This is a genomic window from Variovorax sp. 10N412 (genome assembly GCF_056394985.1).
Map to the genome: position 1 here is coordinate 1 of NZ_JBFTIO010000009.1, position 112,953 is coordinate 112,953.

General features: G+C 66.7%; 103 protein-coding genes (1 of these 103 only partly in view). 84 read left to right on the forward strand and 19 right to left on the reverse strand.

Features of this window, described 5'->3' with window-relative positions:
* From AC1DJH_RS20760 to ygiD, 8 genes are all read left to right on the forward strand, one after another.
* On the forward strand, nt 1-871 hold an 871-nt coding region (locus AC1DJH_RS20760; protein ID WP_478186998.1), incomplete at its 5' end, for a porin.
* Between the two features lie 195 nt (nt 872-1,066).
* Nucleotides 1,067-2,047 (forward strand): ABC transporter permease, encoded by a 981-nt coding sequence (locus tag AC1DJH_RS20765; protein WP_435441666.1) that lies wholly within the window; start codon nt 1,067-1,069, stop codon nt 2,045-2,047.
* Nucleotide 2,048: 1 nt separating this feature from the next.
* The gene (locus AC1DJH_RS20770) at nt 2,049-3,320 is read left to right on the forward strand and encodes a M20 aminoacylase family protein (protein ID WP_478186999.1); all 1,272 of its coding nucleotides are present in this window, start codon (nt 2,049-2,051) and stop codon (nt 3,318-3,320) included.
* 31 nt (nt 3,321-3,351) lie between these two features.
* Nucleotides 3,352-4,938 carry an ABC transporter substrate-binding protein gene (locus AC1DJH_RS20775; protein ID WP_435441668.1) on the forward strand — a complete coding sequence of 529 codons (1,587 nt, stop codon included), beginning with the start codon at nt 3,352-3,354 and terminating at the stop codon, nt 4,936-4,938.
* Between the two features lie 72 nt (nt 4,939-5,010).
* Nucleotides 5,011-5,922 (forward strand): ABC transporter permease, encoded by a 912-nt coding sequence (locus tag AC1DJH_RS20780; RefSeq protein ID WP_435441669.1) that lies wholly within the window; start codon nt 5,011-5,013, stop codon nt 5,920-5,922.
* A 19-nt stretch (nt 5,923-5,941) separates the two neighbouring features.
* A complete protein-coding gene (locus tag AC1DJH_RS20785; protein ID WP_478187000.1) occupies nt 5,942-7,012 on the forward strand; it encodes an ABC transporter ATP-binding protein in 1,071 nt (356 codons plus the stop codon).
* Nucleotides 7,009-8,049 carry an ABC transporter ATP-binding protein gene (locus AC1DJH_RS20790; RefSeq protein ID WP_478187001.1) on the forward strand — a complete coding sequence of 347 codons (1,041 nt, stop codon included), beginning with the start codon at nt 7,009-7,011 and terminating at the stop codon, nt 8,047-8,049. The genes AC1DJH_RS20785 and AC1DJH_RS20790 overlap by 4 nt, the downstream gene beginning before the upstream one ends.
* 108 nt (nt 8,050-8,157) lie before the next feature.
* Nucleotides 8,158-9,066, forward strand: a complete 909-nt coding sequence (gene ygiD / locus AC1DJH_RS20795; protein WP_478187002.1) for a 4,5-DOPA-extradiol-dioxygenase — start codon at nt 8,158-8,160, stop codon at nt 9,064-9,066.
* A 21-nt stretch (nt 9,067-9,087) separates the two neighbouring features.
* On the opposite strand, the gene zwf is transcribed toward ygiD, so the two are convergent.
* Nucleotides 9,088-10,560 (reverse strand): glucose-6-phosphate dehydrogenase, encoded by a 1,473-nt coding sequence (gene zwf, locus AC1DJH_RS20800; protein WP_435494129.1) that lies wholly within the window; start codon nt 10,558-10,560, stop codon nt 9,088-9,090.
* A 151-nt stretch (nt 10,561-10,711) separates the two neighbouring features.
* Between zwf and AC1DJH_RS20805 the strand changes: the two genes are divergently transcribed.
* Genes AC1DJH_RS20805 through AC1DJH_RS20820 form a run of 4 tightly spaced genes read left to right on the forward strand, consistent with a single transcriptional unit; the run spans nt 10,712 to nt 15,719 of the window.
* A complete protein-coding gene (locus AC1DJH_RS20805) occupies nt 10,712-11,725 on the forward strand; it encodes an ABC transporter substrate-binding protein (RefSeq protein ID WP_478187003.1) in 1,014 nt (337 codons plus the stop codon).
* On the forward strand, nt 11,726-13,984 hold the full coding sequence (locus tag AC1DJH_RS20810; RefSeq protein ID WP_478187004.1) for an ABC transporter permease: 2,259 nt from the start codon (nt 11,726-11,728) through the stop codon (nt 13,982-13,984).
* A 16-nt stretch (nt 13,985-14,000) separates the two neighbouring features.
* Nucleotides 14,001-15,044 carry an ABC transporter ATP-binding protein gene (locus AC1DJH_RS20815; RefSeq protein WP_478187005.1) on the forward strand — a complete coding sequence of 348 codons (1,044 nt, stop codon included), beginning with the start codon at nt 14,001-14,003 and terminating at the stop codon, nt 15,042-15,044.
* Between the two features lie 12 nt (nt 15,045-15,056).
* A complete protein-coding gene (locus AC1DJH_RS20820) occupies nt 15,057-15,719 on the forward strand; it encodes an HAD family hydrolase (protein ID WP_478187006.1) in 663 nt (220 codons plus the stop codon).
* Here AC1DJH_RS20820 and AC1DJH_RS20825 read toward each other — a convergent pair.
* On the reverse strand, nt 15,665-16,333 hold the full coding sequence (locus AC1DJH_RS20825) for a lipocalin family protein (RefSeq protein WP_478187007.1): 669 nt from the start codon (nt 16,331-16,333) through the stop codon (nt 15,665-15,667). The genes AC1DJH_RS20820 and AC1DJH_RS20825 overlap by 55 nt on opposite strands.
* A gap of 270 nt (nt 16,334-16,603) precedes the next feature.
* On the opposite strand from AC1DJH_RS20825, the gene tal reads away from it, so the two are divergent.
* From tal to xylB, 15 genes are all read left to right on the forward strand, one after another.
* On the forward strand, nt 16,604-17,563 hold the full coding sequence (gene tal / locus AC1DJH_RS20830; RefSeq protein ID WP_478187008.1) for a transaldolase: 960 nt from the start codon (nt 16,604-16,606) through the stop codon (nt 17,561-17,563).
* Between the two features lie 2 nt (nt 17,564-17,565).
* Nucleotides 17,566-19,122 (forward strand): glucose-6-phosphate isomerase, encoded by a 1,557-nt coding sequence (gene pgi / locus AC1DJH_RS20835; RefSeq protein ID WP_478187009.1) that lies wholly within the window; start codon nt 17,566-17,568, stop codon nt 19,120-19,122.
* 208 nt (nt 19,123-19,330) lie between these two features.
* On the forward strand, nt 19,331-21,787 hold the full coding sequence (locus AC1DJH_RS20840) for a type VI secretion system Vgr family protein (protein WP_478187010.1): 2,457 nt from the start codon (nt 19,331-19,333) through the stop codon (nt 21,785-21,787).
* A 12-nt stretch (nt 21,788-21,799) separates the two neighbouring features.
* Nucleotides 21,800-23,962 (forward strand): hypothetical protein, encoded by a 2,163-nt coding sequence (locus AC1DJH_RS20845; protein WP_478187011.1) that lies wholly within the window; start codon nt 21,800-21,802, stop codon nt 23,960-23,962.
* Nucleotides 23,949-24,503, forward strand: coding sequence for a hypothetical protein (locus AC1DJH_RS20850; protein ID WP_478187012.1), 555 nt, complete (start codon nt 23,949-23,951; stop codon nt 24,501-24,503). The genes AC1DJH_RS20845 and AC1DJH_RS20850 overlap by 14 nt, the downstream gene beginning before the upstream one ends.
* Nucleotides 24,504-24,948: 445 nt before the next feature.
* Entirely contained in the window at nt 24,949-26,259 is a 1,311-nt protein-coding gene (locus AC1DJH_RS20855) for an ABC transporter substrate-binding protein (RefSeq protein WP_478187013.1), read from the forward strand.
* Between the two features lie 141 nt (nt 26,260-26,400).
* Entirely contained in the window at nt 26,401-27,258 is an 858-nt protein-coding gene (locus tag AC1DJH_RS20860; RefSeq protein ID WP_472117263.1) for a carbohydrate ABC transporter permease, read from the forward strand.
* Nucleotides 27,259-27,268: 10 nt separating this feature from the next.
* On the forward strand, nt 27,269-28,093 hold the full coding sequence (locus AC1DJH_RS20865; RefSeq protein ID WP_435441686.1) for a carbohydrate ABC transporter permease: 825 nt from the start codon (nt 27,269-27,271) through the stop codon (nt 28,091-28,093).
* Between the two features lie 167 nt (nt 28,094-28,260).
* Nucleotides 28,261-29,301 (forward strand): ABC transporter ATP-binding protein, encoded by a 1,041-nt coding sequence (locus AC1DJH_RS20870; protein WP_478187014.1) that lies wholly within the window; start codon nt 28,261-28,263, stop codon nt 29,299-29,301.
* A 79-nt stretch (nt 29,302-29,380) separates the two neighbouring features.
* On the forward strand, nt 29,381-30,769 hold the full coding sequence (dalD, locus tag AC1DJH_RS20875; RefSeq protein ID WP_478187121.1) for a D-arabinitol 4-dehydrogenase: 1,389 nt from the start codon (nt 29,381-29,383) through the stop codon (nt 30,767-30,769).
* Nucleotides 30,766-31,554: an L-iditol 2-dehydrogenase gene (locus AC1DJH_RS20880; RefSeq protein WP_478187015.1), complete on the forward strand. Its 789-nt coding sequence runs from the start codon at nt 30,766-30,768 to the stop codon at nt 31,552-31,554. The genes dalD and AC1DJH_RS20880 overlap by 4 nt, the downstream gene beginning before the upstream one ends.
* Before the next feature lie 23 nt (nt 31,555-31,577).
* Complete coding sequence (locus AC1DJH_RS20885; RefSeq protein ID WP_478187016.1) at nt 31,578-32,249, forward strand: transaldolase family protein; 672 nt, start codon at nt 31,578-31,580, stop codon at nt 32,247-32,249.
* A gap of 17 nt (nt 32,250-32,266) precedes the next feature.
* On the forward strand, nt 32,267-33,235 hold the full coding sequence (locus AC1DJH_RS20890; protein WP_478187017.1) for a carbohydrate kinase family protein: 969 nt from the start codon (nt 32,267-32,269) through the stop codon (nt 33,233-33,235).
* An 11-nt stretch (nt 33,236-33,246) separates the two neighbouring features.
* Nucleotides 33,247-34,203 (forward strand): AraC family transcriptional regulator, encoded by a 957-nt coding sequence (locus AC1DJH_RS20895; protein WP_435494138.1) that lies wholly within the window; start codon nt 33,247-33,249, stop codon nt 34,201-34,203.
* An 18-nt stretch (nt 34,204-34,221) separates the two neighbouring features.
* Nucleotides 34,222-35,691: a xylulokinase gene (gene xylB / locus AC1DJH_RS20900; RefSeq protein ID WP_478187018.1), complete on the forward strand. Its 1,470-nt coding sequence runs from the start codon at nt 34,222-34,224 to the stop codon at nt 35,689-35,691.
* Nucleotides 35,692-35,853: 162 nt separating this feature from the next.
* Here xylB and groL read toward each other — a convergent pair whose 3' ends face one another.
* Both groL and groES read right to left on the reverse strand, forming a co-directional pair.
* Nucleotides 35,854-37,506, reverse strand: a complete 1,653-nt coding sequence (groL, locus tag AC1DJH_RS20905; protein WP_435441693.1) for a chaperonin GroEL — start codon at nt 37,504-37,506, stop codon at nt 35,854-35,856.
* Nucleotides 37,507-37,559: 53 nt separating this feature from the next.
* Entirely contained in the window at nt 37,560-37,850 is a 291-nt protein-coding gene (gene groES, locus AC1DJH_RS20910) for a co-chaperone GroES (protein ID WP_093125512.1), read from the reverse strand.
* Between the two features lie 290 nt (nt 37,851-38,140).
* Here groES and AC1DJH_RS20915 point away from each other — a divergent pair, with 290 nt between their 5' ends.
* Nucleotides 38,141-38,950, forward strand: a complete 810-nt coding sequence (locus tag AC1DJH_RS20915; protein ID WP_478187019.1) for a GntR family transcriptional regulator — start codon at nt 38,141-38,143, stop codon at nt 38,948-38,950.
* A gap of 36 nt (nt 38,951-38,986) precedes the next feature.
* Here AC1DJH_RS20915 and AC1DJH_RS20920 read toward each other — a convergent pair whose 3' ends face one another.
* From AC1DJH_RS20920 to AC1DJH_RS20935, 4 genes are read right to left on the reverse strand one after another with little or no spacing between them, the layout of a single operon-like run.
* The gene (locus AC1DJH_RS20920; protein WP_435444926.1) at nt 38,987-39,724 is read right to left on the reverse strand and encodes an amino acid ABC transporter ATP-binding protein; all 738 of its coding nucleotides are present in this window, start codon (nt 39,722-39,724) and stop codon (nt 38,987-38,989) included.
* Nucleotides 39,702-40,391, reverse strand: coding sequence for an amino acid ABC transporter permease (locus tag AC1DJH_RS20925; protein WP_435482750.1), 690 nt, complete (start codon nt 40,389-40,391; stop codon nt 39,702-39,704). Before AC1DJH_RS20925 ends, AC1DJH_RS20920 begins: the two co-directional genes overlap by 23 nt.
* Entirely contained in the window at nt 40,391-41,059 is a 669-nt protein-coding gene (locus AC1DJH_RS20930; RefSeq protein ID WP_478187020.1) for an amino acid ABC transporter permease, read from the reverse strand. Before AC1DJH_RS20930 ends, AC1DJH_RS20925 begins: the two co-directional genes overlap by 1 nt.
* 15 nt (nt 41,060-41,074) lie before the next feature.
* Nucleotides 41,075-41,908, reverse strand: a complete 834-nt coding sequence (locus tag AC1DJH_RS20935; protein ID WP_478187021.1) for a transporter substrate-binding domain-containing protein — start codon at nt 41,906-41,908, stop codon at nt 41,075-41,077.
* Nucleotides 41,909-42,114: 206 nt separating this feature from the next.
* Here AC1DJH_RS20935 and AC1DJH_RS20940 point away from each other — a divergent pair, with 206 nt between their 5' ends.
* The 7 genes from AC1DJH_RS20940 (at nt 42,115) to AC1DJH_RS20970 (ending at nt 49,071) form a co-directional block, all read left to right on the forward strand.
* Complete coding sequence (locus AC1DJH_RS20940; protein WP_472117243.1) at nt 42,115-42,441, forward strand: (2Fe-2S)-binding protein; 327 nt, start codon at nt 42,115-42,117, stop codon at nt 42,439-42,441.
* Nucleotides 42,434-43,882 carry an FAD-dependent oxidoreductase gene (locus AC1DJH_RS20945; protein WP_478187022.1) on the forward strand — a complete coding sequence of 483 codons (1,449 nt, stop codon included), beginning with the start codon at nt 42,434-42,436 and terminating at the stop codon, nt 43,880-43,882. The genes AC1DJH_RS20940 and AC1DJH_RS20945 overlap by 8 nt, the downstream gene beginning before the upstream one ends.
* Nucleotides 43,879-45,027: an NAD(P)/FAD-dependent oxidoreductase gene (locus AC1DJH_RS20950; protein ID WP_478187023.1), complete on the forward strand. Its 1,149-nt coding sequence runs from the start codon at nt 43,879-43,881 to the stop codon at nt 45,025-45,027. The genes AC1DJH_RS20945 and AC1DJH_RS20950 overlap by 4 nt, the downstream gene beginning before the upstream one ends.
* 12 nt (nt 45,028-45,039) lie before the next feature.
* A complete protein-coding gene (locus AC1DJH_RS20955; protein ID WP_478187024.1) occupies nt 45,040-45,975 on the forward strand; it encodes a dihydrodipicolinate synthase family protein in 936 nt (311 codons plus the stop codon).
* Between the two features lie 32 nt (nt 45,976-46,007).
* The gene (gene hydA / locus AC1DJH_RS20960) at nt 46,008-47,420 is read left to right on the forward strand and encodes a dihydropyrimidinase (RefSeq protein ID WP_478187025.1); all 1,413 of its coding nucleotides are present in this window, start codon (nt 46,008-46,010) and stop codon (nt 47,418-47,420) included.
* A gap of 13 nt (nt 47,421-47,433) precedes the next feature.
* A complete protein-coding gene (locus AC1DJH_RS20965; RefSeq protein ID WP_435482758.1) occupies nt 47,434-47,688 on the forward strand; it encodes a zinc ribbon domain-containing protein in 255 nt (84 codons plus the stop codon).
* Between the two features lie 132 nt (nt 47,689-47,820).
* The gene (locus AC1DJH_RS20970; RefSeq protein ID WP_478187026.1) at nt 47,821-49,071 is read left to right on the forward strand and encodes an allantoate amidohydrolase; all 1,251 of its coding nucleotides are present in this window, start codon (nt 47,821-47,823) and stop codon (nt 49,069-49,071) included.
* Here AC1DJH_RS20970 and AC1DJH_RS20975 read toward each other — a convergent pair.
* Nucleotides 49,049-49,999, reverse strand: coding sequence for a LysR family transcriptional regulator (locus AC1DJH_RS20975; protein ID WP_478187027.1), 951 nt, complete (start codon nt 49,997-49,999; stop codon nt 49,049-49,051). The genes AC1DJH_RS20970 and AC1DJH_RS20975 overlap by 23 nt on opposite strands.
* An 82-nt stretch (nt 50,000-50,081) precedes the next feature.
* Here AC1DJH_RS20975 and pyrB point away from each other — a divergent pair, with 82 nt between their 5' ends.
* Together pyrB and AC1DJH_RS20985 are read left to right on the forward strand one after the other, a co-directional pair.
* Complete coding sequence (pyrB, locus tag AC1DJH_RS20980; RefSeq protein ID WP_478187028.1) at nt 50,082-51,122, forward strand: aspartate carbamoyltransferase; 1,041 nt, start codon at nt 50,082-50,084, stop codon at nt 51,120-51,122.
* Nucleotides 51,122-51,874 carry a sulfite exporter TauE/SafE family protein gene (locus tag AC1DJH_RS20985; RefSeq protein WP_478187029.1) on the forward strand — a complete coding sequence of 251 codons (753 nt, stop codon included), beginning with the start codon at nt 51,122-51,124 and terminating at the stop codon, nt 51,872-51,874. Before pyrB ends, AC1DJH_RS20985 begins: the two co-directional genes overlap by 1 nt.
* A 43-nt stretch (nt 51,875-51,917) precedes the next feature.
* On the opposite strand, the gene AC1DJH_RS20990 is transcribed toward AC1DJH_RS20985, so the two are convergent.
* Nucleotides 51,918-53,555: a phospholipase D family protein gene (locus tag AC1DJH_RS20990; protein ID WP_478187030.1), complete on the reverse strand. Its 1,638-nt coding sequence runs from the start codon at nt 53,553-53,555 to the stop codon at nt 51,918-51,920.
* 136 nt (nt 53,556-53,691) lie between these two features.
* On the opposite strand from AC1DJH_RS20990, the gene AC1DJH_RS20995 reads away from it, so the two are divergent.
* The 5 genes from AC1DJH_RS20995 (at nt 53,692) to AC1DJH_RS21015 (ending at nt 59,696) form a co-directional block, all read left to right on the forward strand.
* Nucleotides 53,692-55,812, forward strand: a complete 2,121-nt coding sequence (locus AC1DJH_RS20995; RefSeq protein WP_478187031.1) for a TonB-dependent siderophore receptor — start codon at nt 53,692-53,694, stop codon at nt 55,810-55,812.
* Nucleotides 55,813-55,839: 27 nt separating this feature from the next.
* Complete coding sequence (locus AC1DJH_RS21000) at nt 55,840-57,030, forward strand: PepSY-associated TM helix domain-containing protein (protein ID WP_478187032.1); 1,191 nt, start codon at nt 55,840-55,842, stop codon at nt 57,028-57,030.
* Nucleotides 57,027-57,215, forward strand: a complete 189-nt coding sequence (locus tag AC1DJH_RS21005) for a hypothetical protein (protein WP_472117205.1) — start codon at nt 57,027-57,029, stop codon at nt 57,213-57,215. The genes AC1DJH_RS21000 and AC1DJH_RS21005 overlap by 4 nt, the downstream gene beginning before the upstream one ends.
* Nucleotides 57,216-57,278: 63 nt before the next feature.
* Nucleotides 57,279-59,429: a TonB-dependent receptor domain-containing protein gene (locus AC1DJH_RS21010; RefSeq protein ID WP_478187033.1), complete on the forward strand. Its 2,151-nt coding sequence runs from the start codon at nt 57,279-57,281 to the stop codon at nt 59,427-59,429.
* Between the two features lie 111 nt (nt 59,430-59,540).
* Complete coding sequence (locus tag AC1DJH_RS21015; protein ID WP_478187034.1) at nt 59,541-59,696, forward strand: hypothetical protein; 156 nt, start codon at nt 59,541-59,543, stop codon at nt 59,694-59,696.
* 3 nt (nt 59,697-59,699) lie between these two features.
* Here AC1DJH_RS21015 and metK read toward each other — a convergent pair whose 3' ends face one another.
* Nucleotides 59,700-60,884: a methionine adenosyltransferase gene (metK, locus tag AC1DJH_RS21020; RefSeq protein WP_472117199.1), complete on the reverse strand. Its 1,185-nt coding sequence runs from the start codon at nt 60,882-60,884 to the stop codon at nt 59,700-59,702.
* A 217-nt stretch (nt 60,885-61,101) separates the two neighbouring features.
* Here metK and AC1DJH_RS21025 point away from each other — a divergent pair, with 217 nt between their 5' ends.
* Both AC1DJH_RS21025 and AC1DJH_RS21030 read left to right on the forward strand, forming a co-directional pair.
* A complete protein-coding gene (locus AC1DJH_RS21025; RefSeq protein WP_472117196.1) occupies nt 61,102-61,992 on the forward strand; it encodes a lysophospholipid acyltransferase family protein in 891 nt (296 codons plus the stop codon).
* The gene (locus tag AC1DJH_RS21030) at nt 61,989-62,873 is read left to right on the forward strand and encodes an LpxL/LpxP family acyltransferase (protein ID WP_435441414.1); all 885 of its coding nucleotides are present in this window, start codon (nt 61,989-61,991) and stop codon (nt 62,871-62,873) included. Before AC1DJH_RS21025 ends, AC1DJH_RS21030 begins: the two co-directional genes overlap by 4 nt.
* Before the next feature lie 21 nt (nt 62,874-62,894).
* On the opposite strand, the gene AC1DJH_RS21035 is transcribed toward AC1DJH_RS21030, so the two are convergent.
* Nucleotides 62,895-63,806, reverse strand: coding sequence for an alpha/beta fold hydrolase (locus AC1DJH_RS21035; RefSeq protein WP_478187035.1), 912 nt, complete (start codon nt 63,804-63,806; stop codon nt 62,895-62,897).
* Between the two features lie 85 nt (nt 63,807-63,891).
* Nucleotides 63,892-64,665 (reverse strand): ribosome biogenesis GTP-binding protein YihA/YsxC, encoded by a 774-nt coding sequence (gene yihA, locus AC1DJH_RS21040; RefSeq protein ID WP_472117191.1) that lies wholly within the window; start codon nt 64,663-64,665, stop codon nt 63,892-63,894.
* A 78-nt stretch (nt 64,666-64,743) separates the two neighbouring features.
* On the opposite strand from yihA, the gene AC1DJH_RS21045 reads away from it, so the two are divergent.
* The 5 genes from AC1DJH_RS21045 to AC1DJH_RS21065 all read left to right on the forward strand — a co-directional run bounded on the left by AC1DJH_RS21045 (nt 64,744) and on the right by AC1DJH_RS21065 (nt 70,871).
* Entirely contained in the window at nt 64,744-65,433 is a 690-nt protein-coding gene (locus tag AC1DJH_RS21045) for a c-type cytochrome (RefSeq protein ID WP_472117188.1), read from the forward strand.
* A 123-nt stretch (nt 65,434-65,556) separates the two neighbouring features.
* Nucleotides 65,557-67,731 (forward strand): cytochrome c biogenesis protein ResB, encoded by a 2,175-nt coding sequence (locus AC1DJH_RS21050; RefSeq protein ID WP_478187036.1) that lies wholly within the window; start codon nt 65,557-65,559, stop codon nt 67,729-67,731.
* Entirely contained in the window at nt 67,728-69,044 is a 1,317-nt protein-coding gene (gene ccsB, locus AC1DJH_RS21055; RefSeq protein ID WP_478187037.1) for a c-type cytochrome biogenesis protein CcsB, read from the forward strand. Before AC1DJH_RS21050 ends, ccsB begins: the two co-directional genes overlap by 4 nt.
* A 116-nt stretch (nt 69,045-69,160) precedes the next feature.
* A complete protein-coding gene (msrP, locus tag AC1DJH_RS21060; protein ID WP_478187038.1) occupies nt 69,161-70,180 on the forward strand; it encodes a protein-methionine-sulfoxide reductase catalytic subunit MsrP in 1,020 nt (339 codons plus the stop codon).
* A gap of 28 nt (nt 70,181-70,208) precedes the next feature.
* Nucleotides 70,209-70,871 carry a protein-methionine-sulfoxide reductase heme-binding subunit MsrQ gene (locus AC1DJH_RS21065; protein ID WP_478187039.1) on the forward strand — a complete coding sequence of 221 codons (663 nt, stop codon included), beginning with the start codon at nt 70,209-70,211 and terminating at the stop codon, nt 70,869-70,871.
* Between the two features lie 9 nt (nt 70,872-70,880).
* On the opposite strand, the gene lysA is transcribed toward AC1DJH_RS21065, so the two are convergent.
* Together lysA and lptM are read right to left on the reverse strand one after the other, a co-directional pair.
* A complete protein-coding gene (lysA, locus tag AC1DJH_RS21070; RefSeq protein ID WP_478187040.1) occupies nt 70,881-72,167 on the reverse strand; it encodes a diaminopimelate decarboxylase in 1,287 nt (428 codons plus the stop codon).
* Complete coding sequence (lptM, locus tag AC1DJH_RS21075) at nt 72,164-72,433, reverse strand: LPS translocon maturation chaperone LptM (RefSeq protein WP_472117176.1); 270 nt, start codon at nt 72,431-72,433, stop codon at nt 72,164-72,166. The genes lysA and lptM overlap by 4 nt, the downstream gene beginning before the upstream one ends.
* A gap of 36 nt (nt 72,434-72,469) precedes the next feature.
* Here lptM and cyaY point away from each other — a divergent pair, with 36 nt between their 5' ends.
* A complete protein-coding gene (cyaY, locus tag AC1DJH_RS21080) occupies nt 72,470-72,802 on the forward strand; it encodes an iron donor protein CyaY (RefSeq protein WP_478187041.1) in 333 nt (110 codons plus the stop codon).
* A gap of 10 nt (nt 72,803-72,812) precedes the next feature.
* Here cyaY and AC1DJH_RS21085 read toward each other — a convergent pair whose 3' ends face one another.
* Complete coding sequence (locus tag AC1DJH_RS21085) at nt 72,813-75,224, reverse strand: penicillin-binding protein 1A (protein WP_478187042.1); 2,412 nt, start codon at nt 75,222-75,224, stop codon at nt 72,813-72,815.
* Nucleotides 75,225-75,464: 240 nt separating this feature from the next.
* Between AC1DJH_RS21085 and AC1DJH_RS21090 the strand changes: the two genes are divergently transcribed.
* The 33 genes from AC1DJH_RS21090 (at nt 75,465) to AC1DJH_RS21250 (ending at nt 108,568) form a co-directional block, all read left to right on the forward strand.
* Complete coding sequence (locus AC1DJH_RS21090) at nt 75,465-76,544, forward strand: pilus assembly protein PilM (RefSeq protein WP_435441402.1); 1,080 nt, start codon at nt 75,465-75,467, stop codon at nt 76,542-76,544.
* Nucleotides 76,541-77,161 (forward strand): PilN domain-containing protein, encoded by a 621-nt coding sequence (locus AC1DJH_RS21095; RefSeq protein ID WP_478187043.1) that lies wholly within the window; start codon nt 76,541-76,543, stop codon nt 77,159-77,161. The genes AC1DJH_RS21090 and AC1DJH_RS21095 overlap by 4 nt, the downstream gene beginning before the upstream one ends.
* Before the next feature lie 6 nt (nt 77,162-77,167).
* Entirely contained in the window at nt 77,168-77,848 is a 681-nt protein-coding gene (locus AC1DJH_RS21100; RefSeq protein WP_478187044.1) for a type IV pilus inner membrane component PilO, read from the forward strand.
* A complete protein-coding gene (locus tag AC1DJH_RS21105; protein ID WP_472117165.1) occupies nt 77,845-78,384 on the forward strand; it encodes a pilus assembly protein PilP in 540 nt (179 codons plus the stop codon). The genes AC1DJH_RS21100 and AC1DJH_RS21105 overlap by 4 nt, the downstream gene beginning before the upstream one ends.
* A complete protein-coding gene (locus tag AC1DJH_RS21110) occupies nt 78,381-80,513 on the forward strand; it encodes a type IV pilus secretin PilQ (protein ID WP_472117162.1) in 2,133 nt (710 codons plus the stop codon). Before AC1DJH_RS21105 ends, AC1DJH_RS21110 begins: the two co-directional genes overlap by 4 nt.
* Nucleotides 80,514-80,536: 23 nt before the next feature.
* On the forward strand, nt 80,537-81,085 hold the full coding sequence (locus tag AC1DJH_RS21115) for a shikimate kinase (RefSeq protein ID WP_478187045.1): 549 nt from the start codon (nt 80,537-80,539) through the stop codon (nt 81,083-81,085).
* A gap of 34 nt (nt 81,086-81,119) precedes the next feature.
* On the forward strand, nt 81,120-82,229 hold the full coding sequence (gene aroB, locus AC1DJH_RS21120; RefSeq protein ID WP_478187046.1) for a 3-dehydroquinate synthase: 1,110 nt from the start codon (nt 81,120-81,122) through the stop codon (nt 82,227-82,229).
* Nucleotides 82,226-83,356: a deoxyguanosinetriphosphate triphosphohydrolase gene (locus AC1DJH_RS21125; protein WP_478187047.1), complete on the forward strand. Its 1,131-nt coding sequence runs from the start codon at nt 82,226-82,228 to the stop codon at nt 83,354-83,356. The genes aroB and AC1DJH_RS21125 overlap by 4 nt, the downstream gene beginning before the upstream one ends.
* Nucleotides 83,357-83,376: 20 nt before the next feature.
* A complete protein-coding gene (locus AC1DJH_RS21130) occupies nt 83,377-84,621 on the forward strand; it encodes an MFS transporter (RefSeq protein WP_478187122.1) in 1,245 nt (414 codons plus the stop codon).
* Complete coding sequence (locus AC1DJH_RS21135) at nt 84,618-85,193, forward strand: DUF1415 domain-containing protein (RefSeq protein ID WP_478187048.1); 576 nt, start codon at nt 84,618-84,620, stop codon at nt 85,191-85,193. The genes AC1DJH_RS21130 and AC1DJH_RS21135 overlap by 4 nt, the downstream gene beginning before the upstream one ends.
* Nucleotides 85,190-86,077 carry a class I SAM-dependent methyltransferase gene (locus AC1DJH_RS21140; RefSeq protein ID WP_478187049.1) on the forward strand — a complete coding sequence of 296 codons (888 nt, stop codon included), beginning with the start codon at nt 85,190-85,192 and terminating at the stop codon, nt 86,075-86,077. The genes AC1DJH_RS21135 and AC1DJH_RS21140 overlap by 4 nt, the downstream gene beginning before the upstream one ends.
* A gap of 37 nt (nt 86,078-86,114) precedes the next feature.
* Nucleotides 86,115-86,810 carry a transposase gene (locus tag AC1DJH_RS21145; RefSeq protein WP_478187050.1) on the forward strand — a complete coding sequence of 232 codons (696 nt, stop codon included), beginning with the start codon at nt 86,115-86,117 and terminating at the stop codon, nt 86,808-86,810.
* A gap of 185 nt (nt 86,811-86,995) precedes the next feature.
* A complete protein-coding gene (locus AC1DJH_RS21150) occupies nt 86,996-91,744 on the forward strand; it encodes a glutamate synthase-related protein (RefSeq protein ID WP_478187051.1) in 4,749 nt (1,582 codons plus the stop codon).
* Between the two features lie 34 nt (nt 91,745-91,778).
* The gene (locus tag AC1DJH_RS21155) at nt 91,779-93,257 is read left to right on the forward strand and encodes a glutamate synthase subunit beta (RefSeq protein WP_472117138.1); all 1,479 of its coding nucleotides are present in this window, start codon (nt 91,779-91,781) and stop codon (nt 93,255-93,257) included.
* A gap of 66 nt (nt 93,258-93,323) precedes the next feature.
* Entirely contained in the window at nt 93,324-94,184 is an 861-nt protein-coding gene (locus tag AC1DJH_RS21160; RefSeq protein ID WP_472117135.1) for an ABC transporter ATP-binding protein, read from the forward strand.
* Between the two features lie 82 nt (nt 94,185-94,266).
* A complete protein-coding gene (mlaE, locus tag AC1DJH_RS21165; RefSeq protein WP_472117132.1) occupies nt 94,267-95,049 on the forward strand; it encodes a lipid asymmetry maintenance ABC transporter permease subunit MlaE in 783 nt (260 codons plus the stop codon).
* Between the two features lie 136 nt (nt 95,050-95,185).
* Entirely contained in the window at nt 95,186-95,686 is a 501-nt protein-coding gene (mlaD, locus tag AC1DJH_RS21170) for an outer membrane lipid asymmetry maintenance protein MlaD (protein ID WP_435441384.1), read from the forward strand.
* A 35-nt stretch (nt 95,687-95,721) separates the two neighbouring features.
* Nucleotides 95,722-96,438, forward strand: coding sequence for an MlaA family lipoprotein (locus AC1DJH_RS21175; RefSeq protein ID WP_472117129.1), 717 nt, complete (start codon nt 95,722-95,724; stop codon nt 96,436-96,438).
* 161 nt (nt 96,439-96,599) lie between these two features.
* Nucleotides 96,600-97,259 carry an MlaC/ttg2D family ABC transporter substrate-binding protein gene (locus tag AC1DJH_RS21180; protein ID WP_472117126.1) on the forward strand — a complete coding sequence of 220 codons (660 nt, stop codon included), beginning with the start codon at nt 96,600-96,602 and terminating at the stop codon, nt 97,257-97,259.
* 4 nt (nt 97,260-97,263) lie between these two features.
* On the forward strand, nt 97,264-97,539 hold the full coding sequence (locus AC1DJH_RS21185; protein WP_435441381.1) for an STAS domain-containing protein: 276 nt from the start codon (nt 97,264-97,266) through the stop codon (nt 97,537-97,539).
* 33 nt (nt 97,540-97,572) lie between these two features.
* Complete coding sequence (locus tag AC1DJH_RS21190) at nt 97,573-98,520, forward strand: ABC transporter ATP-binding protein (RefSeq protein ID WP_435482798.1); 948 nt, start codon at nt 97,573-97,575, stop codon at nt 98,518-98,520.
* An 82-nt stretch (nt 98,521-98,602) separates the two neighbouring features.
* Nucleotides 98,603-99,367: an ABC transporter permease gene (locus tag AC1DJH_RS21195; protein WP_435494162.1), complete on the forward strand. Its 765-nt coding sequence runs from the start codon at nt 98,603-98,605 to the stop codon at nt 99,365-99,367.
* 17 nt (nt 99,368-99,384) lie between these two features.
* The gene (locus AC1DJH_RS21200; protein ID WP_007835251.1) at nt 99,385-99,627 is read left to right on the forward strand and encodes a BolA family protein; all 243 of its coding nucleotides are present in this window, start codon (nt 99,385-99,387) and stop codon (nt 99,625-99,627) included.
* Nucleotides 99,628-99,667: 40 nt separating this feature from the next.
* Nucleotides 99,668-100,957 (forward strand): UDP-N-acetylglucosamine 1-carboxyvinyltransferase, encoded by a 1,290-nt coding sequence (murA, locus tag AC1DJH_RS21205; RefSeq protein WP_435482800.1) that lies wholly within the window; start codon nt 99,668-99,670, stop codon nt 100,955-100,957.
* Nucleotides 100,954-101,595 carry an ATP phosphoribosyltransferase gene (hisG, locus tag AC1DJH_RS21210; protein WP_435441378.1) on the forward strand — a complete coding sequence of 214 codons (642 nt, stop codon included), beginning with the start codon at nt 100,954-100,956 and terminating at the stop codon, nt 101,593-101,595. Before murA ends, hisG begins: the two co-directional genes overlap by 4 nt.
* Nucleotides 101,596-101,611: 16 nt before the next feature.
* Nucleotides 101,612-102,982 carry a histidinol dehydrogenase gene (gene hisD, locus AC1DJH_RS21215; RefSeq protein WP_472117114.1) on the forward strand — a complete coding sequence of 457 codons (1,371 nt, stop codon included), beginning with the start codon at nt 101,612-101,614 and terminating at the stop codon, nt 102,980-102,982.
* A gap of 35 nt (nt 102,983-103,017) precedes the next feature.
* Nucleotides 103,018-103,842 carry a hypothetical protein gene (locus AC1DJH_RS21220; protein ID WP_478187052.1) on the forward strand — a complete coding sequence of 275 codons (825 nt, stop codon included), beginning with the start codon at nt 103,018-103,020 and terminating at the stop codon, nt 103,840-103,842.
* Nucleotides 103,843-103,847: 5 nt separating this feature from the next.
* Nucleotides 103,848-104,195 carry a hypothetical protein gene (locus AC1DJH_RS21225; protein ID WP_472117109.1) on the forward strand — a complete coding sequence of 116 codons (348 nt, stop codon included), beginning with the start codon at nt 103,848-103,850 and terminating at the stop codon, nt 104,193-104,195.
* On the forward strand, nt 104,192-105,283 hold the full coding sequence (gene hisC, locus AC1DJH_RS21230) for a histidinol-phosphate transaminase (RefSeq protein ID WP_478187053.1): 1,092 nt from the start codon (nt 104,192-104,194) through the stop codon (nt 105,281-105,283). The genes AC1DJH_RS21225 and hisC overlap by 4 nt, the downstream gene beginning before the upstream one ends.
* Nucleotides 105,280-105,897 (forward strand): imidazoleglycerol-phosphate dehydratase HisB, encoded by a 618-nt coding sequence (hisB, locus tag AC1DJH_RS21235; RefSeq protein WP_472117104.1) that lies wholly within the window; start codon nt 105,280-105,282, stop codon nt 105,895-105,897. The genes hisC and hisB overlap by 4 nt, the downstream gene beginning before the upstream one ends.
* A gap of 19 nt (nt 105,898-105,916) precedes the next feature.
* Nucleotides 105,917-106,573, forward strand: a complete 657-nt coding sequence (gene hisH / locus AC1DJH_RS21240; RefSeq protein WP_435441372.1) for an imidazole glycerol phosphate synthase subunit HisH — start codon at nt 105,917-105,919, stop codon at nt 106,571-106,573.
* Between the two features lie 62 nt (nt 106,574-106,635).
* Nucleotides 106,636-107,376 (forward strand): 1-(5-phosphoribosyl)-5-[(5-phosphoribosylamino)methylideneamino]imidazole-4-carboxamide isomerase, encoded by a 741-nt coding sequence (gene hisA, locus AC1DJH_RS21245; protein WP_435482806.1) that lies wholly within the window; start codon nt 106,636-106,638, stop codon nt 107,374-107,376.
* A gap of 19 nt (nt 107,377-107,395) precedes the next feature.
* On the forward strand, nt 107,396-108,568 hold the full coding sequence (locus AC1DJH_RS21250) for an AAA family ATPase (RefSeq protein ID WP_478187054.1): 1,173 nt from the start codon (nt 107,396-107,398) through the stop codon (nt 108,566-108,568).
* A gap of 12 nt (nt 108,569-108,580) precedes the next feature.
* On the opposite strand, the gene AC1DJH_RS21255 is transcribed toward AC1DJH_RS21250, so the two are convergent.
* Genes AC1DJH_RS21255 through AC1DJH_RS21265 form a run of 3 tightly spaced genes read right to left on the reverse strand, consistent with a single transcriptional unit; the run spans nt 108,581 to nt 112,292 of the window.
* Nucleotides 108,581-110,020 carry a hypothetical protein gene (locus AC1DJH_RS21255; RefSeq protein ID WP_478187055.1) on the reverse strand — a complete coding sequence of 480 codons (1,440 nt, stop codon included), beginning with the start codon at nt 110,018-110,020 and terminating at the stop codon, nt 108,581-108,583.
* Nucleotides 110,021-110,073: 53 nt separating this feature from the next.
* A complete protein-coding gene (locus AC1DJH_RS21260) occupies nt 110,074-110,973 on the reverse strand; it encodes an amino acid ABC transporter substrate-binding protein (RefSeq protein WP_478187056.1) in 900 nt (299 codons plus the stop codon).
* An 11-nt stretch (nt 110,974-110,984) separates the two neighbouring features.
* Nucleotides 110,985-112,292 carry a dicarboxylate/amino acid:cation symporter gene (locus AC1DJH_RS21265; RefSeq protein ID WP_435441367.1) on the reverse strand — a complete coding sequence of 436 codons (1,308 nt, stop codon included), beginning with the start codon at nt 112,290-112,292 and terminating at the stop codon, nt 110,985-110,987.
* A 144-nt stretch (nt 112,293-112,436) separates the two neighbouring features.
* Between AC1DJH_RS21265 and AC1DJH_RS21270 the strand changes: the two genes are divergently transcribed.
* Nucleotides 112,437-112,953: the 5' portion of a D-hexose-6-phosphate mutarotase gene (locus AC1DJH_RS21270; RefSeq protein ID WP_478187057.1), read on the forward strand. Its footprint extends 317 nt past the window's final position; only the first 517 of its 834 coding nucleotides appear in the window; it begins with the start codon at nt 112,437-112,439; its stop codon lies off the right edge, out of view.

Below are 112,953 nucleotides of genomic sequence, written 5' to 3' on the forward strand. Positions count from 1 at the left end.
GGCGGGCGAAATCCGCCTCGGCCGTGACTACACCCCGACCTTCTGGAACGACACCGTGTTCGATCCGTTCGGCACCAACGGCGTGGGCACCAACCTGATCTCGACGGCCAACGGTTTCAACACCGCCGGCGGCACGGGCGGCTTCGGCGGCAATGCCAACTACGTTCGCGCCAGCAACTCGATCGGCTACTTCCTGCCGCCGAACCTGGGTGGCTTCTACGGTCAACTGATGTACGCGTTCCACGAACGTGACAAGTTCGACGGTATCGGCGCTCAAGCTGCTCGCGGTACGGCTCTGAGCCGCACCGGCCGTTACGTCGGTGGTCGCTTCGGCTACGCCAACGGTCCTCTGGACGTCGCAGTTGCCTACGGCAACAGCACGACCGGTGACGCTTTCAACGCCGGTTCGACCGACGCTGTGAAGACCCTGAACCTCGGCGCTTCGTACGACTTCGGTCCCGTGAAGCTCTTCGGTGAAGTTTCGCGCGCCAAGAACACCCGCGACTTCGACGGCAACTTCGTGTTCCAGCCGATCAACCCGCCTGACGTCGATCTGACCGGTTACCTGCTCGGCGTGACCGTGCCGGTCGGTGCTGGCCTGATCCGCGCTTCGTACTCGGCTGTGAAGTACGACCTGAACGCAGTTCAGAACCCGTTCGCCCTGCCGATCCGCGACCCGAAGGCCAACAAGCTGGCAATCGGCTACGTGCACAACCTGTCGAAGCGCACGGCTCTGTACGCCACGGTGGCTCGCGTGAGCAACAAGAACGGTGCAGCTCTGACGACCGGCGGCCCGGCGTTCATCAGCAACGCAACGTTCACCCCGAAGAACTCGACCGGCTACGACTTCGGTATCCGTCACGCTTTCTAATTTGACGCTGGCGTAAGCCAGCTTCGAATCAAAAGCTCAAGAAGCCACTCGACGAAAGTCGAGTGGCTTTTTTCGTTTTGGCGCACCCGCCGTGACGAGTGTTGGCAAAGAGCACCAAGTGCGTGCACCCCCGGGGAACCCCCGTGCGGGCACGCACCTTGCACTGCTAGCATGCCCGTTAACTTTAGTAGCTGAATGATCGCCTTTGTACTGCGCCGCCTGATCCAGGCCGTGATCGTGATGATCGCGGTCGCGTTCATCGCCTTCCTTTTGTTCCAGTATGTCGGCGACCCCGTCGTGTTCCTGCTGGGACAAGACGCCAAGCCCGACCAGATCCGCGAACTGCGCGCTTCATTGGGGCTCGACCAACCCTTCTTCGTGCAGTTCTGGCACTTCCTGGTGAATGCCGCGCAGGGCGAGTTCGGATTGAGCCTGCGCCAGGGCGCCAAGGTGTCGCGCCTCATCGGCGAACGCTTTCCCGCCACGCTTGAACTCGCGCTCGTGGCTGCGGTGCTCGCGTTGTTCATCGGCATCCCGATGGGCGTGTACACCGCGCTGCGCCGCGGTACCTTCATGAGCCAGGTGTTCATGACCGTGTCGCTGCTGGGCGTGTCGCTGCCCACGTTCCTGATCGGCATCCTGCTGATCCTCGTGTTCGCGGTCACGCTCGGCTGGTTTCCCAGCTTCGGGCGCGGCGAGACGGTGAGCTTCGGCTGGTGGACCAGCGGCCTGTTCCGCGCCGACGGCTGGCACCACATCGTGCTGCCGGCCGTGACGCTGGCGATCTTCCAGCTCACGCTCATCATGCGGCTGGTGCGCGCCGAGATGCTCGAGGTGCTGCGCACCGACTACATCAAGTTCGCGCGCGCGCGCGGCCTGTCGAACCGCGCCATCCATTTCGGCCACGCGCTCAAGAACACGCTGGTGCCGGTGATGACCATCACCGGCCTGCAGCTCGGCGGCCTGATCGCCTTTGCCATCATCACCGAGTCGGTGTTCCAGTGGCCGGGCATGGGCCTGCTGTTCATCCAGGCCGTCACCTTCGCCGACATCCCGGTGATGGCGGCCTACCTCTGCCTCATTGCCTTGATCTTCGTGGTGATCAATCTGGTGGTCGACCTGCTGTATTTCGTGGTCGATCCGCGTCTGCGCGTCGGCAAGGCGGGAGGGCACTGACATGACGGCAACGACATCCGAGGCGCCACGCCTCCAGGCGTCCGGGCGCGCGTTCGCGCACATCGCCAGCTTCTATCCGGAGATCACGGCCTTTCGCCGCGACCTGCATGCACACCCTGAGCTCGGCTTCGAAGAGGTCTACACCTCGGGCCGCGTGCGCGAGGCCCTGCGGGCCTGCGGTGTGGATGAGATCCACGAGGGCATCGGCAAGACCGGTGTGGTCGGCGTGATCCGTGGCAAGTCGACCGCCAGCGGCCGCATGATCGGCCTGCGCGCCGACATGGACGCGCTGCCCATGCGCGAGGACAACGACTTCGGCTGGCGCTCCGCCAAGGACGGCCTCATGCACGGCTGCGGCCACGACGGCCACACCGCCATGCTGGTCGGCGCGGCGCGCTACCTGGCCGAAACACGCGACTTCGACGGCACGGCCGTGCTGATCTTCCAGCCCGGCGAAGAAGGCTTCGCCGGCGCGCGCGTGATGATCGAGGACGGCCTGTTCGACCGCTTCCCGGTGAACGCGGTCTACGCCATGCACAACTGGCCCGCCATGCCGGCCGGCACCGTGGGCATCAACCGCGGCGCGATGATGGCCGCGGCCGACCGCGTCACCATCCACATCAAGGGCAAGGGCGGCCATGGCGCGCACGCTTACCAGACCGTCGACCCGGTGATCGTCGCGGCGCACATCATCACCGCGGCCCAGAGCATCGTCTCGCGCAACGTGCGCCCCATCGACGCCGCGGTCCTCAGCATCTGCGCCATGCAGGCCGGCGACCTCGGCGCCATGAGCGTGATACCGGGCGAGGCCACGCTGGTCGGCACGGTACGCACCTTCAGCGCCCGCGTGCAGGCGCAGGTGGAGCAGCGGCTGAGCGAGCTGTGCACGGCCATTGCTTCCGGCTTCGGCGCGAGCGCCAGCATTCAGTACGAGCGCATCTATCCCGCCACCATCAACACCGCGCCCGAGGCGATGTTCGCGGCCGACGTGGCCGAATCGCTGGTGGGCGCGAAGAACGTCGACCGCAACATGGAGCCCAGCATGGGTGCGGAAGACTTCTCCTTCATGTTGCAGAAGAAGGCCGGCGCCTACCTGCGCATCGGCCAGAACGTGCGCGAAGGCGCCTACCTGCACAACAGCCGCTACGACTTCAATGACGAGATCCTGCCGCTCGGCGCCGCGCTGCACGCCGGCCTGATCGAGCAGGGCATGCCGCTTGCCGCTACCCGCGGCACGCAGCCAGTGAAAGCAGCCGCCACCGCGGCGACGTGATGTGTTCGATTTCAACCCGAGGAGTGATTCCATGAGTTTCAAGAAGAATGTGGCTGCGGCCGCCGTCATGTGCGCCCTGGGCGCACTCAGCATGGCTGCCGGCGCGCAGACCATCCGCGTTGCGAACCAGGGGGATGCCCTGTCGCTCGACCCGCACTCGCTCAACGAGTCGCTGCAACTGAGCACCACCGCCAACGTGTATGAAACCCTGGTCGGGCGCAACAAGGACCTGAGCGTCGCGCCGTTGCTGGCCACCAGCTGGAAGCAGACCTCGCCCACCGTGTGGCGCTTCGAACTGCGCAAGAACGTGCAGTTTCATGACGGCACGCCGTTCAACGCCGACGACGTGATCTTCAGCTTCGCGCGCGCCTCGGGCGACGGCTCGGACATGAAGTCGAACACCACCGACATCAAGGAAGTCCGCAAGGTCGACCCGTACACCATCGAGATCGAGACCAAGGGCCCGTTCCCGATCCTGCCCGACGTCATCACGCAGCTCATGATCATGAGCAAGAAGTGGTGCGAGGAGAACAAGGCCGTCACGCCCGTGGACCGCCGCAAGGGCATCGAGAACACCGCCTCGTTCAAGGCCAACGGCACCGGCCCGTACCGCGTGCGCGAACGCCAGCCGAACGTGCGCACGGTGTTCACGCGCAACCCGACCTACTGGGGCAAGATCGAAGGCAACGCGCAGGAAGTCATCTTCACCCCGATCGCCAACCCGGCCACCCGCGTGGCCGCGCTCATCTCCGGCGAAGTCGACGTGATGGAGCCGGTGCCGGTTCAGGACATCGCGCGCGTCAATGCCAGCCCGACGGCCCGCGTCATCTCCGGCCCCGAACTGCGCACCATCTTCCTGGGCATGGACCAGAAGCGCGACGAGCTGCTCTACTCGAGCGTGAAGGGCAAGAACCCGTTCAAGGACAAGCGCGTGCGCCAGGCCTTCTACCAGGCCATCGACATCGTCGGCATCCAGCGCACCGTGATGCGCGGCGCCTCGCGCCCGACCGGCCTGATGGTCGGCCCCGGCATCAACGGCTGGACCGAAGCGCAGGACAAGCGCCTTCCGCTGGATGTTGAAGGCGCCAAGAAGCTGCTGGCAGACGCCGGCTACCCCAACGGCTTCGAGGTGTCGCTGAACTGCCCGAACGACCGCTACGTGAACGACGGCCAGATCTGCCAGAGCGTGGCCTCCAACCTCGCGAAGATCGGCGTGAAGATCAACCTCGTGGCCGAGACCAAGGGCACGTACTTCCCCAAGGTGCTGCGCCGCGACACCAGCTTCTACATGCTGGGCTGGACCCCGACCACCTACGACTCGCACAACGCGCTGACCGCGCTGATGGCCTGCCCCGACGACAAGACCGGCGCCGGCCAGTTCAACCTGGGCGCGTACTGCAACCCGAAGGTCGACGAGCTGACCAAGAAGATCCAGTCCGAAACCGACAAGCCCAAGCGCGACGCGATGATCAAGGAAGCCTTCGACCTGCACACCGCCGACATCGGCCACCTGCCGCTGCACCAGCAGACGCTGGCCTGGGGTGTCAGCAAGAAGGTGTCGCTCACGCAGATGGCCGACAACTACATGCCGTTCAAGTGGATGAGCATCAAGCCGTGATCCCCAGGGCCGCTCTCTGAGCGGCCCGACCATGGGCCCGCTTCTTGCGGGCCCATTCCTTTTTGCCCCACGATGAAAAAAACACTAGCCCGTTGGCTCGACAGCGATGTCGGCTACAGCTTCCGCACTTCCCCGGTGGCGATTGCAGCGGCGCTCATTGCGCTGGTCTGCGTCATCTGTGCGTTGTTCGCCGGATGGGTTTCCCCGCACAACCCCTTCGACCTTGCCGTGCTCGAACTCGGCGACGCGCGGCTGCCGCCGGCGTGGACCGCCGAAGGCTCCTCCAAGTACCTGCTCGGCACCGACGACCAGGGCCGCGACATTCTCTCGGCCGTCATCTACGGCGCACGCATCTCGCTGATCGTCGGCCTGGTGTCGGTGGCGCTGTCGCTCGTGGTGGGCGTGGTGCTCGGCCTGCTGGCCGGCTTCTTCGGCGGATGGCTCGACTCTTTCCTCATGCGCGTGTGCGACGTGATGCTGTCGTTCCCGCCCATCCTGGTGGCGCTGCTCATCTCGGGCGTCGGCCGCGCGCTCTTTCCCGGCGCGCACGAGTCGCTGGCTTTCGGCGTGCTGATCATCTCCATATCGCTGACCGGCTGGGTCCAGTACGCGCGCACGGTGCGCGGCTCCACGCTGGTGGAGCGCAACAAGGAATACGTGCAGGCCGCGCGCGTCACCGGCGTGGCGCCCGTGCGCATCATGCTGCGCCACGTGCTGCCCAACGTGATGGGGCCGGTGATGGTGCTGGCCACGATCCAGGTGGCCACGGCCATCATCACCGAGGCCACGCTGTCGTTCCTGGGTGTGGGCGTGCCGCCGACCTCGCCTTCGCTGGGCACGCTCATCAGCATCGGCAACCAGTACCTGTTCTCGGGTGAATGGTGGATCACGGTGTTCCCGGGCCTGATGCTGGTGCTGATCGCACTCAGCGTGAACCTGCTGGGCGACTGGCTGCGCGACGCGCTCAACCCGCGCTTGCGCTGAACACAAGGACAACGCCACCATGACGCTGCTCCAGGTCAAAGACCTCGTCGTCGAATTTCCGCACCGCCGCGGCACGCTGCGTGCCATCGACCGCATTTCCTTCGACATCGCACCCGGGGAAATCCTGGGGGTGGTGGGTGAGTCGGGCGCGGGCAAGTCGCTCACGGGCGCGGCCATCATCGGCCTGCTCGAGCCGCCCGGGCGCGTGGCCGGCGGGGAGATCCTGCTCGAAGGCCAGCGCATCGACAACCTCGGTTTCGATGCCATGCGGCCCATTCGCGGACGCAAGATCGGCGCGATTTTCCAGGACCCGCTCACTTCGCTGAACCCGCTCTACAGCGTGGGCCGGCAACTGGTCGAGACCATCCGCGCCCACTTGCCCGTGACCGAGTCCGAAGCGCGCAAGCGCGCCATCGGCCTGCTGCAGGACACCGGCATTCCCGCCGCCGAACAGCGCATCGACCACTTTCCTCACCAGTTCTCCGGCGGCATGCGCCAGCGCGTGGTGATTGCGCTGGCACTCGCCGCGGAGCCCAAGCTCATCGTGGCCGACGAGCCGACCACCGCGCTCGACGTGTCGATCCAGGCGCAGATCATTCAGCTGCTCAAGCGCATCTGCAAGGAGCGCGGCGCGGCGGTGATGCTCATTACGCACGACATGGGCGTGATCGCCGAGACCTGCGACCGCGTGGCCGTGATGTATGCGGGCCGCATCGCCGAGATCGGCCCGGTGCACGAGGTGATCCACCAGCCCTCGCACCCCTACACCTCGGGCCTGATGGCCTCGATTCCGGACATGACGAGCGACCGCGAACGGCTCAACCAGATCGACGGCGCCATGCCGCGGCTCAACGCCATTCCCACCGGCTGTGCCTACAACCCGCGCTGCCCGCGCACCTTTGCACGCTGCCTGACCGAGCGGCCCGAGCTCATGCATGCCGGCGCCACGCGCGCGGCCTGCTGGCTGCACGACGCGGCCGACCCGCATGCGGGGCAGGCCGAGATCGCCGCGAAGCACCATGACGCGCTCGCGGGCGGCGAACGCGCCGCGCCCGAGGCGTCCGAACCCCTCGTGGAGGTGACGCGATGAGCGCCGTGACCGAACCCGTCATCGCCACGACCGCGGCCGCTACCGGCGAACCGCTCGTGGTCGCGCACGATCTCGCGCGCACCTTCGACGTGTCCCCACCCTGGCTCAACCGCGTGCTCGAGCGCAAGCCGCGCGTGCTGCTGCACGCGGTGGACGGCGTGAGCTTTTCCATCGAGCGCGGCAAGACGCTGGCGCTGGTGGGCGAATCGGGCTGCGGCAAGAGCACCGTGGCGCGCCTGCTGGTGGGCCTGTACGCGCCCACGCGCGGCGGCCTGCAGTTCGACGGGCAGGACGCGCATGCCGCGTTCAAGACGCCCGAGGGCCGCAAGCTGCGCCGCCGCATCCAGATGATCTTCCAGGACCCGTACGCGAGCCTGAACCCGCGCTGGATCGTGGAAGACATCATCGGCGAGCCGCTGCGCGAGCACGACATCCTGAGCGACAAGGCTGCGCTGCGCGAGCGCGTGGGCGAGCTGCTGAAGTCGGTCGGCCTCTCGCCGCTGGACATGAGCAAGTACCCGCACCAGTTCTCCGGCGGCCAGCGCCAGCGCATTTCCATTGCGCGCGCGCTCGCCACGCAGCCCGAGTTCCTGGTGTGCGACGAGCCCACCTCGGCGCTCGACGTGAGCGTGCAGGCGCAGGTGCTCAATATCATGAAGGACCTGCAGCGCGAGCAGGGCCTGACGTATCTTTTCATCTCGCACAACCTCGCGGTGGTGCGGCACGTGGCCGACCAGGTCGGCGTGATGTACCTCGGCCGGCTGGTCGAAGTGGCTGACAAGCAGGCGCTGTTTGCGGCGCCCCAGCATCCGTACACGCGCATGCTGCTCGACGCCATTCCTCAGATGAAGCACACCGGCCGCCAGCGCACGCCGGTGCAGGGCGAGGTGCCCAACCCGCTGAACCCGCCCACGGGCTGCGCTTTTCATCCGCGCTGCCCGCACGCCAATGCGCGCTGCTCGGCCGAGCGGCCGAAGTTGCTGAGCATCAAGGGCGTGCAGGTGGCCTGCCATGCGGCCGAGGAAGGGCGCATCTAGGTGTGACGCTTCCATAGGTTGTTGCGTGCGCTGGCCGGACGCTGGTCTCTTTCGAAAAGTGTGCGCAAAGGCACCGCCTTGCGCACAGAACTGCTGCAGAGTGCCGCCATGCCAATGACGACGACGCTTGCACACTCCGAACTGGGCCGCCGCGGCTTCCTGATGGGCTCCGCCCTGGGCGCGACCGCGGTGCTCGCTTCCCTGGCCTGCAGCGTGCACGCCGCTGGCGCGCCTTCGCGGCGCATGCCGGTCGTGTTCATCGGCCACGGCACGCCCATGAACGCCATCGCCGACAACGCCTTCACGCGCCGGCTGTCGGCATGGGGCAGGGAGCTGCCGCGGCCCTCGGCCATCCTCAGCGTGTCGGCGCACTGGCTCAGCCGCGGCGCCACCGGGGTCGGCGTGCAGGCGAACCCGAAGACGATCCACGATTTCGGCGGCTTCCCGCAGGCGCTGTTCGATGTTCAGTACCCCGCGCCGGGCCATCCGGCGCTGGCCCGTGAAACCGTCGGCGTGGTGAAGCAGTCGGCCGTGATCGCCACCGACCAATGGGGCCTCGACCATGGCACGTGGTCGGTGCTGAAGCACCTGTATCCCAAGGCCGACGTGCCCGTGTTCCAGCTCAGCATCGACTACGACAAGCCGGCCGCTTTCCACTACGCCGTGGGGCGCGACCTGGCGGCATTGCGCGACAGGGGTGTGCTCGTGATGGGCAGCGGCAACGTGGTGCACAACCTGCGCGCCACGGACCGCGGCACGCCCGACGGGCCGAGCGCGAGCCGGCCGTGGGCGCAGGCTTTCGACGATGCGGTGAAATCCGCGCTGGCGGGGCGCGACGACCGTGCGCTGGTCGACTACGAGAAGCTGGCGGGGGCGTCCACCGCGGTGGCAATGCCCGACCACTACTACCCCTTTCTCTACGCCCTCGGCGCCGCCGGCATCGGCGAGCGTGCGAAGACGGTCTACGAGGGATTCCAGTCGGGCACGCTCAGCATGCGGTGCCTGCAGTTCGGCTGAGCGCGCGGCCGCAACGGCGGGTTACTGCTCCTCGCCCCACGCGAACCCGTCGCGCGCAATCATCGCGCTCGACGCGCTCGGGCCCCAGGTGCCGGCCGCATAGGGGCGCGGACCGCCGTCCGATGCCCAGCTGTCGATCAGAGGCTCGACCCAGCGCCACGCTTCTTCCTGCTCGTCGCTGCGCACGAACAGGTTGAGGCGCCCGTCGATCACGTCGAGCAGCAGGCGCTCGTAGGCGCCCACGCGTTCGGAGCCGAAGCGCTTGTCGAAGTCCAGGTCGAGCTGCACCGGCGCCAGTTGCGTGGCGGCGCTGTTCGCTCCGCTGCTGCGCTGGCGGTTGTCCTGCGCCTGCGCGAGCATGTGCAGTTCCAGCCCGTCCTTGGGCTGCAGGTTGATCACCAGCTTGTTGACGTTGCCGGCCGGCGCGCGGTAGATGGCGTGCGGCGTGGGCCTGAAGTTGACCTCGATGCGTGCGTCGCGCGAGCCCAGGCGCTTGCCGGTGCGGATGTAGAAGGGCACGCCGGCCCAGCGCCAGTTGGCGATTTCGGTGCGCAGCGCCACGAAGGTCTCGGTGCGGCTGTCGGGCGGCACGCCGGGTTCGTCGCGGTAGCCCTGCACCCGCTCGCCGTAGGCCGTGCCGGCGGTGTACTGGCCGCGCACCGCATGCAGGTTCAGGCTTTCGGCGGTCCAGGGCTTCAGCGCGCGCAGCACCTTGAGCTTCTCGTCGCGGATGGCGTCTGCATGTGCGTTGATCGGCGGCTCCATGGCCACGGCGCACAGCAGTTGCAGCGCGTGGTTCTGCACCATGTCGCGCAGCGCGCCGGTCTGGTCGTAGAAGGCGCCGCGCTTTTCCACGCCCAGGTCTTCCGCGATGGTGATCTGGATGTTGGCGATGTGTTCGCGCCGCCAGATGGGCTCGAACAGCGCATTGCCGAAGCGCATGGCGAACAGGTTCTGTACAGAGGGCTTGCCGAGGTAGTGGTCGATGCGAAAGACCTGCTTTTCCTCGAGCACCTTGCTCACCGCCGCATTGATGGCACGGTTCGATGCAAGGTCGTGGCCCAGCGGCTTTTCGAGCACGATGCGCGTGCTCGGCCCGTTCAGGCCCGCCGCGGCAATCTGCTCGACCACCTGCGTGAAGAGCGCGGGCGCGGTGGCCACGTACATCACCACCGTGTCGGCATTGCGCTGCTTGAGCAGCTCGGCCAGCCGCGCATAGTCGTCGGGCTTGGACAGGTCCATGCGCAGGTAGTGCAGCATCGACGCGAACTTCTTGAACTCTTCGGGTGACGGGCGCTTGGAACCCTCGACCGCGCTGAAGCGCGACTGGATGAGTTCGCGGTACTGGTCGTCGGAATGATCGTCCCGCGCCACGCCGATGATGCGGCCGTCCTGCGGAAGGCTGCCGTGCCGGAATGCCTGGAACAGCGCGGGCATCAGCTTGCGCCATGCGAGGTCACCGGTACCGCCGAACAGAACGAGATCGAAGCTCATGAAAAAACTTTCCTTTGTCTGGATGCCGAGCAGGCCGCAGGCCTGGGGGTGCAGTCGCGATGGTACTTGTACCGATTTTCGAAACCTGTACTAAAGCTATGCTGCCACGTGGCCGCAAGGCCTTTTTTTGTTGAAGAGGCGGAGATTCCCAATGAAGAGCAAGATTTTTACCGCAGCCGCGCTGCTCGGCCTGTCGGCCGCGGCCTCGGCCCAGACCGTGAACGTGATCTGTTCGGTGCAGGCCGAATGGTGCAACGTGATCTCCACCGTCTACGCGCGCACCACGGGCGTCCGCATCAACATGGCGCTCAAGGGCTCCGGCGAGGCGCTGGCCCAGTTGATCGCCGAGAAGGACAACCCCAAGACCGACGTCTGGTTCGGCGGCACCGGCGACCCGCACCTGCAGGCGGCCGAGCAGGGCCTCACGCTCGAGTACAAGTCGCCCACGCTGTCGCAACTGCACCCCTGGGCGCAGCAGCAGGCCAAGCAGTCGGGCTACAAGACGGTCGGCATCTACTCGGGCCCGCTGGGCTTCGGCTACAACCCCGAGCTGCTCGCCAAGAAGAAGCTGCCCGTGCCCAAGACCTGGGCCGACCTGCTCAAGCCCGAATACAAGGGCGACGTCCAGGTGGCGAACCCCGCGTCCAGCGGCACGGCCTACACCATGATCGCCACGCTCGTGCAGATGATGGGCGAGGACAAGGCCTTCGAATACCTCAAGGCGCTGCACAAGAACGTGGGCCAGTACACCCGCTCCGGCACCGGCCCCATCAAGGCGGTGGCGCGCGGCGAAACCGCGATCTCCATCAGCTTCGTGCACGACGGCCCGGGCGAGAAGATGCAGGGCTTCCCGGTGGAGACCATCACGCCGAGCGACGGCACCGGTGCCGAGATCGGCTCCATGAGCATCATCAAGGGCGCGCGCAACCTCGACGCCGCCAAGAAGTTCTACGAATGGGCGCTCACGCCCGGCGCGCAGGAACTGGGCGCCGCGAACAAGCAGTTCCAGCTGCCGAGCAACGTGAACGCCAAGCTCGATCCGCGCATTCCGGACTTCAAGACGATCAAGTTCATCAACTACGACTACGCCAAGTACGGCGCCAGCGCCGAGCGCCGCCGCCTGATCGCGCGCTGGGAAAAAGACGTCAACTCGCTGCCGCGCTAAGTGGACGCGCGTTCCATCGACGGTGCGCCGGCCAACCCGGCGTCCGGGGCGGCGGCCCGGCGCTCGCAGCGCTGGATCCGGGCATGGGTGGCGCTGGGTTTCGCGGCCTACCTGCTGCTGCCCTGGTACGCGATCCAGGACGCCACCTGGTACGAGGCCGTTCCGCAGGTCTTCGGCCGGGCCGAGGGCGCCAACGGCCTGATGCAAGCGGCCACGCAGGGGCGCGGCTGGCTGTTCATCGGGCTGGTGGGGCTGGCGTTGTGCGCCGTGGGTGCATGGCGGCCGGCCGGCAAGGCGCAAGGGCGCTGGCTGCTGGCCGGTGGCGCGATCGGCTTCGTCGGGCTGGCCGTTGCGGGCTTCACCATCGGCGCCAAGGGCTGGAGCTTCGCGGCACTCAATACGCAGTTCGGCGAGCTGGCCATCAACCAGTTCGGCATTGGCGCGGGCGGCTTCGTGGCGCTCACCGCCCTGGTGCTGCTGGCGGCCTTCGGCATGGCGCGGCTGGGCCTGTTCAAGGGCGACCTGTTCGTGTCTGCCGCCGTCATCGGCTGCGGCGTGCTGATGGCGCTGTTCATCGCCTACCCGGTGAGCAAGGCACTGGCCGGCGCGTTCTTCAATGAAGACGGGCAATGGTCGATCACCGCCTTCATCGCGCGTGTGTTCACCGAGCGCATCTGGGGCGTGGGTTGTCTTGCCGGCGGCGTGCGCTGCGGCGTGGCATGGAACACACTGGTGCTGGCGCTGCTCACGGCCGCCGGCACCACCTTCCTCGGCACCCTGATGGCGTTGATGGCCGAGCGCGGCAGCAAGCGCGGGCAGGGTGCGTTGCGGGTGCTGGCGCTGCTGCCGATCATCACGCCACCCTTCGTGGTGGGCCTGGGGCTGATCCTGCTGTTCGGCCGTGCCGGCATCGTCAACCAGGTGCTGGAGAACGTGTTCGGCATCGAGCCCACGCGGTGGTTCTACGGCATGCCGGGCGTGCTGGTGGCGCAGCTGTTCGCCTTCACGCCCATCGCGTTCATGATCATGCGCGGCGTGGTGCAGGGCATTGCGCCCAGCCTGGAAGAAGCCGCGCAGATGCTGCGCGCCGACCGGCGGCGCACCTTCTTCACCATCACGCTGCCGCTGCTCAAGCCCGGGCTGGCCAACGCCTTCCTGGTCGGCTTCATCGAGAGCATTGCCGACTTCGGCAACCCGGTGGTGGTGGGCGGGCAGTTCTCGGTGCTGTCGACCGACATCTTCTTCGCCATCGTCGGCGCGCAGTACGACCAGGGCCGCGCGGCCTCGCTGGCCTGGGTGCTCACGCTGTTCGCGCTCGGCGTATTCGCGCTGCAGCGCGGCCTGCTGGGCAAGCAGAACTACACCACCGTGAGCGGCAAGGGCGACGCCGGCATCGCGATGGCGCTGCCCGACGGCGTGCGCCGCACCATCTACTGCGTGGCGCTGCCGTGGATCGCCTTCACCGCCGTGGTCTACCTGTTCGCCTTCGCGGGCGGCTTCGTGCAGACCTGGGGGCGCGACTACACCTTCACGCTGAACCACTTCAAGAGCGCCTTCGCGCTCGAGTGGGGCCAGTTCGGGCTGGTGTGGGCCGGCACCGCATGGAACTCGCTGATCACCACGCTCAAGCTGGCGGGCATCTCGGCGCCCATTACGGCGGCGTTGGGCCTGCTGATTGCGTGGCTGCTGGCGCGCAACGAGTTCAAGGGCCAAGGCTTCTTCGAGTTCGGCGCGCTGCTGGCGTTTGCGATTCCGGGCACGGTGCTGGGTGTGAGCTATATCCTGGCCTTCAACGTGCCGCCCTTCGAGCTCACGGGCACCGGGCTGATCATCGTGCTGTGCTTCATGTTCCGCAACCTGCCGGTGGGCGTGCGGGCCGGCACGGCGGCCTTCAAGCAGCTGGACCGCTCGCTCGACGAGGCCTCGCTGATGCTGCGCGCATCGACCTCGCAGACGCTCTTCAAGGTGGTGCTGCCGCTGTTGAAGCCCGCGCTGGTGGCTGCGCTGGTCTACAGCTTCGTGCGCGCGATGACGACGGTGAGCGCGGTGATCTTCCTGGTCACGGCCGAGAACGAGCTCGCCACCACGTACATCATTGGCCGTGTGGGCAACGGCGACTACGGCATTGCGCTGGCGTACTGCACGGTGCTCATGATCCTGATGTCGCTGGCGATTGCGCTGGTGCAGTTCGTGGTGGGGGAGCGCAAGCTGGGGCGGCGCAAGACCGGGGCTCCCGTGGTGGCCGCGCCGGTGCAGTGAAACGAGAGAACAACACATGAGCAACGGCATCGAATTCCGCAACGTCACCAAGCGCTACGGCACCGACAGGAACGCGCCGCTGGCCGTCAAGGGCATCAGCTTCGAGGTGCCCGTGGGCACGCTCACCACCATCCTCGGGCCTTCGGGCTGCGGCAAGACGACCACGCTGCGCATGATCGCGGGGCTCGAATCCCCCACCTCGGGCTCGATCTTCATGGGCGGGCGCGACGTCACCACGCTCGGCCCCGCCGAGCGCAATGTCAGCATGATGTTCCAGAGCTACGCGCTGTTCCCGCACATGAACGTGATCGAGAACGTGAGCTACGGCCTGCGCATGAGCAGCGTGAAGAAGGACGAGGCCACCGCGCGCGCCCGCGAGGCGTTGCGCGGCGTGGGCTTGGTCGGCTTCGACGAGCGGCTGCCCAGCGAGCTGTCGGGCGGGCAGCAGCAGCGCGTGGCCCTGGCGCGCGCGCTGGTGCTGGAGCCGGCGGTGCTGCTGTTCGACGAGCCGCTGTCCAACCTTGACGCGCGGCTGCGGCGCGAAATGCGGGAAGAAATCCGCATGCTGCAGCAGCGGCTGAAGCTCACGGTGGCCTACGTCACGCACGACCAGAGCGAGGCGCTGGCCGTGAGCGACCAGATCATCGTGATGGACCACGGCGTGATCGCCCAGCGCGGCACGCCGGAGCAGCTCTACGGGCGTCCCGAGAGCGAGTTCGTCGCCGGCTTCATGGGCGAGGCGATGGTGTTTCCCGCCACGGCCCAGGCCGACGGCAGCGTGGTGCTGGGTCCGTTGCGGCTGCAGCCGCGCTATGCGGTGTCCCCTGGCACGGTGAAGGTCGCGGTGCGTCCGGAGGCCTGGCAGATCGGCGCGATCGACGGCTTGCCGGCGACCTTGCGCAAGGCGGCGTACCTCGGCAGCTTCTACGAATACGGCTTCGACACCACCCTGGGGCCGGTCTTCGTGGTGTCGAGCGACCTGGCCCGCCCGCTGGCGGCTGGCGCGCAGACGACGCTGTCCCTCGGAGCCCATGGCGTGAGCGTGGTGCCGGGCGCATGAAACAATGGCGCCATGAACGTGGTTTTCGATCTGGGTGCCGTGCTGTTCGCATGGGAGCCCACCCGCCTGGTACAGACCCATCTCCCGCAACACGCGCCGACTGAGGCCGCCGCGGCCGCGTTGGGGCGTGCGCTGTTCCATCACGACGACTGGACCAGCTTCGACTGCGGCACCCGCACGCTGGACGACGCCATCGCCCGCATGGCTGCCCGCCTGTCGTTGCCGACCGCACCGCTGCACGCGATGCTGGAAGGGCTGGGCGAGCGGCTGGAGCCCATCGGCGTCACGGTCGAGATGCTCGAGCAGCTGATCGCCCACAGGGAGGCGGGCCAGTCGCTGCGGCTGTACTACCTGTCGAACATGCCCGCGCCGTATGCCCGAGCCATCGAGCGCCGGCACGCTTTCATGCGCCGGTTCGACGGCGGGGTGTTCTCGGGAGATGTCAAATTTCTCAAGCCCGAGCGCGAGATCTACGAGGTGCTGGCCATGCGCCATGGCCTCGACCCTGAAGAAACGGTGTTCATCGACGATTCGGCCGCCAACGTCGAGATGGCGCGTGCCTTCGGCTGGCACGCCATCCATTGCACCGCGCCGGCCATGCTGCCGTCGCAGCTGCAGCGTTACCTGCCGGTCAACACCACCTTGTCGGTGTCGAACCCCAGGCTGCGGGCGTAGTCCAGCTCGGCTTCGAGCACGGCGGCGTCCAGGCGCGGCGCACGCGACAGCACCCACAGGTACTCGCGGTTGGGCGTGCCGACCAGCGAGACCTGGTAGTCGCGGTCCAGCTTCAGGATCCAGTAGTCGCCCCACACCAGCGGCAGCCAGCTGAGCCACGAAGGGGCGAAGCGCACCTCCAGACGGCCCGCCCCGGGCTGGCCCGCCACCGGCACCACGCGGGCGGAGCCGATGGTTTCGTCGAAATTGCCGTCCTGCCGCACGCAGCGGTTGCGCACCTGCACAGTGCCATCGGGTTGCGGCGTGTACTCGGCCGTGACCGGGCCGGCACATTGCTTCTGGAACCGGTTGGGCAGGCGGGCCTGCTCGTGCCAGATACCGGCATAGCGCTGCAGGTCGACCGGTGCAACCACCTGCAGCGGCGCCCTCATGAGCGGCGCACCGTCGGCCGGGCCTGCGGGCTGGGCGCGTGCGGTGCGAGCCGCGCCCAGAGCCAGCCAGGTGGCCACGCCGCCCACGACGAAGGCCGTGGCCATGACGCCGATCGCGTGGCTGGTGCGGCGGTCGTCGAAAGGCCGGGCGACGGGCGTGGCGGGGCGAGGGCGTTGGGTCATTGGGGGCACTCCTGAAGGGGATGAAAACGTTCGGCTTGTTCCGAAGGGTAGCCCCAGGGTGGGCGCCTGGCCGTCAGTCACGGACCACAGCCGATGTAGGGCCGGGAGGCTGGAAACGACGCACTGTGCAAGCCGCAGGCGGACGTACAACCCCACAGGCATCAGGTTGATGGAACCGCGCGAAAACCCGTGCTACGGTGCGCATGAAAACATAGGCCGACGCGCAACTGCGTGCAGGACTTGTCACCACCCGCACAGGATAATGATTTCATGAACCAACTCGATGCCCTCCGCCAGTGGACCACCGTCGTCGCAGACACCGGTGACTTCAAGCAGCTCAGCGTTTCCAAGCCGCAGGATGCGACCACCAACCCGTCGCTCATCCTGAAGGCCGTGCAGAAGCCCGAATACCGGCCCCTGCTGGACGAAACCGTGAAGAAGCACGCCGACAAGCCGCTGGACGAGGTCATCGACCGCCTGCTGGTCAACTTCGGCACTGAAATCCTTCAGATCATTCCGGGCCGCGTGTCCACCGAAGTCGACGCCCGCCTGTCCTTCGACACGGCCGCCACCGTCGCCCGCGGCGAGCGCATCGTGGCGCTCTACAAGGCCGAAGGCATCGACACCGAGAAGCGCCTGCTCATCAAGGTGGCCTCCACCTGGGAGGGCATCGAGGCCGCGCGCGAACTGCAAAAGCGCGGCATCCACACCAACCTCACGCTGCTGTTCTCCTTCGCGCAGGCCGTGGCATGCGGCGCCGCGGGCGTGCAGCTCATTTCGCCCTTCGTGGGCCGCATCTACGACTGGTACAAGAAGTCGGCCGGCGCCAAGTGGGACGAGGCCGCCAACGCGGGGGCCAACGACCCCGGCGTGAAGTCGGTGCGCGAAATCTTCAACTACTACAAGCAGCACGGCATCAAGACCGAAGTCATGGGCGCGAGCTTTCGCAATGTGGGCCAGATCCAGGCGCTGGCCGGCTGCGACCTGCTGACCATCAGCCCCGAGCTGCTGGCCGAGCTGGCCGCAAGCAACGAGCCGCTCGAACACGCGCTCGACGCCAAGGCTGCTGCAACCCAGGGCGATGCCAAGAAGGTGAGCTACGACGAGGCGGGCTTCCGCTTCGCGCTCAACGAAGACGCCATGGCCACGGAAAAGCTGGCAGAAGGCATTCGCGCGTTCGCGGCCGACGCCGTGAAGCTCGAAAAGCTCATGCAGGAAAGCGGCAAGTAAACATGGCCATGACCCTACGCTGCGATCGCGCGCCGGCCTGGGCGCAGCTGCAATCCAGTTTCGACGTCGCCGGGCGCCAGTTCGACGTGCGCCACGCCTTCGTCGACGACGCCGGGCGCTTCGCGCGCTTCAGCCAGGAGGCGCCTTATGTCTTCGCCGACCTGTCGAAGAACCTGATCGACGTGCGCACCGAGGAGCTGCTGCTCACGCTGGCGCGCGAATGCGGCCTCGAGGCGCACCGCGACGCCATGTTCGCGGGCGAGCACATCAACAACACCGAAGACCGCGCCGTGCTGCACACGCTGCTGCGCGCGCCGGCCGATGCGCCGACCGGCGCCAAGACGGCGAACGAGCTGCGCGAGGTGCACGCCACGCTCGACGCCATGCTCGCCTATGCCGAGAAGGTTCGCGGCGACCACACGATCACCGACGTGGTCAACATCGGCATCGGCGGCTCCGACCTCGGCCCGCAGATGGCGGTGCTGGCGCTGGCCGAGTTCGCCGCACCGGGCAAGCGCTTTCATTTCGTCTCGAACGTCGACGGGCATGAGCTGGCCGGCGTGCTGAAGGGCCTGGCACCGGAGCACACGCTGTTCCTCATTGCCTCGAAGACCTTCACAACGACCGAGACGATGACCAACGCGCTCTCGGCCAAGCGCTGGTACGAGCAGTCGGGCGGGACGGACATCGCCGGGCATTTCGCGGCACTCACCACGAACGTGGAAGCAGCGAACAAGTTCGGCATTGACACCACCTTCGGCTTTTGGGACTGGGTGGGCGGGCGCTATTCGCTGTGGTCGGCCATCGGCCTGCCGATCGCGCTGGCCATCGGCCCCGAGGGCTTTCGCCGGCTGCTGGCCGGTGCGCATGCGATGGACGAGCACTTCCGTACCGCACCGCTCGCACAGAACCTGCCGGTGCGCCTGGGCCTGCTCGACGTCTGGTACCGCAACTTCCACAAGTTCACGAGCCGCGGCATCGCGCCGTACCACAGCGCCCTGAAGCGCCTGCCGGCCTACCTGCAGCAGCTGGAGATGGAAAGCAACGGCAAGCAGGTCGACGCGAGCGGCAAGCCGGTGGCCTTCGGCACGTCGCCCGTGCTGTGGGGCGAGCCCGGCACCAACGGCCAGCATGCGTACTTCCAGATGCTGCACCAGGGCACCGACGTGATTCCGCTCGAATTCGTGGCGGTGCGCGACGCGGCGCACGACCTCGAAGGGCACCACCCCAAGCTGCTGGCCAATGCGCTCGCGCAGGCGCAGGCCTTGATGGTGGGCAAGCTCGACGCGGGCGGCCACAAGAACTTTCCGGGCAACCGGCCGAGCACGTTCTTCGTGTTCGAGAAGCTCACGCCCGAATCCCTGGGCGCCTTCCTCGCGATGTACGAGCACCGCGTGTTCACCAGCGGTGCGCTGTGGGGCATCAACAGCTTCGACCAGTGGGGCGTGGAGCTGGGCAAGGTGCTCGCGAAAGACATCGAGCCGCGCCTCGCCTCGGGCGACATCACGGGCCTGGACGCCTCGACGGCGGGATTGCTGCGGCGCCTGAGCTCGCGGTAGCGATTTGCAGCGGGCGCCGACGCCGGCGCGCCGCGCAGAAGCCATGTGAGCGAGACGGCCCGACCGCGCCGCGGTGCGCGGATTCTGCAAATTACTTCTCACTGTTTTTGGCTTTGTTCGGAGATGGAGGCCGGGCGACCATTGTTTGCAATGGTGCAGCCCACGCACCCCTGAGACTTCTTGGACGATCACTCGTCAAGGTCTGTGCGTGCCTTCTTCCATCTTCACCAGCTCACGAACAATCTCCGTCGACAGCGTTGCAATGCCCAGCCTGCTGGGCAACCCCGCGCTGGAATTCAAATCGCTCGACGGTCACGAGTCGTTGGGCGAACTCTTCGAATACACCGTCCGGCTGCAGACGCCCGACAGCCCGGCACTCACCGAGTACGTCACGGCCAATGTTCCGGTCAAGCAACTCATCGGCAAGGAGCTCGGTGTTTGCATCGAGCTCGACGGCAAGGGCTTCGGTGTAGCGGCCCGAACGGGCGCAGGCATCCGCGAAATCAACGGCCTCGTCACCAGCGCCCGGTTCGTGCAGCACGAGAACCGCCGCGGCATCTACGAGATCGTTCTGCGCCCATGGTTGATCCTGGCCACCCACACCAGTGACTACAGGATTTTCCAGAACAAGACGCCGCTGGAGATCATCGAAGAGGTGCTGGCCGACTACAGCTTTCCCACTGAAAAGCGGGTCACCCATCGCTACCCGCAGCGCGTGTTCCAGGTGCAGTACGGCGAGACGGACTTCGAGTTCATCACGCGGCTGATGCAGGAGTTCGGTATCTACTATTTCTTCGAGCACAAGGATGCTGCTCACCGGCTGGTGTTGGTGGACGACGTGGGGGCACACAAAACCTTCGAGAGCGGGGCCTACAGGGTCATCAGCTACTACCCGCCAGGGCACCAGGTCGACGAAGAGCACTGCAACGAGTTCTGCAGCAGCGAGAGCCTCGAATCTAGCCAATGGGTCACCGACGATTTCGACTTCACCAAGCCGCGTGCCAGGCTTCGGCAGATATCCAAGATGCCGCGCAACACGGGCAACAACACCTATGAGTTGTACAAGTGGCCGGGTGATTACAGCGATCCTGATGAAGGCCGCGACCTGGCGCGCACGCGCATGGAAGCGACCGGCGCCCCTGGCAGCCGCGGCCGGGGAAGCGGGAACCTGCGTGCGGTCGTCACAGGATGCACCTTCTCTCTGATCAACTACCCGCAGGATGCGGCGAACCTCGAGTACTTGGTCATCGCCAGCACCTTGCGCCTGCACGAAAGCGCGCATGCCAGCGGCCAGGACGGCTACGTGTGCTACGCAGACTTCGAAGTCCAACCCGCCAGCAAGATCTTTCGCTCACCGCAGTCGCAACCCAAGCCGAGCACCGCCGGGCCGCAGACGGCCATCGTCACCGGCCCGAGCGGCCAGGACATCTGGACCGACGAATACGGCCGCATCAAGGTCAGCTTCCACTGGAACCGCTACTGCACGAAGGACGAAAATTCTTCCTGCTGGATCCGTGTGGCCTCCTCTTGGGCCGGCACCAACTTCGGCGCCATGCATGTGCCGCGCATCGGCCAGGAGGTGATCGTCGACTTCGAGAACGGGGACCCTGATCGCCCCATCGTCACCGGGCGCGTCTACAACCGGCTGAACATGCCGCCCAGGCAACTGCCCGGGCAAAAGCACCTCTCGGGTTTTCGCAGCCGTGAACTGAGTGCCGATGGACAAGGCCAGAGTGTCCGCGGCAACCATCTCGAACTGGACGACCATCCCGGCAAGATCCAGGCGCAGCTCAAGAGCGACCACCTGAGCAGCAGCTTGAGCCTGGGGCACATCGGGCGTATCGAAGACACGACCGGCCGCAAGGACGACCGCGGCCAAGGCCTCGAACTGCGCACCGACGGCCACGGTGCGATCCGCGCCGCGCAAGGCTTGTTGGTCACCACGCAAGCCAGGCCCAACGCGCACGCGCATGTCACCGACATGGGGGAAACCATCGTCAGGCTCACGCAGGCGCGCGATCTGCACAAAGGCATGAGCGGATTGGCGCAGCAGGCCAAGGCGCACGAAGTTGGCGATCAGGATGCTGTCACGAAGGTTCTAAAGGAACACAACGACGCGGTAAGGGGCAAGCGCGCCAGCTCGGCGCAAGCGCAGTTCCCGGAGCTCGACGAACCCCACCTCGTGCTTGCCAGCCCGGTGGGCATCCACAGTAGCGCAGGCACGGCGACGCACATTGCCAGCGTCACGCACAACGCGCTGAGCAGTGGCGGGCATACCAGCATCAGCGCGGGCAAGAGCCTGTTGGCCAGCGTGCAGGACGCGATTCGTCTGTTTGCCTGCAAGGCCATCCGGCTGACGGCGGCCACCGCGGGCATCGACATCGTGGCGCTGCAGGACAGCATCAAGCTGATGGCCAAGCTCGACATCAGGCTGGAGGCCCACAGGATCAGCATCACCGCCAAGGAAGAGATCCTGATCAACGGGGGGGGCAGCTACACCCGATGGGATGCCTCGGGCATCGTGCATGGCACTACCGGGGTGTGGCGAGAGCACGCTGCCGCGCACAGTTTCGCGGGGCCGGACAGCTTGCCGGTGGCCGTTACTTCCCTTGATGTGCCTCACGTGCTGCCGAAGAAACACGGCAAGTTCCATTTCTCTGTCTGAAGCCTGACGCACATGATCATCAGCCCTCCCTTTCTCTCGTTGAGCAACATCCCGGTCTATGACGGGCAGTGCGTGAGGAACGTCATGCCAGGTGGAATCGTCGGCAGCGGTGCCTACCCCGTCAGTCAGGCCATGGGCTGGCACGGCGGGCTTCACATCCACGCGCCGACTTCCATGGAGCCCGTGCGCGCCATTGCCGACGGCACGGTCGTCTTCAGGCGCGACGCAGGCAACGCGCGCTACGACAACCAGGACCATTCCACGGGTTGCGTGGTGATCCGCCACGTGACCGAGATCGGCGCGCAGGGCACGACGCCCGTTGCTGTCACCTACTACTCCATTACCCAGCATCTCCGGCAATTGGACCGCGACCTGCCCGCCGTCGGCAGGGCCATCTACCGCAAGGACAAACTCGGGCTGGCCGGCACCATCCACGGCGAGAGCGACCGCATTCATCTGGAAATCATCGCGGGCGATGCCGATACCCTCAAGCTCGTAGGCCGTAGCAGTGGTGAGTTGGCGGTCAGCGGCAACGGCCGCATCGATGCGGTCTATGGCCAGATGTACGTGCTGGTCCCCGCCAAGAGCCTGTTCTACAGCGCTCAACCCAGCGGTGCTGCCATGCCCGCGGCCGCCGGGGACAGTGGCAATGACGACCTAATCGTCGGCATTCGGCATGAAGCAGGCAGCACCACTTTGGCCACTTGCAAGCTCGACGGCCAGATCGTCGGGACGGCGCCGAGAGAAACCGATGCCGAATACGACCTCTACACCGAAGCGAATGCACGCCATGGCCGTCTGAGCACAGCCGACCGGCTCACCAGCAGTCCCAGCGGCTGGTACGAACTGCTGCGCTTCGGCCACAACCTGGGCAGCGACCCTCTGCCCGCAAACGCAGCTCACTGGCGCAAGGTGGTGTTGCCGGGCCAGCCGGGAGGGGTCTGGGTCAATTTGAATGCCCCGAACACCAAGAAATTCAGCGACGCCGATTTCCCGCAGTGGGCAGGCTGGAAGCTGATCGACGATGACGTGACCGACGACAACAGCCGCTGCGACTCGGCCGCGATCAACGCGATGCTGACCTCGCCACCTCAAACCGGGGCCACAACGGTCCTCACGCCAGCGCAGAAGGCCGCTGATCGCATGCAGAACCTGTGCAAGTCCGATGTGCAGGAGAAATTGGCCAAGACCATTTGCAAGTTTCCGACCGAATGGGCCAAAGATGAAGTGCGCAAGCGCTGGGCATGGACGAGGGAGACCGGAAATCCCTCGATGCCGTATCCGCTGGAAGACGAAACCGACTTCACGGAAATGGCGGACTTCGCGCAGAAGCTTTGCTTCTGGGAGGACCTGCCTGCTGAAGACAAAAGCCGCCTGACGATCAAGCACTGGCATTTTCATCCCAGGGAGTTCATCGCGCATTTCAGGATGTGCGGGTGGCTAAGTGCCGCGGAGCTTTCAAGAGCGCTCAGTGCCGCACCAACAACAGGGCGGACTCGCGCAGAGGTACTGCGCTTCCCCATGAATACGATGCTGCTCAAATATGGTGTGGCCGGGAGTCGACTGAGAACAGCGCACTTTCTCGCACAAGTCGGTCATGAAACTGGCTGGTGGCAGTTTCGAGAGGAGCTCGGCGATGAGAAATATTTCCGAACCATGTACGAAGTAATTACCACAGCCGAAGCGGCGGCGGATTATCGATCTGGACTCGCTCAGCGCCTCAAGCTGGTCAAAGTAAATGAGAGCGAGCAAGCGTATGCGGCACGCAGGCCTGGTGCCGTTATGGTGAAAGCTCAGGGAATGGACAACGGACTGGCAGGTTCGGCGGCGGGTGGGCAGACGGGAGACGGTCCAAGATTCCGAGGGCGTGGTTTTCTTCAGATTACAGGGCGACGCAACTACACGAGCTACGGTCTTTTTCGTGGTCGCAATTTCACTAGCGACCCCAATCCATCGCTGTTGGCTTCAAATGATTTCAATGCATGTGACGCTTCTGGATTCTATTGGGCGCGCGAGCGAGCAAATAATGCAGCAGATGCTGGCAGTGCACCAGTAGACGTGACGCGTGTAGGAGGGATCGTCAATCGCGGTAGCGCAAATAAAATTCCTTTGCACGATAGCGAACGACAAACTGTATTTGCCAGTATTTGGAGTCGCCTGAATGAATCGATCTGACAGGGTGTGTTTTTGCTTTTTGCTCATCGTCATTGCGCGCGTGGCCAGTGCAGCTGCACCTGTTCTTGAGTGTCCGATTTCTACAGCAGTTTCGATCGAAGGAATCAGTCGGACTGTTTGCGAAGTTTCCAGATCGGTCATGATTGAGCGGTACTTGAGTCCGGAGCCGGCATCTGTTTATGCGAGCAAACTCGACCGGCGCGAAGTGGCGATTGCAACGGGGAAAAATGCTGAATCTGTCGCGTCGGTAGCCGGACTGAGACTTGGGCCCCGATTTGTCCAAGTGCAAACGAAATTACTTCAGCCGCCATTTGTTGACCAAGTAGCCAGACGTTACGTAAATCCAATGAAAATCAGGTACAAAAATTGGATGATTGCGTATGAAGAAATCGAATATGGCGCTCAAGGCTCAGCCCACGGGTTCCCTTTTGAATGCGCAACAGCTATTCAATCTACTTGGCAGGCTAGGAAGATCGTTGCTGAGTGCTTTCCGCTAGAAGAACGAGCCCGCTTCGCGAAAACACTGGACGCCGTACGGTAGGTGTGCGGGCCCTGAGATATAGCGTTTCTCCGACCACCGGGAGCCTCGACCGTCACGAGTAAAGCAGCAAAGCCAGTGCCGACTTCGCGTGCGAGGTGCTGACTGTCCTTTGGCGTTGGGCAAAGAGACGAACGACCGACGCCCCGGTGAGGTTTGCAGAGGGCATGTTGCGCAAAACCCGCGTTCGTTTCGCGCAGCTCGGTGCGTCGAAGCCGCACGACAAGGAGGCCGCGCAGTTCCACCGCCGGCTACTGGGCAGCCGGCTATGGCCTTTGGACCCGCAACATGCATGCTGTATTGCAGTAGCTAGGGAATATCCCAGTCAAGTGGTGCATGAAAGTACCATTGCTGTCCGTCGAAGTACCAAAGCCGCAACGGCGTTTCTCCAGAATCCCCTCACGGCGACCCGACAACAGGAGGGCGTCGCTCACCTCTAGGAGACAACATGAAGCGTTTTCTGAAAGCGGGCCTCGTCCTCGCACTCATCGGCACGGGCGTCGTGTCCCAGGCCGCCACCGAACTCGTGATCGCGACCGTGAACAACGGCCACATGATCGAGATGCAGAAGCTCACCCCCTTCTTCGAGAAAGCCAACCCCGACATCAAGCTGAAGTGGGTCACGCTCGAAGAAGGCACGTTGCGCCAGCGCGTGACCACCGACATCGCCACCAAGGGCGGCCAGTTCGACGTGATGACCATCGGCCTGTACGAAACCCCGATCTGGTCGAAGAAGGGCTGGCTCAAGCCCATCGCCACCGATGCGGCCTACGACATCGACGACCTGCTGCCCGCCATCCGCAACGGCCTGTCGACCGACGGCAAGCTGTACGCCGCGCCGTTCTACGGCGAGAGCTCGATGCTCATGTACCGCAAGGACCTGGCCGACAAGCTGGGTATCAAGCTCCCCGAGCAGCCCACCTGGACCCAGGTCAAGGAATTCGCCGACAAGGCGAACGACCCGAAGGGCGGCGTCTACGGCATGTGCCTGCGCGGCAAGCCGGGCTGGGGCGACAACATGGCCTTCCTGACCACGCTGGTCAACACCAACGGCGGCCAGTGGTTCGACATGCAATGGAAGCCGCAGATCGACACCAAGGCCTGGAAGGACGCGATCACCTTCTACGTCGACATGATGAAGAAGGACGGCCCTCCGGGCGCGTCGGCCAACAGCTTCAACGAGAACCTCGCGCTCTTCAATGAAGGCAAGTGCGCGGCCTGGGTCGACGCGACCATCGCGGCCTCGTTCGTCAGCGATCCGAAGCAGTCAAAGGTGGCCGACAAGGTGGCGTTCACGCAGGCACCGACCGCCAGCACGCCCAAGGGCGCCAACTGGCTGTGGTCGTGGAACCTCGCCATTCCGGCCAGCTCGACCAAGGACGAGGCCGCGCAGAAGTTCATCAAGTGGGCCACCTCCAAGGACTACATCAACCTCGTGGCCAAGGAGACCGGCTGGGCCTCGGTGCCGACCGGCACGCGCAAGTCGACCTACGCGAACCCCGAGTTCCAGAAGGTCGCCAAGTTCGCCGAAGCCGAGAAGAAGGCCATCGACAGCGCCAACCTGACGGACAGCACGCTGCCCAAGTCGCCGTACGTCGGCGTGCAGTACGCGGCCATTCCGGAGTTCCAGGCCATCGGCGTGGCGGTGGGTCAGCAGATGAGCGCGGCGCTGTCGGGCAAGGTCACGGTCGACCAGGCGCTGAAGACCTCGCAGACCGCGGCCGAGCGTGAGATGAAGAAGGCCGGTTACTACAAGTAACCCGGTCCCTTCCCCTCTCCCCTCGGGGAGAGGGCCAGGGTGAGGGGGCAGCAGCACGCCCATCGCCGGCGTCGCTTGCCCTCACCCCAACCCTCTCCCGCTTGCGGGAGAGGGGGCCACAGCCCCAGCGAGGAACACACAATGAAAAGACTCCTGCCCCGCGCCCTCATGGCGCCCGCGGTGCTCACGCTCTTCCTCTGGATGATCGTGCCGCTGCTGATGACGTTGTACTTCTCGTTCGTCAACTACAACCTCATGCAGCCCGGCGAACGCACGTTCGCGGGCCTCGAGAACTTTCACTACTTCGTCACCGACCCCGACTTCTGGCCGGCCACGTGGAACACGCTGCTGCTGATCGGCAGCGTGATCGTCATCACGGTGGTGTTCGGCGTGCTGCTCGCGCTGCTGGTGAACGAGCCGTTTCCGGGCCGCGGCATCGTGCGCGTGCTGCTCATCTCGCCGTTCTTCGTCATGCCCGCGGTGAACGCGCTGCTGTGGAAGCACATGATGATGAACCCCATCTACGGCGTGCTGGCCGACCTGTGGCGCTTCTTCGGCGCCGCGCCGGTGGACTGGCTCACCGACGTGCCGCTGTTCTCGGTGATCGTCATGGTGGCCTGGCAGTGGCTGCCCTTCGCCTGCCTGATCTTCATCACCTCGCTGCAGTCGCTGGACCGCGAGCAGATGGAGGCCGCGCGCATGGACGGCGCGAGCTCGTTCCAGCGCTTCTTCTATCTCACGATTCCGCACCTCGCCCGCCCGATGGCCGTGGTGATCATGATCGAGATGATCTTCCTGCTCAGCGTGTTCGCCGAGATCGCCATCACCACCAACGGCGGCCCGGGCAACGAGAGCACGAACATGACCTACCTGATCTTCAAGCAGTCGCTGATGAATTTCGACGTGGGCGTGGCTTCGGCCGGTGCGCTGTTCGCGGTGGTGCTGGCGAACATCGTGGCGGTGTTTCTCATCCGAATCATCGGCAAGAACCTCGACTGAAGGAACGATCATGCAACCCAGCAACTTCCTTCCCCAGCTGCTGCGCACCGTCGGTGCGTGGGCTGTGGCGCTGCTCTTGTTCTTTCCGCTCGGCTGGCTGTTCCTCACGGCGTTCAAGACCGAGCTGCAGGCCATCCATGTGCCGCCGCTCTTCATCTTCGAGCCCACGCTGGACAACTTCGGCGAAGTGCAGCGCCGCAGCGACTACCTGCTGTACGCGCGCAACTCGCTCATCACCAGCCTGGGCTCGACCATCCTGGGCCTGCTGATCGCGGCGCCTGCGGCGTACTCGATGGCGTTCTTCCGCACGAAGCGAACGCGCGACATTCTGATGTGGATGCTCTCCACCAAGATGATGCCGGCCGTGGGCGCGCTGGTGCCGATCTACGTGCTCGCGCAGACCGCGGGCATGCTGGACTCGCTCACCGCGCTGACCATCGTGTTCACGCTGTCGAACCTGCCGATCATGGTGTGGATGCTCTACAGCGCCTACAAGGACATTCCGAACGAAATTCTGGAAGCCGCGCGCATGGACGGCGCAAGCCTGTGGACGGAGTTCCGCCACGTGGTGCTGCCGCTGTCGGTGGGCGGGCTCGCATCGACCGGCCTGCTGTGCCTGGTGCTGAGCTGGAACGAGGCCTTCTGGGCGCTCAACCTCACCTCGGCCAAGGCGGGCACGCTGGCCACGCTCATCGCCTCGTACTCCAGCCCGGAGGGCCTGTTCTGGGCCAAGTTGTCGGCCGCCTCGCTGATGGCCATCGCGCCCATCGTGGTGTTCGGCTGGTTCAGCCAGAAACAACTGGTGCAAGGCCTGACCTTCGGCGCCGTGAAATGAACACCCCCCGTCTTCGCGCACTTCGTGTCGCTTCGCCAACCCCCTCAAGGGGGCGCTGCCAGCGGCCCGGCAAAGCCGGTTCCGCGGCAGCTCCCGCATTTCGCTGCGCGCTTTCGACCCGTGCAGGTGCTTCGGCAGCCTGCCCACAAGCAATCAAGGAGTTGTGAATGGCCTACCTCGAACTCAAGAACATCAAGAAGAGCTTCGGCGAAGTCGACATCATCAAGGGTGTGGACCTGCAGATCCAGAAGGGCGAGTTCATCGTCTTCGTCGGGCCTTCGGGCTGCGGCAAGTCGACGCTGCTGCGGCTGATTGCCGGGCTCGAGCCCATCACCAGCGGCAGCCTGATGCTCGACGGCAAGGACATCACCTGGGCACCGTCGGGCAAGCGCGACCTGGCGATGGTGTTCCAGAGCTACGCGCTCTATCCGCACATGAGCGTGTACGACAACATGTCGTTCGCACTCAAGCTCGCGGGCGTTTCCAAGAGCGAGATCAAGACCAAGGTAGAGCATGCGGCCACCACCCTCAACCTCACGCAATACCTCGACCGCACGCCCAAGGACCTGTCGGGCGGCCAGCGCCAGCGCGTGGCCATCGGCCGCGCCATCGTGCGCGCGCCTAAGGTGTTCCTATTCGACGAGCCGCTGTCCAACCTCGACGCGGCGCTGCGCGGCAACACGCGTGTGGAAATCCACAAGCTGCACCGCGCGCTGGGCGCGACCACCATCTACGTGACGCACGACCAGGTCGAGGCCATGACGCTGGCCGACCGCGTGGTGGTGCTCAGGGACGGGCTCATCGAGCAGGTCGGTACGCCGCTGGCGCTGTACGACCGCCCGGCCAACCAGTTTGTGGCGCAGTTCATCGGCATGCCGTCGATGAACATGGTGGCCGCCAATGCCATTCCCAGCTTCTCGGCCGCCACCGGCGGCAGGCTGCCCGCGGACGGCTTCCTGGGCGTGCGCCCCGAAGGCCTGCGCGTGCACGCGAGGCAGGGCGCGCCGGTGTCCGACGTGCAGGGCCGCGTCGAGCTCATCGAGGCGCTCGGCGCCGACACGCTGATTCACGTCGACGTGGGGGGCGTGCCGCTCGTCGCCCGCCAGAACGACCGCACGCCGTTGCAGGCCGGCGACGACGTGGCGGTCGAGCTCGACCCCTCCGTGCTCCATCTGTTCAACCGCGAAGGCCGTTCGGTCAGCGCGTGAGCCCGATTCCTTCAACGCCATTTCAACGGACATTGCCGTGACCATCGCGCACATTCCACCGGCTCCCACGGAGTTCACGGTGCTTCATCTCGGCCTGGGCTCGTTCCATCGCGCGCACCAGGCGGTGTACCTGCAGCGGCTGATCGACGCGGGCGACACCCGCTGGTCGCTGTCGGGCGCCAACATCCGGCCGGACATGGCCGACATCGTCGCGGCGCTGCAGGCGCAGGGCGGCCGCTACACGCTCGAAACGGTGTCGCCGGCGGGCGAGTACCGCTATGAAGAGATCGAGGCCATCCGCGAGGTGCTGCCCTGGGAGCGCTCGCTGGCCAGCGTGATCGCGCGCGGCGCGACGCCTTCCACGCGCATCGTGTCGTTCACCGTCACCGAAGCCGGCTACTACCTCGACGACAAAGGCGAGCTGGACCTGTCGTTCGGCGAGCTCGCGGCCGATGTAGCGCGCGCGCGCCGCGGCGAGACCGGCGGCGACAACGTGACCATCTACGGCGCGCTGTGCGCCATCCTGCGTGCGCGCAAGGAAGCGAACGCGGGCGCCGTCACGCTGCTGAACTGCGACAACCTGCGCCACAACGGCGAGCGCTTCCGCGCGGGCCTGCTGGAGTTCATTGCGCTCGCGGGCGACACTGGCCTGCTGGCCTGGGTGAACGCGAACACGCGCTGCCCGAACGCGATGGTCGACCGCATCACGCCGCGCCCGCCCCCCGAGCTGCGCGCACGCGTGAAGGCCGCCACGGGCCGCGACGATGCCGCCGCCATCACCGGCGAAAGTTTCATCCAGTGGGTCGTCGAAGACGACTTCGCGGCCGGCCGGCCCGATTGGGGTCGCGTGGGCGCGGAGCTGGTGGCATCGGTGCAGCCGTACGAAGAGGCCAAGATCCGCATCCTCAACGCCACGCACAGCTGCATCGCCTGGGCGGGCACGCTGGTGGGGCTGGGCTTCATTCATGAAGGCACGCACGATGCGGCGATCCGGAAGATGGCGTTCGACTACGTTACCGACGACGTCATTCCCTGCCTGACCCCGAGCCCGATCGACCTCGCGGCCTACCGCGACGTGGTGCTCGACCGCTTCGGCAACCCCGCCATCCGCGACACCAACCAGCGCGTGGCGGCGGACGGCTTCTCGAAGATCCCGGGCTTCATTGCGCCGACGGTGCGCGAGCGCCTGGCGGCCGGCCACGGCATCGACAGCGTGGCGATGCTGCCCGCGTTGTTCCTGGCGTTCCTGCAGCGCTGGCACAAGGGCACGCTGCCCTATGCCTACCAGGACCAGGGCATGGACGAAGCGGTGGCGCACGCAATCTGCGACGCGGCCGATCCGGTCGTCGCGCTGTGCTCGGACGCGGGGCTGTGGGGTCCCCTTGCCGCCGATGCCCGCCTGATCGATGCCGTGCGCCGCGCCAGCGAGCGCGTTGCGCGTTTCATCCAGACCGAAAGCCAGCCATGACCCCACGCCTTCAAGACCGTCATGTTCTGCTGACCGGCGCGGGCGGCGGCATCGGCCTGGCCGTGGCCGAGGCGTGCATTGCCGAAGGCGCGCGCTGCAGCGTGATCGACCGCGCGACCGCCGCACCCGACGCGGTGCGCGAACTCCAGCAGCGCCACCCGGACAGCCTGGCGTACATTGCCGCCGACGTCACCGACACGCAGACCATCACGCACATGCTGGCCGGGGCGCAGGTGGCGTTCGGGCCGATCCACACGCTGTTCAACAACGCGGCGGTGTTCGACCTGGCGCCGCTGCTGGACAGCGACGAGGCCTCGTTCGACCGGCTCTTCGCCGTCAACGTGAAGGGCATGTTCTTCGTGATGCAGGCGGTGTTGCGCCACATGGTCGAGGCCGGCACGCAGGGTGCCTCGGTCATCAACATGGCCTCGCAGGCGGGGCGGCGCGGCGAGGCGCTGGTGTCGCACTACTGCGCGACCAAGGCGGCCGTCATCAGCTACACGCAGAGCGCCGCGCTGGCCATGGCGCCGCACGGCATTCGCGTGAACGGCATTTCGCCGGGGGTGGTCGACACGCCGATGTGGGACCACGTCGACAGCCTGTTCGCCAAGGCCGAAGGACTGCAGCCTGGGGAGAAGAAGCGGCAGGTCGGACTGGCGGTGCCGCTCGGGCGCATGGGCTCGCCGAGTGACATTGCCGGCGCGGCGGTGTTCCTTGCCAGCGACGAGGCGCGCTACATCACGGCGCAGACGCTCAATGTCGATGGCGGCAACGTCATGAGCTGATCCTCCTGTATGCGACCCGAGCCATGAATGAAGACTTCCACCTGTACCTCGACAGCGCCGACCTGAGCGAACTGCAGGCCTGCCTGCCGCACCCGGTGGTGCACGGCGTGACCACCAACCCGACCCTGCTGCTTCGTGCAGGCGTCGGCCGTGCTGCCTTGCCGGGGTTGCTGAAGCGCTGCATCGAATTGGGCGCACGCCAGGTGCAGGCCCAGGTGTATTCCAGCGAGGTCGACGGCATGCTCGAAGACGCGCGCGCCTTGCTGTCGCATTTCGATCGCGGCCAGCTCGTCATCAAGATACCCGCCACGCGCCAGGGCCTGGATGCCGGCGCGCGGCTCATTGCGCAGGGCGTGCCCGTCACCTGGACGGCCGTGTATGCGCCCGAGCAGGCGCACTTTGCGGCGCAACTGGGCGCGGCCTACGCGGCGCCGTACCTCGGGCGTCTCGAAGACGCCGGCGTCGACGGGCTGGCGCTGATTGCGCAGATGCAGTCGCTGGTCGCGCAGCGGCCTCAGTCCGGCACGCGGCTGCTGGTGGCCAGCATTCGCTCGCGCGGGGCGTATCTTTCGTTGCTGGGGCTCGGCGTGGGGGCCATCACCATTCCGCCGCGTCTCTTTGCCGAACTGCTCGACCATTCCGCCACGCTGGCCGCCGAACGCGGCTTCCTGGCCGATGCGAGCGCCTTGCCCTGATCGAGAATCCAGACACCATGCGCATAGCACTCACGGGCGAAGCCCTCATCGATTTCACCGCCAGCGAGGCGGGCACCCTGGCCTTCCTGGGGCACGAGGGCGGCTCGCCGCTCAACACGGCGGTGGCCTGCGCCCGGCTCGGGCAGCCGACAGGCTTCTTCACGCAGCTGTCGACCGACCTGTTCGGCGAGCGACTGATGGGTTTCCTGCGGAGCAACGGCGTGGACACGAGTTTCGTGCTGCGCAGCAATGCGCCTTCCACGCTGGCCTTCGTCGAGCGCACGCCGCAGACCAACCGCTATGCGTTCTACACGCAGGGCAGCGCCGACGCCACCTGGGCGCCCGAGCCGCTGCCGCAGCTGCCGGCGGACTGCCGATTCATGCATTTCGGCTCGATTTCGCTGCTCCAGCAGCCGGCCGCCATGCGCATCACCGACCTGATCACGGCGAACAAGGGGCGCTGCGTGATCGTGTTCGACCCCAACGTGCGGCCCAGCCTGATTGCGGACATGGTCGGCTACCGAGCACGCGTGACCGGCTGGTTCGCGTTGGCCGACCTCGTCAAGCTCAGCGACGAAGATGCCGAGCTGCTCGCGCCCGGGCAACCGGTCGACGCCCTGGCCGCAGACATCCTGAAAGCCGGGGCGCGTGCCGTGATCGTCACGCGCGGCGGGCACGGCGCAACGCTCTGGCGCACGGGGCATGCGCCCATGGCCGTGGCCGCGCCGCGCGTGCAGGTGGTCGACACCATCGGCGCGGGAGACACCTTCACGGCCGGGTTGTCGGTCTCGCTGCTCGCCCACGGCGTCGAGCAGCCGGGGCAGCTCGGCGAACTGGGCGACGAGGCCTGGCGCGAGGTGATGCGCTTCGCCGCCACCGCCGCCGCGCTCAACTGCGCCCGCGAGGGTGCCGACCCGCCCACGCTCGCAGCAGTTCACACCGCGCTCGCGGAGGCACAAAATACCGGTGCTGCTTCCCGGTCCTGAACCGTGCTGCCATGACGACGTCCACACGCAAGCGTTCGATTCCCCGCCAGCGCCAGCCCGAGCTGGAGCGCGACTTTGCGCGCTCTCCCTCGCTGGGCTACGAGGCGCCCGAAGAAACCGGCCTGGTGCGCTGCCTGGCGCACGGCTTTCCCAGTCCGCTGGTGCGATGGCACTTCCATGAAGACTACGAGCTGCACCTGATCACCGAGACCTCGGGCAAGGCCTTCATCGGCGACTGGATCGGGCCGTTCCAGCCCGGGCACCTGGTGCTGTGCGGGCCGCGGCTGCCGCACAACTGGATCTCGCTCGACGTGCCCGAAGGCGGCGCCGCGGGGCGCGACCGCGTGATCCAGTTTCGCCACGAGCCCATCGAGCGCGCGGCCAGCGAGATTCCCGAGTTGCGCGAGGTGATGCAGCTGCTCGAGCGCGCGCGCCACGGCATCGAGTTCTTCGGCATGTCTGCGCAGGCGCAGGTGCACTGGGACCATATCAAGGCCGCGCGCGGCGTGCGGCGCCTGGGGCGCTTCTGCGAATTCCTGGCCGATCTGGCGGAGTGCACCGACTACCGGCTGCTGTCGAGCGTGCAGATGCAGGGCGCGCAGGGCGCGGACGGCGATGCGCAGGTCGACCAGATCAACGGCATCGTCAACCGCATCACCAACAACATGGCCGAGTCGATCTCGATGTCGGACGTGGCCGCCGAGCTGGGCATGAGCGAGAGCCGCTTCAGCCGCTTCTTCCGGCGCTCCACCGGCAACAGCTTCACCGACTTCGTCAACCGCGTGCGCATCAACAGCGCCTGCCACCTGCTGATGCAGACCGACCACTACGTGACGGACATCTGCTACCAGGTGGGCTTCAACAACGTCGCCAACTTCAACCGGCGCTTCCTTGAAATCAAGGGCATGACGCCGAGCGAATTCAGAAAACAGGCCGACACGCGCTTCGGCAGCGGCGTCTCTTCTTAGCACTGCAGGGAGTTCATCTTGTACCTGGGACTCGACCTCGGCACGTCCGAGCTCAAGGCGCTGCTGCTCGCCGACGATCACCGCATCGTGGGCGTGGCGCGTGCGCCGCTCACGGTCGAGCGGCCGCAACCGCTGTGGTCGGAGCAGGCGCCGCGGCAGTGGGGGCAGGCGCTCGAGCAGGTGATGGCGGCGTTGAAGGCATCCCATGGCGAGGCGGTGTCTGCCGTGCGCGCCATTGGCCTGTCAGGACAGATGCACGGCGCCACGCTGCTCGACGCGGCGGGCGAGGTGCTGCGCCCGGCCATCCTGTGGAACGACGGGCGCAGCGGCGCGCAGTGCGAGGCGCTTGCGCGCGCCGTGCCGCGCCTGGGCGCGATCGCGGGCAACCTGGCGATGCCGGGCTTCACCGCGCCCAAGCTGATGTGGGTGCGTGAACACGAGCCCGAAATCTTTGCGCGCACTGCACGCGTGCTGTTGCCGAAGGACTGGCTGCGCTTCATGCTCAGCGGCGAGGCGGTCAGCGAGATGTCGGACGCCGCTGGCACGCTGTGGCTGGACGTGGGCGCGCGCGACTGGTCCGACGAGTTGCTGTCGGCCACCGGGCTCACGCGCGCACACATGCCGCGGCTGGTCGAAGGCAGCGAGGTGTCGGCGCAGCTCAAGCCCGAGCTGGCAACGCGGTGGGGCGTGGGCCGCGGCACGGTGCTGATCGCCGGCGGCGCGGGCGACAACGCCGCGAGCGCGGTCGGCATGGGGCTGGTGGAGCCGGGGCAGGGCTTCGTGTCGCTCGGTACGTCGGGCGTGGTGTTCGTGTCGACCGACCGCTTCCTGCCGAACCCCGCGCAGGCCATGCACGCCTTCTGCCACGCGCTGCCGAAGCGCTGGCACCAGATGTCGGTGATGCTCTCGGCCGCGAGCGCGGTGAGCTGGGCGGCGAAGGCGTTCAGGTTCACCGACGAGGCGGCGCTGCTGGAGGCTGCGGCGTCGGTGCCGGTGTCGCAGCGTGTGCACTGCCCGCTGTTCCTGCCGTACCTGTCTGGCGAGCGTTCGCCGCACAACAACCCCGCTGCACAGGGCGTGCTGTTCGGGCTGACGCATGCGCACGGTCCTGCGGAGATTGCCTATGCCGTGGTCGAGGGCGTGAGCTTCGGCCTGCGCGACGGCTTCGACACCCTGCGTCTGCCGCCCGACATGCCGCTGCGCGAAGTGGCGCTGGTGGGCGGCGGTGCGCGCAGCGTGTGGTGGGGCCAGTTGCTGGCCGACATCTTCCAGGTACCGCTCACGCTCTATGCGGGCAGCGAGACCGGCGGGGCGCTGGGCGCGGCGCGCCTGGCGTGGCTGGCCGATGGCGGCGCCGTCGCACAGGTGTGCACGCTGCCGCCGGTGAAGCAGAAGCTGGTTCCGGGGGCGGAAGGCGTGGAGACGCACAAGGTGCGGCGTACGCGCTTCCAGGCGCTCTATGCGGCGCTGCGGGATCAATTCGAATAAGCGACGCACAGACCGAGCGCCCATAAAAAAACCCGTCGCAAGACGGGTTTTTTACTTTCGCGAAACACCGCGGAACCGGCTTTGCCGGGCCGCATGTGTTGCCCCCGGTAGGGGGTTGGCGTAGCGGACACGAAGTGCCGCGCAGCCTGGGGGCGAGCGAAATTACATCCCCATGCCGCCCATGCCGCCCATGCCACCCATGTCAGGCATGCCGCCGCCGGCACCCGATTCTTCCTTCGGTGCGTCAGCGATCATGGCTTCGGTCGTCAGCAGCAGCGAGGACACCGAGGCGGCGTTCTGCAGTGCGGTACGCGTGACCTTCGTCGGGTCCAGGATGCCCAGTTCGAGCATGTCGCCGTACGAGTCGTTCGCAGCGTTGAAGCCGTAGTTGCCCTTGCCGGCCAACACCGCGTTCACCACCACCGAGGCTTCGCCGCCGGCGTTGTTCACGATTTCGCGCAGGGGCGCTTCGATGGCCTTGAGCACCAGCTTGATGCCGGCTTCCTGGTCGGCGTTGTCGCCCTTGACCGAGTCGCCCACCGCTTGCTTGGCACGCAGCAGAGCCACGCCGCCGCCAGCCACGACGCCTTCTTCCACGGCAGCGCGGGTGGCGTGCAGTGCATCTTCGACGCGGGCCTTCTTTTCCTTCATTTCGACTTCGGTGGCAGCGCCGACCTTGATCACTGCAACGCCGCCGGCCAGCTTGGCCACGCGCTCTTGCAGCTTTTCACGGTCGTAGTCGCTGGTCGCTTCTTCGATCTGAACGCGCACTTGCTTCACGCGGGCTTCGATGTCACCAGCAGCGCCGGCGCCGTCGATGATGATCGTGTTTTCCTTGCCCACTTCGATGCGCTTGGCTTGACCCAGGTCGGCCAGCGTCACCTTTTCGAGCGTCAGGCCCACTTCTTCAGCGATGACCTTGCCGCCCGTCAGGATGGCGATGTCTTCCAGCATGGCCTTGCGGCGGTCGCCGAAGCCAGGCGCCTTGACGGCCACGACCTTCAGGATGCCGCGGATCGTGTTCACGACCAGGGTCGCCAGGGCTTCGCCTTCGACTTCTTCGGCAATGATCAGCAGCGGACGGCCAGCCTTGGCGACTTGCTCCAGCACCGGCAGCAGGTCACGGATGTTGCTGATCTTCTTGTCGAACAGCAGCACGAAGGGGTTGTCCAACAGCGCCGATTGCTTCTCGGGGTTGTTGATGAAGTAGGGCGACAGGTAGCCGCGGTCGAACTGCATGCCTTCGACGACGTCGAGTTCGCTGTCCAGCGACTTGCCGTCTTCCACGGTGATCACGCCTTCCTTGCCGACCTTGTCCATCGCGTCAGCGATGAGCTTGCCGATGGTTTCGTCGCTGTTGGCCGAAATGGAGCCGACTTGCGCGATTTCCTTGGAGGTGGTGGTGGGCTTGGAAGCCTTCTTCAGCTCGGCGACCAGGGCCGTGACAGCCTTGTCGATGCCGCGCTTCAGGTCCATCGGGTTCATGCCGGCAGCCACCAGCTTGAAACCTTCGCGAACGATGGCTTGTGCCAGCACGGTCGCGGTGGTGGTGCCGTCACCGGCGTTGTCCGAAGTCTTGGAGGCCACTTCCTTCACGAGCTGGGCGCCCATGTTCTGGAGCTTGTCCTTGAGTTCGATTTCCTTGGCCACGGACACACCGTCCTTGGTCACGGTGGGGGCGCCGAACGAGCGTTCGAGCACCACGTTGCGACCCTTGGGGCCCAGGGTGACCTTGACTGCGTTGGCCAGGATGTTCACACCCTCGACCATGCGTGCGCGGGCTTCTCCGCCGAAGACTACGTCTTTTGCTGCCATGATGAATTAACTCCGAATGGATTGGATTTGAATGAATCGGAAGGGGAGAAGGCTTACTTCTCGACGACTGCGAACAGGTCGTCTTCCTTCATCACGAGCAGTTCGTCGCCGTCGACCTTGACGGTCTGGCCGCTGTACTTGCCGAACAGGACGCGGTCGCCGACCTTGACGGTCAGTGCGGTCAGTTCGCCCTTGTCGGTGCGCTTGCCCGGGCCCACGGCCAAGACTTCGCCCTGATCGGGCTTTTCGGCGGCTGCGTCGGGGATGACGATGCCGGAGGCGGTCTTGGTTTCGCTGTCAACACGCTTGACGATCACGCGATCGGCCAAAGGACGAAGTTTCATTGCATCTCCTGATATGGATAAGAAACGGGTTTGTGGTCGGACACCGGACGGGGCCCGGGTGCCCATTCGACTGGCAGCAAGTGGCTGTTAGCACTCGTCGGCAGTGAGTGCTAATGATAAGGGCATTCGGTGACGTTTCAAGGGCAGGGGATTGGGACGCCGCATTTCAAGGCCGTTTCCGCGTTGCCGCACGCGTCGGTTCCGCATGGCCGAACCAGCCTCGCGGGCACTGCGATGCCTGACGTATGCTGTGGCATCGTTCGATTGCACACAGTTTGTAGACAAATCATATGAAACCCCAAGCCCCGATCAAGCTGGCGCCGCGCGCCAAGCCCGGCAAGCCCGGCAAGACCGCAGCAGCGGTCAAGGCCTCGGGTGCCCGCAAGCCCGGGCCGGGCGTTGCCAGGACCGGGGCCGACGCGTCCGCCGAGCCCGACGCGTCCGGCGAAGCCTCGAAGAATCTGACCGACCGGGCCTACGCCGTCGTGAGGCGGCTCATTCTGCAGCGCGAGTTGACCGGTGGCGAAGTGCTGGTCGAAGGGCGCCTGGCCGAGCGCCTGCAGATGTCGCGAACGCCCTTGCGCGAGGCCCTGCTCCGGCTCGAGGGCGAAGGCCTGCTGGTGCGGGCCAATGCGCGCTCGTACGCGGTGCGGCGCATCACCGCGTCGCATTACTTCCAGTGCCTGCAGGTGCGCGAACGGCTGGAGTCGCAGGCCGTGTCGCTCGCCATGGGGCATGTGCCCGCGGAACTGGTGCAGCGCCTGCGCAGCGACATCCTGTCTCTGGATTCGAGCCAGCAGGGTTCGAGCCACTGGCACGCCGACGACGAGATCCACGGCCTGTTCGCGCGGGCCTCCGGCAACGCCATGCTGGCCGAGACGATCGCGCACCTGCGCGTGCTGTGCCGTCTGTTCGAGGTGGTCGACCCGTTCAACCGCATCGAGGACGACAGGGCCGAGCACCTGGCCATCCTGGACGCCTACATCGCGGGCAACGCGAAAGCGGCCGAAGAGGCCGTCATTGCGCACCTGCGCCACCTGGCGCGCTACACGCTCTCCAGGCTCAGCAACGGCCTGGTCACCGGCTTCCCGCCGCACTAGCAGTGCGGGCGAGCCTGCCCGCGGTGCGCGACCCTTTCAGTGCCGCAGGATCTTGCCGACAAAGTCGCGGGTGCGGGCCTCGCGGGGCGCGTCGAAGATCTGCCGGGGGTCGCCGACCTCGACCACGTGCCCGTCGGCCATGAAGACGACCTTGCTCGACACCTCGCGCACGAAGCCCATCTCGTGCGAGACGATGAACATCGTCATGCCCTCGGCGGCCAGCAGCCGCACGGTGTCGAGCACTTCGTTGACCAGCTCGGGGTCGAGGGCGGCCGTGACCTCGTCGAGCAGGAGGATGCCCGGCTGCAGCGCCAGCGCGCGCGCGATCGCCACGCGCTGCTGCTGGCCGCCCGACAGCTGGTCGGGGTAGGACTTCAGCTTGGCCCCCATGCCCACCTTCTCGAGCAGCTGGACCGCATAGTCCTCGACCTGCTTGCGCGGGCGTCCCTTGACCTTGATGGGGGCGACCGTGACGTTGTCGAGCACCGTCATGTTCTGGAACAGGTTGTACTGCTGGAACACGATGGCCATCTGCGAGCGCACGCGGCGAAGCTGCTCGCGGTCGTTGTAGTCCAGGGCCTGGCCGTCGATGCGGACCTGGCCCTCGATGGGCGGCAGCAGGCCCATGAGCACGCGCAGCAAGGTGCTCTTGCCCGAGCCCGACGGCCCGATGAGACTGACGATCTCTCCCTTGTCCACCGACAGGTTGATGCGCTCGAGTACGGTGTGCGCGCCGTAGTTGGCCTTGAGGTCAACGATTTCGAGTTGGGGCAAGTTTTTTCTCCAGGTATTTGCCGAACCGGGCCAGCGGATAGGACAGCATGAAATAAAGCGCCAGCACCGTGCCGTAGACCAGCGTGGCCGAGAAGCCCTTGTTGTTCATCGTCTTGCCGGCGAAGGCCAGCTCGACGACGCCGATCTGCGAGGCCAGCGCGGTGTCCTTGATGAACAGCACGAAGAAGCCGAAGACCGGCGGAAGAATGATCTTCCAGGCCTGCGGCACGATCACCAGGCGCAGCGTCTGCAGGTAGCTGAAGTTCATGGCCGCCGCCGCGTCCCACTGGTTGCGGTGCACCGACTCGAGCCCGCTGCGCACGATCTCGGCAATGAAGGCGGTGGCGATCAGGCACACGCTGATCAGGGCCACCGTGAACATGGCGAGGTCGGCGTGCAGGCCCTGGAAGATGAAGAACACCAGCATCAGCGTGACCAGGAACGGGATGCGCCTGAACAGCTCGATGAAGGCCGTGGCCGCAACGCGCAGCGGCATGCCGGCGGGCCGGTCGCCCAGCCGCACCGCCGCCAGCACGAAGCCCAGCGAGAAGCCGACGATGCAGCCGATGGCGGACAGCGCGAATGTCACGCCCAGCGCCTTCGCGAAGAACAGCAGGTTGTAGTAGCTGAAGAAGCGAGGCAGCTCCTGCAGGATCTGGTCGAGCATCAGAACCACCTCATCTTGGCGCGGAAGAAGCGCTTGCCCACGAAGGCCAGCGACAGCGTGGCGATCAGCGTGATCACGAGGTAGAGCACCGCCACGACGGAGAACACCTCGATCGAGCGGAAGGTCTCGGCGTTGATGTTGTAGGCCCGCCCGGTGAGTTCCTCGACGCCGAAGATGGCCGCCATCGAGGTGCCCAGGGTCATCAGGATGTACTGGTTGGACAGCGGCGGAAACAGCACGCGCACGATGTGCGGCAGGATCACGTAGCGAATGGTCTGGATGCGGGAGAAGCCCAGCGTTTCGGCGGCCTCCAGCTCGGGCAGGCGCACCGATTCGAAGCCCGCGCGCTGGATCTCGGTCAGGTACGCACCGGCATTGAGCGTCATGCCGATCAGCACGGCCTGGTAGGGCGACAGCAGGATGCCCGCGTCGGGCAGCGCGAAGAAGATGAAGAAGATCTGGATGAGCTGCGGCGTGTTGGTGAAGAACACCACGTAGGCGCCGACGATGCGGCGCGCCCACCGCGGGCCGTAGGCGCGCACCGAGGCACCGCCCAGGCCGAGCAGCATGCCGAGCGCGAACGCGAGGAACGCGATCTGCAGGCTCAGCCAGGCGCCGTCGACCAGGTAGGGCAGGCGCTCCAGCACCGGTGAATAGTCGAACTGCATGCGCCCCCTGCGGCCTTACTTGTAGCTCGGTGCGGTGCGCGGATCGTGCAGCATCGGGCCGCCGAACCACTTCTTCCAGCGTTCGTCCACGTAGCCGCTCTTGTGCATTTCCTTGATGGCGCCGGTGAGCTTCTCGCGCAGCGCGTCGTTGCCCTTCTGCACGCCGATGCCGCAGAAGTAGACCTCGATGGGGGCGTCCACGATGCGCCAGTCGATCTTGTGCTTGGCCGTGTGCTCGGTCATGAAGTCCATCACGTCGATCATCGCGTCGGCCCGGCCCTGGGCAATGGCACGCACCGCGTCGGGGTAGTTGTCCAGCAGCAGCAACTGCGCCTTGGGCAGCTTTTCCTGCACCAGCTTCACGGGCGTGGCACCGCGCACCTCGACCAGCCGGACCGCCGGATCGTTGAGCTCCATCCAGTCCTTGTAGGGCTTGGCCTTGGTGGTCAGCACGCCCAGCACCTCGGTGTGCAAGGGCACGGTGAAGTCGATCACCTTCTGGCGCTCGGGCGTGATCGTCATGGCGCCGAGCACGGCATCGATCTTGCCGCTGCTCACGAAGGGAATGCGGTCGGGCGAGCCGACCTGCACGATCTCCGTCTTGACGCCCAGCAGTTCGCCGAGCTTGCGCGCGATGTCGACGTCGAAGCCGTCGATCTCGTTCTTGTCGTTGAAGATGCCCAGCGGCGGAAGGGTCGGGTTGACGCCGACCACCAGCTTCTTGCTGGCCACGATTTCATCGAGCGTGCGGGCCGAGCTGGCCATCGGCAGGCCCATCAGCGCCGACCCCAGCGCGAGCGAACCGGCCACCAGGAGGGTGCGGCGGACGGCGTTCCTTGTTTGCTTCATCGAGAAAAACTCCTAGAGGTTGAAGGTTGAGCCAGAGGCGCCGAAGCGCTCCGGATTGCCGGGTGGACGGATGCAAGACGAATGCCAGATGGCACGTTGTCTGCAAAAAATATAAGATTTATATATTGAATGTATACAATAAAATTCCATCGGTCCAGTCCAAGCTTGCGCTTCGGGTTTGCCTGTTCATCCGGCCACTTCCTTTCATGACGAAAAGCTCAACTTCTGCAATGCCCTCGCTGCGCGACGAGCGGGCGGTGCGGCGCGGGCCTGCGGTGCGCTTCACGGCCGACGGCCACCCGGTCGAAGCCTTCGAAGGCGAAAGCGTCGCGGCGGCGCTGCTTGCCGCGGGGCGGCGCGAACTTCGGCGCAGCCCGCGCAACGGCGCACCGCGTGGCATGTTCTGCCTCATGGGCTCCTGCCAGGAATGCCTGGTGTGGGTCGGCGAACGCAAGCTGGCGGCCTGCCAGGTGCCGGTGGTGGCAGGCCTGGCCATCGAATCGCTCGACTTCCGGGAGCAGCGCCTTGGCTGAAGCGCTCCCTTCACCCGTCGACTTGCTGGTGATCGGTGCCGGTCCTGCCGGTGCGCGCGCGGCCTTGCGCGCGCAAGCCTGCGGCCTGGACGTGCTGCTGGTCGACGAGAACCCGGACGCAGGCGGCCAGGTGTGGCGCGCGCTGCCGCCTGGCTTCATGCGGGCCGCCGGCGTCCGGCCGTCGCACGAAGCCATGCAGGGCGACGCCCTGCGCGCCGAACTGCATCGCTCGGGCGTGCGCTGCCTGTTCGGCCACAAGGTATGGAACGTGGGCAGCAGCCTGCGCACCGACCTGATCGGCCCCGGTGGCGTGGCGAGCTGGCAGCCGCGCGCCCTGCTGGTGGCGACCGGCACCACCGAGCGCGTCGTGCCCTTCGCCGGGTGGACCGAGCCCGGGGTGATCGGCCTGGCCGCGGCCACCATCCTTCTCAAGTCTCAGAACATGCTGCCCGGCCGGCGCACGGTGGTCGCCGGCAGCGGTCCGCTGCTGCTGGCCGTGGCGACCGGCATCCTCAAGGCCGGCGGCGAGGTCGCCGCGGTGCTGGACCTGGCCAGCCGCGCGGACTGGCTGCGAACCCTGCCTTCGCTGGCCGGCCGGCCCGATCTGCTGTGGCAGGGCATGCAATGGCAGGCGCGCCTGCGCATGGCGGGGGTGCCGATGTTCTATCGGCACGGCATTGCGTCGGTCGAGGCGCTCGGCGACGGGTTCCGTATTCACGCGCAGCAGGTCGACACGACCGGTGCGCCTCTTGCGCGCATCGCGCCTGTGGCTTTCGATGCGGACGCTGTCGCCGTGGGGCACGGCCTGGTGCCGGGTACCGACGTGACCCGGCTGCTGCGGGCGCGCCATCGCTACGACGCGGCGCGCGGCGGCTGGATCGCACACGCCGACGTCGAGGGCCGTACCTCCATCGCCGGCCTGTACGTCGCCGGCGACGGGGCGGGCATTGCCGGTGCCGCTGCGGCCGGCGCCCATGGCGAGCTTGCGGCCGTCGCCTGCGCCCACGATCTGGGCCGCTTGACCGCCGAGGCCCATGCGCGCGAGCGCGATCGCCTGCTCGCGCAGTGGCGCAAGCCCGCGCGCTTCGGGCGCGCGATGGCGGGCCTGATGGCCTTGCGAGACGGCAGCCTCGCGGGCATCGCGCCCGACACGGTGGTCTGCCGCTGCGAGGACGTGACCCGCGGCGAGATCGACGCCGCCGCGCGCGACGGGGCGCGCGACATGAACCAGCTCAAGGCCTGGACCCGCTGCGGCATGGGCCCCTGCCAGGGGCGCACCTGCGGGGACGTCGCGGGGGCATTGCTCGCCGCCCACGTGGGCAGCCGCGAAGCCGCAGGGTGCTTCACTGGCCGGGCGCCGTTGCGGCCGGTCTCGCTCGCCGAGGTGGCCGGCGACTACACCTACGCCGACATCCCCATTCCGAAGGCGGCCCCACTGTGAGCCGCGGCGCAGGCTCCTCTTCGGCCTACGACGCGGTCGTGATCGGCGGCGGTGTCATGGGCTGCTCGACCGCGCTGCATCTGGCGCGAGGCGGCATGCGGGTCGCGCTGGTCGACCGCGGGCCCCTGTGCCGCGAGGCGTCCGGCGTCAACGCCGGCACGCTGACGCTGCACATGACGCGCGCCGCGCTGGTGCCCTATGCCATGCGCGCCTGGCAGATGTGGATGGATGCCGAGCAATGGCTGGGCATGGGCGTGCTCGCCACCCACGTGCCGGGCCTCACGCTGGCCTTCACCGAGGCCGAGTGCGAGCTGGTCGACCTGCGTGCCAGGGCGCGCCGCGAATACGGGGCACCCATCGACGTCATTTCGGCGGCGCGCGCGAGAGAGATCGAACCCGGCGTGCATCCCGGGCTGCTGAAGGCGGGCTACTGCGACATCGACGGCTTCGCGAGCGCCTACCTCACGGGCCGTGCCTTTCGCCACGCGCTCACTGTCGCGGGTGTGGCGGTGATCGAGAACGCGCCCGTCGAGGCCATCGATTCCGGCGATGCGGGTCACCGCGTGCGCTTCGCCGGCGCGGTGGGCCGAGCGCCCTTGCAGGCGGCGCGCGTGGTGCTCGCGGGTGGTGTGTGGATCGAGGACATGCTGGCCTGGCTCGGCGTGCGGATTCCCATCAAGGTGTTGGTCAACCAGCTCATCGTGACCGAGCGCATCCGGCCGGTGATGCGCACCGTGCTCAGTGTGGCCAACGGGCTGCTGTCGCTCAAACAGTTCGCCAACGGCACCGTGCTGATCGGCGGCGGCTGGCAGGGCGAGGGCGACCGCGAGCGCGGGGGCGTCGAGGTTCGCGCGCAGAACCTCGTGGGCAACATGCGCCTGGCCGCCTATGCCGTGCCCGCCCTGGCCGAAGCCCGCATCGCGCGCATCTGGCTCGGCCTGGAGGCCGAGACCGCCGACGCCATGCCGATCGTGGGCGAGGTGCCCGGCGTGCCGCAGGCCTACGTGGTCGGCAGCGCCCATTCGGGCTACACCAGCGGCCCGTTCATGGGCCGGATCATGGCCCAGCACATCCTCGGGCAGCAACCCGACCTGCCTCTTTTCGATCCCGCCCGCCTGCTGGGCATGCCGATGCCCGGCGCTTGACAACCCGTTGCCATGATTCCTGAACAACCCGACGCTTTCCACGGCATCTATGCCGCCACCCTGTGCCCGCTGCACGACGACGGCCGCATCGACGAAGCGACGCTGGCGCGTCATCTCGAAGCCAACGCCCGCGTGCCGGGCATGAAGGGCCTGCTGATCAACGGCCACGCCGGCGAGAACTTCTCGCTCTCGCGCGAAGAGAAGCGCCGTGTGACCGAGATCGCGTTCGAGGTCTGCGGCCCGCGTTCGCTGCTGGTGTGCGGCATCAATGCCGAGGACAGTTTCGAGGCCCAGCGCCACGTCGACGATGCGAAGGCCGCGGGGGCCGACGCCGTGCTGGTCTTTCCGCCGTTCTCGTGGGCGCTCTCGCAGGACGCGCGCATGGCCGTGACGCACCACCGGATCGCCAACGCCAATGCGGGCCTGCCCCTGATGCTCTACCAGGCCGGCGTCAATGCGGGCACCCTGGGCTATCGCCCCGAGGTGCTGGCCGAGCTGGTGCAGCTGCCGCATGTGGTAGGCGTCAAGGAGGGCAGCTGGGAGGCCGCGGCCTACGAGGCCAACCGCCGGCTGGTGAAGCGGGTGGCGCCGCACGTCGCCATGATGGCCTCGGGCGACGAGCACCTGCTGACCTGCTTCGCCGTCGGCAGCGAAGGCAGCCTTGTGAGCCTCGCCGCGGTCGTTCCCGAGCTGGTGATCGACCTCGACCTTGCGATGAAGCGCGGCGATCTCGCGACGGCGCGCCGCCTCAACGAACGCATCTATCCGCTCGCCAAGGCGATCTACGGCACGGCGCCCGGCGGCTACGCGACGGCGCGCCTGAAGGCCTGCCTGAAGCTGCTGGGCCGCTTTCCGAGCGACGCCATGCGCGCGCCGCTGGGACCGTTGCCGCGCGAGGAGGTGGCGGCCCTGGAGCGTGCGCTGGCCGAAGCCGGCGTGACCGCATGAACTGAACCGACCCGACCCAGGAGAACGCACCCATGACCCGCAAGATCATCCGCAACGGCCGCATCGTCACGGCCGTGGACGACTACACCGCCGACCTGCTGATCGACGACGGCTGCATCGTCGCCATCGGCCGCACGCTCGACGTCGGGCCCGACGTCGAGGCCATCGACGCCGCCGGCATGCTGGTGTTGCCGGGCGGCGTGGATTGCCACACCCACATGGACAACACCTTCGGCGACTCGACCACCTGCGACAGCTTCGAGTCGGGGACGCGGTCGGCCGCTTTCGGCGGCACCACCACCATCGTGGACTTCGCCTTCCAGCGCAAGGGAGTGAGCGTGCTCGAGGCCATCGAACGCGCCCGCGCCAAAGGCGCCGACGGGGCCTGCATCGACTACGGCTTCCACGTCATCGTGACCGGGGTGGACGAGCAGGTGCTGGCCGACATGCAGCATGCGATCCGGCATGAAGGCGTCTCCAGCTTCAAGATGTTCATGGCCTACCCGGGGTCGGTGATGGTCGACGACGCGGCCATCTTCCAGGCGATGCGCATGGTCGGGCAGCACGGCGGCATGATCGCGCTGCACGCCGAGAACGGAACCATCATCGAGCTGCTCATCAAGGAGGCGCTGGCCCAGGGCCACACCGCGCCCAAGTACCACGCGCTCACGCGCCCGGCGATCATGGAGGGCGAGGCCACGCACCGCGGCATCAAGCTGGCCGAGCTCGCCGACGCGCCGGTGTACTTCGTGCACCTCTCGGCCAGGGAGGCGCTCAAGCACGTGGTCGAGGCGAGGGACATGGGGGTGCCGGTGTTCGCCGAGACCTGCCCGCACTACCTTTTCTTCGACGACAGTGCCTACGACAGCGAAGACTTCGATCTGGCGCGCTACGTGATGAGCCCGCCCCTTCGCTCCAAGACGTCGCAGCAGGCCTTGTGGACCGCACTGCGCACCGACGACCTGCAACTGGTCTCGACCGACCATTGCCCCTTCTGCATGAAGGAAGGGCACCTGGGGCGCATCAACCAGAAGCCGTACGGCCAGAACGATTTCTCGAAGATCCCCAACGGCGTGCCCGGCGTGGAAACGCGCATGCCGACCCTCTACGACGGCGGCGTGCGCGCGGGCCGCATCTCGCTGAACCGCTTCGTGGAGCTGGTGTCCACGGCGCCGTCGAAGCTGTTCGGCCTGTTTCCGCAAAAGGGCACGATCGCCGTCGGCAGCGATGCCGACCTGGTGATCTTCGACCCGGAGGCGCAGCACGTCATCTCGGCGAAGACGCAGCACGGCAACTGCGATTTCACGCTGTTCGAAGGCCACGGCGTGACGGGGCAGGTGAAGAAGGTGCTGTTGCGCGGCGAGCTCATCGTCGACGGCGAGCGATGGCTCGGCAAGGCCGGCAGCGGCCGCTATGTGGCGCGCGGGGAATCGGGCGGCTGGTAGCCGGCGACGCGGCATGCCCACCTACGACTACGCCTGCGCGCGCTGCGGCCCCTTCGTCGAGCGACGGCCGATGGCCTTGTTCGACCGGCCGGCGCCGTGCCCCGCGTGCGGCGCGCCGTCGGACCGCGCACTGAGCGTGCCTCATTCGCTGGGCACCCGGCGCAGCCAGGAAGGTCCAGGTCGCGCGGCAGCGCACGGCGATGCGCCGGGCTACCGGCGCCTGCGCCCGGGTGGCGGGTGCGCCTGCTGTCCGCCTGCCAGCGCGTGAACCGTCGGGCGGTCTTTTACGCGTCGTCAAGTTTCTTCGACGGGCCCGTCCGAGGGTGGGCAAAAAATGCTTTATGGCTTGCATTACCCGTTCCCGCTTCATGGAACGCGCCGCGCACGTCACCATGCGGGGATGCCTTCAACCTTCCGCATCCAGGCCGATCGCCTCTGGCAGCGCCTCGAGACCCTCGCCTCTTTCACCCGCCCTGACGTTCCCTGGACGCGCCGCGCCTTCTCGCCCGAATTCGACGAAGCCAGGAACTGGCTGCGCGGCCAGTTCGAGCAGGCCGGGCTCAGCGTGCGCACCGACGCCGCCGGCAACCTGACCGGGCGCTGCGAGGGCACCGAACCCGGGCGGGCGCCGCTCGTCACCGGGTCGCATTGCGACACCGTGGTGGGCGGTGGGCGTTTCGACGGCATCCTGGGCGTGCTGGCGGGGCTGGAGGTGGCGCAGTCGCTCCACGAGGGCGGCGTCTTGCTGCGCCATCCGCTGGAAGTGATCGACTTTCTCTCGGAAGAGCCCAGCGACTACGGCATTTCCTGCGTGGGAAGCCGTGCTTTCGCCGGCACGCTGGACGCGGCCATGCTGGCTTCCTGCAACGAGGCCGGCGAAAGCCTGGCGCAGGCCATGCGGCGCATCGGCGCACGGCCCGACGACCTGGCCAGCGCGGCCCGCGGACCCGGCGGCATCGCCGCCTTCGTGGAGCTGCACATCGAGCAGGGGCCGGTGCTGGAGCGCGAGGGCCTGCCGATCGGCGTGGTCACCGACATCGTGGGCATCCGCCGCGTCGCGTTCACCGTGACCGGGCAACCGGACCACGCCGGCACCACCCCGATGGACATCCGCCGCGACGCCCTCGTCGGCGCGGCCCGGCTGATCGACACGGTGCACCGCGAGGCCTGCGCCATGGACGGCAGTCCGCACTACGTGGTGGCGACGGTCGGGCGCCTCTCGATGAGCCCCAACGTGCCCAACGCCGTGCCTGGCCGGGTCGACATGGTGCTGGAGGTGCGCAGCAATGCGCAGACGGTGCTCGACGATTTCCCCGAGCGCGTGCTGGCCCTGTGCCGCGACGAGTTCCAGCGGCTGCGCGTCGCCTGCAGCGCCGCACCCCTCACGCGCACGCCGCCAACGCGGTGCGACGACGTCGTCATGCAGGCCGTTGCCCAGGCCGCCGACGGCCTGGCGCTGGCGCACCGAGCGCTGCCAAGCGGCGCGGGCCACGATGCGATGCACGTCGCGGCGACGGGCCCGATGGGGATGATCTTCATCCCCTGCCTGAACGGCCGCAGCCACTGCCAGGAAGAGTGGGCCAGCAAGGAGCAGGTGGCCGCCGGCACCCGGGTGCTGGCGCAAACGCTCAGGCTGCTGGACGCACGCTAACCGCCGCCGCTTCGAAGGCCTGCCCCGCCGCGACGACGGCGTCGATCACCTGTCGCAAGCCCTTGCTCAGCGGCTTGTCGTTGCGGGTGACCAGCGCCAGGGTGCGGTGCAGTGGCGGGTGCAGCGCTCGCAGGTCGAGCTCGGGGTGATGCCCACGGCCCGTGACCGCCATCCTCGGCAGGATCGCCACGCCCAGGCCTGCCGCCACCATGGCCTTGATGGCCTCGACGCTGTCGAACTCCATCACCGGCGGCGACGTGCATCCGCCGCGCCGCAGCCAATCGTCGACGAGGCTGCGCGTGCTGGCTTCCGACACGAACTTGACGAGCGGCAGCGAGCCGAGCATGGCCGCCGTCACTTCGGCCGGCCATTCGGTGCTGCCGCGCTGGCAGATGGCCACGAACTCGTCGCGAAGGATCGGTGTCACGGCCAGCGCGCGCGAGCTGACCGGCAGCGTGACCACGGCGGCGTCGACCGTGTTGTCTTCCACGCGCCGCACGTAGCCCTCGGTGTTGCCCGTGCTCACGATGATGTTGAGCAGCGGATAGCGCGCGCGCAGGTCGCGCAGCGCCGGGGGCAGCAGATAGAGGCAGCTGGTGCCGCCAGTGCCGAGCCGCACACGGCCGGCCACGCCCGCCGAATGGAACGTGGCGGCATTGATCGCGTTGGACAGCGCCGCCACCACCTGGGGCAACTCCGCCATCAGGTCGGTGCCCGCGGGCGTGGGGCCGACCCTGCGGCCGACCCGTTCGATCAGGCGCACGCCGAGGCGCCTTTCGAGTTGCTTCACCTGCACGCTGACCGCCGGCTGCGTCAGGCCGAGCCGTTCGGCGGCGGCTGAAAAGCTACCTAATTCGAGCACCAGTGAAAAAGTGCGCAATTGCTCGAAATTAATAGACAAAGCCAAATTGTTTTTTATGGGGTGCATAACGATGCACGGCTTCTTTCAAGCATGCGCGACTACAAGAATGAGTTGGGGAGGGGCAAAGAGCAGAACACTGGCCGAACGAATGGATGCCAGGGCGGCAAGATCCGCACGGCAGGTTATATGCCAAGGACCCCATGGACGCGTTTCAAACAAACTGCTCAAGGGGATTGGCATGCAGGACCTTATTTCCATCGAGGATCTTTCCAGGATCGATATCGAGAAATTGTTTTCGACCGTCGATCATTTGCGTCGCACACCCGAAATCTTCAGGCACGCGCTGGCCGGGCGTGTGGTGTGCACGCTCTTTTTCGAGCCCAGCACGCGAACACGGTTGGGCTTCGAGGCGGCAGCGCACCGCCTGGGCGCGCGCGTGCTCAGCGTGTCCGACATGCGCAACACGCGGCTGGAGCTCGGCGAGAGCCTGCTGGACACCACGCGCATGGCCGGCTTCTATTGCGACGCGGTGGTGGCGCGCCACACGGAGGACGGCGTCATGCGCCGCATCAAGGACACGGTGCGCGTGCCGCTCATCAATGCGGGCGAGGGACAGGTCCGGCATCCGAGCCAGGCGCTGATCGATCTCTATACGCTGCAGGACCATTTCGGCGACATCGACAACCTGCATGTGGGCATTGCTGGCGGCATTCGTTATTCGCGGGCGGCGAAATCGCTGATCGCAGGGTTGCGCAAGTTCAGCAATGTCCGCCTTCACGTGGTCGATGCGCCGCACGAGGCGGACGAAGGCACCGAATTTCCCCGGGAACTCGGCGAATTGAACGGCGTGCCGGCGCTCGAGTATTCGTCGATGAAGGAAATGATCGGGCTTGTCGACGTCGTGTACATGGTGCGCGTGCAGCAGGAAAAATTCACCGATCCGGCCGCATACCAGCGCCAGCTGCACAAGTGCCGGCTGCACCGTGCGCTGCTGTCCCGCGCATTGCCGGGCCTCGTCGTCATGCACTGCCTGCCGCGCACCGACGAGCTGGACGCGGACATCGACGACACGCCGCAGAACAAGTACTTCCAGCAGGCGCGAAACGGCGTGGCCGTGCGCAGTGCGGCGCTGCTGCGCTGCCTCGCCGTCGGGTCCGGCGCGGGCCCGGTCAGCGGCGGCAGGTCGTGATGACCTTGCTTGTGATTCCGGCGCTGGGCCTTTTCATCGGCGTGGTGGCGGTCACCATCGGCGGCGGTGCGACGGCGGGCGTGCCGCTGTTGCTGCTCATGGGGCACTCGGCGGCGCAGAGCATTGCCACGGTCAAGTTCGCGCTGCTCGGGTCCTTCGTCACCGGCTCGCTCGCGCACCGCGGTGACGCCGCCGAGCACAAGGCGATGCCCTGGGTGGTGTGGCCGCTGGCGGTCGTGGGATCGGTATCGGGCTCGCTGCTGGTGGTCGGCATTGCCGACCGGGTGCTCAAGATCCTGGTGGCGCTGCTGATGGTCGTCATTCTCTGGATCACGCACCGGACCGACTTCTCGCAACGCCCGCGTGATGTGCAGGCGCGCCTGCCGTACGCGCCGGCAGGCGTGGCGGTGATCTTCGGGCTGTGCGTGTATTCCGGGTTCTTCGGTGCCGGCTTCGGCACGTTGCTGATCTTCGCGCTGATGCGCTGCTACGGACTCACGTTCCGCGAGAGCGCGGCGGTCATGACGCGCATCAACCTGCTGGTGGTCGGGGCGTCGGTGGCCACCTTCGTCTCCAGCGGCGCCGTCGACTTCCGCCTGGGCATTCCCTTGTTCGTCGGATGTGCGGTGGGCGGATGGCTGGGCGCGTGGGTGGCCCGTGTGGCGGACCCCAAGCGCATGAAGACCGCCTTCCAGGCCTTCACGCTGCTGCTGGGCGCCAAGCTGTTGTGGGAAGCGTGGGCGGCGGGGTAGGAGCCGGCACACGTGGCCCGCGCAGCCCGTGGTTGCCGGGCCGCTACAGCTGGTCCGTCGGTACGAACCACGAGAACAGCAGCAACTGCAGCCGCGTCAGCATGCTGGAATCGGGCTCGCTGTCGAGCACCTCGTTGTCGACGTCGCCGGTGCCGATCCACTGCACGTTCTTGCCGTCGGGGTTGAGGGTCACGCGGTACACGCCTTCGATGTCGTCGAGCTGGTAGGCGAACAGCAGGGCCTGCGCCAGCTCGAAGCTGCGCACGCGCACGCCGAACTCGGTGTTCAGAAGCGCCGAGCGCGGGTCGAGGTTCATGGAGCCCAGCAGCACCCACTGGCGGTCGACCAGCGCCAGCTTGGCGTGCAGGCGGCCGCGGGCCTTCTTCAGCAGGGTGCGGAACTGGCCGGCGCGGCGCAGCTGCTGCGTGCTGACCTCGTACAGGTTCACGCCCAGCTTGAGCATGTCGACGCGGTAGCGGTTGTAGTTGATGTTGACCAGCGGCTCGTCGCTGTCGGCCAGCGAGTTGGTGATGACGGTGATGTTGATGCCGTGCTCGCGCCCCATGCGGATGCGCTCCATGCCTTCGTCGCCCGGAATGAAGTAGGGCGAGATCACCACCACGTTCGACTGCGCGGTGGCCAGCATTTCATGGAAGCGGCGCGCCAGCGACTCGGTGGGCTGCGTCATGACGCCCAGCGCCTTGTTGGGGCTGTCGGCCGTGGCGTGCGCCTCGGCGCGCATCCATCTCAGCTGCGCCACGTCGGCGAGCTGCGCGCCCAGCGGCAGGTCGCCGAGCAGGTCGGTGATCGGAAGCGGGCCGGGCGGGGGCGCATGGGCCGGGGAGGTGGCTTCTTCGAAGTCGGCCTTCAGCGCCTGCGGTGTGCGGCTCGTGCTGGCCACCCGGTGCAGGGGGTAGACCACGTCGCTGTTCCAGTAGGTGTCGAAGATGGCGGCGGACTCGGGGGCCACCGGACCGGCCATGAGCAGTTCGAAATCGATGAAGTTCGCGCTCTCGCTGCGCAGGAAGTACTCGTCGGCGAGGTTGCGCCCGCCTGCGATGACCATGGCGCCGTCGGCCACGAACAGCTTGTTGTGCATGCGGTGGTTGAGCCGGCGGAAGTCGCCGAAGAACTCCAGCCAGCGCCCCGACGAATGGTCGCGCGCGTTCACGAACGGGTTGAACAGCCGCACCTCGGCGTTGGGCTCGGCGGCCAGGCCGAGCAGCAGGGGGTCCATGCCGGCCGTGTAGAAGTCGTCGAGCAGCAGCCGCACGCGCACGCCGCGCCGGGCGGCATTGCGCATTTCGCGCAGCAGCAGCCGGCCGGTCTTGTCGTTGCCCAGCTGGTAGGTCTGGATGTCGAGCGACGACGTGGCGCGCCGCATGAGCTCGAGCCGCGCGTCGAGCGCGAAGGAGGCCTCGATCAGCGGGCGCATGCTGGACAACCCGTCGGGCGGTGAATTGAGGCTGAGCGCCGCGCGGCCGAGCTCGGTGGACGCGGAGGCCGCAATCGCGAATGCCGGCGGCTCGGGAATGCGCGGAGGCAGCCCGGCGCAGCCTGCCAGCACCAAAGCCGCAGCCATGGCCATCAGGTGCCAGGCCAGGCCGCGCAGTGCAGAAGACAAAAGGGCAATGAGCTTGAACATGAGGGCCGCAAACGCACGGGGGCGTGCGGGCGGCATGGTAGCTGTTTCGCCTCGAAAAGAAGACGCAATTTCACAACGCAACCCCCGCTCGGTGACTGGGGATTGGACGAAGTGCCTGCTTTTCCCTCATAAAATAATAATGATTCTTAATTGTATTTGGAGCGAGGTTCTGATGAAGAGGTTGGTTGCGTGGCCCAAGGCTGTATCGGTGCTGGTGGGGTGTCTTGCGATCTATGCGCAGCAGCAGGTGCTTGCACAGACGACAACGGCGGCTTCCTTGCCTGAAGTCCGGGTCGATGCCAATGCCGATGCCGAAACGGCGACCTCGCCCGTCATCGGCTACCGCGCAAGGAACGCGGTCACCGCCACCAAGACCGACACGCCGCTGTCCGAAACACCTCAGTCGGTGACGGTCGTCACCCGGGACCAGATGGTCGATCAAGGTGCGACCAACCTGCAGGACGCACTGACCTACGCTGCGGGCGTGCGCTCTGACGCCTACGGCCTCGACGCTCGCTCGGACAGCTTCTCGGTGCGCGGCAGCGATCCTTCCGTCTATCTCGACGGACTGCAGACCTATTCGTCCGGCTACTACACCGCCACCGCTCGCCCCGACCCCTACACGCTGGAGCGCCTGGAGGTGCTGCGCGGGCCTGCCGGCATGCTGTTCGGCGCGGGCACGGCCGGCGGTGTGGTCAACATGGTCAGCAAGCGCCCCCAGCAGCAGGCGTACCGCGAGGTGGGCGTGCAGCTCGGTTCCTTCGGCCGCAAGCAGGTCCAGGCCGACCTCACCGGTCCGCTGACGGCGGACGGCGACTGGTCGTACCGGCTGGTCGCGCTGCAGCGCAAGTCCGACACGCAGGTCGACTACGTGCCGGACGACCGCTCGCTCATCATGCCGTCGCTCACCTGGCGGCCCAGTGCCGCCACCTCGCTGACGGTGCAGGGCCTGTGGCAGAAGGACAAGACCGGCAGCACCTCGCAGTTCTTTCCTTGGCAAGGCACCATCCTGGCGAACGTCAACGGCCCGCTGCGCTCGAGCCGGTTCATCGGCGAGCCGGGCGATGGCTACGACACCGAACGCAAGACCTTCGGCTGGATGTTCGAGCACAAGTTCAACGACGACTGGACGTTCCGCCAGAACTTTCGCGTGTCGCGCACGTTCAACGACTCGCACTACCACTACGGCGACTTCTTCTCCTTGCCCGGCGGCTGGGGCCTCGACCCGGTCGGCCAGCGCCTGCTGGGCCGTGTCAACGACAAGTCGCTGACCTGGACGCGCATGACCGGCGTCGACAACCATGTCGAAGGTCACTTCAACACCGGCGCGGTGCGCCACACTTTCCTGGTGGGCGCCGAGTATTCGCGCCAGCGCCAGGACAAGATCGAGGGCTCCTCGTACAGCGCCATCGACGCGTACGCGCCGGTCTACGGCATCGGCTACGTGCCGGTGACCGAGTTCGCCAGCCGGCCCCGCACCACCCAGCGCAACGCCGGCGTCTACGTGCAGGACCAGATGAAGCTGGACAACTGGATCTTCGTGGCCGGCTTGCGCCATGACCGCAGCACGGCCGGCACTGCAGGCAGCGACTCGGAGACCACCAGCGCCACCTCGCGCCGGCTGGGCGTCATGTACACGCTGCCGTCGGGCTGGTCGCCCTACCTGAGCTACACCGAATCGTTCACCCCGCAGGCGGGCACGAACCTCGAGGGCAAGCTGTTCAAGCCGCTGCGCGGCGAGCAGGTGGAGGCCGGTGTCAAGTACCAACCCGCGGGCTCGGCCACGAGCTTCACCGCGTCGGTCTTCTCGCTCAAGGAAAAGAACCGCGTCGTCTCCGACAGCACCAACCCCAACTACGGCCGCCAGGTCGATGCCACGAAAAACAAGGGCGTCGAGTTCGAACTCAAGACGACGCTGGCACGCGATTTCGACCTCATCGCCAACTACACCCACATCGATGTCGACCGGAAGCTCGTCGAACAGCCGCGCAACCAGGTGTCGATGTGGGGCAAGTACCGCTTCTCGATCGCCGGGGTGCCGGGCTTCTCGGCCGGCGCCGGTGTGCGCTACATGAGCGACTTCACCGATGTGGACGGCAGCAGCGCGGGGCCGCGCGTGCCTTCGGTGACCCTGGTGGACCTGATGCTGGCCTACGAGTCGGCCAAGTGGCGCTACGCCCTGAACATCAACAACGCGACCGACAAGACCTACTTCAGCACCTGCCTGGCGCGGGGCGACTGCTGGTACGGTGCGCGTCGCAGCGTCGTCGCGAGCGCCACCTACCGCTTCTAGACTACGACCTGAAAAAACCACCACGACATGAACAGCCGAAAAATCAAGACCTGGGCCTGGGTGCACAAATGGAGCAGCCTCGTGTGCACCGTCTTCATGCTGCTGCTGTGCCTCACCGGCCTGCCGCTCATCTTCCACCACGAGATCGGCCATCTGCTGGGCACCGAGGTCGAGGCGCCGAAGATGCCGGCCGGCACGCCCCGCATCAGCCTGGACCGCGTGCTCGACATCGCCAAGGCCAAGCACCCCGACCGCGTGGTGCAGTTCGCCTCGCAGCCGGAGGACGACGACGGCCTGTGGTTCGTCACGCTCACGCCCACGCCGGCGCCCACGGACGACTTCAAGTCGGTCGCGGTCGACGCGCGCACGGGCGACATCCTCGCGCAGCCCAAGTTCGACGAGGGCTTCATGTACGTCATGTTCAAGCTGCACGTCGACCTGTTCGCGGGCCTGCCGGGCAAGCTGTTTCTCGGCTTCATGGGCCTGCTGCTGCTGGTGGCCATCGTGTCGGGCGTGGTGCTGTATTCGCCTTTCATGCGCAAGCTCGACTTCGGCACGGTGCGCCGCGAGAAGCGTCCGCGCCTGAAGTGGCTCGACCTGCACAACCTGCTGGGCATCGTCACGCTGGTGTGGGTGTTTGTGGTGGGCTCCACCGGCATGATCAATACCTGGGCCGACCTGCTCATCAAGTACTGGCAGTACGACCAGCTCAGCGCGCTGCTCACTCCCTACAAGAACGAGCCGGTGGTGGCGGTGAACGAGCGCGCCTCGGTGCAGCGCTCGATGGACGCCGCGCTGCAGCACGCGCCCGGCATGAAGCTGTCGTTCATCGCCTTCCCCGGCACCTCGTTCTCCAGCCCGCACCACACCACCTTCTTCGTGCGCGGCAGCGAGCCCTTCACCTCCAAGCTCTTCCAGCCGGTGCTGGTGGACGCCAAGACCGCCGCAGTGACCGCTTCGCCGAAGCTGCCCTGGTACCTCACGGCGCTGCTGGTGTCGCAGCCGCTGCACTTCGGCGACTACGGCGGCATGCCGATGCAGATCCTCTGGGCGCTGCTCGACATCGCCACCATCATCGTGCTGGGCAGCGGGCTGTACCTGTGGCTCAAGCGGGGCAATCCCGTGCCCGCATCCCGCAAGACCGCGGCGCCTGAACAGCCGGGGGGTCCCGCTGGCGTGCAACCCGAGCCGGCACCGGCCATGAAGGCGCGGGCATGAAACAGCACCAAGGCTTCTGGCGCATGTGGGGCTGGCCGATCGTGCTGGGCCTGCTGACGACCTTCGGGCTGATCTCGGCCTTGTTCAGCGACGGCGGGCTGGGCGACATCTTGGCCTGGATCACCTTGGGCATTCCGGTCATCGTCTGCGCCTGGTTCGGCTGGCGAAAGTCGCCCAGCCGCTAGTTTTCCCTTGGCGTCGCGTCACCGCGACACGGCGGGGAGCGAGGCCGAAGCAGAATCGGCGCGATGAACATCGCTCCCGTCGCTGCGGCCTGTCTCCTGTTGCTGGGGGCTTCATCGGCCGCGCAGGCCCAGCCGGAGCCGCCGCCCGGTCCCGATACCGGTCCGCAGGCCGGTGCCTTGCGCCTGCGCGAAATCACCGTCTCCACGCCGCGCGGCGATGTCGCGCCCTTCAACGTGCCCGGCTCCGTCGACCGGGTCGACGGCAGCGACATGCGCGACAGCCGCCTGCAGGTCAACCTCTCCGAAAGCCTGGGCGCCGTGCCGGGTCTGCAGGTGCAGAACCGGCTGAACTACGCACAAGACCTGCAGCTGTCGATTCGCGGCTTCGGCGCGCGCTCGACCTTCGGCGTGCGCGGCGTGCGGCTGTATGTCGACGGCATCCCGGCCACCTTGCCCGACGGGCAGGGCCAGACCTCCAACATCGACATCGGCTCGGTTGACCGCGTGGAAGTGCTGCGCGGGCCGTTCTCCGCGCTCTACGGCAATTCTTCCGGCGGCGTGGTGCAGGCCTTCACCGCCTCGGGCGAGGGCCCGCCGCGGCTGTCGTATTCGCTCGCGGGCGGCAGCTTCGGCACATGGCGGCAGTCGCTGCAGCTGAGCGGTTCGCAGGGCGCGGTCGACTACCTGCTCGACGCGAGCCGCTTCCACACCGACGGCTGGCGGGAGCACAGCGCCGCGCGGCGCGACATCGCCAACGGCAAGCTGGGTATCGCGCTGGACAACGGCGACAAGCTCACGCTCATCATGAACAGCGTGCGCATCGACGCGCAAGACCCGCTGGGACTCACCGCCGACCAGTACGCGCTGGCCCCGCGCAGCGCGCCTCTGGCCACGCAGTACGACACCCGAAAGACGGTCGAGCAGACGCAGGTCGGGCTGCTCTACGAGCGTCGCATCGATGCCGAACAGGGGCTGCGCGTGATGCTCTACGGCGGCGAACGCAAGACCACGCAGTACCAGTCCATTCCCCCGTCGGCACAGCAGAACCCGCTGCACGCGGGCGGTGTGATCGACCTGTCGCGCCAGTACGGCGGCGTGGACCTGCGCTGGAACGCCGCGCTCACGCTGGCCGGCCGGCCTTTCGACGTGGTGGCGGGCCTGGGCTACGACAGCCTGCGCGAGAAGCGCCGCGGCTACGAGAACTACCTGGGCCCCGTCGCGGCGCCCGTGCTCGGCGTGCAGGGCCGGCTGCGGCGCAACGAGCTCAACGAGGTGTGGAACCTCGACCCTTACGCCCAGGCCACCTGGCGCTTCACCGACCGCTGGACGCTCGAGGCCGGCGTGCGCCGCAGCAGCGTGCACTTCAACTCGCAGGACCGCTACATCGTCGGCACGAACCGCGACGACAGTGGCAACGCGCGCTACAGCAGGACGCTGCCCGTGGCCTCGCTGCGCCACCAGGCCACGCCCGACCTCGCGCTGTACGGCTCCATCGGCCGCGGCTTCGAGACGCCGACGCTCAACGAGCTGTCGTACCGGGCGAACGGCGCGAGCGGCTTGAACTTCGCGCTGCGCCCCTCGGTCAACGACAGCATCGAGGTCGGCGCCAAGGCCAGGCTCGCGGGCGGACTGCTGACGGCGGCACTGTTCCAGACCCGCACACGCGACGAGATCGTGACGAACACCAACGTCGGCGGCCGCGCGACCTTCCAGAACGCGGGGCGCACCCGGCGCAACGGGTTCGAGCTGGGCTGGCAGCACGAGACAGCCAATCACTGGCGCACGCAGCTGGCCTACACCTGGCTGGACGCCACCTACCGCGATGCCTTCTGCTCACCGTCGCCCTGCGGGACCGGCAACACGGTGTCGGCGGGAAACCGCATTCCCGGAATTGCACGCCAGTCTCTGTTCGCATCGCTGGGCTGGGTGCCGCCCGAAGGCTGGCGCGCGGGCGTGGAGATGCGCGCGCTGGGCATGCTCCAGGCCAACGACGTCAACACTGCGAGCGCGCCGGGCTATGCCGTCGCGGCGGTGTACGCGGGCTATCTGAAGAAGTGGGAGCGCTGGGAGTTCAATGCCTTTGCGCGTGTCGACAACCTGTTCGACCGGCGCTACGTGGGTTCGGTGATCGTCAACGAAGGCAATGGCCGCTACTACGAACCCGCGCCGGGGCGCAACTGGACGGTAGGCTTGAGTGGTGCCTACCGGTTCTGATGCCATCGCAGCGGCATGAAAGCAAAAAACGGCGGGTGATGCCCGCCGTTCTTTCGTGTGTGCAATTGCGCAATCGTCAGAACGCTGCGGGCCGCCACTGAGGGCACGGGGTTGGGCCTGGCCATCGTGCGCGAGATTGCACGGGCCTTCGATGCCGACGTGGACCTCGCAGCCAACCCGCGCGAGGCGAGCGGGCTGCTGGTCACGGTGCGCTTCCTGCCGGCCGGCCCGGCGAGGGCCGCGAGTTCGGCGGAAAGAGCGGCTTAGGCCTTACTTCAGGCCGGCGGCCGCGCGCAGTGCCGGAGCCTGCGTGGTGGCTTCCCAGGTGAACTCGGGCTCTTCGCGGCCGAAGTGGCCGTACGCGGCGGTCTTCTGGTAGATCGGGCGCAGCAGGTCGAGCATCTGGATGATGCCCTTCGGACGCAGGTCGAAATGTTCGCGCACGAGGGCTGCGATCTTCTCGTCGGAGATCACGCCGGTGCCTTCGGTGTAGACCGTGATGTTCATCGGCTCGGCCACGCCGATGGCGTACGCCACCTGGATCTGGCACTGGCGCGCGATGCCCGCGGCCACGATGTTCTTGGCCACGTAGCGTGCAGCGTAGGCGGCCGAGCGGTCGACCTTCGACGGGTCCTTGCCCGAGAACGCGCCACCACCGTGCGGGCAGGCGCCGCCGTAGGTGTCCACGATGATCTTGCGGCCGGTGAGGCCACAGTCGCCTTGCGGGCCGCCGATGACGAAACGACCGGTCGGGTTGATCAGGTAGCGCGTGTTCTGCAGCCATTCCTTCGGCAGCACGGGCTTGATGATTTCCTCAATGACGGCTTCGTTGAACGAGGCCTTCATCTTGGTCGAGGTTTCGCTCTGGTCGGGGTGGTGCTGCGTCGACAGCACCACGGTGTCGATGCTGTGCGGCTTGCCGTCCACGTAGCGCATCGTGACCTGGCTCTTGGCATCGGGGCGCAGGAAAGGCAGGCGGCCGTCCTTGCGCAGCTGGGCCTGGCGTTCCACGAGGCGGTGCGCGTAGTAGATGGGCGCGGGCATCAGCTCGGGCGTTTCGTCGCAGGCGTAGCCGAACATCAGGCCCTGGTCGCCGGCGCCGGTGTTCAGGTGGTCGTCACTCGCGTGGTCCACGCCCTGGGCGATGTCGTTGGACTGCTTGTCGTAGCAGACCATCACGGCGCAACCCTTGTAGTCGATGCCGTACTCGGTGTTGTCGTAGCCGATGCGCTTGATGGTGTCGCGCGCGACCTGGATGTAGTCGACGTGCGCGTTGGTGGTGATTTCGCCGGCGAGCACCACGAGGCCGGTGTTGGTCAGCGTCTCGGCGGCCACGCGGCTGCGGGGGTCCTGCTCGAAGATCGCGTCGAGGATGGCATCCGAGATCTGGTCGGCAACCTTGTCGGGGTGGCCTTCGGAAACGGATTCGGAAGTGAAGAGAAAATCGTTCGCCATTTTTCAAAGCTCCTTGAAGTGATTTGGCGCGTTGCCAACTCTGCGGAGCCCTGGCGAACGCTTTAGCAGAGTGTCGAAAAAATCGACGGGGCACAATCGCCATGCGCTTGTGTTTGTCGCCCTGCAAGTTGTTCCGTAACTCGGCGACAATTTGGATTCTATTCGAGCCGCGCATACCATGCGCGCGCGTCCGTTTTTTGACCCCCTCCCGTTTTCAATGATCACCCTGTTCCGCCTGCTTGCCCGCGTGCCGATGCCGTTGATGCATGGGTTCGGTGCCATGCTGGGCTGGCTGGTCTGGTGGAGCGCGCCGGGATATCGCCGCCGCTTCAGGGCCAACGCCGAGCGCGCGGGCTTCGCGCCAGACCAGTACCGTCCCGCCATCGCCGCTGCGGGCAAGATGGCCTCCGAGCTGCCCTGGCTCTGGCTGCGTCCGCACGGCCAGACAGTGCTGCACCGCGTGGTGCGCTGGGAAGGCGTCGAGGCCTTCGAGGCCGCCATGCAGGCGAAGAAGGGCGTGATCCTTGTGGCGCCGCACCTCGGCAGCTGGGAGATGTGCGGCCAGGCCATCGGCGAGCGCTTCCTCGCGGCCTACGGACCCATCACGGCGCTGTTTCGTCCGGCGCGCAAGAAATGGATGGCCGACCTGATCGCCGCCGGCTCGCGCGACCGCCCCGGCCTGCAGACGCTGCCCACCAACAACAGCGGCGTGCGCGGCCTGATCCGCACGCTGCGCGGCGGCGGCTACACCGGCATCCTGCCCGACCAGGTGCCGCCGCTGGGGCAGGGCGTCTGGGCGCCGTTCCTCGGCCGCCCCGCCTACACCATGACCCTGCTTCCCCGTCTCGCGCAACAGACCGGCGCGGCCTGCTTCCTGAGCGTATGCGAACGCCTGCCGCGCGGCGCGGGCTACGTGATTCGCTTCGAACCCATCGTCGGTACCGCGCTCACCGACCCGGCGGCCTCCGTTGAAGACGCGACGGCCGCCATGAACGACGGCATCGGCCGGCTGATTCGCAGCCTGCCTGGCCAGTACGTCTGGGACTACGCGCGCTACAAGGAGCCGCGCGCCGAGCGCGTGACCGCCGCCACCGGGGAGGCCGCATGAGCTTCGGTTCCCGGCTCGGCATCGGTTTCATGCGCGCGATTGCGCCGCTGCCGCTGCCGCTCGTGCGTGGCTTCGGCAGGGTGCTGGGCCGCATCCTGCACACCGTGGCCGTGCCGCGGCGGCGCGTGGTCGATACCAACTTGGCCGTCTGCTTCCCCCAGAAGTCCGAGGCCGAGCGCCGCGCCCTGGCGCGCGAAACCTTCGTCTACGTGGCGCAGTCGTGGCTGGACCGCGGCTGGCTCTGGCATGCGCCCGAGAAAGTGGTGGCGAGCCGGCTCAAGGTGGTCGGGGCGGCGCCGGAGATCCGCGAGATCGCCGAGGGCGACGCGCCCATGATCCTGTTCGCGCCGCACTTCTACGGACTGGACGCCGCGGCCACCGCGCTGACCATGCACACGGCGCGCCCCTCGGCCACCATCTACACGACCCAGCGCGACCCCATGGTCGACGCCTGGATCCGTGAGGGCCGCACGCGCTTCGGCGACGTGGCGGCGCTCAACCGGGTGGACGGCATCAAGCCGGTGCTGCAGGGCCTGCGCAAGGGCGGCCTGCTGTACCTGCTGCCGGACATGGACTTCGGCCGCGACCAGACCATCTTCGTGCCGTTCTACGGCGTGCAGGCCGCCACCGTGCCCTCGCTGTCGCGCTTTGCGCGCCTGGGCAAGGCCAAGGTGGTGCCGGTGGTGTCGAAGCTCACGCCGGGCGGCTACGAAATCCAGGTGCTGGAGACTTGGCAGAACTTTCCGACCGACGACATCGATGCCGACACGGCGCTCATGAACGAGCGCCTGCAGGGCTACATCGACACGATGCCCGCCCAGTACTACTGGGTGCACCGCCGGTTCAAGACGCGCCCCGAAGGCGAGCCGCCGATCTATTGAAGCGGCCCGGCGGCGGCGGCATCAACTGCGCTGCAGGAAGGCCTCGATCTCGCGGGCGACCAGTTGCGGCTGCTCGTGCACGATCCAGTGGGTCGCGTCCGGCACCTTCTTGATCTCGAGCTTCGGCACGTACTCGTCGAGCCCTTCGAGCAGGCCGGGCAGCAGCGCGGCATCGTCGAGCGCCCAGAACACGAAGGTCGGCACGTTCACCGTGAGCCGCTCGCGCGGCAGCACCGGAATGCCGTCGACGGTCTGGCCCGGCAGCGGCGGCTTCATCGGTGTCACGCGGTACAGGTTGCACGCGCCGGTGAGGCCGGCGCCCCACACTTCGCGGTACTGCTGCTTCACTTCTTCGGTGAGCCAGCCGAAGCCGTCGGGGCCGGCCTTCATCAGCGTGAAGAAGGGCCACATGCGCTTGAAGTCGTCGGCCGCGAGCAGGGCTTCGGCATCGGGGCGCGCAAGGAAGTTCATGTAGGCACTGGCCTGCTGCTGCGCCGGGTTGTTGCGCAGTTCGCGGGTGAAGGTGCCCGGGTGCGGCGAATTGATGATGACCAGCTTACCGACATGCGCCGGGAATGCATTGGCATAGCCCCATCCGAAGGCACCGCCCCAGTCGTGGGCCACCAGCGCGGCCATGGTGCCGTCGGCGCTCTCGGTGGCGACGAGTTGCTGGATGTCCTGTATCAGCAACTGGGGCTTGTAGGCCGCCACTTCGGTCGGCGCGCTCGATCGCTCGAAGCCGCGCAGGTTGGGTGCCACGCAGCGGTAGCCGCCGTGCGCCGGGTCCGAGAAGTAATCGAGCAGTTCGTCCCAGATGAACGCGGCTTCGGGAAAGCCGTGCAGGAACACCATCAGCGGGCGGCCCGGCTTGCCGGCGGCGCGGCAGCTCAGGGTGGTGCCGTTGGGCAGGCTGCGTTGGAAGGTCTCGGTCATGCTCGTTGTCTCCTTGGGTTGACTGTCGCTATTCTTTTGATAGTGAACCACGCACGCTGGACGGCCGCTGCAGCCTGTTTCAGGCCTATTCGTCTGCGGGCGAAGGCTCCGTGGGTTCGATCGGCTCGGCCGCTGCAGCCGATGCGGCCGCGGGTGCTGCAGCCCCGTCGGGGTGCACCCAGCGCCACAGCAGCTCGGCCGCCTCGCCGACACCCTGCTTCTTCAGGGCCGAGAACAGTTTCACCTCACCGCCGCCGGCGTTGAGTCGCGTGATCGACAGCACCTTGGCGGCTTCGCTGCGCGTGAGCTTGTCGGACTTGGTCAGCAGCACCAGGAATTTCAGGCCCTGCTCCACGCGCGGGCGGATCACGTCGAGCAGGATCTCGTCGAGCTCGGTCAGGCCCTGGCGCGGGTCGCACATGAGCACCACACCGCGCAGGCTTTCGCGCGTCATCAGGTAGTTGCCCATCACACGCTGCCAGCGCAGCTTGGCTTCCTTGGGCACCGCTGCGTAGCCGTAGCCGGGCAGGTCGGCCAGCACGGCGTCATCGACCTTCTGCTTGCCGATGCCGAACAGGTTGATGTGCTGCGTGCGGCCCGGCGTCTTCGATGCGAAGGCCAGGCGCGTCTGCTGCGTGAGGGTGTTGATGGCGGTCGACTTGCCCGCGTTCGAGCGGCCAACGAAGGCGATCTCGGGCAGGTCGACAGGGGGCAGGTGTTCCAGCTGAGGAGCGCTGGTGAGGAAGTGGGCGGTGTGCAACCAGCCCAGTGCCACGCGCTCGCGTTCGGCGACCTGGGGGTCCGCGGCGGGAGCCGCGCGGGAAGGATAGGCAGCGGGCTTGGCGCGCGGGGAGGGCATCTACGGACTTTCTAAACAAGACCCCCATTGTAGAATCGTGAGGTTTTGCGCCAATAAATTCGAAGCGAAGCCCCCGATATGAAGTTGTTTGCCAATATTCTGCTTGCAGCCCTCGTCGGCATCGCATGCAGCACGAGTTTTGCAGCCGATGAGCACGCGGCAACGCCAGGAGCGGCAAGTGCGGCCGCCGCGGCCCCTGCAAAGCCGACCAAGCCGGACCCTGCCAAGGGGGACACGTTGTTCAACGCGACGCCGGCCAACAGCCAGAGCTGCGCGTCGTGCCACAACGCAGACGGCAACTCCGCCATTGCGGCAAACCCCAAGCTGGCGCAACAGCATCCCGAATACATCCTCAAGCAGTTGGAAGAGTTCAAGTCCGGCAAGCGCAAGAGCGCAATCATGAAGCCGCTGGCTTCCGCGCTGTCCGAGGAAGACATGCGCAACATCGCCTGGTTCGTGGGCTCGAAGAAGGTCAAGCCGGGCTTCTCGAAGGACAAGGACACCCTCGCGATGGGCGAGAAGATCTACCGCGGCGGCATCGGCGAGCGCCAGATCCCGGCCTGCGCAGGTTGCCACAGCCCGAACGGCGCCGGCATTCCTGCCCAATACCCGCGCCTGGGTGGACAGAACGCCGAGTACACCGTGGCCCAGCTCACCGCCTTCCGCGACAACGTGCGCCTGAACAGCGCACCCATGACCGGCGTTGCCGCCAAGCTCAACGACCGTGAAATCCGGGCCGTGGCCGACTACATTGCCGGTCTGCGTTGATGACGACGCGCGTTCGAGCGTGAACTAACCGCCGACAACAACCCCAAACAAAGGGCGGGCCGATCCAGGAGGATGGCCCGCCCTTTTGCTTTTTTCTTCCTTTCCTTCATTCCTCTCGCCCCGATGTCCGTCTCCACACATGGCCTTCGCGTTCGTCGCGGCCCGCAAATGCTTCGCGCTGCGGTGGAGCTGTTTTCGTCGATGCGCTTCGCCATTGCGCTGCTCACCGTCATCTGCATCGCGTCGATCATCGGCACGGTGCTCAAGCAGCACGAGCCGATCAACAACTACATCAACCAGTTCGGTCCGTTCTGGGCCGCGCTGTTCCGCGCGGCGAAGCTCGACGCGGTGTATGGCGCCTGGTGGTTCCTGCTGATCCTGCTGTTCCTGGTGATCAGCACCACGCTGTGCATCGCGCGCAACACGCCGCGCATCCTGGCCGACCTGAAGACCTTCAAGGAAGACATTCGCGCGCAGAGCCTGAAGGCCTTCGGCCAGCGCGCGGAGAGCCGCCTCGGCGAAACGCCCGAAGCCGCAGCCAACCGCATCGGGCAACTGCTGGTGAGCGGCGGCTGGAAGGTCAAGCTGCAGCAGCGCGAGGCCACCGACGGCAGCCGTGCGACCTCGGCGGGCTGGATGGTCGCGGCGCGCGCCGGCGGCGCGCACAAGCTGGGCTACATCGCGGCCCACAGCGCCATCGTGCTGGTGTGCATCGGCGGGCTGCTCGACGGCGACCTCATGGTGCGCGCGCAAACCTGGTTCAACGGCAAGAGCGTGTTCACCGGCGGCGGCATGATCGCCGACGTGCCGCCGCAGTACCGGCTGTCCGCCAGCAACCCGACCTTTCGCGGCAACATCCTCGTGCCCGAAGGCGGGCAGGGCAGCGTGGCCATCCTGAACCAGGCCGACGGCGTGCTGCTGCAGGAGCTGCCGTTTTCCATCGAGCTGAAGAAGTTCATCGTCGATTACTACTCGACCGGCATGCCCAAGCTCTTTGCGAGCGAGGTGGTGCTGCACGACCGCGAAACCGGCGAAGCCGTGCCCGCGCGCATCGAGGTCAACCACCCGGCCAGCTACAAGGGCGTGGAAATCTACCAGTCCAGCTTCGACGACGGTGGCTCCAAGGTGAAGCTCAAGGCAGTGCCGATGGCGGCCGCAGCCAAGCCCTTCGAGGTCGAAGGCGTCATCGGCGGCCCGAGCACCGAGATCACCAACGGCAAGGACAAGCTCACGCTCGAGTACGCCGCGCTGCGCGTGATCAACGTGGAAAACTTCGCCGACGCGGGCGCGCTGACGAGCGGCGCCGACGTGCGCAAGGTCGACCTGCGCCACGACATCGAGTCGCGCCTGGGCGCGGCCAACAAGGTCAACAAGCCGAAGGTGCTGCGCAACATCGGCCCGAGCATCGGCTACAAGCTGCGCGACGCCGCCGGCCAGGCGCGCGAGTACCAGAACTACATGGTGCCGGTCGACACCGGCGACGGCCAGCCCGTGTTCCTGCTGGGGATGCGCGAGAAGCCCGAAGACCCGTTCCGGTACCTGCGCGTGCCGGCCGACGATCAGGGCTCGATGGACGGTTTCGTGCGCATGCGCGCCGCGCTCGGCGATGCCGACACCCGCACCAGGGCCATCGAGCGCTACATCGCCAAGGCGAGCGACGCCAAGCGCCCCGAGATGGCCGAGCAGCTGCGCGTCTCGGCCACGCGCGCGCTGGCACTGTTCGCGGGCAGCGAGCGCGCCAAGGCCGACGCCACCACCGTGGGCGGCTGGCAGGCGATTGCCGAGTTCATGGAAGTCAACGTGCCCGAGGCCGAGCGCGAGCGCGCCGGCGGCGTGCTGGTGCGCATCCTGAACGACGTGCTGTTCGAGGTGCTCAACCTGAGCCGCGAAGGCGCCGGCCTGGCCGCGTTGCCCAACGACGAGAAATCGCAGGCCTACCTGACGCAAGCCGTGCTGGCCATCAGCGACGCGCACTTCTACCCGGCCCCGGTCGCGATGATGATGACCGACTTCACCCAGGTGCAAGCCAGCGTGTTCCAGGTGGCGCGCGCGCCCGGCAAGAATGTGGTGTATCTGGGCTGCCTGTTGCTGATCATCGGAATTTTTGCCATGCTGTACGTTCGCGAGCGCCGCCTCTGGGTGTGGCTCACACCCGACGGCACGGCCTCCGGAGACACACGCACCGCCGCCACGATGGCCTTCTCGGTCAATCGCAAGACCATCGACAGCGATCGCGAATTCGAGCACCTCAAGCACAAGCTGCTCGCACTGGACAAAGAACAAACGGCGACACCATGAATACCACGACCCTCACGCTCAATGAAAGCTGGCTCTCGCGCCGCAACCTGTTCGACTGGGTTTTCGCGGCGCTGGTGCTGGCCGGCGGCTTGTTCGCGTTCACGCGCTACGCGGGGTCGATGGACTACTACGAGAAGCCGATCCTTGCCGCCGCACTGATCGCGATGATCTCCATCGGCTGGTTCTGGCGGCCGTTGCGCGTGCTGGCCCTCGTGGTGGCCGCCGCTTCGCTGCTGGCCATCAGCTCCTACCAGGGCGACCTGGCCCGGGCCGACACGGTGTTCTGGCTCAAGTACTTCCTGTCGAGCCAGTCCGCCATTCTCTGGATGAGCGTGCTGTTCTTCATGAGCACGCTGTTCTACTGGCTCGGCTTCTTCGTCGGCAAGCAGGCCGACACCTTCGACGCGATCGGCTCGCGCCTGGCCTGGGCGGCGGTGACGATGGCGCTGATCGGCACCATGGTGCGCTGGTACGAAAGCCACCAGCTCGGCCCGGACATCGGCCATATCCCGGTGAGCAACCTGTACGAGGTGTTCGTGCTGTTCTGCTGGCTGACGGCCGCGTTCTATCTGTACTTCGAAGAGCGCTACAACACGCGCGCGCTGGGCGCCTTCGTGATGCTGGTGGTGAGCGCCGCGGTCGGCTTTTTGCTCTGGTACACGATCGTGCGCGAGGCGCATGAAATCCAGCCGCTGGTGCCCGCGTTGCAGAGCTGGTGGATGAAGCTGCACGTGCCCGCCAACTTCATCGGCTACGGCACCTTCTCGCTCGCGGCCATGGTGGCCTTCGCCTACCTCATCAAGGAGCAGGCCGACGAAAAGCGCTGGTACAAGCTCACGCCGATCTGGCTGCTGGGCGTGGCGCTGTGCTTCGTGCCGGTGGCGTTCCGCCAGCGCGTGCAGGAAGCCGGTGGCAGCTATTGGGTGATCTACGCGGGCATCTCGGCGCTGATCGCGGCGGGCATCCTGCTCGGGCGCAAGCGCATCGCGGCGCGTCTGCCGGCCAACGAGGTGCTCGACGATGTCATGTACAAGTCGATCACCGTCGGCTTCGCCTTCTTCACCATCGCCACCGTGCTGGGCGCCTTGTGGGCCGCCGATGCATGGGGCGGCTACTGGAGCTGGGACCCGAAGGAAACCTGGGCGCTGATCGTCTGGCTCAATTACGCGGCCTGGCTGCACATGCGGCTCGTGAAGGGCCTGCGCGGCACCGTGGCGGCCTGGTGGGCGCTGGGCGGCCTGGCGGTCACGACCTTCGCTTTCCTGGGCGTGAACATGTTCCTGAGCGGCCTGCACAGCTACGGCACCCTGTAGGCGCAGGCCCGCGGGCTTTCGCGAAGAATTGAAACCACGCGCCGCGATGGCGCGTAACCAAAACAGGGGCAGTCACGAACTACCCTGAGCATCACGATTCACGCGAAAGGCCTGTCATGTCGTTCCATCCCCGCCCGATCCGTCGCTCCAGCAGCAACGACGGCTTCATTCACCCGCTGTCGAGCGAAATCACGCCGCGTGCCGAATACGAAAGCCGGCGCGACCTGCTCAAGCTCATGGCGGGCGGTGCGGCAGGCGCGGCGCTGGCGGCTTTCGCGTCGCGCGAAGCCTGGGCACAGACCGAACGTCCCAACAAGCTCGCGCCGCTGCCGGGCGCCAAGTCGACGGTGCCCGGTGCCATCTCGATGGACAAGCTCACCGACTACAAGGACGCGTCGACCTACAACAACTTCTACGAGTTTGGTACCGACAAGGCCGATCCGGCCAAGAACGCGGGCACGCTGAAGACGCGGCCCTGGACCGTCGAGGTCGAGGGGCTGGTCAAGAAGCCGGGCAAGTACGGCATCGAAGACCTGCTCAAGCTCAGCGCGCAGGAAGAACGCATCTACCGCCTGCGCTGCGTCGAAGGCTGGTCGATGGTCATTCCGTGGGTCGGCTATTCGCTGGCCGAGCTCATCAAGAAGGTCGAGCCGCAGGGCAATGCCAAGTTCGTCGAGTTCGTGACGCTGGCCGACCCCAAGACCATGCCCTTCGTGGGCTCGCGCGTGCTCGACTGGCCCTACACCGAGGGCCTGCGCATGGACGAGGCGATGCACCCCCTCACGCTGCTGTCCTTCGGCATGTACGGCGAGGTGCTGCCCAACCAGAACGGCGCGCCGGTGCGCCTGGTGGTGCCATGGAAGTACGGCTTCAAGTCGGCCAAGTCGATCGTGAAGATCCGCTTCGTCGAGAAGGAGCCGAGCACCGCTTGGAACAAGGCGGCGGCCAACGAGTACGGCTTCTATTCGAACGTGAACCCCAACGTCGATCATCCGCGCTGGAGCCAGGCCACCGAGCGGCGCATCGGCGACGGCGGCGGGCTGTTCGCCAAGCGGCGCAAGACCGAGATGTTCAATGGCTACGAAGCCCAGGTCGGCCAGCTGTATGCGGGCATGGACCTGAAGAAGAACTTCTGAACCCGCGCGCCACGCGCTCGCCGCTCCCATGAACAAGCTGCTCATGCATCCGGCGACCAAGCCGGTCATCTTCCTGCTGTGCCTGCTGCCGTTCGCACGGCTGGCCTACGGCGCGTTCACCGACGGGCTCGGCGCCAACCCGGCCGAGTTCCTGATTCGCGCCACCGGCGACTGGACGCTGCGCTTCATCTGTGTCGTGCTGGCGGTGACGCCGCTGCGCGTGATCAGCAAATGGAACGCGCTCGCGCGCTACCGCCGCATGCTGGGCCTGTTCGCGTACTTCTACGTGGTGCTGCACCTGCTGTGCTACAGCTGGTTCGACATGGGTTTCGAGTGGGGTGACATCGCCAAGGACATCGCGAAGCGGCCGTTCATCCTGGTGGGCTTCTCGGCCTTCCTGCTGCTGACGCCGCTGGCCGCCACGTCGTTCAATCGCGCGATCAAGGCGATGGGCGCCAAGCGCTGGCAGATGCTGCACAAGCTCGTCTATGTGATCGCGGGGCTCGGCCTGTTGCACTTCTTCTGGATGCGTGCGGGCAAGAACAACTTCGCGGAAGTGTTCATCTATGTCGCGATCATCGGGGTGCTGCTGGCCTGGCGCGTGTGGAATTTCGCGAGCAAGCGCAGCAAGGCCAGGCAGTCTGCGGCCGGCGTGGCGCGCAGCAGCGAGAAGCCGCTGCGCACCGGCTGATGACGGCGCTCAGCCGTCGATTTCCGCGCGCAGCTGGTCTTCCATCGTCTCGCGACGGCGGATCAGCGTAGCGGTGGCGCCGCTCACCAGCACCTCGGCGGCACGGCCGCGCGTGTTGTAGTTGCTGGACATGCTCATGCAGTACGCGCCCGCCGACAGCACGGCCAGCATGTCGCCCGCCACCACGTTGAGCGCGCGGTCGCGGCCGATCCAGTCGCCGCTTTCGCAGACCGGGCCGACCACGTCGTAGGTCGGTGCATCGCCGGCGCGCGTGCGCAGCGGCACGATGCGCTGGAAGGCCTGGTACATCGCGGGGCGCGGCAGGTCGTTCATGGCCGCATCGACGATGCAGAAGTTCTTGTCTTCGCCAGGCTTGGTGTACAGCACCTCGGTCACGCACACGCCGGCGTTGCCGACCAGCGAGCGGCCGGGCTCGATGACGAGCTTGCGCTGGCCGAAGCCGCGCGCGTCGAGCTTGGCGAGCAGCTGCAGCCAGAGGTCATCGGCCTTGGGCGGCACTTCGCCGTTGTAGTCGATGCCCAGGCCGCCGCCGAAGTCCAGGTGATGGATCTGCACACCGGCCGCTTCGATGGCCTCGACCAGGTCCAGCATCCGGTCGCAGGTGTCGAGGTAGGGCGACGCTTCGGTGATCTGCGAGCCGATGTGGCAGTCGATGCCGACCACTTCCAGGCCGGGCAGCCTCGCGGCGTGGCGGTACGCCTCGACCGCGCGGTCGTGCGCAATGCCGAACTTGTTGCCCTTCAGGCCGGTGGAGATGTACGGGTGCGTCTTCGGATCGACGTTCGGGTTGATGCGAATGCTGATGGGCGCGCGGCGGCCTTCAGCCAGCGCCACTTCGTTGAGCACGTCGAGCTCGGCTTCGCTCTCGACGTTGAAGCAGGCGATGCCGGCCGCGAGGGCCTGGCGCATTTCTGCGCGGGTCTTGCCGACGCCGGAGAAGATGATCTTCTTCGGATCGGCGCCCACGGCCAGCACGCGCGACAGTTCGCCGCCCGAGACGATGTCGAAGCCGCAGCCGGCCTGCGCGAACACGCGCAGCACGCCGAGCGACGAGTTGGCCTTCATCGCGTAGCAGATCAGGGCATCCCGGCCTTCGAAGCCGCGCTGGTAGGCCGCCAGGGCGTCCAGCATCCATTGCTTGGAGTAAACGAAAAGAGGGGTGCCGTGCTCGCGGGCCAGTGCGTCGAGCGCGAGACCCTCGATGTGCAGCGCGCCGTCGCGCTGGGCGATGTGCGGGTGGCCAGGGAGGGCGGCAGACGTGACGGTGCCGGTCATTTCCGGGTCCCCGTGTTGCTGCTGCTGCCGGCCGGCGCGCTGGCACCGGCGGCCGGTGCACTCGCGGCTGCAGCCGGTGCGGGCGCCGCCTCGCTGGAGGACGAGGACCTCAGGCTCTCGGGCGTCATGAGCTGCGGCAAGGTGGCCCGCTGGGCGGCCGCGGGATCGGTCGGCAGGTACAGCGCACCGCGCTGTCCGCAGGCGACCAGTCCGGTGGCGGCTGCGACGAGGCAGACCATGAGCGCAGCGCGGGGGCGGGTGCTCACTAGAATTTGGCGAACATTCAACATAGCGAAATTGTAATGACCGACATTGAGTACATGGACCGCGCCGAAGCTGCGCTTGCCGCCATCGAGCGCGGTTGCGACAGCATCAACGACGCGAGCGACGTCGACCTCGACAACCAGCGGGTCGGCGGGATGATCACGATTTCATTCCAGAACGGCAGCCAGTTGATCGTGAACCTGCAGAAACCCCTGCAGGAAATCTGGCTGGCCGCGCGTTCGGGCGGCTACCACTATCGCCATGACGGCCGGGCCTGGGTCGACACCAAGACCGGCGAGGAGTTCTTCGGCAACCTGTCGCGCGAAGCGACTCTGCAAGCCGGGCAGCCGCTGGTGTTCGCGGCTGCCTGATTCATCTTCCTCAGTTCCTGAACAGGTCGAGGATGCGGTTGCGCTCCTCGGGCGGAGGCTGCGGGCTCACCGGCGCGCCCGTGAGGCTCTCTACCGGCGCCACAGGGGCAGAGGATTCGACGCCCAGGCTGGCCACGCCGCGGCCCGGTGCGTAGTCGTCGTAGTACCACTCGCCGCCGACGCTCACGATGCCTGAAGGCGGGTTGGCCGACAGCTCGGTCACAGGCACTCCCTTGATGGCGGTTTCCATGTAGTTGATCCAGATCGGCAGGCTCAGGCCGCCGCCGGTTTCGCGGTCGCCCAGGTTGCGCGGCGTGTCGTAGCCGATCCACGAGATGGCCGTCATGGTCGGCTGGAAGCCGGCGAACCACGCATCGAGCGAGTCGTTGGTGGTGCCGGTCTTGCCGTACAGGTCGGGGCGCTTGAGCATGGCCTGCGCCTTGGCGGCGGTACCGGCACGGGCCACGGAGTTCAGCAGCGTGTCCATGATGAAGGCGTTGCGCTGCGGAATGGCACGCGCCGCCTCGTTGAGCAGCGTCGGCTGCTTGTCGACCAGCAGCTTGTCCTTGTGGTCGGTGATGCGGGTCACGAGGTACGGATTGACGCGGTAGCCGCCGTTGGCGAACACCGAGTAGCCCACGGCCATCTGCATCGGCGTGACCGCGCCCGCACCGAGCGCCATCGGCAGGTAAGCCGGGTGCTTGTCCTTGTCGAAGCCGAAGTTGGTGATCCAGTCCTGCGCATAGCGCGTGCCGATGGACTGCAGGATGCGGATCGACACGAGGTTCTTCGACTTCATCAGCGCGGTGCGCATCGACATCGGGCCGTCGTAGCCGCCGCCGTAGTTCTTCGGTTCCCAGGGCTGGCCGCCGGTGGTGGCGGCATCGAAGAAGAGCGGGCCGTCGTTGATGACGGTGGCGGGCGTGAAGCCCTTTTCGAGCGCCGCGGAGTAGATGAAGGGCTTGAAACTCGACCCCGGCTGGCGCCAGGCCTGCGTCACGTGGTTGAACTTGTTCTTGCCGAAGTCGAAGCCGCCAACCAGCGCCTTGATGGCGCCGTCGCGCGGGTCCATCGCGACGAATGCGCCCTCGACCTCGGGCAACTGCGTGATTTCCCAGGTGTTCTTCGGCGTCTTGACCACGCGGATCACCGCGCCGCGACGGATCTTGATGTTGGGCGGGGCCTTGTCGGACAGGCCGGACTGCGCGGGCTTGAGGCCTTCGCCCGTGATCTGCACCGCGTCGCCGTTGGCGCGCACGGCGTCGATCTGCTTGGCCGTGGCCTTGAGCACCACGGCAGCCATCACGTCACCGTTGTCCGGGTGGTCGCTCAACGCATCGTCCACCGCTTCGTCGACTTCCTTGGCGTCGGCGGGCAGGTCGACGAACTTCTCGGGGCCGCGATAGATCTGGCGGCGCTCGTAGTCCATGATGCCCTTGCGCAGTGCCTTGTAGGCTGCAGCCTGGTCGGCCGCCACCAGCGAGGTGTAGACCTTCAGGCCGCGCGTGTAGGTGCTGTCGCCGTACTGCGTGTACATGAGTTGACGCACGGTTTCGGCCACGTACTCGGCGTGCAGCCGGTTCGGGTCGGCGGCGTCGCGCAGGTGCAGTTCCTCCTTCTTCGCTTCGCCTGCCTGCTCGGCAGTGATGAATCCGGCTTCCTGCATGCGGTCGATCACATAGAACTGGCGACCGCGCGCGCGCTGGGGGTTGTTCACCGGGTTGTTCGCGCCGGGCGCCTTCGGCAGCCCCGCGAGCATCGCGGCCTGCGCGATCGTGAGTTCCTGCAGCGGCTTGCCGAAATAGGCCTCCGAGGCGGCGGCAAAACCGTAGGCCCGGTTGCCCAGGTAGATCTGGTTCAGGTAGATCTCGAAGATCTGGTCCTTGCTGAGCAGGTGCTCCAGCTTGAAGGTCAGCAGCACTTCGTAGATCTTGCGGGTCAGCGTCTTTTCAGAACTGAGGTAGACGTTGCGCGCCACCTGCATCGTGATGGTCGAGGCGCCCTGGCTCTTCACGCGGTTCAGGTTCGCCAGGCCCGCGCGGACCATGCCCTTGTAGTCCACGCCGCCGTGGTCGTAGAAGCGCGAGTCTTCCGCCGCGAGCACTGCGTCCTTGACCACCTTGGGAATCGCCGAGATCGGCGTGAGGTTGCGGCGCTCCTCGCCGAACTCGCCGATCAGAACGCCCTCGGACGAGAACACCCGCAACGGCAGCTTGGGCCGGTAGTCGGAGAGCTCGGAGATGTCCGGCAGATTTGGATACGCGACCGCCAGGGCCACCGCCACCACGCACAGCACCGACAGCAAGCCGGCTGCAGCAATGCCGAATCCCCAAAAGAAAAGGCGCAAAAGCCATTTCAGCCAGGTCGGGCGTCGAGGGGGAGGGGTCTTGGCTGGCCCTTTGGGGCTGGATGTTTCTTGCATGAGGGGCCGGAGAGTCACCGAACATTATAAAAAGCCGCCTCCTTCCCACCATCTGTTCTTTGCCGACCTTGCATCGGCCTAATTCAAAAGTTACAAAATGCGCATTTGCCGTCAGGTTTTGACAACGATTATTGGTTTTGCTCCGCGGCGTTGCTTGGTAGGTGCTACGCCTGCTGCTAGCATGCAACCGAACGCAAGTTTTTCTATTGGTTACAAATACAGGGGATAGAGGGACCTACCTTGGCTGCTCTTGGATCATTGTTTCGTCGTCAGAATGCTCCCTTGCTTGGGCTGGATGTCAGTTCGTCCAGTGTCAAGCTGGTAGAGCTCGGCCGTGAGGCCAGCGGCAAGCTGGTTCTGGAACGCTGTGCCATCGAACCCCTGGAGCGTGGCTGGATCACGGACGGCAACGTCGAGAAGTTCGACGAAGTTGCGGAAGCTGTCCGCCGTGTGGTTCGCAAAAGCGGTACGCGCACCCGCAATGTCGCGCTCGCGCTGCCGCCCTCGGCGGTGATCACCAAGAAGATCATTCTTCCAGGCGGCATGAGCGAACAGGAACTCGAGATTCAGGTCGAGTCCGAGGCCAACCAGTACATCCCTTTCTCGCTGGACGAAGTCAGCCTCGACTTCTGCGTCACGGGCCCGAGCAGCAGTTCGCCCGGCGATGTGGAGGTGTTGATAGCCGCTTCCCGCAAGGAAAAGGTCCAGGACCGTGAAGGCTTGGCGGAAGCTGCCGGCTTGAAGGCGATGATCCTCGACGTCGAGTCCTATGCATCGCGCCTGGCGACGGCCCGACTGATCGAACAACTGCCCGGCAAGGGGACCGACGCCATCGTGGCGCTGTTCGAAGTGGGTGCTTTCACCACCAGCATGCAGGTGCTGCGCAACCAGGAAGTGCTGTACGACCGCGACCAGGCCTTCGGTGGCGCGCAACTGACGCAGCTCATCGTGCGCCAGTACGGTTTTTCCGCCGAAGAGGCCGAGGCCAAGAAGCGCAGCGGCGACCTGCCGGACGACTACGGTTCCGGCGTGCTCAAGCCCTTCGTGGAAAGCATTGCGCAGGAAATCGCGCGTGCGCTCCAGTTCTTCTTCACCAGCACGCCGCACAACCGCGTGGACTACGTGTTGCTCGCAGGCGGCTCGGCATCGTTGCCGGGCTTGACCAATGCCGTGACCCGGCAGACCTCGTTCGCCTGCTCGCTGCTCAATCCCTTCGACGGCATGGACTTCAGTTCGAACATTCGCGAAAAGAAGGTCCGGCGCGAGGCGCCTTCCTATCTGACCTCCTGCGGTCTGGCCATGCGGAGGTTCCTGCAGTGATCCTCATCAACCTGCTTCCGCACCGCGAAGCCGCGCGCAAGAAGCGCCGCGAGGCGTTCTACGGCACTCTGGGCGCCTCGGCCGTGCTCGGCCTGCTGATCGCCGGGCTGGGTTACCTTTGGTTCGAGGCGCAAATCTCCGGGCAGCAATCGAAGAACAGCTTTCTCCAGGCCGAAATCAAGAAGCTCGAGGTCGAGATCAAGGAAATTTCGACGCTGCAGGAAGAAATCGCAGCCCTGCGCGCGCGCCAACTGGCGGTCGAAGACCTGCAAGGTGACCGCAACCTGCCGGTTCACCTGCTCAATGAACTGGTGCGGCAATTGCCCGACGGCGTCTACCTGACGAGCATGAAGCAGGACAACCAGACCATCACGCTGCAAGGCATGGCGCAGTCGAACGAGCGGGTCTCGGAACTGCTGCGCAACCTGGGCAACAACAGTCCCTGGCTGGTGAAGCCGGAGTTGGTCGAAATCACCTCGGCCAACGTCAACCTGACCCAGCGCGACCAGCGTCGCGTGGCCAACTTCACCATGCGCATCGGTCTGAAGCGACCCACCGACGCGCAGAAGGCTGCTGCCGACAAAGCATTGGCTGCAGCCGCGCAGTCCAAGGGGTAATCGATCATGGCAAGCAATCGCCCCTCCCAGAAAGTAGATGTCGCCGCGGCGCTGCGCCGTTTCGGCGACCAGTTCCGCGGACTCAATCCGAACGATCCGTCGATGTGGCCAACGGTGCCCCGCTACGCGCTGTGCGTGGCTGTGACGGCACTGGTGCTGGTCGCCCTGTGGTTTGTCTGGCTGACCAATTCGAATGACGAACTGGAAGGCGAGCGCGCCAAGGAAGTCACGCTCAAGGCCGACTACTCGAAGAAGGTGGCGCAAGCCGCCAACCTCGAACTGCTGAAGAAGCAGCGCGAGCAGGTGCAGCAGTACGTGACCCTGCTCGAGAAGCAACTGCCCAGCAAGGCGGAAATGGACGCGCTGCTGTCGGACATCAACCAGGCGGGCCTCGGCCGCAGCCTGCAGTTCGAGTTGTTCCGTCCGGGCCAGGTGTCGGTCAAGGACTACTACGCCGAGCTGCCGATCGCCGTGCGCGTTACCGGGCGCTATCACGACATGGGCGCCTTCGTGGCCGACGTGGCGGCCCTGTCGCGCATCGTGACGCTGAACAACATCACCGTCACGCCGCAGAAGGACAAGGACATGCTGACGATGGACACCACCGCACGCACCTTCCGCTACCTTGACGACGACGAGCGGGCGGCACAGAAGCGCGCCGCCGTGGCGAAGGAGAAAAAGAAGTGAAGGTTGCCGCCAAGATTCTCTGCGTGGCGCTGGCTGGCGCCGCGCTGAGCGCGTGCGAGTCAGACCAGGGTGAGACGCAGCGCTGGATGGCCGAACAGCGTGCGCAGGTCAAGCCTTCGGTGGCGCCGATCACGGCGCCCAAGAAATTCACGCCGCAGGTGTACACCGAGGCCTCGTCCTTCGAGCCGTTCAACATCCTGAAGCTCACTCAGGCGCTGCGCCGCGATTCGAATCAGCCGAGCACCTCGGAGCTGATCGCGCCCGAACTGGCGCGCCGCAAGGAGCCATTGGAAGCCTTTCCGCTCGACTCGATGACGATGGTCGGGAGCATGGATCGCAACAAGCAGCCTGTGGCGCTGATCCGTGTGGACAAGCTGCTGTACAAGGTGCGCGTTGGCGAATACCTGGGACTCAACTACGGGCGTATCACCCTCATCAATGAGACCGAAGTCGGCTTGCGCGAGATCGTACAGGACGCCGCCGGTGAATGGATCGAACGCGTTGCGACGCTGCAGCTGCAAGAGAGAGCGAAATGAACCAAGAAAAATCAAAGATGGCTCGATGGCTGCGCGCTGCCGGCCTGGGTCTGCTGGCCTTCGGCGCATTGGCCGTGGCCCATGCACAAAACGCCATCGAGGCAGTGACCAGTTCGACCCAATCGGGTGCGGAAGTGATCCGCATCGATCTCGCACAGCCGCTTGCGGCCGCGCCCGCGGGGTTTGCCGTCCAGACGCCTGCGCGTATCGCACTTGATTTCCCCGGTGTCACGAATGCGATCGGCCGCTCCGCCATCGAAGTGAACCAAGGCAACCTGCGTTCGGTGAATGTGGTTCAGGCGGGCGACCGCAGCCGCGTGGTGTTGAACCTGAAGCAAGCCACGGCCTACAAGACCGAGATCCAGGGCAAGTCGCTGCTGGTCATTCTCGAACCGGCGGCGGGCACCGCGCTGGCCGCATCCAATGCGACCACGTTCGCAGAAAATCGCAACCGCGACACTTTGCCGTTGCGCGATGTGGACTTTCGCCTTGGCAAGGACAGCACCGGCCGCGTGATCGTCGATCTTGCGAACAACCAAGTCGGCGTCGATGTGAAGCAGCAAGGCAAGAACCTCGTCGTGGAATTCACCAAGTCGACGCTGCCTGAAGGCCTGCGTCGCCGTCTCGATGTGTCCGATTTCGGCACCCCGGTCCAGCTGATCACCTCGCAACAATCGGGCGACCGCGTCCGCATGACGATCGAGGGCAAGGGCGAGTGGGAGCACAGCGCGTACCAGAGCGAGAACCAGTTCGTGGTCGAGATGCGGGCTCGCAAGGTCGACCCGACGAAGCTGACGCAAGGCGTGGGCTACAACGGCGAGAAGCTGTCGCTCAACTTCCAGAACATCGAGATCCGCTCGCTGCTGCAGGTGATCGCCGACTTCACGAACTTCAACATCGTGACGTCGGACTCGGTCACCGGCGCGCTGACGCTGCGGTTGAAGGATGTGCCGTGGGACCAGGCGCTCGACATCATCATGCAGGCCAAGAACCTGGGCATGCGCAAGAACGGCAGCGTGCTGTGGATCGCACCGAAGGACGAACTCAACGCCAAGGAAAAGCTCGAGTTCGAGGCCAAGGCAGCCATCGAGAATCTGGAGCCGCTGCGCACGCAGTCGTTCCAGCTGAACTACACCAAGGCCCTGGTGATCGCGCAAGGCTTGACCGGCTCGGGCGCCTCGGCGGGTGGCGGTGGCGGTGGCGGTGGTGGCAACACGAGCCGCATCCTGAGCCCTCGTGGCAGCGTGATCGCCGAATCGCGTACGAACCAGCTGTTCGTGTCCGACATTCCGTCGCGTCTTGCTCAGGTTTCCGACTTGATCCAGAAGCTCGACATCCCGGTTCGCCAGGTGTTGATCGAGGCGCGCATCGTCGAGGCGTCAGACACCTTCGGCAAGTCGCTGGGCGTGAGACTCGGTGGCGGCATCTCCGGCGAGCGCTTTGCGTCGTCGGCGGGCAACCGTGCCTTCGCCACCGTCGGTGGAGTACCCAGTACAGGTACCACGGGCACCGCGTTCACCAATTCCAACTTCATCAACTTGCCAGCGGGCGATGCAGGCGGTACAGGCAACTCGGCAGGCGCCTTCGCGATCTCGCTCTTCAATTCGAGCTTCTCGCGCATGCTGAACCTCGAAATCTCGGCGCTCGAGGCCGATGGCAAGGGCAAGCTGGTCTCCAGCCCCCGCGTAATCACCGCCGACCAGACCAAGGCGCTGATCGAGCAGGGCGAGGAAATTCCCTACCAGCAGGCGACGTCCAGCGGTGCGACCTCCATCTCGTTCCGCAAGGCGGTGCTGAAGCTCGAAGTGACGCCGCAGATCACGCCTGAAGGCAACATCATCCTGACGCTGGACGTGAGCAAGGACGCACGCGGCGTGAACACGTCGGCAGGTCCCGCCATCAACACCAAGCACGTGCAAACCGAGGTGCTGGTCGAGAACGGCGGCACGGTCGTCATCGGTGGTATCTTCGAACTCACCGAAACCAATGACGAATCGCGCGTGCCGGTGCTGGGTGAAGTGCCCTACCTGGGGGCACTGTTCCGCAAGCGCGAACGCGTTGCAAACAAGACCGAAATGCTCGTCTTTATCACTCCGAAGATGATTACCGACCGCAACGCCGCGCGCTGACGCGCGGGCGTAGCAGCTACCGCGTGGCGGTCGCACTCGTCGGGTTGCCCGGCGCCGGAAAATCTGCAGTGGGCCGGCGCCTGGGGATGCGGCTGGACCTTCCTTTCATCGACACCGATCACGTGATCGAGCAGCGCATCGGCTGTTCGATCCGTGATTTTTTCGATCGTGAAGGCGAGGTTGCCTTCCGCGACCTTGAGCAAGACGTCATCGCCGACCTGGCGGCCAACGCCCAGGGCGTGCTGGCCACCGGCGGCGGGGCGGTGCTGCGCGATGCCAACCGCAACCAGCTGCGCAATCACTTTCACGTGATCTACCTGCGCTCCTCCCCCGAAGACCTGTTCCGGCGCCTGCGTCACGACGTCAAGCGTCCCTTGCTGCAGGTGGCCGATCCGCTGGGCCGCCTGCGGGAGCTGCATGACGCGCGCGACCCGTTCTACCGGGAAACCGCGCACGACGTGGTCGACACAGGCCGTCCGTCCATCGCCATGCTGGTGAACATCATCGTCATGCAGCTCGAACTGGCCGGCATCGTCGAGCCCGGAGCCCATCCCGAAGAGCCCGCCGCCTGAGCCGGCCCTGGCCGCAGCGCCTAAACTCGCTGCCATGTCCCTGTCCGTACTTTCCGCCCCGCCAGAACGCGTCGACATCCAGCTCGGCGACCGCCGCTATCCCATCCTGATCGGTGCCGGTCTGCTGGACGACCCCGAGAGCTTCGCCGTCGCGCCTGCAGCCGCTTCCGCCCTGATCGTCAGCAACACCACGGTGGCGCCGCTCTACGCGAAGGCACTGCAAGCCGCCCTCGCGGGGCGTTTCCGCACGGTTCACCTGCTCGAGCTGCCCGACGGCGAAGTTCACAAGAACCTGCAGACGCTGAACCTGATCTTCGACGCCCTGCTGGGCCACGGCAGCGACCGCAAGACGGTGATGTTCGCGCTCGGCGGTGGCGTGGTGGGCGACATGACCGGCTTCGCCGCTGCCAGCTACATGCGCGGCGTGCCGTTCATCCAGGTGCCAACCACGCTGCTGGCGCAGGTCGACTCTTCGGTGGGCGGCAAGACGGCCATCAATCACCCGCTGGGCAAGAACATGATCGGCGCGTTCTACCAGCCGCAGCTCGTGGTATGCGACCTGGGCACGCTGCAGACCCTGCCGCCGCGCGAACTGAGCGCCGGCCTCGCCGAGGTCATCAAGTACGGCCCGATCCACGACATGGCCTTCTTCGACTGGATCGAGGCGAACATCGACGCGCTGGTGGCGCGCGACCCCGCCGCGCTGGCCTACGCCGTCAAGCGCAGCTGCGAGATCAAGGCGTTGGTGGTCGGACAGGACGAGCGCGAGACCGGCCTGCGCGCCATTCTCAATTTCGGCCACACCTTCGGCCATGCGATCGAGTCGGGCCTGGGCTACGGCGAATGGCTTCACGGCGAGGGCGTCGGCTGCGGCATGGTCATGGCAGCGCACCTGTCGCAGCGCCTCGGCGGCGTGGACGCGGCCTTCGTCGAGCGGCTCACGCGCCTGATCCAGCGTGCCGGCCTGCCGACCGTCGGCCCGGCGCTGGGGGCCGAGCGCTACCTGCAGCTGATGCGCGTCGACAAGAAGTCCGAAGCCGGCGAAATCCGCTTCGTGGTGATCGACAGGCCCGGCTCCGCCGTGGTCCGCAGCGCGCCGGATGCGCTGGTGCGCGAAGTGCTCGCGCAGTGCTGCGAGGGATGAGTCTCGCGGCCTATGCCTGCCACCCCGCGCAGTCGCGCGGCCGTCGGCATGCCGAGCCGCCCGCGCCCACGCGCGATGTGTTCCAGCGCGACCGCGACCGCATCGTGCATTCGACGGCCTTCCGCCGGCTGGTCTACAAGACGCAGGTCTTCCTGAACCACGAAGGCGACCTGTTTCGCACCCGGCTCACGCATTCGCTGGAAGTCGCCCAACTGGGCCGTTCCATTGCGCGCGCCCTGCACATCAACGAAGACCTGGTCGAGGCGATCGCGCTGGCGCACGACCTGGGCCACACGCCGTTCGGACACGCGGGGCAGGATGCGCTCAATGCCTGCATGGCCGGTCACGGCGGCTTCGAGCACAACCTGCAGAGCCTGCGCGTGGTCGATGCGCTGGAGCACCGCTACCCGCAGTACGACGGGCTGAACCTCAGCTTCGAGACCCGCGAGGGCATCCTCAAGCATTGCTCGCGCGCGAACGCCGAGAAGCTCGAAGCCGCGGAGCCTCACGGCGTGGCCCGGCGCTTTCTGGACCGCACGCAGCCGGGCCTCGAAGCCCAGCTGTGCAACCTGGCCGATGCCATCGCCTACAACGCCCACGACATCGACGATGGCGTGCGCTCGGGCCTCATCAGCGTCGAGCAGCTGTCCGACGTGGCGCTGTTCGAGCGCTACCGCCGCGAGGCGCTCGCCGAGCACCCGCAATTGAAGGGCCGCCGCGTGCTCTACGAGACCATCCGTCGCATGCTGAGCGCGCAGGTCTACGACGTGATCGACGCAACCCGCGCTGCGCTCGAGGCGCTCGGACCGGCCGATGCCGATGCGGTGCGCCAGGCAGCACCCATCGTTGCATTCACCGATGCCATGCAGGCGGAATCGGAAGACCTGAAGCGCTTTCTCTTTCGCAACCTCTACCGCCATCCCCAGGTCACGCAGACCACCGACCAGGCGCAGGCCGTGGTGCGCGAGCTGTTCGACGCCTACCTCGCGCGCAGCGCCGAAATGCCCGAAGGCTACGCCGAACGCGACGACCGGCACCGCGCGGTGGCCGACTACATCGCGGGCATGACCGACCGGTTCGCCATGCGCGAGCACGAACGGCTCACGGGCCGCCGGGGCATCGCGTGAGCCCTGCCGCGCCTGCGTCCATGCGGCCGCGCGTGCCGGCCGCCGCCTTTGCCGTGCTCCTGGGCGGCGTCAGCGGCGCTTTGCACCTGGGCAAGCTGCCGCCGGCCGTGCCCGCGCTGCAGGCGTCGCTGGGCATCGGCCTGGTGGAGGCCGGATTCCTGCTGTCGCTCGTGCAGGTGGCGAGCATGACGCTCGGCTTGGCCGCAGGCCTGGCGGCCGACACCATCGGCCTGCGCCGCAGCATGCTCACCGGGCTGGGCGTGCTGACGGTGGCCAGCCTGCTGGGCGGCGGGGTCGGCGTCGGCGCGCTGGGCGGCACGCACGCCGTGGCGTGGTTGCTGGCGCTGCGGGCGGTCGAGGGCATCGGTTTTCTGCTGGCCGTGATGCCGGGGCCCGGACTCATCCGCGCGCTCACGCCGCCGGGGGCCGACAAGGCCGCGCTGGGCCTGTGGGGCGCCTACATGCCGCTGGGCGTGGCGCTCGCGCTGCTGCTCGGGCCGGCCCTGATCGCGTGGGGCGGCTGGGCCGACTGGTGGTGGGCGCTGTCGCTGGTCTCGGCGTTGGCCGCGCTGTGGGTGTGGCTGGCGGTGCCGGCCGACCGGCTGAGGCCGGCGGCTCCGGGCAACGCGTCGATCGGCTGGCCGTCGCGCCTGCGCGCCACGGTCGGCGCCCGCGCGCCCTGGCTGGTCGGCCTGACCTTTGCCGTGTACTCGGCCCAGTGGATGGCGGTGATCGGCTTCCTGCCCGCCATCTACGCAGGCGCCGGCGTGCCCGCCGCCTGGAACGCGGTGCTGACCGCGCTGGCCGCCGCCATGAACATCGTCGGCAACATCGCCGGCGGCCGCTGGCTGCAGCGCGGCGTGGCACCGCAGCGGCTGCTGCAGCTCGGTTTCCTGACGATGGCGCTGGGCGGCGTGGCGGCCTTCGCGCAACTGGGGCAGGGCACCGACGCCCTGAGCCTGCCGCCGGTGCTGCGCTACATCGCCGTCTGCGCGTTCTCGCTGGGCGGCGGGATGGTGCCGGCCACGCTGTTCTTTCTCGGGGTGCGGCTGGCGCCGGGGCCTTCCACCGTCTCGACGACGATCGGCCTCATGCAGCAGGCCTCCTCGCTCGGCCAGTTCCTGGCGCCGCCGGCGGTGGCGTGGGTGGCGCACCGCGCCGGCGGCTGGCACTGGACGTGGACGGCCACGCTGGCCTGCTCGCTGGCCGGCATGGCGCTCGCGCGGCGCCTGGGACGGATTCGCCCTGCGGCGGAGATGGCATGAGCGGCCCGGCGACAATCGACGCCCTTCAGGCCGAAGCCGACATGCGGCGCTGGCTAGAGCGCGCGGTGATCGGCCTGAACCTGTGCCCGTTCGCGAAAGCCGTTCACGTGAAGGGGCAGATCCACTACGCCGTGTGCGAGAGCGCCGAACAGGCCGACCTGATGGACGCGCTCCTGTCCCAAGCCCAAGACCTCGCGGCACTCGACGCCGCCCAGCGCGACACCACCCTTTTGATAGCACCGAACACCTTGGCCGACTTCCTGGACTTCAACGATTTCACGGCGCGTGCCGAACGCCAGCTGGCGCGTGCCGGCTACGACGGCGTGTTCCAGCTGGCGAGCTTTCATCCGCAGTTCCAGTTCGCCGGCACCGAAGCCGACGACATCGGCAACGCCACCAACCGCGCGCCGTACCCCACGCTGCACCTGCTGCGCGAAGACAGCGTGGACCGCGCGGTCGAAGCCTTCCCCGACGCGGAAGCGATCTTCGAACGCAACATCGACACCCTGCAGGCGCTGGGCCCGCAAGGCTGGGCCGCGCTGGACGTCGGCCCCGGGAGTGCCAAGGCATGAACACCAAACTCGCAGCGCAAGCACCCCGGACGAACAAGGCCGCCAAGGCCGACGCGGAACTGGCCGAAGTGCTCAAGCCGGGCCAGTCCGTCGAACTGCTCAAGGAGCTGCACATCCTCACCCGCGAGGGCCGGCTCAACCAGGACTCGCGGCGCAAGCTCAAGCAGGTCTACCACCTGTTCCAGTTCATCGAGCAGTTGCTGCGCGAACTGCCGCAAGAGGGCGCGGGCGCCACGCTGGCCGACCACGGCGCGGGCAAGTCGTACCTGGGTTTCATCATCTACGACCTGTTCTTCCGCGCGCGGCAGGGCGGGGGGCATGTCTACGGCATCGAGACGCGCAGCGAGCTGGTCGAGCGCTCGCGCGCATTGGCGCAGCGCCTGGGCTTCGAGCGCATGTCCTTCCTCAACCTCACGGTGGCCGAGTCGGCCCAGGCGGGCGAGCTGCCGGGGCAGATCGACGTGGTCACCGCGCTGCACGCCTGCGACACCGCGACCGACGACGCCATTGCCTTCGGCCTCGCGAAGAAGGCCCGCTGCATGGTGCTGGTGCCCTGCTGCCAGGCCGAAGTGGCGGCCTGCTTGCGCGAAACGAAGGCGCTTGCCTTGTCGCGCACGCCGCTGGCCGAGCTGTGGCGCCATCCGCTGCACACGCGCGAAATCGGCAGCCAGCTGACCAACGTGCTGCGTTGCCTGTACCTCGAAGCCAATGGCTACAGCGTCACGGTCACCGAGCTGGTGGGCTGGGAGCACAGCATGAAGAACGAACTGATCCTGGCGCGCTACACGGGCCAGCGCAAGGCCAGCGCGGCCACGCGGCTGCGCGAGCTGCTCGCGCAGTTCGGGCTCGACACGCTGGGCGACACGCGCTTTCGCCTGGCCTGAGCGCCGGCGCAGCCCCGCAGGCCGGTCCACCCACGCCATGGCACGCCTTCCCCGCCTCACGCTGGCCGGCATGCCGCACCACGTGATCCAGCGCGGCAACAACCGCCAGCCGATCTTCGTGGACCGCGCCGACCACGAGAAGCTGCTCGCCCTGCTGGCGGAGAACGCCGCGCGCTTCGGCGTCGCGCTGCATGCCTACGTGCTGATGGACAACCACTTCCACCTGCTGGCCACGCCCGACAGCACCACCGGACTGCCGCAGCTCATGCAGTCGGTGGGGCGCAGCTACGTGCGCTACTTCAATGACCGCCACGGCCGCAGCGGCACGCTGTGGGAAGGTCGCTACCGGTCGACGCTGATCCAGACCGACCGCTACCTGCTCACCTGCATGGCCTACATCGACCTCAACCCGGTGCGCGCGGGCATGGCCGCCGATGCGCGCGACTTCCCGTGGTCCAGCCACGGCCACTACGCCGGGCTGCGGCACGACCGGCTGCTCACGCCGCATCCGCTGTACTGGGAACTCGGCAACACGCCGTTCGCGCGGGAAGCGGCCTACGTCGAGTTGGTGCGCAGCGGGGTGCGGGCCGCCGAGCAGGCGGCCCTGACCGAGGCCACCTTGCGCGGCTGGGCGGCGGGCGACGAGGATTTTCTGGACACGCTGCAGAAGTCGACCGAGCGGCGCGTGGTCAAGGCCAAGGCCGGACGGCCGCCGTCGAGCCCTCGATCCTGAGACCAAATAGCGCCTAAACCGGCGCCGGGGCTTGAGTTTTCGCTCCTTGTTTTGATGTGTCCCCATTTAAATTCTGACAAGAAAACTCAAGATTTAATAAGAATCTGACCCCAATTAAAGTATTTGGCATTCTTTGTGCATCGCAATATGCTCCCTTTCCCTGCGAAAACTGAAGGAGCGCGCCCATGACGACGGCTGCCGAGATTCAACATCTCCAAGAACACGGTCTGTATTCCGGTGCCGACGAGCACGATGCCTGCGGCGTCGGCTTCGTCGCCCACATCAAGGGCGAGAAAAGCCATGCCATCGTGCTGCAGGGCCTGAAGATCCTTGAAAACCTCGACCACCGCGGCGCCGTGGGCGCCGACAAGCTCATGGGGGACGGCGCGGGCATCCTGATCCAGCTGCCCGACCACCTGTACCGCGAAGAGATGGCCAGCCAGGGCGTCACGCTGCCCCCGCCGGGCGAGTACGGCGTCGGCATGATCTTCCTGCCCAAGGAACATGCCTCCCGCGAAGCCTGCGAGCAGGAAATGGAACGCGCCATCAAGGCCGAAGGCCAGGTGCTGCTCGGCTGGCGCGACGTGCCGGTCAACCGCGACATGCCCATGTCGCCTACCGTGCGCGCCAAGGAGCCGCTGCTGCGCCAGGTGTTCATCGGCCGCGGCAACGACGTGATCGTGCAGGACGCGCTGGAACGCAAGCTCTACGTGATCCGCAAGACCGCCAGCGCCAACATCCAGCGCCTGAAGCTCAAGCACAGCAAGGAGTACTACGTACCCAGCATGTCGAGCCGCACCGTGGTCTACAAGGGGCTGCTGCTGGCCGACCAGGTCGGTACCTACTTCATGGACCTGCAGGACAAGCGCTGCGTCTCGGCCCTGGGCCTGGTGCACCAGCGCTTCTCGACCAACACCTTCCCCGAGTGGCCGCTGGCCCACCCGTACCGTTACGTCGCCCACAACGGCGAAATCAACACGGTCAAGGGCAACTACAACTGGATGAAGGCGCGCGAAGGCGTGATGTCTTCACCCGTCCTGGGCGCCGACCTGCAGAAGCTCTATCCGATCAGCTTCGCCGGCCAGTCCGACACAGCCACCTTCGACAACTGCCTCGAGCTGCTGACGATGTCCGGCTACCCCATCAGCCAGGCCGTGATGATGATGATTCCCGAACCCTGGGAACAGCACGCCACCATGGACCCGCGTCGCCGCGCGTTCTATGAATACCACGCCGCCATGCTCGAGCCGTGGGACGGCCCGGCCTCCATCGTCTTCACCGACGGCCGCCAGATCGGCGCCACGCTTGACCGCAACGGCCTGCGCCCCTCGCGCTACTGCGTGACCGACGACGACCTGGTCATCATGGCGTCCGAATCCGGCGTGCTGCCCGTGCCCGAGCAGAAGATCGTGCGCAAGTGGCGCCTGCAGCCCGGCAAGATGTTCCTGATCGACCTGGAACAAGGCCGCATGATCGACGACGAGGAGGTCAAGTCCACCCTCGCCAACAGCAAGCCCTACAAGCAGTGGATCGAGAACCTGCGCATCAAGCTCGACAGCGTCAAGGCCGAGCCGTTCTCCGCGCCCCTGAGCCAAGTGGCGCTGCTCGACCGCCAGCAGGCCTTCGGCTACACCCAGGAAGACATCAAGTTCCTGATGAGCCCGATGGCGCAGGCCGGCGAGGAGGGCATCGGCTCCATGGGCAACGACAGCCCGCTGGCCGTGCTCTCCAGCAAGAACAAGCCGCTCTACAACTACTTCAAGCAGTTGTTCGCGCAAGTGACCAACCCGCCGATCGACCCGATCCGCGAAGCCATCGTGATGTCGCTGGTGTCCTTCATCGGACCCAAGCCCAACCTGCTGGACATCAACCAGGTCAACCCGCCGATGCGGCTCGAAGTGAGCCAGCCGATCCTCGACTTCTCCGACATGGCGAAGCTGCGCGACATCGGCAAGTACACGCAGGGCAAGTTCAAGAGCTACGTGCTCGACATCACCTACCCGCTGGCCTGGGGCGACGAAGGCGTCGAAGCCAAGCTGGCCTCGCTGTGCGCCGAAGCGGTGGACGCCATCAAGGGCGGCCACAACATCCTGATCGTGAGCGACCGCGGCGTGAGCCCCACGCAGGTGGCCATTCCCGCCGTGCTGGCGCTGTCGGCCGTGCACCAGTACCTGGTGCGTGAAGGCCTGCGCACCACCGCCGGCCTGGTCGTGGAAACGGGCTCGGCGCGCGAAGTGCATCACTTCGGCGTGCTGGCCGGCTACGGCGCCGAAGCCGTGCACCCGTACCTGGCCATGGAAACGCTGGCCGCCATGCATGCCGACCTGCCGGGCGACCTGAGCGCCGACAAGGCGGTCTACAACTACGTCAAGGCCATCGGCAAGGGCCTGTCGAAGATCATGTCGAAGATGGGTGTCAGCACCTACATGAGCTACTGCGGCGCGCAGCTGTTCGAGGCCATCGGCCTGAACACCGTCACCGTCAACAAGTACTTCACCGGCACCGCGAGCCGCGTGGAAGGCATCGGCGTCTTCGAGATCGCCGAGGAAGCCATCCGCATGCACAAGGCCGCGTTCAGCGACGACCCGGTGCTCGCCAGCATGCTGGACGCCGGCGGCGAGTACGCCTGGCGCGCACGCGGCGAAGAGCACATGTGGACGCCCGACGCCATCGCCAAGCTGCAGCACAGCACGCGCTCCAACAACTGGAACACGTACAAGGAATACGCCCAGCTCATCAACGACCAGAACCGCCGCCACCTCACGCTGCGCGGCCTGTTCGAGTTCAAGATCGACCCGGCCAAGGCCGTGCCGGTCGACGAGGTCGAGTCCGCCGTCGAGATCGTCAAGCGCTTCGCCACCGGTGCGATGTCGCTCGGCTCCATCAGCACCGAAGCCCACGCCACGCTCGCCGTGGCCATGAACCGCATCGGCGGCAAGAGCAACACGGGCGAGGGCGGCGAAGACCCCGCGCGCTACCGCAACGAGCTCAAGGGCATTCCGATCAAGCAGGGCGACACGCTCAAGAGCGTGATCGGTGCGGCCAACGTCGAGGTCGACCTGCCGCTGAAGGACGGCGACTCGCTGCGTTCGCGCATCAAGCAGGTGGCCTCCGGCCGCTTCGGCGTCACCGCCGAGTACCTGCATTCGGCCGACCAGATCCAGATCAAGATGGCGCAGGGCGCCAAGCCGGGCGAGGGCGGCCAGCTGCCCGGCGGCAAGGTCACCGAGTACATCGGCAAGCAGCGCTATGCCGTGCCGGGCGTGGGCCTCATCTCGCCCCCGCCGCACCACGACATCTACTCGATCGAAGACCTGGCGCAGCTCATTCACGACCTGAAGAACACCGCGCCGCACGCCAGCATCAGCGTGAAGCTGGTGAGCGAAATCGGCGTGGGCACCATCGCCGCGGGCGTGGCCAAGTGCAAGAGCGACCACGTCGTGATCGCCGGCCATGACGGCGGCACGGGTGCCTCGCCGTGGTCGTCGATCAAGCATGCAGGCAGCCCGTGGGAAATCGGCCTGGCCGAGACGCAGCAGACGCTGGTGCTCAACCGCCTGCGCAGCCGCATCCGCGTGCAGGCCGACGGCCAGATGAAGACCGGCCGCGACGTCGCCATCGGCGCGCTGCTGGGTGCCGACGAGTTCGGCTTCGCGACCGCGCCGCTGGTGGTCGAAGGCTGCATCATGATGCGCAAGTGCCACCTGAACACCTGCCCGGTGGGCGTGGCCACGCAGGACCCGATCCTGCGCAAGAAGTTCTCGGGCAAGCCCGAGCACGTCGTCAACTACTTCTTCTTCGTGGCCGAAGAAGTGCGCCAGATCATGGCCCAGCTGGGCATCCGCAAGTTCGACGACCTGATCGGCCGCGCCGACCTGCTCGACATGCGCAAGGGCATCGAGCACTGGAAGGCTTCGGGCCTCGATTTCAGCCGCCTCTTCGCGCTGCCCAACGTGCCGGCCGACGTGCCGCGCTTCCATGTCGAGAACCAGGAGCACGGCCTGGAGCGCGCGCTGGACGTCAAGCTCATCGAGAAGTCGCGTCCCGCCATCGACAAGGGCGAGAAGGTGCAGTTCATCGAGGTGGTGCGCAACGTCAACCGCTCGGTGGGCGCCATGCTCTCGGGCGCGCTGACCAAGGTGCATCCGCAAGGCCTGCCCGACGACTCGATCCGCATCCAGCTCGAGGGCACGGGCGGCCAGTCGTTCGGCGCCTTCCTGGCACGCGGCATCACGCTGTACCTGATCGGCGACGCCAACGACTACACCGGCAAGGGCCTGTCCGGCGGCCGCGTGGTGGTTCGCCCCAGCCTGGACTTCCGCGGCGAAGCGGTGCGCAACACCATCGTGGGCAACACCGCGCTGTACGGCGCGACCACCGGCGAGGCCTACCTGTGCGGCGTGGCCGGCGAGCGTTTCGCGGTGCGTCTTTCGGGCGCCACGGCGGTCATCGAAGGCACGGGCGACCACGGTTGCGAATACATGACCGGCGGCACGGTGGCCGTGCTCGGCAAGACGGGCCGCAACTTCGCGGCCGGCATGAGCGGCGGCGTGGCCTTCGTCTACGACGAAGACGGCCAGTTCGCCACGCGTTGCAACCTCGCGATGGTCTCGCTCGACAAGGTGCTGACCTCGGCCGAGCAGACGGCCAGCGTGCACCGCAAGATCTGGCACGGCGGCGAGACCGACGAAGCGCAGCTCAAGAAGCTGCTCGAGGAGCACCACCGCTGGACCGGCAGCAAGCGCGCGCGCGAACTGCTCGACAGCTGGGCCGTGTCGCGCACCAAGTTCGTGAAGGTGTTCCCGAACGAATACAAGCGCGCGCTGGCCGAGCTGCACGACCGCAAGGTCGAGCTGGCGAGCAGCGGCAACAACGCGCACGCCGGTCTCGAGCCGCATGCGCTGGTGGCGCCGTCCGCAACCGCCGCGGTCTGAGCGGCAACGAACACGAAGAACAGAGGAAAGCACGATGGGAAAGATCACCGGCTTCATGGAGCATGAGCGCATCGAAGAGGGCTACAAGCCCATCGACGAGCGCGTCAAGCACTACAAGGAATTCGTCGTCGGCCTGACGCCCGAGCAGGCCAAGGTGCAGGGTGCCCGCTGCATGGACTGCGGCACGCCGTTCTGCAACAGCGGCTGCCCGGTCAACAACATCATTCCGGACTTCAACGACCTCGTGTACCGCGACGACTGGCAAAACGCCTACGCGGTGCTCGACTCGACCAACAACTTCCCCGAGTTCACCGGCCGCATCTGCCCCGCGCCCTGTGAAGCGGCCTGCGTGCTCAACGTGAACGACGACGCGATCGGCATCAAGTCGATCGAGCACGCGATCATCGACCGCGCCTGGGACGAAGGCTGGGTGGCGCCGCGCGCCGCCAAGCACAAGACCGGCAAGAAGGTGGCCGTGGTGGGTTCGGGCCCGGCCGGCATGGCGGCTGCGCAGCAACTGGCACGCGTGGGCCACGACGTGACGCTGTTCGAGAAGAACGACCGCATCGGCGGCCTGCTGCGCTACGGCATTCCCGACTTCAAGATGGAGAAGACCCACATCGACCGCCGTGTCGAGCAGATGAAGGCCGAGGGCGTGACCTTCCGTACCGGCGTGATGGTCGGCGCCGCGAAGGACCCGCTGGGCAAGGGCTCCAAGGTGACCAACCTCGCCAAGGAAACCGTCACACCCGAACAGCTGCAGAAAGAATTCGACGCGGTGGTGCTCACCGGCGGCGCCGAGCAGTCGCGCGACCTGCCGGTGCCCGGCCGCGACCTCGACGGCATTCACTACGCCATGGAGTTCCTGCCGCAGCAGAACCGCGTCAACGCGGGCGACAAGGTCAAGGGCCAGTTGCGCGCCGACGGCAAGCACGTGATCGTGATCGGCGGCGGCGACACCGGCTCCGACTGCGTGGGCACCAGCAACCGCCACGGCGCGGCGAGCGTCACGCAGTTCGAACTGATGCCGCAGCCACCCGAGGAAGAGAACCGCCCCATGACCTGGCCGTACTGGCCGATCAAGCTGCGCACCAGTTCCAGCCACGAAGAGGGCTGCGAGCGGGAGTTCGCCATTTCCACCAAGGAATTCATCGGCGAGAAGGGCAAGGTCACCGGCCTGAAGACCGTTCGCGTCGAATGGAAGGACGGCAAGATGCAGGAAGTGGCCGGCAGCGAGCAGGTGCTGAAGGCCGACCTGGTGCTGCTCGCCATGGGCTTCATCAGTCCCGTGGCCACCGTGCTGGACGCCTTCGGTGTCGAGAAGGACGCGCGCGGCAACGCTCGCGCGACGGTCGACTTCATCGGCGGCTATGCCACCAACGTGCCGAAGGTGTTTGCCGCGGGCGATATCCGCCGTGGCCAGTCGCTGGTGGTGTGGGCCATTCGCGAAGGCCGTCAAGCGGCACGTTCGGTCGATGAATTTCTGATGGGATTCAGCGACTTGCCGCGATGAATTTTGTTTCAATTTAGCGGGTCCGGTCGCGGCCCCGTTATCATCCGCGTGAAACCGCATGCCGGGATGCTTGAAAAAGCGCCCGGCTTTTTTATTGAGATGGACCCAGCCGCACCGCAACATCCCTTCGTAGAGTTCCGCAACGTCACGTTCGGCTACGGCGCGCGCGCCATTCTCGACGGCGTGTCCTTCACCGTGCCGCGCGGCAAGGTGACGGCCCTGATGGGCGCATCGGGCGGCGGCAAGACCACGGTCCTGCGCCTGATCGGCGGACAGCAGAAGGCACAGCGCGGCGAGGTTCTTTTCGACGGTCAGGACGTCGTCAGGTTCGACGCCTCGGCGCTCTACGCGGCGCGGCGCCGCATGGGCATGCTGTTCCAGTTCGGCGCCTTGTTCACCGACATGAGCGTGTTCGACAACGTGGCGTTTCCGCTGCGCGAGCACACGCAGTTGTCCGAAGCGCTGGTGCGCGACATCGTGCTCATGAAGCTCGACGCCGTCGGCCTGCGCGGCGCGCGCGACATGATGCCCAGCGAGGTGTCGGGCGGCATGGCACGGCGCGTGGCGCTGGCGCGCGCCATTGCGCTCGACCCAGACCTCGTGATGTACGACGAACCCTTCGCCGGACTCGACCCCATTTCGCTGGGCACCGCGGCGCGGCTGATTCGCCAGCTCAACGACACGCTCGGCCTCACCAGCATCATCGTGTCGCACGACCTGGAAGAAACCTTCCGCATCGCCGACCACGTGATCATCCTGGCCAACGGCGGCATCGCTGCGCAGGGCGCGCCCGACGACGTGCGCAACAGCGTCGATCCTTTGGTCCATCAGTTCGTGAACGCATTGCCCGACGGGCCCGTGCGGTTTCACTACCCCGGTGTCAGCATCGAAGACGACTTCGGCAACGTCGAAGGAGGGCGGTCATGAGCGCTGCGCTGGGCCGCCCCGAGCAAGCGAAGCCCCACTCGGGGGGCAGTGAGGACACGAAGTGCCGAACGTGGGGGCAAACATGAGTTGGTGGAAGCCCGCCGATGTCGGCTTTGCCGTGCGCAGCCGTCTGGCCCACCTCGGGCATGGCGCGAAGCTCTTCCTGCGCCTGCTCGGGCCGGGCGCGCAGATCATGCGCCGCTTCAGCCTCGTGCGCGACCAGATCCATTTCCTGGGCAACTACTCGCTCGCCATCATCGGCGTGTCGGGTTTGTTCGTGGGATTCGTGCTGGGCCTGCAGATGTACTACGCGCTGCAGCGCTACGGCTCTGCCGAAGCACTCGGCCTGCTGGTCACGCTGAGCCTGGTGCGCGAGCTCGGGCCGGTGGTGGCGGCGTTGCTGTTCACCGGGCGCGCCGGCACGTCGCTCACTGCGGAAATCGGCCTCATGAAGGCCGACGAGCAACTGAGCGCCATGGAAATGATGGCCGTCGACCCGGTGCAGCGCATCCTCGCGCCGCGCTTCTGGGCCGGCGTCATCACCATGCCGTTGCTGGCCGCCGTGTTCAGTGCGGTCGGCATCATGGGCGGCTATGTGGTGGGCGTGCTGATGCTGGGTGTGGACCCGGGCGCGTTCTGGGGGCAGATGCAGGGCGGCGTCGACGTGTGGCGCGACGTCGGCAACGGCGTCATCAAGAGCATCGTCTTCGGTTTCACCGTGACCTTCATCGCGCTGCTGCAGGGGTATGAAGCCCAGCCGACGCCCGAAGGCGTGTCGCGCGCGACCACGCGCACGGTGGTGACGGCATCGCTGGCGGTGCTGGGGCTGGACTTCCTCCTGACCGCCATGATGTTCAGCATATGAACGAGTACACCCCCAGGCTTGCCCACCTCGTGTGGCCGCCAACCCCCTTGCAGGGGGCAACTCCAGCAGCCCGGCAAAGCCGGTTCTGCGGTGTTCCCCGAATGAGTCAATCCGCAGGAATTTAGGAAGAGTCGATATGCAACGTTCCAACAATGACATCTGGGTCGGCCTGTTCGTGCTGATCGGCGCCGCTGCATTGCTGTTTCTCGCGCTGCAGTCGGCCAACCTGCTGAGCCTGAACTTCCAGAAGACCTATTCGGTGACCGCGCGCTTCGACAACATCGGCGGGCTCAAGCCCCAGACCGCGATCCGCAGCGCGGGCGTGGTGGTCGGCCGTGTGGAATCCATCTCCTTCAACGACAAGACCTTTCAGGCCGATGTCACACTGGCTTTGCAAAACCGTTACAGTTTTCCCAAGGACAGTTCGCTCAAGATCCTGACCAGTGGCCTGCTCGGCGAGCAGTACATCGGGATCGAGGCGGGCGCCGAGGAGAAGAACCTGCAGGCCGGCGACACCATCACAGCGACGCAATCCGCGGTGGTGCTGGAAAACCTGATCAGCCAGTTCCTCTACAGCAAGGCCGCCGATGGGAGTTCCAACTCCGGCACGGCGCAGGGCACTCCCAATAAAAAATGAAAACACGATCCTTTTTGCATGTCGCCTCGACTGTCATGAACAAAACAGCCAAATACGCGCGCTGGACCAGCGCGGCCGCGGTCTTCGCACTCGTGGCCGGTTGCGCCACCGGTCCCAATGCCAATCCGGCTGATCCTTTCGAACCGTTCAACCGCGGCGTGTTCACGTTCAACGACAAGCTCGACCAGGCCGTGCTCGTGCCTGTGTCCACGGTCTACGTCAACGTGCTGCCTTCGATGGTGCGTACGGGGGTGAACAACTTCTTCGGCAACCTCGGCGACGTCTGGAGTTTTGCCAACAGCGTGGCCCAGCTCAAGCTGCAGAACAGCGCCGAGACCTTCATGCGGGTCAACGTCAACACCTTCTTCGGTCTCGGCGGCCTGCTCGACGTCGCCACCGAAGCCGGTATCGACCGCCACGACGAAGATTTCGGCCAGACGCTCGGTCGCTGGGGTGTGGGCGCAGGCCCGTACATCGTGCTGCCGGTGCTCGGCCCCTCGACCCTTCGCGACACGGTCGCCAAGCCGGTCGACTTCTACGGCGACCCGCTCAGCGCCATGAACGACGTGGCGTGGCGCAATTCGCTGACCGTGCTGCGCGCGGTCGACATGCGCTCGCAGTACCTGCGCGCCGGTCGCCTGATCGACGATGCCGCGCTCGACAAGTATTCGTTCACGCGCGACGCCTTCCTGCAACGCCGGCTCAGCCTGGTCCACGACGGCAAGGGCCCCGACGAAGACGCAGGCAAGTAGCCAGCCGGGCGCGGCCGGCGCAGGTGCTCGCTTGCATTCCGTTGCAAGGCTTCACCTGCGCGACAGGAACCCGGTAGGCCCGGGGCCTGTCGAACCCGTTCTATCGTGACACGCCGTTCCGGTGCGTGTTGCGCGAAATCCGAAACCTGAGGGACCTCTCCATGAACAACAAGATGATCCTGCAACGACGCGGCTTCGGCCACCTGGTGCTGGCTGGCGCCATGCTGTTCAGCGCCGCCGCCACCTTCGTGAGCCCCGCACGCGCTGCCGACGAAAGCCCCGATGCGCTGGTCAAGCGCATTTCGACCGATGTGCTCGAGACCATCAAGTCGGACAAGTCCATCAAGTCGGGCGATGTCAACAAGATCATGCTGCTGGTCGACAGCAAGATCATGCCCAACGTCAATTTCCAGCGCATGACGTCCTCGGCCGTCGGCCCGGCCTGGCGCACGGCCACGCCGGAGCAGCAAAAGCGCCTGCAGGAAGAGTTCAAGACCTTGCTGGTGCGCACCTATGCGGGCGCGCTCGACCAGGTCAGCGACCAGACCGTCACCGTGCGTCCGTTCCGCGGCTCGCCCGACGATGCCGATGTGCTGGTGCGTACCGAGGTCAAGGGCCGCGGCGACCCGGTCCAGCTGGACTACCGCCTTGAGAAGACCCCCGGCCAGGGCGCCGGATGGAAGGTCTACAACCTCAATGTGCTGGGCGTCTGGCTGGTCGACACCTACCGCACCCAGTTCTCGCAGGAAATCAACAAGAGCGGCATCGATGGCCTGATTGCGGCGCTTGCGGCGCGCAACAAGGGCAACAGCAAGGGCTGATCGGATGCTGGTCCTGCCCACGCGCCTGACCCATGACGAGGCCCCCGCCTGCATGCGCATGCTGCAGCAGGGGCTGAAGGGCCAGGTCGATTCGTCGTCCACCGTGGTGGACGCCACCGCGCTGGCCCAGTTCGACTCGTCGGCGCTGGCGGTGCTGCTCGAATGCCGGCGCGAATCCAGTGCGCTGGGTCGCGGCTTCTCGGTGAAGGGCCTGTCTCCCCGGCTGCGCGAGCTGGCGGCGCTGTATGGTGTTGCGGGCCTTTTGCCCGCCGCGCCCTGAAAAAGTAACGGGCCGGTAAAATCGCGGGCTCCCATGCCCGCGATCTCATTCCAATCGGTCTCCAAGACCTACCCCCCCTCCCGACAACAGAAAGCCCAAGGCAAGCAAGGGCTGAAGGCGGTCGACGAGGTCACATTCCAGATCGAGCCCGGCGAGTTCTTCGGCCTGCTCGGGCCCAACGGGGCGGGCAAGACCACCCTGATCAGCATGCTCGCGGGCCTGTCGCGCCCCACGGCCGGCGCCATCAGCGTGCACGGCTTCGATGTCCAGCGCGACTTCGCCGAGGCGCGCCGCCAGCTCGGCATCGTGCCGCAGGAGCTGGTGTTCGACCCCTTCTTCAACGTGCGCGAGTCGCTGCGCATCCAGTCGGGCTACTTCGGCATCAAGAACAACGAAGCCTGGATCGACGAGCTGCTGCAAAGCCTGGGCCTCGCAGACAAGGCGACGGCCAACATGCGCCAGCTCTCGGGCGGCATGAAGCGCCGTGTGCTGGTGGCGCAGGCGCTGGTGCACAAGCCGCCGGTGATCGTGCTGGACGAGCCCACGGCCGGCGTGGACGTCGAGTTGCGCCAGACGCTCTGGCAGTTCGTCGCCAGGCTCAACAAGCAGGGCAGTACCGTGCTGCTGACCACCCACTATCTCGAAGAGGCGGAGGCGTTGTGCAACCGCATCGCAATGCTCAAGCAGGGCCGCGTGATCGCGCTCGACCGCACCAGCGAGCTGCTGAAGTCGGCCGCGAGCAACGTGCTGCGCTTCAAGACCGACGCCATGCTGCCCTGGGCCATTGCCCAGCATGCGCGCATCACCGGGCGCATCGTGCAGCTGCCCGCACAGAACGCCCATGAAGTCGAACAACTGCTGGCCGCGATCCGCGAAGCCGGCGTCGCGGTGGAAGACGTGGAAATGCGCAAGGCCGACCTGGAAGACGTGTTCATCGACCTGATGGCGGGCGAGCAGACGCCCCTGGAGGTCGCGCGATGAGCGCCGCGCCGGGCCGCCCCAAGCAAGCGAAGCTTCCCCTCGGGGGGATGCGAGGACACGCAGTCCCGAACAAGGGGGCGCCATGATCGCCGTCACGGGTTGGCGCGCGCTGCTCTACAAGGAGACGTTGCGCTTCTGGAAGGTCGGTTTCCAGACCGTCGGCGCGCCGGTGCTCACCGCGCTGCTGTACCTCATGGTGTTCGGTCACGTGCTCGAAGGCCGCGTCACGGTCTACGGCACCGTGCCCTATACCGCGTTCCTGGTGCCGGGCCTGGTGATGATGAGCGTGCTGCAGAACGCGTTCGCCAACAGCTCGTCGTCGATCATCCAGAGCAAGATCATGGGCAACCTGGTGTTCGTGCTGCTCACGCCGCTGTCGCACTGGGGCTGGTTCTTCGCGTACGTGGGCTCGTCGATCATTCGCGGGCTGGCCGTGGGGCTTGGCGTGTTCCTGGTCACCATGTTCTTTGCCATGCCCAGCTTCGTGGCGCCGCTCTGGATCATCGTGTTCGCGTTCCTGGGCGCCGCCATGCTGGGCACATTGGGCCTCATCGCCGGCCTCTGGGCCGAGAAGTTCGACCAGATGGCCGTGTTCCAGAACTTCCTGATCATGCCCATGACCTTCCTGTCGGGCGTGTTCTATTCGATCGGTTCGCTGCCGCCTTTCTGGCAGAAGGTGAGCCACCTGAACCCGTTCTTCTACATGATCGACGGCTTCCGCTACGGCTTCTTCGGCGTGAGCGACGCCTCGCCCTGGCTGAGCCTGGGCATCGTCGGCACCGCCTGGCTGGTGGTGAGCGCCATTGCCGTCCACCTCCTGCGCATCGGTTACAAGATCCGCAGCTGAACGTTTTTCCACACCCTATGACCGCCGAACAACTCCAGGCCCTGATCCAGTCCCATCTTCCGTGCGAGCACATCACGCTCGAGGGGGACGGCCGGCATTGGTACGCCACCATCGTCTCGGCCGAGTTCGAGGGCAAGCGCGCCATTCAGCGCCATCAGCGGGTCTACGCCACCCTCGGTGCGAAAATGCACACCGACGAGGTGCATGCGCTTTCGATGAAGACCTACACGCCGGCCGAATGGGCCGCAGTGGAAAAATAACGTTCCGGCCCCGCGGGGCCCTGATTTCGCTGGAATTTCGATGGACAAACTTCTGATTCGCGGCGGGCGAGAGCTCCGCGGCGAAGTACTCATTTCCGGCGCCAAGAACGCCGCGCTGCCCGAGCTGTGCGCGGCGTTGCTGACCGATCAGCCCGTGACGCTGCACAACGTGCCGCGCCTGCAGGACGTGTCGACCATGCTCAAGCTCGTGCGCAACATGGGCGTGACAGCCGAGCGCGACGACAACGGCACCGTGCAACTCAACGCAGGCGACCTGGGCAACCCCGAGGCGCCCTACGAACTCGTGAAGACCATGCGCGCCTCCGTGCTGGCCCTGGGCCCGCTGCTGGCGCGCTTCGGCCATGCCAAGGTGTCGCTGCCCGGCGGCTGCGCCATCGGCTCGCGGCCGGTCGACCAGCACATCAAGGGCCTGCAGGCCATGGGCGCGGAAATCGTGGTCGACCACGGCTACATGCTCGCGCGGCTGCCCGAGGGCCGCACCCGACTGAAGGGTGCGCGCATCCTGACCGACATGGTCACCGTCACCGGCACCGAGAACTTCCTGATGGCGGCCGCGCTGGCCGAGGGCGAAACCCTGCTCGAGAACGCCGCGCAGGAGCCCGAGATCGTCGACCTGGCCGAGATGCTGATCCGCATGGGCGCGAAGATCGAAGGCCACGGCACCAGCCACATCCGCATCCAGGGCGTGGAAAAGCTGCACGGCTGCGAACATGCCGTGGTGGCCGACCGCATCGAGGCCGGCACCTTCCTGTGCGCCGTCGCGGCCACGGGCGGCGAGGCCTTCCTGCGCCATGCGCGCGGCGACCACATGGACGCCGTGATCGACAAGCTGCGCGATGCGGGCTGCACCGTCGCCTGCGAAAAGGACGGCGTGCGCATCGCCTCGAAGGGCCCGGCGCACCAGACCCTGAAGGCGCAAAGCTTCAGCACCACCGAATACCCGGGCTTTCCAACCGACATGCAGGCCCAGTTCATGGCCCTGAACGTCATTGCGCGCGGCGCCTCGATGGTCACCGAAACCATCTTCGAGAACCGCTTCATGCACGTGAACGAGATGGTGCGCCTGGGCGCGCGCATCCACGTCGAGGGCAAGGTGGCGATGGTCGAGGGCGTGCAGCAGCTCTCCGGCGCCACCGTGATGGCCACCGACTTGCGCGCGTCCGCCAGCCTCGTCATCGCCGGCCTCGTGGCCGAGGGCGAGACGCTGGTCGACCGCATCTACCACCTGGACCGGGGCTACGACCGCATGGAAGCCAAGCTGCGCGGCCTCGGCGCCGACATCGAACGTGTGACAGGAGCCGCCGCATGATCACTCTGGCTCTTTCCAAAGGCCGCATCTTCGAAGAGACGATGCCCCTGCTGGCCGCCGCCGGCATCGAGGTCACAGAAGACCCGGAGAAATCGCGCAAGCTCATTCTCGACACCACCCGCCCCGACGTGCGCGTGGTGCTGGTGCGCGCCTCCGACGTGCCCACCTATGTGCAGTACGGCGGCGCCGACCTCGGCGTGACGGGTTCCGACGTGCTGCTCGAGCATGGCAACCAGGGCCTGTACCAGCCGCTGGACCTGCGCATCGCGGCCTGCCGCCTGAGCGTGGCCGTGCGCAACGACTACGACTACGCCTCGGCCGTGAAGCAGGGCTCGCGCCTGCGCGTGGCGACCAAGTACGTGGGCCTGGCGCGCGACTTCTTCGCCAGCAAGGGCGTGCACGTCGACCTGATCAAGCTCTACGGCAGCATGGAGCTGGCGCCGCTCACGGGCCTGGCCGACGCCATCGTCGACCTCGTCTCGACCGGCAACACGCTCAAGGCCAACCACCTCGTCGAGGTGGAGCGCATCATGGACATCAGCGCGCGCCTGGTCGTGAACCAGGCCGCGCTCAAGCTGAAGCGCGAGCCCATCCGCCGCATCATCGACGCGTTCGCGTCCGCCATTCCCTCCGTCTGACTTCCGCCTGAACCCCATGACTCTGAAAGCAGCCCCCGCCCGACTCTCGACGACTTCAGCCAGCTTCGATGCTGAATTCAAGGCGCGGCTGCATTGGTCCGCGGACGCGGACGCGGCCATCGAGAAGGTGGTGGCCGACATCCTGGCCGATGTGCGCACGCGCGGCGACGCGGCGGTGCTCGAGTACACGCGCCGCTTCGACGGACTCGGCGCGGCCACCGTGCCCGAACTCGAGCTCACGCAGGCCGATTTCAAGGAAGCCTTCGATTCCCTGCCCGAACACCAGCGCACGGCGTTGCAGGCCGCGGCCGACCGCGTTCGCAGCTACCACGAGGCGCAGAAGAAGGCCAGCGGCGAAAGCTGGAGCTATCGCGACGTGGACGGCACGCTGCTGGGCCAGAAGGTCACGCCGCTGGACCGCGTGGGCATCTACGTGCCCGGCGGCAAGGCGGCCTATCCGTCCAGCCTGCTGATGAACGCCATTCCGGCCCATGTGGCCGGTGTCGGCGAAATCATCATGGTGGTCCCGACGCCCGTGAAGGGCAGCGTGGCCACGGGGGGGGCGGGCGGTCAATCGTCCGCGAAGGGCGAGCGCAACGTGCTCGTGCTCGCCGCCGCCTACGTGGCCGGCGTCACCCGCGCCTTCACCATCGGGGGTGCACAAGCCGTGGCCGCCCTGGCGTACGGCACCGCCACCGTTCCTGCCGTCGACAAGATCACCGGCCCCGGCAACGCCTACGTGGCGGCCGCCAAGCGCCGCGTGTTCGGCACCGTGGGCATCGACATGATCGCGGGGCCTAGCGAAATCCTGGTGCTGGCCGACGGCAGCACGCCGCCCGACTGGGTGGCCATGGACCTGTTCAGCCAGGCCGAGCACGACGAGCTGGCCCAGAGCATCCTGCTGTGCCCCGACGCCGCCTACATCGAGCGCGTGCAGGCCGAGATCGACCGCCTGCTGCCCACGATGCCGCGCGCCGAGATCATCGCCGCCTCGCTCAACGGCCGCGGCGCGCTGATCCACACGAAGAGCATGGAAGAGGCCTGCGAGATCAGCAACCGCATCGCCCCCGAACACCTGGAAGTGAGCAGCAGCGAACCCGACCGGTGGGAGCCGCTGCTGCGCCACGCCGGCGCGATCTTCCTGGGGGCCTTCACCAGCGAGAGCCTGGGCGACTACTGCGCCGGCCCGAACCACGTGCTGCCCACCAGCGGCACGGCGCGCTTTTCGAGCCCGCTGGGCGTGTACGACTTCCAGAAGCGCTCCAGCCTGATCGAGGTCAGCGAGGCCGGCGCCCAGGTGCTGGGCCCCATCGCCGTCACGCTGGCCGAAGGTGAGGGCCTGCAGGCGCACGCCGAAGCCGCCCGCATGCGGCTGCGTAAGATCTGAGCCCCCATGACAAGCCTCCGGGAGGAGCAAGCAAGATGATTGACCGTCTCTGTCGTTCGCGTCTGTTCAGATTCGCCGCGGGGCTCGTCGCGGGCGCCGCCTTGCTGGCTGCCTGCAGCCAGATGCCGCGGCAAGTGATCAGCGACCCGCCGGCCGCCAACGCCACACCCAGCGCCGCACCCGCGCCGCAGCTCGGCACGCAGTGGGGCGAGGGCCGCGAGTCGAAGACGCAGGCGGTCGTCACCAGGCGCCTGTCCGTCCAACCGGACGACGTGGCTTCGCTCGGCTACAACGAAGCATCGGCCGTGCGCCGCGCGGTGGGCAACAACCCGGAACGCCGACTGAGCCTGATGCTGGCCGACGGCGACATCGAATGGTCGGTGCTCGACGAAGACGGCCAGCCCCTGCCGCTGCAGCGCGCGCGCCGTGGCGCAGGCGCAGAAGACATGTTCCGCTTGGCCGGCGTCCAGGGCTCGCGCTACACCTTGCGCTTTCGCAACCTCGGCGAGCGCAGCTACGAGGTCATCGCCACGGTCGACGGGCTCGACGTGCTGAACGGCAAGCCCGGCAGCCTGCGCAACGGCGGCTATGTGCTGCGCCCGTTGCAGGCGTTGACCATCGAGGGTTTCCGCAAGAGCCAGAACGAGGTCGCAGCCTTCCGCTTCGCGGCGCCGGGCCGGGCCTATGCCGCGAACACCGACGCCGGCGACGTGCGCAACATCGGCGTGATCGGCGCCGCGCTGTTCGAGCTCGAAGAAAAAGACGCTCCCCGCCGCCAGCGCCGCGACGCCACCCCGTCGCAGCCCAGTGCCTTTCCGGCCGACGGCGCCTACGCGCCGGCGCCGCGCTACCGCAAATGATGCCGATGAAGCGGGCCGCTTTCCTGCTTCTCGCGCTGGTGGCCGCCGCCGGCGCGCAGGCCATGAGCATCCGCGAACTGCGCACGCTCGAAGCCAGCGAGAAGGACGGCAAGGCCTACGCCAGCTACTACCTGGTCGGCGTGCTCGAAGGCCTGCGCGAAGGCGTCGAGGCTTCGCAGCGCAACGGGCAGGCGCCCGTGTTCTGCGTCGAGGGCCGCCGCCTAGAACCCGCCATGGCCCGTTCGCTCTACCAGACCGAGCTGAGCCGCAACGCCGACAGCTACGAAGCCGACATGCCCGTTCAACTGGTCATGGCCGGCGCCCTGAAAAACAGCTACCGCTGCACCCGATGACCGTTCCAGAATCCGCCCGCTCCCCGCTCGACCGTATCCGCAACGACGTGCGGGCCATGCATGCCTATGCGGTCCAGGACGCCAGCGGCTTCATCAAGCTCGACGCGATGGAAAACCCCTTCAGCCTGCCGCCCGCGCTGCAGGCCGAGCTGGGCGCGCGGCTCGGCGCGCTGGCGCTCAACCGGTATCCGGGCGAACGCGGCGCCCACCTGCAGCGTGCGCTCGCCGCCCATGCGCAGATGCCCGAAGGCTTCTCCCTGATGCTGGGCAATGGCTCCGACGAGCTGATTTCGCTGCTCGACATCGCCTGCGACCAGCCTGGCGCCACGGTGCTGGCGCCGCTGCCCGGCTTCGTGATGTATGCCATGAGCGCGCAGCTGCAGGGCCTGCGGTTCGTCGGCGTGCCGCTCACGGCCGATTTCGAGCTCGACGAGGCCGCCATGCTGGCTGCCATCGCGCGCGAGAAGCCCGCCATCGTCTACCTGGCCTACCCGAACAACCCGACCGCCAACCTCTGGGACGACGCCGTCATCGAGAAGATCGTCCAGGCCCAGGGCGCGCAGGGCGGCCTGGTGGTGATCGACGAGGCCTACCAGCCGTTCGCCGCCAGGAGCTACATCGACCGGCTTGCGGCGCACGGCCATGTGCTGCTGATGCGCACGCTCAGCAAGTTCGGCCTGGCCGGCATCCGCCTGGGCTACCTGATGGGGCCTGCCGCGCTGATCGCCGAGATCGACAAGGTGCGCCCGCCCTACAACATCAGCGTGCTCAACTGCGAGTGCGCGCTGTTCGCGCTGGAACACGCCGAGGTGTTCGAGGCCCAGGCCCGGCAGATCCGCGAGGAGCGCGAGCGACTGATGATGGGCCTCGGCCGCCTGCCCGGCGTGAAGACCTGGCCCAGCGACGCCAACATGATCCTTTTGCGCGTGCCCGATGCCACCAGGACCTTCGAGGGCATGAAGGCGCGCGGGGTGCTGGTGAAGAACGTTTCTAAAATGCACGAACTGCTCGCCAACTGCCTGCGCCTCACCGTCGGAACCGCCGACGAGAATGCGCGGATGCTCGCGGCGCTCGAAGCCTCACTATGAACACCCCCACCTCCCAGGACAGCGGCGAGCGCATCGCCTCCGTCACCCGCAACACCGCGGAAACCAAGATCACCGTCAGCGTCAACCTGGACGGCACCGGCAAGGCCAGGCTCTCGACCGGCATCGGTTTCTTCGACCACATGCTCGACCAGATCGCCCGGCACGGGCTGATCGACCTCGACATCGATTGCCAGGGCGACCTGCACATCGACGGCCACCACACGGTGGAGGACGTGGGCATCACTTTCGGCCAGGCCGTGGCCAAGGCCATCGGCGACAAGAAGGGCATCCGCCGCTACGGCCATGCCTACGTGCCGCTCGACGAAGCACTGAGCCGCGTGGTCATCGACTTCTCCGGTCGCCCGGGCCTCGTGATGCATGTGCCCTTCACCAGCGGAATGATCGGCACCTTCGACAGCCAGCTCACCTACGAGTTCTTCCAGGGCTTCGTGAACCACGCCTTCGTCACGCTGCACATCGACAACCTCAAGGGCATCAACGCGCACCACCAGTGCGAAACTGTGTTCAAGGCCTTCGCGCGCGCCATGCGCGGGGCACTGGAACTCGACCCCCGCTCCGTCGGGGTGATCCCGTCGACCAAGGGATCGCTGTGAAACGCGCCGTCGAACAGCTATGAAATCCGTAGCAAATACCGTGGCGGTCGTCGACTACGGCATGGGCAACCTGCATTCCGTGTCGCAGGCCGTGCGCCATGCGGCCGACCAGGTGGGCGTGGAAGTGTTCGTCACCTCCGACCCCGACGTGGTCCGCAAGGCCACCCGCGTGGTGCTGCCAGGCCAGGGCGCCATGCCCGACTGCATGCGCGAACTGCGCGAGTCGGGCCTGCAGGAGTCGGTGCTCGAGGCGGCCGCCAGCAAGCCGCTGTTCGGTGTGTGCGTGGGCATGCAGATGATGCTGTCGCGCAGCCACGAAGGCCCCACCGACGGCCTGGGCCTCATTCCGGGCGAGGTCGTCAAGTTCGACCTGGCCGGGCGCCTGCAGCCCGACGGCAGCCGCTTCAAGGTGCCGCAGATGGGCTGGAACCAGGTGCGCCAGGCCCAGCCGCACGCCGTGTGGGCGGGCGTGCCCGACGACAGCTATTTCTATTTTGTGCACAGCTTCTACGCCTGCCCGGTCGACCCCAAGCACAGCGTGGGCGAAGCGGATTACGGCGCGAGCTTTACCGCAGCCATTGCACGCGATAATATTTTTGCCACCCAGTTCCACCCGGAGAAGAGTGCGGACCATGGGTTGCAGCTCTATCGCAACTTCCTCCACTGGAATCCCTGAACCTTTTTTCTGTCCGGGCCGAACCTCCCACAGCCCGGACCCTGCACACTCGCGTCACTTCCATGCTCCTCATTCCCGCCATTGATCTCAAGGACGGCCACTGCGTTCGCCTCAAGCAGGGCGACATGGACCAGTCCACCGTCTTCAGCGAAGACCCCGCCGCCATGGCCCGCAAATGGGTCACGGCGGGCGCGCGCAGGCTGCACCTGGTCGACCTGAACGGGGCCTTCGCCGGCAAGCCGCAGAACCACGCGGCCATCAAGGCGATCCTGCAAGAAGTCGGCGACGACATTCCGGTGCAGCTGGGCGGCGGCATTCGCGACCTCGACACCATCGAGCGCTACATCGACGACGGCCTGCGCTACGTGATCATCGGCACCGCCGCGGTCAAGAACCCGGGCTTCCTGAAGGACGCCTGCAGCGCCTTCGGCGGCCACATCATCGTGGGCCTGGACGCCAAGGACGGCAAGGTCGCCACCGATGGCTGGAGCAAGCTCACGGGTCACGAGGTGGCCGACCTGGGCAAGAAATTCGAGGACTACGGCGTCGAGTCGATCATCTACACCGACATCGGCCGCGACGGCATGCTCTCGGGCATCAACATCGAAGCCACCGTCAAGCTGGCGCGGGCGCTGACCATTCCGGTGATCGCCTCGGGCGGCCTTTCGAACATGCTGGACATCGACAACCTCTGCGCCGTCGAGTCCGATGGCATCGAGGGCGTCATCTGCGGCCGCGCCATCTATTCGGGCGACCTCGATTTCGCCGCGGCGCAAGCCCGCGCGGACGAACTGGCGGCCTGAAGCCCTTTTCGCGCAGCGCGTGCTCTCCGCGCTCGCCATTGCCAACTACCGTTCGCTGCGCCAGCTGACGGTGCCGCTGGGCCGGCTCACGGTCGTGACCGGGGCCAACGGCAGCGGCAAATCGAGCGTGTACCGGGCGATGCGGCTGCTGGCCGACATTGCCAACGGCGGCGTGATCCGCTCGCTGGTGCGTGAAGGCGGCCTGTCTTCCACGCTGTGGGCCGGGCCCGAGCGGTTTTCGGCGGCCATGCTGCGCGGCGAGGTGCCCGTTCAAGGCACCACGCGCAGCGAGCCGGTGGCGCTGAAGCTGGGGTTTGCCGGTGTCCAGAGTGAAGATTTCGGCTATGCCATCGACATCGGCCTGCCGCCGCCGATTCCGTCGACGGCTTTTTCGCGCGACCCGCAGATCAAGCACGAGGCCATCTGGAGCGGCCCGCTGCTGCGCCCCTCCACGCAGCTGGTCGACCGCAAGGGTGCTGCGCTGCGCCTTCGCGACAGCAAGGGTTGGCAGGCCGTCGGCCGCCCGATGCCGGCCTTCGCCAGCATGATGACCGAGCATGCCGACCCGCGCGACGCGCCCGAGATGCTCACGCTGCGCGAGCAGATGCGCTCCTGGCGCTTCTACGACCATTTCCGTTCCGATGCCGAGGCGCCCGCGCGCCAGCCACAGCTGGGTACCTGCACGCCCGTGCTGGCCGACGACGGCGCCGACCTGGCCGCGGCGCTGCAGACCATCCGCGAGATCGGCGACGGCGAAGCGCTCGACCGTGCCGTGGACGACGCCTTTCCGGGAGCCCGCGTCGAAGTCCAGGTGGTCGGCGACCGCTTCGAGACGCTGATGCACCAGCACGGCCTGCTGCGCCCCCTGACCGCCGCCGAGCTGTCCGACGGCACCCTGCGCTACCTGTTGTGGATCGCGGCCCTGCTCACGCCCCGCGCGCCAGCGCTGCTGGTGCTCAACGAGCCCGAGACCAGCCTGCACCCCGACCTGCTTCCCGCGCTCGGCCGCCTCATCGCGCAGGCGGCGCGCCAGTCGCAGGTGATCGTGGTGTCGCATGCCGCGCGGCTGATCGCCGCGCTGGAAGACAGCGACGACCTGAAATCGGTGGTGCTCGACAAGCAGTTCGGCGAAACGCGTATCGCCAACCTGGACATGAGCGAGATCCCGCGCTGGGAGTGGCCGGCGCGCTAGGGCTTGCCTGTCTCAGGCCCGCGCCAGCGCCCGAAAGGCCGCGCTGGCGATCACGCCTTCGGTCTTGCGGTGCGAGGCCGCGAAGCGCGTGCGGTCCGGCATGGTGGCCGGCACGGCGCGCCAGTCCGCCAGGTCGGGGTGGCCGCTCCACGCCATGTTCAGCACCAGGGTGCGATGCAGCGCCGGCAGGTCGTTGCCGTGGTCGTCGCACACCGCCTGCGTCTTCATGCGGTGCAGCACCGGCAGCAGCTCGGGTTCGGTCACCAGAAAGTCGAGCAGGCCGCCGCCGCGTGCGAGCGCAAATTCGGCGAAGGCCTGGAAGAACCAGTTGATGCCCGGGTTGTAGTTGTCGTAGCTGTGCAGCGCGTAGCGCGCCAGCACCGTGGCCAGCAGCCGCCGGAACTGCGGATGCCGGGCGCCGAAGTCGATCAGCCGGCAGACGTCGACCGGGCTCTTGCGCGCACAAGGCGTGAGCGCCAGTTCGAACAGCGCCGGCAGTTCGGGCAGGCCCAGGTGGGCGGCCGCGCGAGCCCGGATGTCGGGCACGTCGAAGCACATCAGCAACAGCGCCATGTGCGCAGGCAGTGCAGGCAGGCGGTGCACGATGGCGTCGAGGTGGCCGCATTGCACCAGCGCATGCAGCAGGTTGACGAACTCACCGCCGGTGCCCCGGTGCAGTTCGTGCAGCGGCGGCTCTGCAATGAGCGCCAGCGTGGCATCGAGGTCGAAGCTGTCCAGCGTGCGCCAGAAGGCATGGACGCGCGGATGCGCATAGCCGACCTTGAACGCATGCGCCTGCAGCGTGTAGCTGCGGGCCTGGTAGTGCTGGCGGTTGGCCGTGGCGGCGGGGTCGTTGTCGAAGGCTTCGACGTCGGCCACCGCAAACTCGGTGGGAATGTCGAAGGAGCCGTTGAAAAACCTGAACCTGTAGACCGGCGCACCCTTGTGCAGCAGGGTGTTGCCGATGGCGCAGCGCGCCTTGGCGAGCGTGAGTTGGCCCTGCTCCAACCAGCAGAAGGGCGTGCGCCGCGGGTCCATGCCCCAGTCGCCCACGGTGCCGTCGAACACCGAGTCGACCCAGGCCTGGATCTGCGCGTTGGCATGCAGCGGGCGCTTGAGGGCGCTGCTTTCGTCTTCCGGCACCCGGTGGGCGGCAAAGTCCCAGAAGGCGCGGTAGCCGTGCCGGTACGCGTTCTGCACGTGGGCCAGTGCCGCGGGCGTGTCGCCGGCGGTGGCTTCGGCGACGGCGGCCCAGAACAGGAAGGTGTGGTCCCGGCAGGCCAGCGCGGCGTCGTCGGGCGGAACGGCACGCGCCAGCGCAAGGGCTTCGTCGAGGCGCCCGGTGCGCAGGTGTCGTTCGAGGGTGTCGCTCAACGCCTGCCAGGTGGCCTCGCAGCGGCGGTCGAGGGCGAGCAGGTCGGCGAGGGGGGGCGTGTCGGGGCTGGGTGGCATCGGACCGCAGTGTTGCACACGGCCCGGGGCGGCAGCCCCTGTCGCGCCCTGGGCTACTCGGCCTTCACCGACATCGTCTGGATGATCGTTTCCAGCTGCGCGCTCATCGGCAGGTTGAGGCTCTCCCCCGAGGGCAGCTTGCGCAGGAACCAGCGCTTGTACTGCCGCTCGATCTCGCCGTCTTCCGCCAGCACCTGGAAGGCGTCGACGACCAGCTTGTTGAGCTGCGCGTCGTCCTTGCGGTACATGATCCCGTAGGGGTCGTAGGAGAGAAAGTCGCCGACCACCTCGTAGTTCGACTTGGCGGCGTCCTGCGCGATCAGGCCGTAGAGCAGCACATCGTCGGTGGCGAAGGCGTCGGCCTGTCCGCCCTTCACCAGCCCGAAGGACTCCGCATGGTCGGGCGTCACGATCAGGTTGATGCCGAGCTTGAACTTTTCCGACAGCTCGCGCAGCGTCTTCTCGTTGGTGGTGCCGGCCGTCACGGCCACCCTCTTGCCGGCCAGGTCGCGGAACGACTTGATGGGCGAGCCCTTCTTCACCAGCACCTTGGTGCCCGAGACGAACATGGTGGGCGAGAAGCTCACGCGCTTCTGCCGCTCGAGGTTGTTGGTGGTGGAACCGCACTCCAGGTCGACCTTGCCGCTGGCGACCGCGTCGATGCGAGAGTCCGAGGTCACGGGCACCCACTTGATGGCGAGGCTCTTGTTCACCGCGTCCTCGATGGAGCTCACCAGCGAGCGGCAGAGCTCGACGGAGTAGCCGATGGGTTCCTTGCGCGCATTGAGGTACGAGAAGGGCACCGACGACTCGCGGTAGCCGAGGGTGATGGCGCCTGTGGAGCGCGCCTTGGCCAGCGTGCCGGTGAGCTCCTGCGCCTGAGCGGGAACCGCCAGTACCAGGGCCGCGAGCAGCGCGGCGCAGGCGGATGCAAGCGTGCCGATGCGCTTCATGGCGTGCCTGCTCACGCGTGCGCCGGGTGGGCGAGCGTGGCGTTGGCCTCCTCGTCGATGGCCCGGGCGTTGACCTCGGCGTCGCTCTCGGAGAGCAACTCGCCCTCCCACTTGGCGACCACCGCGGTGGCGATGGAGTTGCCCACCGCGTTGGTGGCCGAGCGGCCCATGTCGAGGAAGGTGTCCACCCCCAGGATCAGCAGCAGGCCGGCCTCGGGAATGTCGAAGTGGTTCAGCGTGGCGGCAATCACCACCAGCGAGGCGCGCGGCACGCCGGCCATGCCCTTGGAGGTGAGCATCAGGATCAGCAGCATCGTGACCTGCGTGCTGATCGGCATGTGGATGTTGTAGGCCTGCGCGATGAACAGCACGGCGAAGGTGCAATACATCATCGAGCCGTCCAGGTTGAACGAATAGCCCATCGGCATCACGAAGCTGGAGATCTTGCGCTTCACGCCGAAACGGTCGAGCGCCTGCAGGATCTTCGGATACGCGGCTTCCGAACTGGCCGTGGCAAACGACAGCAGGAAGGCCTCCTTGATGAGCACCAGCAGCTTGAACACGCGCGGCCCCAGGAAGAGGAAGCCCGCCAGCACCAGCACGCTCCACAGCACGAACAGGCCGAGATAGAAGTCGCCCATGAACACCGCGAACTTCAGCAGGATGCCCAGCCCGTTGACGGCCACCGTGGCGGCCATGGCGGCCAGCACCGCGAGCGGCGCGAGCTTCATCACGTAGCCCGTGATCTTGAGCATGGCGTGCGAAAGCTCCTCGATGGCCGCCACCAGCGTCTTCGCCTTGTCGCCGAGCGAGGCGAGCGCCACGCCGAAGAACATCGAGAACACCACGATCTGCAGGATCTCGTTGTTGGCCATGGCTTCCACGAACGACTTGGGCACCGTGTGGCTCACGAAGTCTTTCAGCGTGAACTTGGAGGTGGCCAGGTTGGCCGAGGCGCCGATGTCCGGCAGCGGCAGGCCCAGGTTCTCGCCGGGCTTGAGCAGGTTGGCCATGATCAGGCCGATGACCAGCGAGATCAGCGAGGCGGTCAGGAACCAGCCGATGGCCTTGCCGAACACGCGGCCCACCGACTTGGCGTCGCCCATGTGCGCGATGCCCACCACCAGCGTGGAGAACACCAGCGGGCCGATCAGCATCTTGATCAGGCGCAGGAACACGTCCGAGACGATGGAGACGTAGTCGGCGATCTCCTTGGCGGCTTTCTTGTCCGGGAAGCTCGTGAAGATCATGTAGCCCACGATGATGCCGAGCACCATGGCGATCAGGATCCAGGCGGCCATCGGCAGCTTTTTCTTCATGCATATCCCCTTTTGTCGTGTGAGAGTGATTTTTTCGAGCACGGGACTGAAGCGGTCACAGGGTATCCAAGAAGGCCCCGTGCACGCAATGGCCCGGGACACCAGTTCCGTGCCACGGCGCGGGCGCTGCCTACAATTCTCGCCATGGAAATCACCCCGATCGAGTTTCGCGGCCAGCCCGCACTGCGCGCCACAGGCCCCGACGAAAGCACCCTCACCGTCGCTTTGCACGGCGCGCAGGTGCTCTCCTGGACGGCGGGCGACGGGGTGGAAAGGCTTTACCTGAGCCCTTCGGCGGTGTTCGACGGGCAGACGGCCATCCGCGGCGGCGTGCCCGTTTGCTGCCCCCAGTTCAACCAGCGCGGCATGTTGCCCAAGCATGGATTCATGCGCAATTTGCCTTGGAAGCACGAGCCGTCGGACGCGCCCCACACGCTGCGGCTGACGCTGCGCGACGCCGAAGCCACCCGCAAGCTCTGGCCGCACGCTTTCGAGGCGCGGCTCGAAGCCACCCTGTCGCGCGGCCAGCTGCGCACGGCGCTCACGCTGGTCAACCTCGACCGAGCGCCCTGGACCTTTGCTGCGGCACTGCACACCTACCTGCGCGTGGACGACATCGCCAATGTGCGGCTGGAAGGCCTGCAGGGTGCCAACCGCTGGG

What these genes read in the sequence shown, in the direction of transcription:
- groL (WP_435441693.1), bottom strand. Translation starts at nt 37,506, where the DNA reads ATGGCAGCAAAAGACGTAGTCTTCGGCGGAGAAGCCCGCGCACGCATG.
- AC1DJH_RS20890 (WP_478187017.1), top strand. Translation starts at nt 32,267, where the DNA reads ATGCGCATAGCACTCACGGGCGAAGCCCTCATCGATTTCACCGCCAGC.
- AC1DJH_RS21065 (WP_478187039.1), top strand. Translation starts at nt 70,209, where the DNA reads ATGAACAAGCTGCTCATGCATCCGGCGACCAAGCCGGTCATCTTCCTG.
- AC1DJH_RS20990 (WP_478187030.1), bottom strand. Translation starts at nt 53,555, where the DNA reads ATGCCGCCCGCACGCCCCCGTGCGTTTGCGGCCCTCATGTTCAAGCTC.
- AC1DJH_RS20820 (WP_478187006.1), top strand. Translation starts at nt 15,057, where the DNA reads ATGAACGTGGTTTTCGATCTGGGTGCCGTGCTGTTCGCATGGGAGCCC.
- AC1DJH_RS20940 (WP_472117243.1), top strand. Translation starts at nt 42,115, where the DNA reads ATGACGAAAAGCTCAACTTCTGCAATGCCCTCGCTGCGCGACGAGCGG.
- AC1DJH_RS21175 (WP_472117129.1), top strand. Translation starts at nt 95,722, where the DNA reads ATGAACAAAACAGCCAAATACGCGCGCTGGACCAGCGCGGCCGCGGTC.
- zwf (WP_435494129.1), bottom strand. Translation starts at nt 10,560, where the DNA reads ATGAGCTTCGATCTCGTTCTGTTCGGCGGTACCGGTGACCTCGCATGG.
- hydA (WP_478187025.1), top strand. Translation starts at nt 46,008, where the DNA reads ATGACCCGCAAGATCATCCGCAACGGCCGCATCGTCACGGCCGTGGAC.
- hisD (WP_472117114.1), top strand. Translation starts at nt 101,612, where the DNA reads ATGACTCTGAAAGCAGCCCCCGCCCGACTCTCGACGACTTCAGCCAGC.
- metK (WP_472117199.1), bottom strand. Translation starts at nt 60,884, where the DNA reads ATGGCGAACGATTTTCTCTTCACTTCCGAATCCGTTTCCGAAGGCCAC.
- AC1DJH_RS20865 (WP_435441686.1), top strand. Translation starts at nt 27,269, where the DNA reads ATGCAACCCAGCAACTTCCTTCCCCAGCTGCTGCGCACCGTCGGTGCG.
- AC1DJH_RS20780 (WP_435441669.1), top strand. Translation starts at nt 5,011, where the DNA reads ATGAAAAAAACACTAGCCCGTTGGCTCGACAGCGATGTCGGCTACAGC.
- AC1DJH_RS20770 (WP_478186999.1), top strand. Translation starts at nt 2,049, where the DNA reads ATGACGGCAACGACATCCGAGGCGCCACGCCTCCAGGCGTCCGGGCGC.
- AC1DJH_RS21110 (WP_472117162.1), top strand. Translation starts at nt 78,381, where the DNA reads ATGAACCAAGAAAAATCAAAGATGGCTCGATGGCTGCGCGCTGCCGGC.
- AC1DJH_RS20895 (WP_435494138.1), top strand. Translation starts at nt 33,247, where the DNA reads ATGACGACGTCCACACGCAAGCGTTCGATTCCCCGCCAGCGCCAGCCC.
- AC1DJH_RS21050 (WP_478187036.1), top strand. Translation starts at nt 65,557, where the DNA reads ATGTCCGTCTCCACACATGGCCTTCGCGTTCGTCGCGGCCCGCAAATG.
- mlaE (WP_472117132.1), top strand. Translation starts at nt 94,267, where the DNA reads ATGAGTTGGTGGAAGCCCGCCGATGTCGGCTTTGCCGTGCGCAGCCGT.
- hisA (WP_435482806.1), top strand. Translation starts at nt 106,636, where the DNA reads ATGCTCCTCATTCCCGCCATTGATCTCAAGGACGGCCACTGCGTTCGC.
- AC1DJH_RS20970 (WP_478187026.1), top strand. Translation starts at nt 47,821, where the DNA reads ATGCCTTCAACCTTCCGCATCCAGGCCGATCGCCTCTGGCAGCGCCTC.
- pyrB (WP_478187028.1), top strand. Translation starts at nt 50,082, where the DNA reads ATGGATGCCAGGGCGGCAAGATCCGCACGGCAGGTTATATGCCAAGGA.
- AC1DJH_RS20855 (WP_478187013.1), top strand. Translation starts at nt 24,949, where the DNA reads ATGAAGCGTTTTCTGAAAGCGGGCCTCGTCCTCGCACTCATCGGCACG.
- AC1DJH_RS21000 (WP_478187032.1), top strand. Translation starts at nt 55,840, where the DNA reads ATGAACAGCCGAAAAATCAAGACCTGGGCCTGGGTGCACAAATGGAGC.
- AC1DJH_RS20860 (WP_472117263.1), top strand. Translation starts at nt 26,401, where the DNA reads ATGAAAAGACTCCTGCCCCGCGCCCTCATGGCGCCCGCGGTGCTCACG.
- AC1DJH_RS20825 (WP_478187007.1), bottom strand. Translation starts at nt 16,333, where the DNA reads ATGACCCAACGCCCTCGCCCCGCCACGCCCGTCGCCCGGCCTTTCGAC.
- AC1DJH_RS21180 (WP_472117126.1), top strand. Translation starts at nt 96,600, where the DNA reads ATGAACAACAAGATGATCCTGCAACGACGCGGCTTCGGCCACCTGGTG.
- murA (WP_435482800.1), top strand. Translation starts at nt 99,668, where the DNA reads ATGGACAAACTTCTGATTCGCGGCGGGCGAGAGCTCCGCGGCGAAGTA.
- AC1DJH_RS21125 (WP_478187047.1), top strand. Translation starts at nt 82,226, where the DNA reads ATGAGTCTCGCGGCCTATGCCTGCCACCCCGCGCAGTCGCGCGGCCGT.
- AC1DJH_RS21140 (WP_478187049.1), top strand. Translation starts at nt 85,190, where the DNA reads ATGAACACCAAACTCGCAGCGCAAGCACCCCGGACGAACAAGGCCGCC.
- groES (WP_093125512.1), bottom strand. Translation starts at nt 37,850, where the DNA reads ATGAAACTTCGTCCTTTGGCCGATCGCGTGATCGTCAAGCGTGTTGAC.
- AC1DJH_RS20975 (WP_478187027.1), bottom strand. Translation starts at nt 49,999, where the DNA reads ATGCACCCCATAAAAAACAATTTGGCTTTGTCTATTAATTTCGAGCAA.
- AC1DJH_RS21265 (WP_435441367.1), bottom strand. Translation starts at nt 112,292, where the DNA reads ATGAAGAAAAAGCTGCCGATGGCCGCCTGGATCCTGATCGCCATGGTG.
- AC1DJH_RS21100 (WP_478187044.1), top strand. Translation starts at nt 77,168, where the DNA reads ATGGCAAGCAATCGCCCCTCCCAGAAAGTAGATGTCGCCGCGGCGCTG.
- AC1DJH_RS21260 (WP_478187056.1), bottom strand. Translation starts at nt 110,973, where the DNA reads ATGAAGCGCATCGGCACGCTTGCATCCGCCTGCGCCGCGCTGCTCGCG.
- AC1DJH_RS21025 (WP_472117196.1), top strand. Translation starts at nt 61,102, where the DNA reads ATGATCACCCTGTTCCGCCTGCTTGCCCGCGTGCCGATGCCGTTGATG.
- AC1DJH_RS21255 (WP_478187055.1), bottom strand. Translation starts at nt 110,020, where the DNA reads ATGCCACCCAGCCCCGACACGCCCCCCCTCGCCGACCTGCTCGCCCTC.
- ccsB (WP_478187037.1), top strand. Translation starts at nt 67,728, where the DNA reads ATGAATACCACGACCCTCACGCTCAATGAAAGCTGGCTCTCGCGCCGC.
- AC1DJH_RS21030 (WP_435441414.1), top strand. Translation starts at nt 61,989, where the DNA reads ATGAGCTTCGGTTCCCGGCTCGGCATCGGTTTCATGCGCGCGATTGCG.
- AC1DJH_RS20805 (WP_478187003.1), top strand. Translation starts at nt 10,712, where the DNA reads ATGAAGAGCAAGATTTTTACCGCAGCCGCGCTGCTCGGCCTGTCGGCC.
- pgi (WP_478187009.1), top strand. Translation starts at nt 17,566, where the DNA reads ATGGCCATGACCCTACGCTGCGATCGCGCGCCGGCCTGGGCGCAGCTG.
- AC1DJH_RS20955 (WP_478187024.1), top strand. Translation starts at nt 45,040, where the DNA reads ATGATTCCTGAACAACCCGACGCTTTCCACGGCATCTATGCCGCCACC.
- hisC (WP_478187053.1), top strand. Translation starts at nt 104,192, where the DNA reads ATGACCGTTCCAGAATCCGCCCGCTCCCCGCTCGACCGTATCCGCAAC.
- AC1DJH_RS20965 (WP_435482758.1), top strand. Translation starts at nt 47,434, where the DNA reads ATGCCCACCTACGACTACGCCTGCGCGCGCTGCGGCCCCTTCGTCGAG.
- AC1DJH_RS21225 (WP_472117109.1), top strand. Translation starts at nt 103,848, where the DNA reads ATGAAGCGGGCCGCTTTCCTGCTTCTCGCGCTGGTGGCCGCCGCCGGC.
- lysA (WP_478187040.1), bottom strand. Translation starts at nt 72,167, where the DNA reads ATGACCGGCACCGTCACGTCTGCCGCCCTCCCTGGCCACCCGCACATC.
- msrP (WP_478187038.1), top strand. Translation starts at nt 69,161, where the DNA reads ATGTCGTTCCATCCCCGCCCGATCCGTCGCTCCAGCAGCAACGACGGC.
- AC1DJH_RS21005 (WP_472117205.1), top strand. Translation starts at nt 57,027, where the DNA reads ATGAAACAGCACCAAGGCTTCTGGCGCATGTGGGGCTGGCCGATCGTG.
- AC1DJH_RS21155 (WP_472117138.1), top strand. Translation starts at nt 91,779, where the DNA reads ATGGGAAAGATCACCGGCTTCATGGAGCATGAGCGCATCGAAGAGGGC.
- AC1DJH_RS21035 (WP_478187035.1), bottom strand. Translation starts at nt 63,806, where the DNA reads ATGACCGAGACCTTCCAACGCAGCCTGCCCAACGGCACCACCCTGAGC.
- ygiD (WP_478187002.1), top strand. Translation starts at nt 8,158, where the DNA reads ATGCCAATGACGACGACGCTTGCACACTCCGAACTGGGCCGCCGCGGC.
- AC1DJH_RS21195 (WP_435494162.1), top strand. Translation starts at nt 98,603, where the DNA reads ATGATCGCCGTCACGGGTTGGCGCGCGCTGCTCTACAAGGAGACGTTG.
- AC1DJH_RS20775 (WP_435441668.1), top strand. Translation starts at nt 3,352, where the DNA reads ATGAGTTTCAAGAAGAATGTGGCTGCGGCCGCCGTCATGTGCGCCCTG.
- AC1DJH_RS20815 (WP_478187005.1), top strand. Translation starts at nt 14,001, where the DNA reads ATGAGCAACGGCATCGAATTCCGCAACGTCACCAAGCGCTACGGCACC.
- AC1DJH_RS21160 (WP_472117135.1), top strand. Translation starts at nt 93,324, where the DNA reads ATGCTTGAAAAAGCGCCCGGCTTTTTTATTGAGATGGACCCAGCCGCA.
- AC1DJH_RS20785 (WP_478187000.1), top strand. Translation starts at nt 5,942, where the DNA reads ATGACGCTGCTCCAGGTCAAAGACCTCGTCGTCGAATTTCCGCACCGC.
- cyaY (WP_478187041.1), top strand. Translation starts at nt 72,470, where the DNA reads ATGACCGACATTGAGTACATGGACCGCGCCGAAGCTGCGCTTGCCGCC.
- AC1DJH_RS20880 (WP_478187015.1), top strand. Translation starts at nt 30,766, where the DNA reads ATGACCCCACGCCTTCAAGACCGTCATGTTCTGCTGACCGGCGCGGGC.
- AC1DJH_RS20790 (WP_478187001.1), top strand. Translation starts at nt 7,009, where the DNA reads ATGAGCGCCGTGACCGAACCCGTCATCGCCACGACCGCGGCCGCTACC.
- AC1DJH_RS21185 (WP_435441381.1), top strand. Translation starts at nt 97,264, where the DNA reads ATGCTGGTCCTGCCCACGCGCCTGACCCATGACGAGGCCCCCGCCTGC.
- AC1DJH_RS21010 (WP_478187033.1), top strand. Translation starts at nt 57,279, where the DNA reads ATGAACATCGCTCCCGTCGCTGCGGCCTGTCTCCTGTTGCTGGGGGCT.
- AC1DJH_RS20870 (WP_478187014.1), top strand. Translation starts at nt 28,261, where the DNA reads ATGGCCTACCTCGAACTCAAGAACATCAAGAAGAGCTTCGGCGAAGTC.
- AC1DJH_RS20925 (WP_435482750.1), bottom strand. Translation starts at nt 40,391, where the DNA reads ATGCTCGACCAGATCCTGCAGGAGCTGCCTCGCTTCTTCAGCTACTAC.
- AC1DJH_RS21145 (WP_478187050.1), top strand. Translation starts at nt 86,115, where the DNA reads ATGGCACGCCTTCCCCGCCTCACGCTGGCCGGCATGCCGCACCACGTG.
- hisH (WP_435441372.1), top strand. Translation starts at nt 105,917, where the DNA reads ATGAAATCCGTAGCAAATACCGTGGCGGTCGTCGACTACGGCATGGGC.
- AC1DJH_RS21130 (WP_478187122.1), top strand. Translation starts at nt 83,377, where the DNA reads ATGCGGCCGCGCGTGCCGGCCGCCGCCTTTGCCGTGCTCCTGGGCGGC.
- AC1DJH_RS21190 (WP_435482798.1), top strand. Translation starts at nt 97,573, where the DNA reads ATGCCCGCGATCTCATTCCAATCGGTCTCCAAGACCTACCCCCCCTCC.
- AC1DJH_RS21085 (WP_478187042.1), bottom strand. Translation starts at nt 75,224, where the DNA reads ATGCAAGAAACATCCAGCCCCAAAGGGCCAGCCAAGACCCCTCCCCCT.
- AC1DJH_RS20845 (WP_478187011.1), top strand. Translation starts at nt 21,800, where the DNA reads ATGATCATCAGCCCTCCCTTTCTCTCGTTGAGCAACATCCCGGTCTAT.
- AC1DJH_RS21135 (WP_478187048.1), top strand. Translation starts at nt 84,618, where the DNA reads ATGAGCGGCCCGGCGACAATCGACGCCCTTCAGGCCGAAGCCGACATG.
- AC1DJH_RS20985 (WP_478187029.1), top strand. Translation starts at nt 51,122, where the DNA reads ATGACCTTGCTTGTGATTCCGGCGCTGGGCCTTTTCATCGGCGTGGTG.
- aroB (WP_478187046.1), top strand. Translation starts at nt 81,120, where the DNA reads ATGTCCCTGTCCGTACTTTCCGCCCCGCCAGAACGCGTCGACATCCAG.
- AC1DJH_RS20935 (WP_478187021.1), bottom strand. Translation starts at nt 41,908, where the DNA reads ATGAAGCAAACAAGGAACGCCGTCCGCCGCACCCTCCTGGTGGCCGGT.
- AC1DJH_RS20765 (WP_435441666.1), top strand. Translation starts at nt 1,067, where the DNA reads ATGATCGCCTTTGTACTGCGCCGCCTGATCCAGGCCGTGATCGTGATG.
- hisB (WP_472117104.1), top strand. Translation starts at nt 105,280, where the DNA reads ATGAACACCCCCACCTCCCAGGACAGCGGCGAGCGCATCGCCTCCGTC.
- mlaD (WP_435441384.1), top strand. Translation starts at nt 95,186, where the DNA reads ATGCAACGTTCCAACAATGACATCTGGGTCGGCCTGTTCGTGCTGATC.
- AC1DJH_RS21220 (WP_478187052.1), top strand. Translation starts at nt 103,018, where the DNA reads ATGATTGACCGTCTCTGTCGTTCGCGTCTGTTCAGATTCGCCGCGGGG.
- AC1DJH_RS20930 (WP_478187020.1), bottom strand. Translation starts at nt 41,059, where the DNA reads ATGCAGTTCGACTATTCACCGGTGCTGGAGCGCCTGCCCTACCTGGTC.
- yihA (WP_472117191.1), bottom strand. Translation starts at nt 64,665, where the DNA reads ATGCCCTCCCCGCGCGCCAAGCCCGCTGCCTATCCTTCCCGCGCGGCT.
- AC1DJH_RS21045 (WP_472117188.1), top strand. Translation starts at nt 64,744, where the DNA reads ATGAAGTTGTTTGCCAATATTCTGCTTGCAGCCCTCGTCGGCATCGCA.
- tal (WP_478187008.1), top strand. Translation starts at nt 16,604, where the DNA reads ATGAACCAACTCGATGCCCTCCGCCAGTGGACCACCGTCGTCGCAGAC.
- AC1DJH_RS21200 (WP_007835251.1), top strand. Translation starts at nt 99,385, where the DNA reads ATGACCGCCGAACAACTCCAGGCCCTGATCCAGTCCCATCTTCCGTGC.
- AC1DJH_RS20995 (WP_478187031.1), top strand. Translation starts at nt 53,692, where the DNA reads ATGAAGAGGTTGGTTGCGTGGCCCAAGGCTGTATCGGTGCTGGTGGGG.
- AC1DJH_RS20915 (WP_478187019.1), top strand. Translation starts at nt 38,141, where the DNA reads ATGAAACCCCAAGCCCCGATCAAGCTGGCGCCGCGCGCCAAGCCCGGC.
- AC1DJH_RS20885 (WP_478187016.1), top strand. Translation starts at nt 31,578, where the DNA reads ATGAATGAAGACTTCCACCTGTACCTCGACAGCGCCGACCTGAGCGAA.
- AC1DJH_RS21150 (WP_478187051.1), top strand. Translation starts at nt 86,996, where the DNA reads ATGACGACGGCTGCCGAGATTCAACATCTCCAAGAACACGGTCTGTAT.
- AC1DJH_RS20850 (WP_478187012.1), top strand. Translation starts at nt 23,949, where the DNA reads ATGAATCGATCTGACAGGGTGTGTTTTTGCTTTTTGCTCATCGTCATT.
- hisG (WP_435441378.1), top strand. Translation starts at nt 100,954, where the DNA reads ATGATCACTCTGGCTCTTTCCAAAGGCCGCATCTTCGAAGAGACGATG.